Annotated in this window: 121 protein-coding genes and 3 tRNA genes (2 of these 124 cut by a window edge); 59 read left to right on the top strand and 65 right to left on the bottom strand. The window is 67.6% G+C overall.

The genetic code is table 11. From position 1 onward, the window contains the following. The 3 genes from BV210_RS08140 to BV210_RS08130 all read right to left on the bottom strand — a co-directional run. Positions 1 to 996, bottom strand: the 5' portion of a protein-coding gene (locus BV210_RS08140) for a hypothetical protein (protein ID WP_157525920.1). 570 nt of this gene lie to the left of the window's left edge; 996 of the gene's 1,566 nt are visible here — the first part of the coding sequence; the start codon lies at positions 994 to 996; its stop codon lies off the left edge, out of view. A 292-nt stretch (positions 997 to 1,288) separates the two neighbouring features. Further along, on the bottom strand, positions 1,289 to 3,046 hold the full coding sequence (locus BV210_RS08135) for an excinuclease ABC subunit C (protein WP_077206146.1): 1,758 nt from the start codon (positions 3,044 to 3,046) through the stop codon (positions 1,289 to 1,291). 34 nt (positions 3,047 to 3,080) lie between these two features. Continuing rightward, the gene (locus BV210_RS08130; protein ID WP_077206145.1) at positions 3,081 to 3,827 is read right to left on the bottom strand and encodes a hypothetical protein; all 747 of its coding nucleotides are present in this window, start codon (positions 3,825 to 3,827) and stop codon (positions 3,081 to 3,083) included. Positions 3,828 to 3,927: 100 nt separating this feature from the next. On the opposite strand from BV210_RS08130, the gene BV210_RS08125 reads away from it, so the two are divergent. Both BV210_RS08125 and BV210_RS08120 read left to right on the top strand, forming a co-directional pair. After that, on the top strand, positions 3,928 to 4,194 hold the full coding sequence (locus BV210_RS08125) for a hypothetical protein (protein ID WP_077206144.1): 267 nt from the start codon (positions 3,928 to 3,930) through the stop codon (positions 4,192 to 4,194). Beyond that, positions 4,194 to 4,457: a hypothetical protein gene (locus tag BV210_RS08120; protein WP_077206143.1), complete on the top strand. Its 264-nt coding sequence runs from the start codon at positions 4,194 to 4,196 to the stop codon at positions 4,455 to 4,457. Before BV210_RS08125 ends, BV210_RS08120 begins: the two co-directional genes overlap by 1 nt. A gap of 38 nt (positions 4,458 to 4,495) precedes the next feature. Here BV210_RS08120 and BV210_RS08115 read toward each other — a convergent pair whose 3' ends face one another. From BV210_RS08115 to BV210_RS08090, 6 genes are all read right to left on the bottom strand, one after another. Next, a complete protein-coding gene (locus BV210_RS08115; protein WP_253741620.1) occupies positions 4,496 to 5,452 on the bottom strand; it encodes a DUF6544 family protein in 957 nt (318 codons plus the stop codon). Between the two features lie 145 nt (positions 5,453 to 5,597). Further along, positions 5,598 to 5,951: a hypothetical protein gene (locus BV210_RS08110; RefSeq protein WP_216640649.1), complete on the bottom strand. Its 354-nt coding sequence runs from the start codon at positions 5,949 to 5,951 to the stop codon at positions 5,598 to 5,600. Between the two features lie 96 nt (positions 5,952 to 6,047). Beyond that, complete coding sequence (locus tag BV210_RS08105; RefSeq protein WP_077206142.1) at positions 6,048 to 6,638, bottom strand: hypothetical protein; 591 nt, start codon at positions 6,636 to 6,638, stop codon at positions 6,048 to 6,050. Positions 6,639 to 6,675: 37 nt separating this feature from the next. After that, the gene (gene ligA / locus BV210_RS08100; RefSeq protein ID WP_077206141.1) at positions 6,676 to 8,754 is read right to left on the bottom strand and encodes an NAD-dependent DNA ligase LigA; all 2,079 of its coding nucleotides are present in this window, start codon (positions 8,752 to 8,754) and stop codon (positions 6,676 to 6,678) included. A gap of 63 nt (positions 8,755 to 8,817) precedes the next feature. Then, a complete protein-coding gene (locus tag BV210_RS08095; protein WP_077208010.1) occupies positions 8,818 to 9,924 on the bottom strand; it encodes an alanine--glyoxylate aminotransferase family protein in 1,107 nt (368 codons plus the stop codon). Positions 9,925 to 10,012: 88 nt separating this feature from the next. Beyond that, complete coding sequence (locus tag BV210_RS08090; RefSeq protein WP_077206140.1) at positions 10,013 to 10,750, bottom strand: hypothetical protein; 738 nt, start codon at positions 10,748 to 10,750, stop codon at positions 10,013 to 10,015. A gap of 153 nt (positions 10,751 to 10,903) precedes the next feature. Here BV210_RS08090 and BV210_RS08085 point away from each other — a divergent pair, with 153 nt between their 5' ends. The 3 genes from BV210_RS08085 (at position 10,904) to BV210_RS08075 (ending at position 13,896) form a co-directional block, all read left to right on the top strand. Next, positions 10,904 to 11,254: a hypothetical protein gene (locus BV210_RS08085; protein ID WP_157525918.1), complete on the top strand. Its 351-nt coding sequence runs from the start codon at positions 10,904 to 10,906 to the stop codon at positions 11,252 to 11,254. A 136-nt stretch (positions 11,255 to 11,390) separates the two neighbouring features. Further along, complete coding sequence (locus BV210_RS08080) at positions 11,391 to 12,689, top strand: O-acetylhomoserine aminocarboxypropyltransferase/cysteine synthase family protein (RefSeq protein WP_077206138.1); 1,299 nt, start codon at positions 11,391 to 11,393, stop codon at positions 12,687 to 12,689. Position 12,690: 1 nt separating this feature from the next. Next, positions 12,691 to 13,896 carry a homoserine O-acetyltransferase gene (locus tag BV210_RS08075; protein WP_077206137.1) on the top strand — a complete coding sequence of 402 codons (1,206 nt, stop codon included), beginning with the start codon at positions 12,691 to 12,693 and terminating at the stop codon, positions 13,894 to 13,896. Positions 13,897 to 13,910: 14 nt separating this feature from the next. On the opposite strand, the gene BV210_RS08070 is transcribed toward BV210_RS08075, so the two are convergent. Next, positions 13,911 to 14,171: a hypothetical protein gene (locus BV210_RS08070; protein ID WP_157525917.1), complete on the bottom strand. Its 261-nt coding sequence runs from the start codon at positions 14,169 to 14,171 to the stop codon at positions 13,911 to 13,913. Between the two features lie 130 nt (positions 14,172 to 14,301). Here BV210_RS08070 and BV210_RS08065 point away from each other — a divergent pair, with 130 nt between their 5' ends. Beyond that, entirely contained in the window at positions 14,302 to 15,594 is a 1,293-nt protein-coding gene (locus BV210_RS08065) for an O-acetylhomoserine aminocarboxypropyltransferase/cysteine synthase family protein (protein WP_077206135.1), read from the top strand. 13 nt (positions 15,595 to 15,607) lie between these two features. Here BV210_RS08065 and BV210_RS08060 read toward each other — a convergent pair whose 3' ends face one another. Further along, on the bottom strand, positions 15,608 to 16,321 hold the full coding sequence (locus BV210_RS08060; protein WP_077206134.1) for a hypothetical protein: 714 nt from the start codon (positions 16,319 to 16,321) through the stop codon (positions 15,608 to 15,610). 135 nt (positions 16,322 to 16,456) lie between these two features. After that, a complete protein-coding gene (gene serB / locus BV210_RS08055; RefSeq protein WP_077206133.1) occupies positions 16,457 to 17,092 on the bottom strand; it encodes a phosphoserine phosphatase SerB in 636 nt (211 codons plus the stop codon). Positions 17,093 to 17,232: 140 nt separating this feature from the next. Between serB and BV210_RS08050 the strand changes: the two genes are divergently transcribed. Continuing rightward, positions 17,233 to 17,652, top strand: coding sequence for a hypothetical protein (locus tag BV210_RS08050; RefSeq protein WP_077206132.1), 420 nt, complete (start codon positions 17,233 to 17,235; stop codon positions 17,650 to 17,652). A 3-nt stretch (positions 17,653 to 17,655) separates the two neighbouring features. Here BV210_RS08050 and BV210_RS08045 read toward each other — a convergent pair whose 3' ends face one another. Continuing rightward, a complete protein-coding gene (locus BV210_RS08045) occupies positions 17,656 to 18,294 on the bottom strand; it encodes a hypothetical protein (RefSeq protein ID WP_077206131.1) in 639 nt (212 codons plus the stop codon). A 181-nt stretch (positions 18,295 to 18,475) separates the two neighbouring features. Here BV210_RS08045 and serA point away from each other — a divergent pair, with 181 nt between their 5' ends. Beyond that, positions 18,476 to 20,077, top strand: coding sequence for a phosphoglycerate dehydrogenase (serA, locus tag BV210_RS08040; protein WP_077206130.1), 1,602 nt, complete (start codon positions 18,476 to 18,478; stop codon positions 20,075 to 20,077). Here serA and BV210_RS08035 read toward each other — a convergent pair. Next, on the bottom strand, positions 20,074 to 20,439 hold the full coding sequence (locus tag BV210_RS08035) for a hypothetical protein (protein WP_077206129.1): 366 nt from the start codon (positions 20,437 to 20,439) through the stop codon (positions 20,074 to 20,076). The two genes, serA and BV210_RS08035, sit on opposite strands and share 4 nt — an antisense overlap. A gap of 281 nt (positions 20,440 to 20,720) precedes the next feature. Here BV210_RS08035 and BV210_RS08030 point away from each other — a divergent pair, with 281 nt between their 5' ends. From BV210_RS08030 to BV210_RS08020, 3 genes are all read left to right on the top strand, one after another. Continuing rightward, a complete protein-coding gene (locus tag BV210_RS08030) occupies positions 20,721 to 21,008 on the top strand; it encodes an amphi-Trp domain-containing protein (protein ID WP_077206128.1) in 288 nt (95 codons plus the stop codon). A gap of 257 nt (positions 21,009 to 21,265) precedes the next feature. Then, positions 21,266 to 23,233 carry an SLC13 family permease gene (locus tag BV210_RS08025; protein ID WP_216640648.1) on the top strand — a complete coding sequence of 656 codons (1,968 nt, stop codon included), beginning with the start codon at positions 21,266 to 21,268 and terminating at the stop codon, positions 23,231 to 23,233. A 212-nt stretch (positions 23,234 to 23,445) separates the two neighbouring features. Then, complete coding sequence (locus tag BV210_RS08020) at positions 23,446 to 23,670, top strand: hypothetical protein (protein ID WP_077206126.1); 225 nt, start codon at positions 23,446 to 23,448, stop codon at positions 23,668 to 23,670. A 155-nt stretch (positions 23,671 to 23,825) separates the two neighbouring features. On the opposite strand, the gene thrC is transcribed toward BV210_RS08020, so the two are convergent. From thrC to rtcA, 3 genes are read right to left on the bottom strand one after another with little or no spacing between them, the layout of a single operon-like run. Then, complete coding sequence (gene thrC, locus BV210_RS08015; RefSeq protein WP_077206125.1) at positions 23,826 to 25,091, bottom strand: threonine synthase; 1,266 nt, start codon at positions 25,089 to 25,091, stop codon at positions 23,826 to 23,828. Positions 25,092 to 25,140: 49 nt separating this feature from the next. Then, the gene (locus BV210_RS08010) at positions 25,141 to 25,524 is read right to left on the bottom strand and encodes a helix-turn-helix domain-containing protein (protein ID WP_077206124.1); all 384 of its coding nucleotides are present in this window, start codon (positions 25,522 to 25,524) and stop codon (positions 25,141 to 25,143) included. 49 nt (positions 25,525 to 25,573) lie between these two features. Next, complete coding sequence (rtcA, locus tag BV210_RS08005; RefSeq protein WP_077206123.1) at positions 25,574 to 26,614, bottom strand: RNA 3'-terminal phosphate cyclase; 1,041 nt, start codon at positions 26,612 to 26,614, stop codon at positions 25,574 to 25,576. A gap of 184 nt (positions 26,615 to 26,798) precedes the next feature. On the opposite strand from rtcA, the gene BV210_RS08000 reads away from it, so the two are divergent. Beyond that, positions 26,799 to 27,833 (top strand): ATP-binding protein, encoded by a 1,035-nt coding sequence (locus tag BV210_RS08000; RefSeq protein WP_077206122.1) that lies wholly within the window; start codon positions 26,799 to 26,801, stop codon positions 27,831 to 27,833. 39 nt (positions 27,834 to 27,872) lie between these two features. Here the strand turns inward: BV210_RS08000 and sufU are convergent, their stop codons facing one another. Further along, positions 27,873 to 28,298 carry a Fe-S cluster assembly sulfur transfer protein SufU gene (gene sufU / locus BV210_RS07995; protein ID WP_077206121.1) on the bottom strand — a complete coding sequence of 142 codons (426 nt, stop codon included), beginning with the start codon at positions 28,296 to 28,298 and terminating at the stop codon, positions 27,873 to 27,875. Between the two features lie 114 nt (positions 28,299 to 28,412). On the opposite strand from sufU, the gene BV210_RS07990 reads away from it, so the two are divergent. Genes BV210_RS07990 through BV210_RS07980 form a run of 3 tightly spaced genes read left to right on the top strand, consistent with a single transcriptional unit; the run spans position 28,413 to position 29,708 of the window. Then, the gene (locus tag BV210_RS07990) at positions 28,413 to 28,619 is read left to right on the top strand and encodes a hypothetical protein (protein WP_077206120.1); all 207 of its coding nucleotides are present in this window, start codon (positions 28,413 to 28,415) and stop codon (positions 28,617 to 28,619) included. 59 nt (positions 28,620 to 28,678) lie between these two features. Continuing rightward, positions 28,679 to 29,377 (top strand): AzlC family ABC transporter permease, encoded by a 699-nt coding sequence (locus BV210_RS07985; RefSeq protein ID WP_077206119.1) that lies wholly within the window; start codon positions 28,679 to 28,681, stop codon positions 29,375 to 29,377. Next, entirely contained in the window at positions 29,367 to 29,708 is a 342-nt protein-coding gene (locus tag BV210_RS07980; protein ID WP_077206118.1) for an AzlD domain-containing protein, read from the top strand. The genes BV210_RS07985 and BV210_RS07980 overlap by 11 nt, the downstream gene beginning before the upstream one ends. Before the next feature lie 38 nt (positions 29,709 to 29,746). On the opposite strand, the gene BV210_RS07975 is transcribed toward BV210_RS07980, so the two are convergent. From BV210_RS07975 to BV210_RS07955, 5 genes are all read right to left on the bottom strand, one after another. Continuing rightward, positions 29,747 to 30,991 (bottom strand): aminotransferase class V-fold PLP-dependent enzyme, encoded by a 1,245-nt coding sequence (locus tag BV210_RS07975; protein WP_077206117.1) that lies wholly within the window; start codon positions 30,989 to 30,991, stop codon positions 29,747 to 29,749. A 65-nt stretch (positions 30,992 to 31,056) separates the two neighbouring features. Further along, a complete protein-coding gene (locus BV210_RS07970; protein WP_077206116.1) occupies positions 31,057 to 31,467 on the bottom strand; it encodes a thioesterase family protein in 411 nt (136 codons plus the stop codon). Positions 31,468 to 31,551: 84 nt separating this feature from the next. Then, complete coding sequence (locus BV210_RS07965) at positions 31,552 to 32,646, bottom strand: mandelate racemase/muconate lactonizing enzyme family protein (RefSeq protein WP_077206115.1); 1,095 nt, start codon at positions 32,644 to 32,646, stop codon at positions 31,552 to 31,554. A gap of 79 nt (positions 32,647 to 32,725) precedes the next feature. Beyond that, positions 32,726 to 33,016 carry a DUF424 domain-containing protein gene (locus BV210_RS07960; RefSeq protein WP_077206114.1) on the bottom strand — a complete coding sequence of 97 codons (291 nt, stop codon included), beginning with the start codon at positions 33,014 to 33,016 and terminating at the stop codon, positions 32,726 to 32,728. Beyond that, entirely contained in the window at positions 33,013 to 33,768 is a 756-nt protein-coding gene (locus BV210_RS07955; RefSeq protein ID WP_077206113.1) for a tetratricopeptide repeat protein, read from the bottom strand. Before BV210_RS07955 ends, BV210_RS07960 begins: the two co-directional genes overlap by 4 nt. A 126-nt stretch (positions 33,769 to 33,894) precedes the next feature. On the opposite strand from BV210_RS07955, the gene thpR reads away from it, so the two are divergent. From thpR to BV210_RS07925, 6 genes are all read left to right on the top strand, one after another. Further along, positions 33,895 to 34,431, top strand: coding sequence for an RNA 2',3'-cyclic phosphodiesterase (gene thpR / locus BV210_RS07950; RefSeq protein WP_077206112.1), 537 nt, complete (start codon positions 33,895 to 33,897; stop codon positions 34,429 to 34,431). Between the two features lie 128 nt (positions 34,432 to 34,559). Then, positions 34,560 to 35,369, top strand: coding sequence for a ZIP family metal transporter (locus BV210_RS07945; RefSeq protein WP_077206111.1), 810 nt, complete (start codon positions 34,560 to 34,562; stop codon positions 35,367 to 35,369). Positions 35,370 to 35,563: 194 nt separating this feature from the next. Then, on the top strand, positions 35,564 to 35,716 hold the full coding sequence (locus BV210_RS07940; protein WP_077206110.1) for a 50S ribosomal protein L39e: 153 nt from the start codon (positions 35,564 to 35,566) through the stop codon (positions 35,714 to 35,716). Then, complete coding sequence (locus tag BV210_RS07935) at positions 35,716 to 35,991, top strand: 50S ribosomal protein L31e (RefSeq protein ID WP_077206109.1); 276 nt, start codon at positions 35,716 to 35,718, stop codon at positions 35,989 to 35,991. Before BV210_RS07940 ends, BV210_RS07935 begins: the two co-directional genes overlap by 1 nt. A 2-nt stretch (positions 35,992 to 35,993) precedes the next feature. Then, entirely contained in the window at positions 35,994 to 36,656 is a 663-nt protein-coding gene (locus BV210_RS07930) for a translation initiation factor IF-6 (protein ID WP_077206108.1), read from the top strand. Between the two features lie 136 nt (positions 36,657 to 36,792). After that, on the top strand, positions 36,793 to 37,872 hold the full coding sequence (locus BV210_RS07925; protein WP_077206107.1) for a CNNM domain-containing protein: 1,080 nt from the start codon (positions 36,793 to 36,795) through the stop codon (positions 37,870 to 37,872). Positions 37,873 to 37,909: 37 nt separating this feature from the next. On the opposite strand, the gene BV210_RS07920 is transcribed toward BV210_RS07925, so the two are convergent. Beyond that, a tRNA-Arg gene (locus BV210_RS07920) sits at positions 37,910 to 38,013 on the bottom strand. Between the two features lie 111 nt (positions 38,014 to 38,124). Between BV210_RS07920 and BV210_RS07915 the strand changes: the two genes are divergently transcribed. The 4 genes from BV210_RS07915 (at position 38,125) to BV210_RS07900 (ending at position 41,147) form a co-directional block, all read left to right on the top strand. Next, positions 38,125 to 38,685: a nucleoside monophosphate kinase gene (locus BV210_RS07915; RefSeq protein ID WP_077206106.1), complete on the top strand. Its 561-nt coding sequence runs from the start codon at positions 38,125 to 38,127 to the stop codon at positions 38,683 to 38,685. Continuing rightward, positions 38,682 to 39,098, top strand: coding sequence for an RNA-binding domain-containing protein (locus BV210_RS20605; protein ID WP_077206105.1), 417 nt, complete (start codon positions 38,682 to 38,684; stop codon positions 39,096 to 39,098). Before BV210_RS07915 ends, BV210_RS20605 begins: the two co-directional genes overlap by 4 nt. Next, a complete protein-coding gene (locus BV210_RS07905) occupies positions 39,095 to 39,709 on the top strand; it encodes an HAD family hydrolase (RefSeq protein ID WP_172824861.1) in 615 nt (204 codons plus the stop codon). The genes BV210_RS20605 and BV210_RS07905 overlap by 4 nt, the downstream gene beginning before the upstream one ends. Positions 39,710 to 39,803: 94 nt before the next feature. After that, positions 39,804 to 41,147, top strand: a complete 1,344-nt coding sequence (locus BV210_RS07900) for an FG-GAP repeat protein (RefSeq protein WP_077206103.1) — start codon at positions 39,804 to 39,806, stop codon at positions 41,145 to 41,147. Between the two features lie 17 nt (positions 41,148 to 41,164). On the opposite strand, the gene BV210_RS07895 is transcribed toward BV210_RS07900, so the two are convergent. Continuing rightward, the gene (locus tag BV210_RS07895; RefSeq protein WP_077206102.1) at positions 41,165 to 42,130 is read right to left on the bottom strand and encodes a lamin tail domain-containing protein; all 966 of its coding nucleotides are present in this window, start codon (positions 42,128 to 42,130) and stop codon (positions 41,165 to 41,167) included. Positions 42,131 to 42,223: 93 nt separating this feature from the next. Between BV210_RS07895 and BV210_RS07890 the strand changes: the two genes are divergently transcribed. Then, on the top strand, positions 42,224 to 43,165 hold the full coding sequence (locus BV210_RS07890) for a CBS domain-containing protein (RefSeq protein ID WP_077206101.1): 942 nt from the start codon (positions 42,224 to 42,226) through the stop codon (positions 43,163 to 43,165). 346 nt (positions 43,166 to 43,511) lie between these two features. Here BV210_RS07890 and BV210_RS07885 read toward each other — a convergent pair whose 3' ends face one another. From BV210_RS07885 to BV210_RS07875, 3 genes are read right to left on the bottom strand one after another with little or no spacing between them, the layout of a single operon-like run. Continuing rightward, positions 43,512 to 44,540 (bottom strand): nucleoside recognition domain-containing protein, encoded by a 1,029-nt coding sequence (locus tag BV210_RS07885; protein ID WP_077206100.1) that lies wholly within the window; start codon positions 44,538 to 44,540, stop codon positions 43,512 to 43,514. A 39-nt stretch (positions 44,541 to 44,579) separates the two neighbouring features. Then, positions 44,580 to 45,137: a magnesium transporter gene (locus tag BV210_RS07880; protein ID WP_077206099.1), complete on the bottom strand. Its 558-nt coding sequence runs from the start codon at positions 45,135 to 45,137 to the stop codon at positions 44,580 to 44,582. After that, positions 45,137 to 45,715: a magnesium transporter gene (locus BV210_RS07875; RefSeq protein WP_077206098.1), complete on the bottom strand. Its 579-nt coding sequence runs from the start codon at positions 45,713 to 45,715 to the stop codon at positions 45,137 to 45,139. The genes BV210_RS07880 and BV210_RS07875 overlap by 1 nt, the downstream gene beginning before the upstream one ends. 120 nt (positions 45,716 to 45,835) lie before the next feature. On the opposite strand from BV210_RS07875, the gene surE reads away from it, so the two are divergent. From surE to BV210_RS07845, 6 genes are all read left to right on the top strand, one after another. Continuing rightward, the gene (surE, locus tag BV210_RS07870) at positions 45,836 to 46,726 is read left to right on the top strand and encodes a 5'/3'-nucleotidase SurE (protein WP_077206097.1); all 891 of its coding nucleotides are present in this window, start codon (positions 45,836 to 45,838) and stop codon (positions 46,724 to 46,726) included. A gap of 25 nt (positions 46,727 to 46,751) precedes the next feature. Then, positions 46,752 to 46,964 carry a YgaP-like transmembrane domain gene (locus BV210_RS07865; protein WP_077206096.1) on the top strand — a complete coding sequence of 71 codons (213 nt, stop codon included), beginning with the start codon at positions 46,752 to 46,754 and terminating at the stop codon, positions 46,962 to 46,964. Between the two features lie 58 nt (positions 46,965 to 47,022). Continuing rightward, positions 47,023 to 47,196, top strand: coding sequence for a 50S ribosomal protein L18Ae (rpl18a, locus tag BV210_RS07860; protein WP_077206095.1), 174 nt, complete (start codon positions 47,023 to 47,025; stop codon positions 47,194 to 47,196). Continuing rightward, entirely contained in the window at positions 47,193 to 47,660 is a 468-nt protein-coding gene (gene pfdA, locus BV210_RS07855; RefSeq protein WP_077206094.1) for a prefoldin subunit alpha, read from the top strand. The genes rpl18a and pfdA overlap by 4 nt, the downstream gene beginning before the upstream one ends. A 6-nt stretch (positions 47,661 to 47,666) precedes the next feature. Further along, complete coding sequence (ftsY, locus tag BV210_RS07850; protein WP_077206093.1) at positions 47,667 to 48,839, top strand: signal recognition particle-docking protein FtsY; 1,173 nt, start codon at positions 47,667 to 47,669, stop codon at positions 48,837 to 48,839. A 67-nt stretch (positions 48,840 to 48,906) separates the two neighbouring features. Then, positions 48,907 to 50,319: a signal recognition particle protein Srp54 gene (locus BV210_RS07845; protein ID WP_077206092.1), complete on the top strand. Its 1,413-nt coding sequence runs from the start codon at positions 48,907 to 48,909 to the stop codon at positions 50,317 to 50,319. 1 nt (position 50,320) lies between these two features. Here the strand turns inward: BV210_RS07845 and BV210_RS07840 are convergent, their stop codons facing one another. The 8 genes from BV210_RS07840 to BV210_RS07805 all read right to left on the bottom strand — a co-directional run bounded on the left by BV210_RS07840 (position 50,321) and on the right by BV210_RS07805 (position 61,328). Beyond that, positions 50,321 to 51,019: an aspartate/glutamate racemase family protein gene (locus tag BV210_RS07840; protein WP_077206091.1), complete on the bottom strand. Its 699-nt coding sequence runs from the start codon at positions 51,017 to 51,019 to the stop codon at positions 50,321 to 50,323. Further along, on the bottom strand, positions 51,016 to 52,611 hold the full coding sequence (locus tag BV210_RS07835; RefSeq protein WP_077206090.1) for a hydantoinase B/oxoprolinase family protein: 1,596 nt from the start codon (positions 52,609 to 52,611) through the stop codon (positions 51,016 to 51,018). Before BV210_RS07835 ends, BV210_RS07840 begins: the two co-directional genes overlap by 4 nt. Further along, positions 52,608 to 54,611, bottom strand: coding sequence for a hydantoinase/oxoprolinase family protein (locus BV210_RS07830; RefSeq protein WP_077206089.1), 2,004 nt, complete (start codon positions 54,609 to 54,611; stop codon positions 52,608 to 52,610). The genes BV210_RS07835 and BV210_RS07830 overlap by 4 nt, the downstream gene beginning before the upstream one ends. Continuing rightward, positions 54,612 to 55,820 (bottom strand): Nramp family divalent metal transporter, encoded by a 1,209-nt coding sequence (locus BV210_RS07825; protein ID WP_077206088.1) that lies wholly within the window; start codon positions 55,818 to 55,820, stop codon positions 54,612 to 54,614. Positions 55,821 to 55,928: 108 nt separating this feature from the next. Then, a complete protein-coding gene (locus BV210_RS07820; protein ID WP_077206087.1) occupies positions 55,929 to 56,474 on the bottom strand; it encodes a ribbon-helix-helix protein, CopG family in 546 nt (181 codons plus the stop codon). A gap of 103 nt (positions 56,475 to 56,577) precedes the next feature. Continuing rightward, positions 56,578 to 59,013 (bottom strand): DUF2309 domain-containing protein, encoded by a 2,436-nt coding sequence (locus BV210_RS07815; RefSeq protein WP_077206086.1) that lies wholly within the window; start codon positions 59,011 to 59,013, stop codon positions 56,578 to 56,580. Next, positions 59,003 to 60,487: a proton-conducting transporter membrane subunit gene (locus BV210_RS07810; RefSeq protein ID WP_077208009.1), complete on the bottom strand. Its 1,485-nt coding sequence runs from the start codon at positions 60,485 to 60,487 to the stop codon at positions 59,003 to 59,005. The genes BV210_RS07815 and BV210_RS07810 overlap by 11 nt, the downstream gene beginning before the upstream one ends. A gap of 367 nt (positions 60,488 to 60,854) precedes the next feature. Then, entirely contained in the window at positions 60,855 to 61,328 is a 474-nt protein-coding gene (locus BV210_RS07805; protein WP_077206085.1) for an Lrp/AsnC family transcriptional regulator, read from the bottom strand. Between the two features lie 119 nt (positions 61,329 to 61,447). On the opposite strand from BV210_RS07805, the gene BV210_RS07800 reads away from it, so the two are divergent. The 3 genes from BV210_RS07800 to BV210_RS07790 all read left to right on the top strand — a co-directional run bounded on the left by BV210_RS07800 (position 61,448) and on the right by BV210_RS07790 (position 63,678). Then, positions 61,448 to 62,194, top strand: coding sequence for a hypothetical protein (locus BV210_RS07800; protein ID WP_077206084.1), 747 nt, complete (start codon positions 61,448 to 61,450; stop codon positions 62,192 to 62,194). Positions 62,195 to 62,285: 91 nt separating this feature from the next. After that, positions 62,286 to 63,260 carry a DsbA family protein gene (locus BV210_RS07795; RefSeq protein WP_077206083.1) on the top strand — a complete coding sequence of 325 codons (975 nt, stop codon included), beginning with the start codon at positions 62,286 to 62,288 and terminating at the stop codon, positions 63,258 to 63,260. Continuing rightward, entirely contained in the window at positions 63,253 to 63,678 is a 426-nt protein-coding gene (locus BV210_RS07790; RefSeq protein WP_077206082.1) for a disulfide bond formation protein B, read from the top strand. Before BV210_RS07795 ends, BV210_RS07790 begins: the two co-directional genes overlap by 8 nt. A gap of 20 nt (positions 63,679 to 63,698) precedes the next feature. Here BV210_RS07790 and BV210_RS07785 read toward each other — a convergent pair whose 3' ends face one another. Beyond that, positions 63,699 to 63,992 carry an amphi-Trp domain-containing protein gene (locus tag BV210_RS07785; RefSeq protein WP_077206081.1) on the bottom strand — a complete coding sequence of 98 codons (294 nt, stop codon included), beginning with the start codon at positions 63,990 to 63,992 and terminating at the stop codon, positions 63,699 to 63,701. Positions 63,993 to 64,081: 89 nt separating this feature from the next. Between BV210_RS07785 and BV210_RS07780 the strand changes: the two genes are divergently transcribed. Further along, on the top strand, positions 64,082 to 64,369 hold the full coding sequence (locus BV210_RS07780) for a hypothetical protein (protein WP_077206080.1): 288 nt from the start codon (positions 64,082 to 64,084) through the stop codon (positions 64,367 to 64,369). Positions 64,370 to 64,439: 70 nt separating this feature from the next. Further along, positions 64,440 to 64,979, top strand: coding sequence for a peptide-methionine (S)-S-oxide reductase MsrA (gene msrA, locus BV210_RS07775; RefSeq protein ID WP_077206079.1), 540 nt, complete (start codon positions 64,440 to 64,442; stop codon positions 64,977 to 64,979). 15 nt (positions 64,980 to 64,994) lie between these two features. On the opposite strand, the gene BV210_RS07770 is transcribed toward msrA, so the two are convergent. Then, positions 64,995 to 66,398, bottom strand: coding sequence for a hypothetical protein (locus tag BV210_RS07770; protein WP_077206078.1), 1,404 nt, complete (start codon positions 66,396 to 66,398; stop codon positions 64,995 to 64,997). Between the two features lie 95 nt (positions 66,399 to 66,493). Further along, entirely contained in the window at positions 66,494 to 66,958 is a 465-nt protein-coding gene (locus tag BV210_RS07765; protein ID WP_077206077.1) for a deoxyuridine 5'-triphosphate nucleotidohydrolase, read from the bottom strand. A gap of 207 nt (positions 66,959 to 67,165) precedes the next feature. Here BV210_RS07765 and BV210_RS07760 point away from each other — a divergent pair, with 207 nt between their 5' ends. Next, on the top strand, positions 67,166 to 69,139 hold the full coding sequence (locus BV210_RS07760; RefSeq protein ID WP_077206076.1) for an aconitate hydratase: 1,974 nt from the start codon (positions 67,166 to 67,168) through the stop codon (positions 69,137 to 69,139). A gap of 183 nt (positions 69,140 to 69,322) precedes the next feature. Next, positions 69,323 to 71,305, top strand: a complete 1,983-nt coding sequence (locus BV210_RS07755; protein ID WP_077206075.1) for a long-chain fatty acid--CoA ligase — start codon at positions 69,323 to 69,325, stop codon at positions 71,303 to 71,305. Positions 71,306 to 71,364: 59 nt separating this feature from the next. Here BV210_RS07755 and BV210_RS07750 read toward each other — a convergent pair whose 3' ends face one another. Then, on the bottom strand, positions 71,365 to 72,519 hold the full coding sequence (locus tag BV210_RS07750; RefSeq protein WP_077206074.1) for a thiolase family protein: 1,155 nt from the start codon (positions 72,517 to 72,519) through the stop codon (positions 71,365 to 71,367). Positions 72,520 to 72,788: 269 nt separating this feature from the next. Between BV210_RS07750 and BV210_RS07745 the strand changes: the two genes are divergently transcribed. Next, a complete protein-coding gene (locus BV210_RS07745; RefSeq protein WP_077206073.1) occupies positions 72,789 to 74,150 on the top strand; it encodes an ATP-binding protein in 1,362 nt (453 codons plus the stop codon). 66 nt (positions 74,151 to 74,216) lie between these two features. Here the strand turns inward: BV210_RS07745 and BV210_RS07740 are convergent, their stop codons facing one another. Then, positions 74,217 to 76,439 carry a fibronectin type III domain-containing protein gene (locus tag BV210_RS07740; protein ID WP_077206072.1) on the bottom strand — a complete coding sequence of 741 codons (2,223 nt, stop codon included), beginning with the start codon at positions 76,437 to 76,439 and terminating at the stop codon, positions 74,217 to 74,219. A 114-nt stretch (positions 76,440 to 76,553) separates the two neighbouring features. Between BV210_RS07740 and BV210_RS07735 the strand changes: the two genes are divergently transcribed. Then, on the top strand, positions 76,554 to 77,378 hold the full coding sequence (locus BV210_RS07735) for an MBL fold metallo-hydrolase (protein WP_077206071.1): 825 nt from the start codon (positions 76,554 to 76,556) through the stop codon (positions 77,376 to 77,378). Here the strand turns inward: BV210_RS07735 and BV210_RS07730 are convergent, their stop codons facing one another. Next, positions 77,379 to 78,347, bottom strand: coding sequence for a DUF5787 family protein (locus BV210_RS07730; protein WP_077206070.1), 969 nt, complete (start codon positions 78,345 to 78,347; stop codon positions 77,379 to 77,381). A gap of 48 nt (positions 78,348 to 78,395) precedes the next feature. After that, positions 78,396 to 79,079 (bottom strand): haloacid dehalogenase type II, encoded by a 684-nt coding sequence (locus tag BV210_RS07725; RefSeq protein WP_077206069.1) that lies wholly within the window; start codon positions 79,077 to 79,079, stop codon positions 78,396 to 78,398. Between the two features lie 139 nt (positions 79,080 to 79,218). Between BV210_RS07725 and BV210_RS07720 the strand changes: the two genes are divergently transcribed. The 7 genes from BV210_RS07720 to BV210_RS07690 all read left to right on the top strand — a co-directional run bounded on the left by BV210_RS07720 (position 79,219) and on the right by BV210_RS07690 (position 82,698). Next, on the top strand, positions 79,219 to 80,448 hold the full coding sequence (locus BV210_RS07720) for a translation initiation factor IF-2 subunit gamma (RefSeq protein WP_077206068.1): 1,230 nt from the start codon (positions 79,219 to 79,221) through the stop codon (positions 80,446 to 80,448). Next, entirely contained in the window at positions 80,445 to 80,822 is a 378-nt protein-coding gene (locus BV210_RS07715; RefSeq protein WP_077206067.1) for a PIN domain-containing protein, read from the top strand. The genes BV210_RS07720 and BV210_RS07715 overlap by 4 nt, the downstream gene beginning before the upstream one ends. Position 80,823: 1 nt before the next feature. Continuing rightward, positions 80,824 to 81,399, top strand: a complete 576-nt coding sequence (locus BV210_RS07710) for a DNA-directed RNA polymerase (protein ID WP_077206066.1) — start codon at positions 80,824 to 80,826, stop codon at positions 81,397 to 81,399. A 2-nt stretch (positions 81,400 to 81,401) separates the two neighbouring features. After that, positions 81,402 to 81,599, top strand: a complete 198-nt coding sequence (gene spt4 / locus BV210_RS07705) for a transcription elongation factor subunit Spt4 (RefSeq protein ID WP_077206065.1) — start codon at positions 81,402 to 81,404, stop codon at positions 81,597 to 81,599. A 79-nt stretch (positions 81,600 to 81,678) separates the two neighbouring features. Then, entirely contained in the window at positions 81,679 to 82,176 is a 498-nt protein-coding gene (locus tag BV210_RS07700) for a GTP-dependent dephospho-CoA kinase family protein (protein ID WP_077208008.1), read from the top strand. A 72-nt stretch (positions 82,177 to 82,248) separates the two neighbouring features. Beyond that, positions 82,249 to 82,563: a 30S ribosomal protein S24e gene (locus BV210_RS07695; protein ID WP_077206064.1), complete on the top strand. Its 315-nt coding sequence runs from the start codon at positions 82,249 to 82,251 to the stop codon at positions 82,561 to 82,563. Continuing rightward, on the top strand, positions 82,564 to 82,698 hold the full coding sequence (locus tag BV210_RS07690; RefSeq protein WP_077206063.1) for a 30S ribosomal protein S27ae: 135 nt from the start codon (positions 82,564 to 82,566) through the stop codon (positions 82,696 to 82,698). It begins immediately after the preceding gene. A gap of 8 nt (positions 82,699 to 82,706) precedes the next feature. Here the strand turns inward: BV210_RS07690 and BV210_RS07685 are convergent, their stop codons facing one another. Next, a complete protein-coding gene (locus BV210_RS07685) occupies positions 82,707 to 84,110 on the bottom strand; it encodes a hypothetical protein (RefSeq protein WP_077206062.1) in 1,404 nt (467 codons plus the stop codon). 114 nt (positions 84,111 to 84,224) lie between these two features. Between BV210_RS07685 and BV210_RS07680 the strand changes: the two genes are divergently transcribed. Then, positions 84,225 to 85,859, top strand: a complete 1,635-nt coding sequence (locus BV210_RS07680) for a bifunctional N(6)-L-threonylcarbamoyladenine synthase/serine/threonine protein kinase (RefSeq protein WP_077206061.1) — start codon at positions 84,225 to 84,227, stop codon at positions 85,857 to 85,859. On the opposite strand, the gene BV210_RS07675 is transcribed toward BV210_RS07680, so the two are convergent. Next, on the bottom strand, positions 85,860 to 86,306 hold the full coding sequence (locus BV210_RS07675) for a DUF6653 family protein (protein ID WP_077206060.1): 447 nt from the start codon (positions 86,304 to 86,306) through the stop codon (positions 85,860 to 85,862). It lies immediately after the preceding gene. A gap of 92 nt (positions 86,307 to 86,398) precedes the next feature. Here BV210_RS07675 and BV210_RS07670 point away from each other — a divergent pair, with 92 nt between their 5' ends. After that, a complete protein-coding gene (locus BV210_RS07670; protein WP_077206059.1) occupies positions 86,399 to 86,674 on the top strand; it encodes a DUF5808 domain-containing protein in 276 nt (91 codons plus the stop codon). A gap of 41 nt (positions 86,675 to 86,715) precedes the next feature. Continuing rightward, a complete protein-coding gene (locus BV210_RS07665; RefSeq protein ID WP_077206058.1) occupies positions 86,716 to 87,357 on the top strand; it encodes a non-canonical purine NTP pyrophosphatase in 642 nt (213 codons plus the stop codon). Positions 87,358 to 87,380: 23 nt separating this feature from the next. Here the strand turns inward: BV210_RS07665 and BV210_RS07660 are convergent, their stop codons facing one another. From BV210_RS07660 to BV210_RS07635, 6 genes are all read right to left on the bottom strand, one after another. Further along, positions 87,381 to 87,854 (bottom strand): hypothetical protein, encoded by a 474-nt coding sequence (locus tag BV210_RS07660; RefSeq protein WP_077206057.1) that lies wholly within the window; start codon positions 87,852 to 87,854, stop codon positions 87,381 to 87,383. 134 nt (positions 87,855 to 87,988) lie between these two features. Next, complete coding sequence (locus tag BV210_RS07655) at positions 87,989 to 89,077, bottom strand: putative sulfate/molybdate transporter (RefSeq protein WP_077206056.1); 1,089 nt, start codon at positions 89,075 to 89,077, stop codon at positions 87,989 to 87,991. A gap of 299 nt (positions 89,078 to 89,376) precedes the next feature. After that, the gene (locus BV210_RS07650) at positions 89,377 to 90,039 is read right to left on the bottom strand and encodes a TrkA family potassium uptake protein (RefSeq protein WP_077206055.1); all 663 of its coding nucleotides are present in this window, start codon (positions 90,037 to 90,039) and stop codon (positions 89,377 to 89,379) included. A 93-nt stretch (positions 90,040 to 90,132) separates the two neighbouring features. Beyond that, on the bottom strand, positions 90,133 to 91,446 hold the full coding sequence (aceB, locus tag BV210_RS07645) for a malate synthase AceB (protein WP_077206054.1): 1,314 nt from the start codon (positions 91,444 to 91,446) through the stop codon (positions 90,133 to 90,135). A gap of 92 nt (positions 91,447 to 91,538) precedes the next feature. After that, positions 91,539 to 91,895 carry a hypothetical protein gene (locus BV210_RS07640; protein WP_077206053.1) on the bottom strand — a complete coding sequence of 119 codons (357 nt, stop codon included), beginning with the start codon at positions 91,893 to 91,895 and terminating at the stop codon, positions 91,539 to 91,541. 98 nt (positions 91,896 to 91,993) lie between these two features. Next, positions 91,994 to 92,653 (bottom strand): helix-turn-helix domain-containing protein, encoded by a 660-nt coding sequence (locus BV210_RS07635; RefSeq protein WP_077206052.1) that lies wholly within the window; start codon positions 92,651 to 92,653, stop codon positions 91,994 to 91,996. A 293-nt stretch (positions 92,654 to 92,946) separates the two neighbouring features. Between BV210_RS07635 and BV210_RS07630 the strand changes: the two genes are divergently transcribed. Further along, positions 92,947 to 93,129 (top strand): hypothetical protein, encoded by a 183-nt coding sequence (locus BV210_RS07630; RefSeq protein ID WP_077206051.1) that lies wholly within the window; start codon positions 92,947 to 92,949, stop codon positions 93,127 to 93,129. Between the two features lie 208 nt (positions 93,130 to 93,337). Here the strand turns inward: BV210_RS07630 and aceA are convergent, their stop codons facing one another. From aceA to BV210_RS07610, 4 genes are all read right to left on the bottom strand, one after another. Continuing rightward, positions 93,338 to 94,405: an isocitrate lyase gene (gene aceA / locus BV210_RS07625; protein WP_077206050.1), complete on the bottom strand. Its 1,068-nt coding sequence runs from the start codon at positions 94,403 to 94,405 to the stop codon at positions 93,338 to 93,340. A gap of 824 nt (positions 94,406 to 95,229) precedes the next feature. Next, entirely contained in the window at positions 95,230 to 96,492 is a 1,263-nt protein-coding gene (locus tag BV210_RS07620) for an RNA-guided endonuclease TnpB family protein (protein WP_077206049.1), read from the bottom strand. 146 nt (positions 96,493 to 96,638) lie between these two features. Continuing rightward, positions 96,639 to 96,710: transfer RNA gene (locus tag BV210_RS07615), tRNA-Thr, on the bottom strand. A 135-nt stretch (positions 96,711 to 96,845) separates the two neighbouring features. After that, entirely contained in the window at positions 96,846 to 97,568 is a 723-nt protein-coding gene (locus BV210_RS07610; protein ID WP_077206048.1) for a hypothetical protein, read from the bottom strand. Positions 97,569 to 97,629: 61 nt separating this feature from the next. Between BV210_RS07610 and BV210_RS07605 the strand changes: the two genes are divergently transcribed. Together BV210_RS07605 and BV210_RS07600 are read left to right on the top strand one after the other, a co-directional pair. Continuing rightward, positions 97,630 to 98,310: an enoyl-CoA hydratase/isomerase family protein gene (locus BV210_RS07605; protein WP_077206047.1), complete on the top strand. Its 681-nt coding sequence runs from the start codon at positions 97,630 to 97,632 to the stop codon at positions 98,308 to 98,310. 78 nt (positions 98,311 to 98,388) lie between these two features. Continuing rightward, positions 98,389 to 99,024 carry a hypothetical protein gene (locus BV210_RS07600; RefSeq protein WP_077206046.1) on the top strand — a complete coding sequence of 212 codons (636 nt, stop codon included), beginning with the start codon at positions 98,389 to 98,391 and terminating at the stop codon, positions 99,022 to 99,024. Here the strand turns inward: BV210_RS07600 and BV210_RS07595 are convergent. After that, a complete protein-coding gene (locus tag BV210_RS07595; RefSeq protein ID WP_077206045.1) occupies positions 99,021 to 99,875 on the bottom strand; it encodes an NAD+ synthase in 855 nt (284 codons plus the stop codon). The two genes, BV210_RS07600 and BV210_RS07595, sit on opposite strands and share 4 nt — an antisense overlap. A 126-nt stretch (positions 99,876 to 100,001) precedes the next feature. Next, the gene (locus BV210_RS07590; protein ID WP_077206044.1) at positions 100,002 to 100,880 is read right to left on the bottom strand and encodes a DUF4397 domain-containing protein; all 879 of its coding nucleotides are present in this window, start codon (positions 100,878 to 100,880) and stop codon (positions 100,002 to 100,004) included. Between the two features lie 357 nt (positions 100,881 to 101,237). Here BV210_RS07590 and BV210_RS07585 point away from each other — a divergent pair. Continuing rightward, positions 101,238 to 101,308 (top strand) — tRNA-Gly (locus BV210_RS07585). Positions 101,309 to 101,605: 297 nt separating this feature from the next. On the opposite strand, the gene BV210_RS07580 is transcribed toward BV210_RS07585, so the two are convergent. After that, positions 101,606 to 101,905 carry a hypothetical protein gene (locus BV210_RS07580; RefSeq protein ID WP_077206043.1) on the bottom strand — a complete coding sequence of 100 codons (300 nt, stop codon included), beginning with the start codon at positions 101,903 to 101,905 and terminating at the stop codon, positions 101,606 to 101,608. A gap of 188 nt (positions 101,906 to 102,093) precedes the next feature. Between BV210_RS07580 and BV210_RS07575 the strand changes: the two genes are divergently transcribed. Next, entirely contained in the window at positions 102,094 to 103,197 is a 1,104-nt protein-coding gene (locus BV210_RS07575; RefSeq protein ID WP_077206042.1) for a HAMP domain-containing sensor histidine kinase, read from the top strand. Here BV210_RS07575 and BV210_RS07570 read toward each other — a convergent pair whose 3' ends face one another. The 6 genes from BV210_RS07570 to BV210_RS07545 all read right to left on the bottom strand — a co-directional run bounded on the left by BV210_RS07570 (position 103,198) and on the right by BV210_RS07545 (position 106,876). Then, positions 103,198 to 103,614 carry a hypothetical protein gene (locus BV210_RS07570; RefSeq protein ID WP_077206041.1) on the bottom strand — a complete coding sequence of 139 codons (417 nt, stop codon included), beginning with the start codon at positions 103,612 to 103,614 and terminating at the stop codon, positions 103,198 to 103,200. Beyond that, entirely contained in the window at positions 103,611 to 104,297 is a 687-nt protein-coding gene (locus BV210_RS07565) for an ATPase domain-containing protein (protein WP_077206040.1), read from the bottom strand. The genes BV210_RS07570 and BV210_RS07565 overlap by 4 nt, the downstream gene beginning before the upstream one ends. A gap of 93 nt (positions 104,298 to 104,390) precedes the next feature. Next, the gene (locus BV210_RS07560) at positions 104,391 to 105,119 is read right to left on the bottom strand and encodes a hypothetical protein (RefSeq protein WP_077206039.1); all 729 of its coding nucleotides are present in this window, start codon (positions 105,117 to 105,119) and stop codon (positions 104,391 to 104,393) included. A gap of 36 nt (positions 105,120 to 105,155) precedes the next feature. Continuing rightward, complete coding sequence (locus tag BV210_RS07555; protein ID WP_077206038.1) at positions 105,156 to 105,431, bottom strand: hypothetical protein; 276 nt, start codon at positions 105,429 to 105,431, stop codon at positions 105,156 to 105,158. 84 nt (positions 105,432 to 105,515) lie between these two features. Next, on the bottom strand, positions 105,516 to 105,899 hold the full coding sequence (locus BV210_RS07550; protein ID WP_077206037.1) for a hypothetical protein: 384 nt from the start codon (positions 105,897 to 105,899) through the stop codon (positions 105,516 to 105,518). A 68-nt stretch (positions 105,900 to 105,967) separates the two neighbouring features. Beyond that, complete coding sequence (locus BV210_RS07545) at positions 105,968 to 106,876, bottom strand: acyltransferase (RefSeq protein WP_077206036.1); 909 nt, start codon at positions 106,874 to 106,876, stop codon at positions 105,968 to 105,970. Between the two features lie 212 nt (positions 106,877 to 107,088). On the opposite strand from BV210_RS07545, the gene BV210_RS07540 reads away from it, so the two are divergent. Genes BV210_RS07540 through BV210_RS07530 form a run of 3 tightly spaced genes read left to right on the top strand, consistent with a single transcriptional unit; the run spans position 107,089 to position 108,838 of the window. Then, a complete protein-coding gene (locus BV210_RS07540; RefSeq protein ID WP_077206035.1) occupies positions 107,089 to 107,457 on the top strand; it encodes a cytochrome c maturation protein CcmE in 369 nt (122 codons plus the stop codon). After that, complete coding sequence (locus BV210_RS07535; protein WP_077206034.1) at positions 107,454 to 108,161, top strand: ABC transporter ATP-binding protein; 708 nt, start codon at positions 107,454 to 107,456, stop codon at positions 108,159 to 108,161. Before BV210_RS07540 ends, BV210_RS07535 begins: the two co-directional genes overlap by 4 nt. Further along, a complete protein-coding gene (locus BV210_RS07530) occupies positions 108,158 to 108,838 on the top strand; it encodes a heme exporter protein CcmB (RefSeq protein WP_077206033.1) in 681 nt (226 codons plus the stop codon). Before BV210_RS07535 ends, BV210_RS07530 begins: the two co-directional genes overlap by 4 nt. On the opposite strand, the gene BV210_RS07525 is transcribed toward BV210_RS07530, so the two are convergent. Further along, positions 108,835 to 109,005 carry the final stretch of a hypothetical protein gene (locus tag BV210_RS07525; RefSeq protein WP_077206032.1) on the bottom strand. 993 nt of this gene lie beyond the right edge of the window, so only the last 171 of its 1,164 coding nucleotides appear in the window; its start codon lies beyond the right edge, outside the window — the gene reads right to left on this strand; it ends in the stop codon at positions 108,835 to 108,837. The genes BV210_RS07530 and BV210_RS07525 overlap by 4 nt on opposite strands.

The raw sequence follows: 109,005 nt of genomic DNA, 5'->3' as shown, positions 1-109,005 counted from the left end.
GCCCGAGTCTGCCCCCGTCGACCCCGGGCCGTCGACCGACGTGTCGGCGTCGGTCGGCGTCCCGCCGTCCGAGTCCGTCCCAGCGGTCGCCGTCAACCCGAGTCGCTCGCGGACGTCGGGCGGGAAACACTCCACGTAGTCCTCGTGGACCATCGTCCGGAACTGCGCGGCCGACATCCGTTCGAGCGTCATGTTGACCTCCTCCCGAACCGTCTCGGGCGCCGGACAGTCGACGCCCTCCGTCTCGGTCCCGCTCGCGTCCCCGCTCTCGGTCTCGGGGTCCGTAGCCGCCGACGCGTTCGCCGCGTCGTCTTCGATGTTCAACTCGTCTTTCACGTCCGTCGGGAGGCAATCCCTGTAGTCCTCGGGGATCTGCTCGCGGACCGTCGTGACCGAACCGTCCGCGAGCGCCGTCTCGACCGCCACCCGCATCTCCGCGTCCGACGGACACTCGATCCCGCCCGAACTGCTGTCGTTCGAGTCCTCCGTCCCGTTCTCCGATCCCGTGCCAATGTCGAGTTGGTCGATCACGTCCGCGGGGAGGCAGGCGATCTCGTCCTCCGAGAGGGCCGCTCGGACCTCGGCTTTCGAACTGGTGACGAGTTCCGTGTCGACCTCCGCCCGGATCGCCTCCGCCGACGGACAGTCGTCGCCGTCGGTCCCGTTGCCGTCGCTTTCGTTTTCGAGTTCCAGAGTGTTGCGGACGTCCGCCGGGAGACACTGGACGGCGTCGTCCGGAATCACCGACCGGACCTCCTCGACCGAGCGGTCTTCCAGCCCGTCGTACACCTCCTTCCGGAGCGCGTCGCCGGGCGGACAGCCGTCGGCCACCGCACCCGATCCATTGGTCGTGTTCCAGTCGGTATCGTCGGCCTGGGCCCCGACCGCTGCGCTGGCCGGTCCCGCGTTCGACAGCGCGACGCCGCCGAGCACCGCGACGACCACGAGGACGGCGAGCCCACCGATCAGCGGCCAGCGAACAGCGTTACGTCCCATCGTCGGGTCCCCCACCGGCACGCCCGCGAGCGCGTCGCCGACGGTCCCGCCGACTCCCCCCGGATCGACACACCCGCGTCTCCCGGCCGGTCGTCCACGCCCCGGGCCGTTCTCCGAGCGCCGTCCCCCCGGCGGCGCTCGCGCTGTCCGGTCCCCCTCCCATGTGCAATTTTATATCAATCTACGACACCTTAGAATTTTCGCACTGACGGACGAACGAAATTTACCCAGACGACACCCGAACCCCATCGCACGATCTGTCGGATAAATCCGGTTCCTTCCTCGGTCGGCCTCACAGGCGCGACGCGATGGTCTCGGCGGTCTTCTCGCCGACGCCGTCGACCTGCTGGAGCTGGCCGGGGTCTGCCCCGCGGACGTTCTCGACGCTGCCGAACCGCCGGAGGAGTCGCCGGCGCGTCTCCGGACCCACTCCGGGCACGTCGTCGAGCGCCGTCGACACGTCGTCCCGGAGCGACTGGTGGTACTGGACGGCGAAGCGGTGCGCTTCGTCGCGGACGCGCTGACACAGGTGGAGATGCGGCGCGTCGTCGTCCCAGTCGTACGTGCCGGCGGGAGTAACCACCAGTTCCTCGTCCTTCGCGAGCGCGATGGCCGGGACGTTCCAGCCAGTCTCGGCCAGTGCGTCCCGTGCCGCCCCGAGTTGCCCGTCGCCGCCGTCGATCAACAGCAGGTCGGGGTCGGGTCGGTCGTCCCGGCCCTCGACGGCGCGCTCGGCCCGCCAGCGCACCAGCGCGCGCATGTTCGCGTAGTCGTCGTTGCGCTCGTCGAGCTTTCGCCGCCGGTAGTCGCTCTTCTCGGGGCTCCCGTCGACGAACGTCACGTTACTGCCCACGACGGCACTCCCCTGTGCGTGGCTCACGTCGAACCCTTCGATGCGCTCGACAGGTGTGTCAATGCCGAGCGCGCTCGCGAGCGCTGCCCCCTCGTCGCCCCGCGCGCCGACGCCGCGGCGGGCGTTCTTCAGCGCCAGATCGACGAGTTTGGCCTCCCGGCCCGCGCCCGGGACCCGGACGTCGACGCCCTCCGCGGCGAGCCAGGCGTCGAGTTCGGGGTCCTCGGGCCGCTCTGGCAGCAGGATGGCGTCGGGCAACTCGCGCTCGGCGTAGTACTGGGGGACGAAGGCGTCGAACACCGCACCCATGCGGGTCGCTCCGCCCTCGCCCTCGGGGGCGGCCAGCGTGTGGCGCTCGCGCTCGACCAGTTGCCCGTCGGCAGCGTGCAGGCGCGCGACGGTCGCCTCGTCGCCCTCGACGGTCGCGCCGAGCACGTCGACCGCCCGCTCGCGGTCGCCCTCGCCGGCGCTGACGGCCTCGCCGCCCTCACCGTGGAACGCCTCGACGGCGCGCAGTCGGTCCCGGAGGTTGGCAGCGCGCTCGAACTCCGCTCCCTGTGCCGCTCGCTCCATCTCCTGGCGGAGGGGATCGGCCAGCACGCCCGTCTCGCCCTCGAAGAACCGGCGGACGCTCGCCACGTCCGCGGCGTACTCGCCCTGACTGATCTCGCCGGTGCAGGGCGCGGTACAGAGTCCGACCTCGTAGTCGAGACACGGGCGGTCGCGGTTGCTGTACTTGTGATCCGAACACCCACGCAGGCCGTAGGTCTCCCGCAGGGCCTTCACGGCCGTCTCGACGCGACCCTTGTCGGTGAAGGGGCCGTAGACGGTCGCGTCGTCGTCGGGATCGCGGGTGATCTCGATCCGGGGCACGGCGTGGTCGGTCAACTGCACCAGCGGGTAGGACTTGTCGTCTTTCAGCCGGACGTTGTACCGGGGCTGGTGGCGCTTGATGAGGTTCGCTTCCAGCAGCAGGGCCTGTGTCTCGGTGTCGGTGACGGCCACCTCCACGTCGACGGCCCGCTCGACCATCCGACGGATGCGCTCGCTTCTGGGATCGGCGTAGGAGCGCACCCGGTCGCGCAGGTCGACGGCTTTCCCGACGTACAGGACGGTCCCCGAGTCGGCGAGGAACTGGTAGCTCCCCGGCTCGCGGGGCAGGTCGGCCGCCCGGTCCCGAACCTCGTTCGGGTCCATCTCGAGGGCCGTACGTGCCCGCGGCGTATGTGGATTACTCTTCGTCGGCGCGGTCACTCGATGGCCCCGATTCCGTCCGTAGCGAGTCCAGCACTGTCCCCAGCGTCCCACGGTCGCGGGGGCTCCCTTCGGCCGGGTCGGCGTCGACCGATCGGTCCTTCACGCCGGCGTCCCGCTTTTGGGTTCCCGCGTCGACCGGCGTCGGCGGACCACCGTCGTCGGCGAGATGCCGGCGCACCCGCGCGACCGCGTCACGCCGGTCGTCGGCCGGTACGTGCAGGTCCTCGTCGCCGGCGACCGCGATCCGAACCGTCTCCGTCCGGCTCTGGAGGTACAGCCCCAGCGCTCCGAGCGCGCCCGCCAGTGCGAGGAGCCCCCCGATCAGCAGGGCTTCGTCGAGGAGTTCCAGCAACCGCGACACCTGCCGGAGGACCGCGAGCATCCCGCCCATACCGACCCGGCTGGTCCCCTGCCCGCCGATGTCGCCCAGATCCAGCAGGCCACCGAAGTCGACGGTCAGGCCGAGCGCGACGCCCGCGAGGCCGGCCAGCGCGGTCTTGCCGGCGCGGCCGAGCCAGTCGGTCTCGCTCGTGGCCGCCGTGCCGACGCGCTCCACGTTCGGTCGCTCGACCGACCGGAAGTTCGCGCCGTCGCCCTCGGGCGTGAACGCGAACACGCGCTGGCTAGTGACGACGAGGCCGTCGTCTCCGACCGGGACGCTCGCTTCGATCGTCTCGCCGTCCCGGAGTCGCTCGCTCGCCCGGTCCTCCCAGCGGGTCATCGGCTCGCCGGTTCGCGAGCCGTTCACATGAATCTGGCGCGCGACTCGGCCGTGGAGCCGCGATGGGTGGATACAAGCCGGCCGGTCCACAAGCGCCGGTATGACCGAGGCGACCGAACGGGTCTGGCTCGTCGAGCGCGAGTACAGCGACAAGGGACTGCTGACGCTCGTCTACGCCACGCCCGACGGCGAGCGCTACATGCAGAGCAACCGCTCTTCGAACATGCTCCAGGGCGCGGGCGTCACCGCTGCCAAAGAGGCCTCGCCCGACCAGTTGCAACCAGTAGAGGACCCCGACCTCCGGGAGCGCTACGCCACCGAGGCCGCCCGCGTCGCCGAGAACAACGCCCCCGACGACGAGATCTGATGACCGACGACACCGTCCGCACGTGGCTGGTCGCCCGCGAGTACGAACACGAGGACATGGTGACACTCGTCTACGCCACGCCCGACGGCGAACGGGCGGTCTTCCAGCAACGCTCGACCCAGATGCTGTTCGACTCGACGGTGACGGCTGGGCAAGAGGTCGAGGCCGACAGGTTAGAGCCCGTCGACCCCGAGGACCGACAGCGCTACGCCGACGAGGCCGAACGGATGGCCGAGCGCCACGACCCCGACGACGAGGTCTGACGTCGCCGTCGTCGCCGCCACCCGCTCGCCCGCCTCGCTCAGTCGTCGTTCAGCGCCGGTCGGTAGTCGAATCCCGACACGGTCGCGCGCCAGTAGGGCAGGTCGCCGTCGGGGAGGTCCCACGCGACCTCGCCCGCCGTGGGGACGACCATTCCGCCGTGGCGTTCGTAGTCGCTAAAGCGGCCGATCCAGCGCGTCCGCTCGTAGCCGTCGTCGGTCGCGCGCGGGCGGTCGGCGACGACCCGCTCGACGCGGTGCTCGTCGTCGAAGTGGAAGACCGCCGAGACGGTCGTGTCGCCGTCGGTGAGCGTCGCCCGCGCGGCGGTGTCGCTCACGGACTCCCAGGTGACGCCGCTTTCCGGCAACAGCGCCGTCGGGTACCACGGCGCTTCCGCGAGGTACCGGAGGAGCTCGCCCTCGTCCATCTCGGGGCCGGGGCCGTCCTCGGCGACGGTGACCAGCGAGAGCAGTTTCGCACGGAGGTATCCCTCGCCGTCGTGGTAGGTGTCGACGACGCTGACGGGCAGGAACGGCGCCATCTCGACCTCGGCGTCCCAGACGAACCCCGGCGGCGAGACGCTGACGGTGTTGGTCGCCGTCATGGGTTTCCAGGCCGAATCGGCGTCGCCCAGTCTGAGCTGGCCGTCCTGTCTCACTCGGGCGGTCTCGACGTAGGGCTGGCCCTCGGTCAGCACCGTCTCGAAGTAGCGCCGGGCCGGTTCCGGCAGCCCCGCGAGGTTCTCGTGTGTGAACGGCTCGTCAGCGGGCGGGGCGGCGTCCGCGACCACCTCGTCCGCGAGTTGCTCGTGAGCGCTCGCCAGACGTGCCCGGGCCAGGAGGACGACGCCCACCAGGATGCCGACCAGCGCGAGGACGCCCGCGAGGACGCCGCGCCGTGAGATAACCGGCGACCCGTCCGTCTCGTCGGCGGCCGACGCCTTCCCGTCGCTCGCCCCCGTCCGCTCCTCGACAGGTCGCTCCGGTTTCGACTCCATCGGCTCTCGGTAGCCCTCCCGCGCGGATATAGTGCCCAGTCGATTCTCGGCGGGTGCGAACCGGGGTCGTCGGTCGCCGTCGGCCGAAACACACTCCTCACGGGGACCTCCACCGGACGCGAAGGATCAGGCGCTCGTCTCGTCGTCACTCCGCTCCTGCACCTGGGCCTCCCGCTTGCCCCTGCCGGCGCTTGATCGCGTAGTAGGTCAGCGCGGCCACGCCCACGAGGAAGGCGGTGATCCCCTCGATCCCCGTCCCACCCAGGTAGCTCTCGACGACGTTGCCCAGGCCGAGGGCGACCAGCAGGAGGCCGAGCGCCAGGATCCACGCCCGGCCGTCCTCGGCGACCTCCGCGTAGGCGCCTTCCTCGATCAGCCGCATCTCCTTGCGGTGTTCCATGTACGCGATGCCGAGCACGAGCGCCAGGCCGAGTCCGAAGACGACGAACACCATCCCGAGCGCGATCAGCCCCTCGAAATTTCCGAACTGGAGGAACATACGTTCAGTTACGCGCGCCGGGGACATAAAGAAGACAGCGAGGCGAGACATCTCGGTGCAGGCTCCGCGTCCGTCACCGCGGGTTTCGCCGACCCGTCACTCGACGTACTCCCGGTGGACCTGTGCCAGGTCGACGTTGCTCGGGAGGTGGTTCAGTGCAGGGGTCACACTCCAGATGGCCGTCCCCACCAGTTCCGCGGCCGACTGGAGTTGAGTCCGACGGTCGTCGTCTTCTATTCCGTCGAAGGGTCCCACGGACTCGACGCCGACGGGAATGACGAGCGTATCGCGACCACGCCAGCGCGGGTCGCGTACGCTGTCAGGGTATAGGTAGTAGGAGGATTCGGGCGTCGAACGCGTCTGGATGATCGCGTGAAACACGCCGCCGTCCTCGTCGGTCTCGGGGGTTTCGAGGAGCTCCCGGAAGGTCGGACGGATGTCCGGACCGGCAACATCGGGCGCTTCGTCGGCGACGACCGTGACGTACGTCTCGGCGTCGCCGTCCGGCTGGAGGCCGTTTTCGATTGTTCGGTCGCTCGCGGGGTGGATGTACGCCGCACCGCCGTCGAACCGCAAGGACGGCCGACCGAGCGCGCTGGTCGCACCGAGCGTCAGCAGACTCCCCGCGCCGGCTGCGAGGAGGTCGCGTCTGGAGAGCGACCGGACGGCATCGGGTAGGGAGGGCATGCCTCCGCGTAGACTGCCGACGAAAAAGTAAATTGGGTTACAGTATACCCCGCTCCGCCAGCAGATCGAGGAACTCGTCCTCGTCGATCTCGGGCACGTCCTCGGCGTCAGCGTCCTCGCGTTTGTTCGTCCCCGGATTCTCCCCGACGACCAGATAGTCGGTGTTGCCGGAGACGCTGCTCGTCGCCGACCCGCCGTGGGCTTCGACGAGGTTCTGGGCCGCAGAACGGGTAAACTCCTCCAGCGAGCCGGTGAACACGACGGTCAGCCCGTCCAGTTCGTCGCTCCCCTCGACCTCGACCGGCTGGGGGTCCACGCCGTGGTCGCGCAGGCGCTCGATCACCTCGCGGTTGCGCGCCGAGTCGAAGAACTCCCGGATCTCGCGGGCCACGGTCGGCCCAACGTCCTCGACTCCCTGCAGTTCGTCGGCGTCGGCGGCCATCACCGAATCGAGGTCGCCGAACGCGCGGGCCAGCGCCTTGGCGGTACTGGGGCCGACCTCGGGGACGCCGATGGCAGCCAGAAAGTCCGGGAGAGGTGGCTCGCGGGCGTCCTCGATCTCGGCGAGCAGGTTCTCCGCGCTCGTCTCGCCCCACCCGTCAAGATCGGCCAGCGCCTCGCGGTCGAGGTCGTAGACGTCGGGCAGGCCCTCGATCAGCCCGGCGTCCATGAGCTGTTCGATCCGTTCGGGACCCAGTCCCTCGATGTCCAGCCCGGTGCGGCTGGCGTAGTGCTCGATGGCTCGTTCTAGCTGGGCGGGACAGGCCAGCCCGCCGGTGCAGTAGGCCATCGGCCCGTCGCGCTCGACGGCGCTGTCACAGGCCGGACAGTGGTCGGGGAACTCGAAGTGGCTCTCGGTGCGGTCCTCGACCACCTCCTCGACGTCCGGAATCACGTCGCCGGCGCGCTTGACCCGCACCGAGTCGTCGACGCCGACCCCCAGCCGCTGGATCTCCTCGGGGTTGTGGAGGCTCGCTCGCGAGACCGTGACCCCGGCGACCTCGACGGGGTCGAGCAGCGCGACGGGTGTCAGCCGCCCGGTTCGGCCGACCTGCACGACGATGTCGGTGACCCGTGTCACCTCCTTGCGGGCGGGGAACTTGTAGGCGAAGGCCCACCGCGGGTGGCGACTGGTCGCCCCCAGTGCCTCGCGGGCCTCGCGGTCGTCGACCTTGATGACGACGCCGTCGATCTCGTATGGCAGGTCTTCCCGGGCGTCGAGCAGGCGGTCGCGGTAGTCGATGGCCGCCTCGATGTCGTCGACCTGTTCGACCTCCTCGGCGACCCGGAGCCCCCACTCGCGGAACCGCGAGAGCTGTGTCCAGTGGCTGTCGGGCCGTTCGCTCGCGTCGAGCACGCCGAAGAAGAAAATCGAGAGCGGTCGCTCCGCGGTGATCGAGGGATCGAGTTGCCGGAGGGTCCCCGCGGCGGCGTTGCGGGGGTTGGCGAAGGCGTCCTCGCCGCGTTCGACCCGCTCGCGGTTGTACTCCCGGAAGGCGTCCTTGGGCATGTAGACCTCGCCCCGGACCACGAGGGAGTCGGGATAGTCGCCCCGCAACCGCTGGGGGACGCTGGGAATCGTGCGGACGTTCTCGGTCACGTCGTCGCCTTCCACGCCATCGCCGCGGGTCGCGGCCCGCTGGTACCGTCCGTCCTCGTAGACGATCTCGACCGAGAGCCCGTCGAACTTCGGTTCGCAGACGTACTCCAGGTCCCCTGCCCAGTCGGCGTCGGCCAGTCCGTCCCGGACGCGCTGGTCGAAGTCCCGAACCTCGTCGGCCTCGTCGCTCTGATCGATCGACAGCATCGGCGCGACGTGTTCGACCGTGTCGAGTTCGTCGACCGGTTCGCCGCCGACGCGACGGGTCGGACTGTCCTCGCGGTCGAGGTCGAAGGCGTCTTCGAGGTCCTGCAACCGCGAGAACAGCGCGTCGTAGGTGCGGTCGCCGATCACCGGGTCGTTCTCGACGTAGTAGCGGTAGTCGTGGTACCGGATCGCCGCCCGGAGTCGCTCGGCCTGCTCACGGGCAGTATCCTCGCCGAGGTCCTCGACCGGGGAGAAGTCCGTATCCGGGTCTGTGACGTAAGGGTTGTCGGCCGGTGCGTCCGCGTCCATATCGGCCCCTGTGTCGGGTCCGTATAGAGTCCGGTGGTCCTGTCGCCTGGGATCGCTTCGCGTTCAGAGCCCTGCCACGTCCTCGATGGCGTCGGTGAGTTCCCGGATGCTCTCGACGGTGTGTTCGCCCATGTGGCCGATGCGGAAGCTCTCCTCGGAGATGTCGCCGTAGCCGCTGGAGAACTCGAAGTCGTACTCTTCGGAGACGGCTTCGACCGTCGCGGCCACGTCGATGTCGCGGGTGTTCTCGACGCAGGTCACGGTCTGGGACTCGTACCCCGCCTCGGGGAAGAGCCCGAAGTGCTCGCGAGCCCACTCGCGGGTGTACTCGGCCATCTCGCGGTGGCGCTGGTCGCGGGCCTCGTGGCCCTCCTCCAGCATGTGTTTCATCTGCTTGCGGTAGGCGAGCATGATCGGGATGGCGGGCGTGGAGTGGGTCTGGCCCTTCCGGTCGTAGTAGTCGAGCGTGCGCCGGAAGCCGCCGTACCACGAGGAGTCGCCTTTCTCGGCCTCGCGCTCGTAGGCGTCGTCGCTGACGGTACAGACGGCGAGGCCGGGCGGCATGGCGAAGGCCTTCTGCGTGGAGGTGAAGATGCAGTCGATGTTGTTGGCCTCGATGTCGATCTGATCCCCGCCGAGACAGGAGATGGCGTCGACGACGAAGTAGGTGTCCGGGTAGTCCCCAAGCAGGTCCCCGATCTCCTCGACGGGGTTGCGCACGCCCGTGGAAGTCTCGTTCATCACCATGCCGACGGCGTCGTAGTCGGCCCCGGATTCGAGGGCGTCCCGGATGTCCTCGGGCTTGACCGCCTGCCCCCAGTCGTACTCGATGCGATCCACGTCCTTTCCGAGGCGCTCGGCCACGTTGGCCTGGCGTTCGCTGAACGCGCCGCTCGTGGGGACGAGCATGCGGTCCTCGACGAGGTTGAGCGTCGTCGCTTCCCAGAACTCGGTCCCCGACGCGGTGAGGACGATCACGTTCTGGTCGGTGCCGAGGAACTCCTTGGTGTCCTCGACGATGGTCGTGTAGAGGTCGGTCATCCGGTCCATGCGGTGGCCGAACATCGGTTCGGCCATCGCCTCGATCACGTCCTCGCGGACCTCCGTCGGACCGGGGAGATACAGCCGCTTCTCTGGATAGTCGCCCGTGTATTCCTGTTTCTTGGTCACCGGAACCACCTGATAGGCGTACCTCCTCCGCCGGGGGCCATGGTAGTTTTGATACCGGCTTCACTCACCGGCCGCTCGTTCGGCCTCCTCACTCGCCGAGGCGCTCGGACAGCGGATCGAGGTGTCCCCGACCCACGACCGCCACGACCTCGCCCTCGGTCCGCAGGTCGGCGAGACGGCTGGCCATACACTCGTCCCGCACGTCGTCGCGGATGCGGACCGGTTCCGGCGGGTCCGCACACCGCAACAGCGTCAGGCTCCGGTTCAGCTGTGAGCGCTCGTCGTCGGCCTGTCTCTCGGGTGGGTCCGCGAGCGTCGTCTCGTGGGTCACCGGCTCGTCGACCTCCAGACGGAGGCCGGTCGCCGAAGCGACGGTCGCGCCGAGTCGGCAGGTGACGGCGCTGCGGACGACGCCGAGGACGCTCGCGCCGACCCGCGAGAGCGTGGCGGGATCGGGGCGCTCGTCGAGGATTTCCCGAGCGAGCGTCTCCAGAAATTCGGCGTCGACGCCGTCGATACCGACGACGCGGGCGTCCTCGGCGGCGGCGATGGCAGCGCTGACCTCGCCGCCGAACGCCGGGAGATCGCGCTCGTCGGCGGCGTAGCCCTGGAACAGCGGGAGCGCGAGCGGCGCGACCTCGACCGCGAGGACGGCGGGGTCGAGCGCGGCGACGAGTTCGTGGACTCGATACCGGCTCGCGGGGTGGTCGTGGACGACGCCGACGAGCGTGACGGCGCGCGCGTCGCCGTCGCCCGGCAGGTGGCGCACGTGGTCGGTGTGAAGGCGGGGATCGTCACTGGCATCGACAGGTAACTCGGCGGACATCGCGACTGCACTGATTCACCCGCTGGCCCGAAATCAATCTTCTCGTTTCCCACGCGACTCCGAGGGCGGGCGGTCCGACGGCAGACCGTAAATTCCAAATAGGAAATGAAAGAATACAACTAGCAACTCCCGGCACGGAGGTCCCCGACACAGATGGTCAGAAAACGTACACTCCTGATGGCGGTGCTCGCGGTCCTCGCCGGTACCGGGATCGCGGTGGCGTCCGGCGCGGTCGATTCGAGTCAGTGTGAACCCGTAAACAAGACCGAGAACATCTCCCAGGACCGGCTCCAGAACCGGACGAACGCGTCCGACTACGAGGAGTCCAAGAAGAACGTGAGCGACGACGGCTTCGTCCTCACCGGCGAGAAACTGGCCAATCTGGCGATCGACGAGATCCTCGAAGAGGAACCGTGTGGCAACGAGACCGCGCCCAACGGCTCGACGAGTCCGACCACGCCGACGGACAACACGACCGCCACGCCGACCGAATCGGACGCCTGAGCCCGCTACTTTCTCGCTTTCTCTGTTATCGGTCCACGGTGTGGCGGACCGCCCTCTCCTTGCGTGGGATGAACACTCACAGAAATATTGCCGTAACTCTCGGTTATAGATGGCTAGAGATATATGCGTGTCATACATGACCGACGACACGCGACGGTTCGGGACGCGCTGTGTCCACGCCGGGCAGGAGGAGCCGGATCCGGCGACAGGGGCGCGTGCGCCGCCGATCTATCAGACTACGTCTTACGTCTTCGAGGACGCGGACCACGCGGCTGATCTGTTCGCGCTGGAGGGCGAGGGCAACATCTACTCGCGGTTTCACAATCCGACGGTCCGGATGCTGGAGGAACGGCTGGCCTCGCTGGAGAACGGGGTCGACGCCGTCGCCACGGGCGCGGGGATGGCGGCGCTCGACGCGGCCACCAGCGTGCTCGCGGACGCGGGCGACAACGTGGTCTCCGCTTCCTCTATCTACGGCGGGACTCACACCTACCTCTCGCACAACGCCCGCCGACGCGGCGTCGAGGCCCGCTTCGTCGACACGCTGGACTACGCGGCCTACGACGACGCCATCGACGAGAACACCGCCTACGTCCACTGTGAGACCATCGGTAACCCGTCGCTCGTGACCCCGGACTTCGAGGAACTGGCCGCCGTCTGCGAGGAAAACGACGTGCCGCTGTTCGTCGACAACACCTTCGGCACGCCCGCGCTCTGCAACCCGCTCGACCACGGTGCGGACGTCGTCTGGGAGTCGACGACGAAGTGGATCCACGGCTCGGGAACCACCGTCGGCGGCGTCCTCGTCGACGGTGGTTCCTTCCCCTGGGGCGAGTTCCCCGAGAAGTATCCCGAGATCGGTGCGCCAAATCCCGCCTTCGACGGCACGAACTTCAGCGAGCGGTTCGGCGACCGCGCCTTCGCCGCCGCCGCCCGCTATCGCGCTCTCCGCGTGCTCGGCGACGGGCAGAAACCCTTCGACGCCTTCCAGACCCTGCAGGGGTCGGAGACGCTCGCCGTTCGGATGGAGCGCCACTGCGAGAACGCGATGGCCGTCGCGGAATACCTCTCCGACCACCCCGAGGTATCGTGGGTCACCTACCCCGGACTGGAGAGCCACGAGACCCACGGCAACGCCAGCGAGTATCTGGAAGGGGGGTACGGCGGGATGCTCGCCTTCGGACTGGAGGGCGGCTACGACGCCGGTCGGGCCGTCTGCGAGGCGATGGAGCTGGGCCAGTTCCTCGCCAACGTCGGCGACGCGAAGACGCTCGTGGTCCACCCCGCCAGCACGACCCACGCGCAGTTGACCGAGGAGGAACAGCGCGCGAGCGGCGTCACGCCCGACCTCCTGCGACTCTCGGTCGGCATCGAGGACGTCGAAGATATCAAGGCGGACCTGGACCAAGCCATCGGGACAGCGACCGGAGCGTAACATGGAGGTCGAACGCGACACGGTCTCGGTCGGCGAGTTCGAGTTCGAGTGCGGGGAGTCGATCCCCGACCTCGAGATCGCCTACGAGGCCTACGGCGAGTTCACCGGCGAGAACGCGGTGCTGGTCTGTCACGCCCTGACCGGCAGTTCACACGTCGCCGGCCACCGGACCGGCGAGGGAACGAGCGGTCAGGCCCGCGCGTGGTGGGACGACATCGTCGGCCCCGGCAAGGCCGTCGACACCACCGAGTACTACGTCGTCTGTGCCAACGTCCCCGGCTCCTGCTACGGCACCACCGGCCCGGCCAGCGAGAACCCCGAGACCGGCGAGCCCTACGGCACCGACTTCCCCGCCGTCACCGTCGGCGACTGGACCGAGGCCCAGCGCCGCCTGCTGGACGAACTCGGGATCCCCCACCTCCACGCGGTCGTCGGCGGCAGCGTCGGCGGCATGAACGCACTGGACTGGGCGAAACGCCACCCCGACCACGTCGAGCGAGTCGTGTCCATCGCCGCCGCCGCCCGCCTCGACCCGCAGTGTCTCGCACTGGACGCCGTCGCCCGCCGCGCCATCACCACCGACGACGACTGGCAGGGCGGGGAGTACTACGACACCGACGCGAAGCCCACGGACGGGTTGGCTTTGGCGCGGCAAATAGGCCACATCATGTACCTCTCGAAGGCCTCCATGGAACAGAAGTTCGGCCGCCGTGCGGCGGGCCGGGACGCCATGCGCACCTTCCCCGTCGACGCCGCGGGCACGTTCTTCCCCTACCGGGACGTGGAGTCCTACCTCGATTACCAGGCCGAGAAGTTCGTCGAGCGGTTCGACGCCAACTCCTACCTGTACCTGACCCGCTCGATGGACAACTACGACCTCGCCGCGGGCTTCGAGGACGACGCCGACGCCCTGAGCGCCTTCGAGGGCGAGGCGCTGCTACTCTCGTTCACCGGCGACTGGCACTTCACCACCGAACAGTCCGAGCAGGTCGCCGAGGCCTTCCGCGACCTCGGCACGCCCGTCGCCCACCACGTCGTCGAATCGGACCACGGCCACGACGCCTTCCTCGTCGAACCCGAGAAGGTCGGCCCGCCGCTCGCTGACTTCCTCGACGAGGGCGTGACTGGGAAGGCGATCACCGACACCGCCGAGAGCGACGACGAGGAGAGTCAGTTCGCGCCCGTCCACACGAGTCTGTTCTCCTGACTCGCCGCGACTCACTACCGCGCGTAGACAGTCGCGACTACACCTACCAGAAACGCCGCGACGTAGGCCGGCTGTGCCATCGCGACGGCGGGGACGGCTCCCAGTATCGCCGCCGCGTCCCCCGGATCCGTCGGCGTGGCTCCACTTCTCGCACTGGCCGTCGCGAGCACGACCACGGCGGCCCCGAGAGCAGCGACGAACCCGGCGACGGCCAGCGGATTGTCGCTGAGTCGTTCGAGTACGACGCTCCCGGTTCGACCGACACGACCACTCATCGCCGGGAACGTCTCGTCGCGCGAATATGAACCTATCCACATCGGGGTGTCGTTCCGCCGACGAACGTATTCGGGATCTGTCATCGACGAGTGGACAGTTATATCTCCGGGGCGTGTGAACCCCTCCCCTATGTCAGAGGACGACGACCAGATCGAGACGAAGTCCCTCCACGTGGGGCAGGAAGAGCCGGATTCGGCGACGGGCGCGCGTGCGCCGCCGATCTACCAGACCACCTCCTACGTCTTCGAGGACGCCGAGGACGCCGCCGATCAGTTCGCGCTGGCGAAACCGGGGTACATCTACTCGCGACTGATGAACCCCACCGTCGAGACCCTGCAGGAACGCATCGCTGCGCTGGAGGGTGGCGTCGGCGCGGTCGCCACCGCCTCCGGGATGGGCGCGCTCAATCTGACGGACTTCGTGCTGGCTGGCCCCGGTGACAACATCGTCACTGCCTCCTCGCTCTATGGAGGGACCTACACCTACTACTCCCACACGCTCCCCAGGAAGGGCGTCGAGGCCCGCTTCGTCGACACGCTGGACTACGAGGCCTACGAGGAGGCCATCGACGAGAACACGAAGTACATCCACTGTGAGACCATCGGCAACCCCGCGCTGGTGACGCCCGACATCGACCGGCTGGCCGAGATCGCCGAGGATCACGGGATTCCGCTGTTCATGGACAACACGTTCGCGACGCCGTACCTGTGCAACCCGATCGAGCACGGCGCGAACCTCGTCTGGAACTCGACGACGAAGTGGATCCACGGGTCGGGGACGACCGTCGGCGGCGTCGTCGTCGACGGGGGCAACTTCGACTGGCAGGCCCACGCCGAGGACTACCCCGAGATCGCCCAGGACAACCCCGCCTACCATGGCGTCAACTTCGCCGAGGCGATGGGCGAGCAGGCGTTCACCTACACCGCCATCGCTCGCGGCCTGCGCGATCTGGGCAACCAGCAGTCCCCCTTCGACGCCTGGCAGACCCTGCAGGGCGTCGAGACGCTGCCCCAGCGGATGCGCGGTCACTGCGAGAACGCGATGGCCGTCGCGGAGTTCTTGCAGGACCACCCCGAAGTCTCGTGGGTCACCTACCCCGGGTTGGAGGACCACGAGACCCACGACAACGCCAGCGAGTATCTGGACGGCGGGTACGGCGGCATGATCACCTTCGGACTGGAGGGCGGCTACGACGCCGCCCGCGGCACCGTCGAGTCGACGGAACTCGCCAGCCTGCTGGCCAACGTCGGCGACGCGAAGACGCTCATCATCCACCCCGCCAGCACGACCCACCAGCAACTCACCGAGGAGGAGAAGGAAGCCGCGGGCGTCACGGACGACCTCGTCCGGCTCTCGGTCGGGCTGGAGGGCGTCGAGGACATCAAAGCCGACCTCGATCAGGCCATCGCGCAGTCGACCTGAGCCGGCGTCTGGCTCAGAAAACGTTGAACAGCCGGCTGGTCAGTGCGGCTTGCCGGTAGGCCAGTTTCTGGACGGCGGCGGGTTGCCGGACGGTCTCGTCCAGCACGAGGTCGGGCATCGAGCGACGCGGCTGCTCGAAGAGGAACGTCGTCTCCACGTCGGCGGCCACGTCGCCGAGCAACTGCAGCATCGTCAGCGTCTGCGGGCCCAGCGGCCCGTCGGTCTCGACGGAGAGGTCGCCGCCCAGCACCGCCGAGGTCGCCGGCCGCCCGTCGATGATCGCCTGCCAGACGTTCCAGGGCGCTTCCAGCACCGCGTTCACCTCACGCTCGTCGGGCCCGTCGAGGATCTCGACTTCCGGACAGTTGCCGTTCTCCAGCCCGATGTAACAGTAGATGTTCCCGTCGACGACGCAGGTTTCGAGCTGGTCGAGGAGGCGCTGGGCCACCGGCGGGAAGTGCTGACGCACCGTTCGGTCCATCAGTTCGGGTGCCTCGTCGAGCGTGACGTCCACGAGGTCCTCCTCGACGGTCTCTGGCACGCCGTCGAACACCACGTCGGGTAACTCACCGAGTCGCGTCTCCGCAAGCGGCAGATCCTCCACCACGATCAGCACGTCACCGTTCGAACCCACGCCCCAGCCGACACCGACGTCGTCGAACGCGGCGCTCTCGTTGATCTCGCGCCGGTACGCGTCGAGCCACTGCCGCGTGGGAAACAGACTCACACTCAAGACAACTCGTCTATACGTTCCCTACATAAAAGGCCTCCGCCGGCCGGGAGGTAAATTAAACCACGAACGCTGTGGAAGGATGGGGGCGACACAAAGCGACGCGGTCGCGTCCGTCGGTGAGCGCGACAGTTAGAGGGCGTCTTCGTCTTCGAGCAGGCGGTGGAGTTCGGCCATCGAGAGGACGATGGTGTCACACGCGGGTTCGACGGCCGGTTTCGGGTCGAACCCGACCGACAGGCCCGCGACTTCGAGCATCGGCATGTCGTTGGCCCCGTCGCCGACGGCGATGGTGTCGGCCATGTCGACGCCGACCGTGCCGGCGAGGTCTTCGAGGGCGTCGTCTTTGGTCCCCTCGATGAGTGGCCCCTCGACTGCCCCCGTCAGTTCGCCGTCCGCCATCGGAAGCCGGTTGGCGACGATGGAGTCGACGGTCACGTCGGCCTTCTCGAGGGCGCGCTCGACGCCGCGCTCGAACCCGCCAGTGAGGATGGCGGTGTGGACGCCGGCCTCGTTGAGGTTCTCGATGACCATGGCGGCGTCCTCCCGGAGGACGACCTGATCGAAGGCGGCCTCGGCCTTCTCCTGGGAGAGGCCGTCGAGCAACTCACACCGGCTGCGGAGGCTCTCGGCGTAGCCGATCTCGTCGTTCATCGCCCGCTGAGTGATCTCTTCCATCTGGTCGGCTACCCCGCACTGCTCGCCGAGCAGTACGGTCATCTCGGAGTCCGAGAGCGTTCCGTCGAAGTCGAAGGCGACGAGTGTCATACTGGGCCGTTCGCGTCCGGGGGCTTCAAACGCAGTGATTCGCGTCGAGGGCGTCGTGGGTCCGAACCGCGTTCGCTGGCTACGCCGCCGGTCTCGAACCGCCCCGTGGGCTTATGTCCGCGCGCGACCACGTACGCTCCATGACCGATACCCCGTCGGACGACCTCGCGGAGATCGACGAGGACGATCTGGACGACGTCGACGACGACGTCCGCGCCCTCATCGACGACCTGCGGGCCGAGTCCGACGCCGCGCTCCGCTCGGCGATCCGGTACACCGCCGACGACTACGACGTCCTCTTTCTCCGCGATGACGTGGCCGCCGCCCTCTCGGACGCCGAACGCGAGGAGCGTGCCGAGACGCTCGTGATGAAGGGGCTCGGCGACCCGCCACAGGAGGGCGCGCTGTTCGATTTCGGCACGCTCGACGCCACGATGCGGTTCTACGACAACGTCCTCGTGGCCCACTTCCCCTACCGGGAGTGGTCGGGAATCGTGTTCACCTTCGATCGGACCGAGGCACCGCTGGTCGATCTGGTTCACGAACACTTAGACGAGTAGCCACTAGAACTCGGTCCACGCCCGGGGGCCGAAGTCGCCGCCCCGGACCCGCAACTCCGGGCCGTTCTCCTCGTCGCGCACCTCGACCAGCGCGTCGAACACCTGCGTCAACACGTCCAGCGACTCGCTGTTTCTGGTGGTGGTATCGAGCGTGAACGCGCCCGCGAATCCGGAGGAGTCGATACGGCCGGTCAGGACGTGGACGAACTGGTAAACGCGCCGGAGATCCGCGTACATCAGCATGGTCGACAGCGAGTGTAACCCGATACGGGCCGCGCGGTCGGCGTGGTAGAACTCCCGCATGAACCCCGAGGCGGCGATCCCGACGCCGGTGAGATCGCCAGCGCTGGAGACGTGTTTGATCTCGGCAGTATCCCGGACCTGCCGCATGCTCCGGCTGCGGGCGACACAGTCGATGCTCCGGACGGCCCAGTCGTCGCTCTTCCGCTCGCTCAGAAACCCCTCACGAAACCGCTCGGCGTCGCTTTTGGTCGAGATCAGGATGGCGGCCCGGTCCCGACTGGCACCCACCAGATCGAACAACAGCCGACGCTTGCCCGTCATCGCCGGCCCCGCGATCAGCACGCTCTCCCCGGTCGGGAGCCCCCCCGGATCTAGCGGCGTCTCTGTCCCGTCGCTCACACGTCTGCTCGGTGCTCCCTCCATATCAACCCTCTCACCGCGGTGCGGCGGGACTGACAGCGCCGCCCACCGTCCCCGGGATCCGTGCGACCGTATCCCACGCGAGGCGCGCGCTCGCGTTCGGTTTCCGGCCCGGGCCGATGAAGAAAGGGTTATGGCCGCAGGCTGGAATGAACCGATCATGAAGGTACTCGTCACGGACCCGATCGCGGATGCGGGGATCCAGCGCCTGCGCGCGGCGGGCCACGACGTGGAGACGGCCTACGACGTGGAGGGACAGGAGTTACTCGACGCCGTCGCGGACGCGAACGCACTGATCGTTCGGTCCGGCACCGAGGTCACCGACGAGGTGCTCGAGGCCGCGACCGACCTGATCATCGTCGGCCGCGCCGGCATCGGCGTGGACAACATCGACATCGACGCCGCGACCGAACACGGCGTCATCGTCGCCAACGCCCCCGAGGGCAACGTCCGCGCGGCCGCCGAACACACGGTCGCGATGACCTTTGCCACCGCCCGCTCGATCCCGCAGGCTCACGCCCGCCTCCGGGGCGGCGAGTGGGCCAAGGGTGAGTTCCTCGGCACCGAACTCAACGGCAAGACCCTCGGTATCGTCGGCCTCGGCCGCGTCGGTCAGGAGGTCGCAAAGCGCCTCGGGAGTCTGGGCATGAACCTCGTCGCCTTCGACCCCTACATCTCCGAGGAACGGGCCGACCAGCTCGGTGCCGACCTCGCGGACGACCTGGAGGACTGCCTCGACAGCGCGGACCTCATCACGATCCACACGCCGCTGACGCCGGAGACCGAGAACATGATCGGCGAGGACGAACTCGCCAGACTCGACGACGGCTACGTGATCAACTGCGCCCGCGGTGGCATCATCGACGAGCCCGCGCTGGCCGACGCCGTCGAGAACGGCCAGCTGAAGGGGGCCGCCATCGACGTGTTCGCCGAGGAGCCGGTCGACCCGGACAACCCGCTGCTCGACGTGGACGACGTGATCGTCACGCCCCACCTCGGCGCGAGCACGGAGGCCGCACAGGAGAACGTCGCGACCGCCACCGCCGACCAGGTGCTCGCGGCCTTCCGCGGCGAACCCGTCATGAACGCGCTGAACGCCCCCTCGATGGACGAGTCGGCGTTCCCCCGCGTCCGCCCGTACCTCGACCTCGCCGAGACGGCCGGCAAGATCGCCGTCCAGCTGTTCGACGACCGCCTCGAGGACGTCGAAATCTCCTACGAAGGCGACATCGCCGAGGAAGAACTCGACCTGGTGACGGCCAGCGCCCTGAAGGGCTGTTTCGAGCCGCTGGAGTGGCAGGTCAACGCCGTCAACGCGCCCCGGATCGCCGAGGAGCGCGGCATCGACGTGACCGAGACCAAGAGCCGCTCCTCCGAGGACTTCCAGAGTCTCGTGACGGTGACCGTCCGCAACGGCGAGGACGAGGTCAGCGTCTGTGGCACCCAGTTCGCCGGCGAGGACTCCCGGATCGTCCGGATCGACGGCTACCGGGTCGACGCCATCCCGCACGGCCACATGCTCGTCGCGCGCAACGACGACGTGCCCGGGGTCATCGGCTTCATCGGCTCGACGCTCGGCGACCACGACGTCAACATCGCGGCGATGTTCAACGGCCGTGAGACCATCGGCGGCGAGGCGCTGTCGGTGTACAACCTCGACGACCAGCCCAGCGACGAGGTGCTCGAGGCCATCCTCGCCGACGAGCGGATCATCGACGTGAGCTACATCAGCCTCAACGGCCAGGCCGAAGACGACGACTAGAAGAGACGCGACAGTTTCTCGCGGATTCTCGCACCGATACCCGGCTCCGGTTCTTCGCTCTCGAACTCGATCTCGACAGCCCCGTCGTCGACCACCGTCTGTGGATTCTCGGCGGCCAGCAGTTCCTCGTAGCGGTCGATCACCGCGTCCAGTTCGCGCTCCCGCTGGGCGACGCGCCGTTCCAGCAGGGCGACCCGTGCCCTGAGAATCTCGCGTTCGGTCGCCCGCAGACGTGCGGTCTCGGCGCGCGAGAACCGACCCGTCGCGGGGCGCGCGTCGGGCGGTGGCGCGGCCACGGTCACGTCGTCGGCCCGTTCGTCGGCCGATCCCCCCGGGGCGGCGTGTGTCGTGTCGGAAGTCATCTCGCGGGCGTATATCTGTGTCACCGAGTCACGTAAAGACCAGTCAGACGCTCGGCACACGAGCGGCCGACGCGGCGCTCTCGGGTGGTTCGCCGTGACCACCACACGGGGTCCTACCGTCACGGAGCGAACTGTCTGGGACAGGAGTCACACGACAGAGTGGCCTTCCAGATGACTAGCAACCATCAGTAACACAGGGCGCGTATGCCGCGTGACTGCGGTTCCAACGCAGAGACAGACTGGTAGATGCGCTTATCGGTGTAGACGTGGATAGTGACTGTATGCCCGAAGAAGTCCTGTTCAAATCCGAGAGCACGCAGAGTCGAGAGGAGATTGCAGCACTGCTTCAGCGAGTTGTCGACAACCTCGAAAGCGGGGACGCGATCGACCTGAAATCCGGCAGTGAATCCGTGACGCTGACTCCGCCAGCACGACCGACGTTCGAAGTGAAAGCCGAACGGGAAGGGCCTGCGAACTCCCCCGGCGATCTGAGCGTCGAGTTCGAACTCGAATGGCCCGAGGACGGCGGCGAGGAAAGCGGTGAGAGCGGCGAACTAGAAATCGAGTGACCGCTCCGCGGAGCTACCACGGGCGAGACGACAGCACCGACATCGCTTCCCGACACACGGAGACGACGCGGGAGACACACGTCTCGTCCCGCACGCCGTCGGTTTCCCCTCGGTCCCAGCAGGCGCGGGTGTTTTGCCAACACGGGAACACAAACGCTATGTGATCAGTCGAATAACCGCCAGAAAAGGGCGAATCAATGGGTCCTCTCCTTTCTCTGCTGTCGTGGAGCAACGGGGTACCGCTGCAGCAACTCCCCGTGCAGCTTCCGGTCTCGGTCGACGTGGTGGTCGTCCTCGCCATCGTCGCCGCCGTGTTCGTCCTCTTTTTCACTCAGCCGGTCCCGATCGACGCCACCGCCGTCGCGCTCGTCGTCGCGCTCGTCATTCTGGGCGAGTGGACCGGCGTGTCACCGGCGGAGGGGGTCTCGGGCTTCTCGAACCCGGCGACGCTGACGGTGCTGGCGATGTTCGTCCTGAGCGAGGGCGTCCGACGGACCGGCGTCATCCAGATACTGACGCGGAAACTGGTCGCCTTCGCCGGGGACGACGAGTTCCGACAGTTGCTCGCCACGGTCACGCTCTCCGGGCCGACGGCCGGGGTCGTGAGCAACGTCTCCATCGTGGCCGTGTTGATCCCTGCGGTGATGAACCTCGCACGGCAGACGAAGCGGTCGCCCTCGAAACTCCTGATCCCGCTGTCCTTCGCGTCGATGCTCGGCGGGATGCTCACCGTCATCGGGACGATAACGAACCTCCTGGCGAGCGAGGTGTGGGTTCAGGTGGGCGGTCCCGACGCGCAGCCGTTCACGCTGCTCGAGTTCACCCAGCTGGGGGCCGTCGTCCTGCTCGTCGGGATCGCGTACCTCCTCACCGTCGGCCGATATCTCACCCCGGCGCGGATCCAGCCGGCCGACTCTCCGAGCGACACGTTCGGCATGACCGACTACCTCACCGACGTCGTCGTCATGGAGGACTCGCCGCTCGCCGGATCCACGGTCCGGGACCTGAGCGACCGGGACCTCGACCTCGACGTGTTCCAGATCGTCCGCGGCCACCGGACGCTCACCCGGGGGCTCGGCTCGGAACGGATCCGGGCCGGCGACGTCCTCTCCGTCAGGGCCGACCAGGAGACCCTCCAGGAGGTCATCGAGCAGGAGCACCTCCAGCTCCTCCCGGAGGTCATGGAGGCGGCCGCGGAGGACGAACAGCCCCTCCCGCCCGGCTTCTCGCCGCGACGTCACGACTGGTCGTCGCTCGACGCGGAGGGCAGTGGCGACGCCACCGGGGAGGAAGCGTCGGGCGACGTGGACGAGGCGTCCGGCGAGGACACGGGGGCGGACGGCGACGGGACGGACGAGGAGGTCTCCGACGACGAGATCGAACTCACCGAAGTCGTGTTGTTGCCCGGGCCCTGGTCGAGTCGTCGCAGCGGCGTCACGGACTTCGAGCGTGACTACGACGTGACGGTCCTGGCGATCCGCCGGGGGGACGAGGTGATCCGTCAGCGCCTCCGTGAAGTACGACTGCAGGCCGGCGACGTCGTCCTGATCCAGGCGGCCGACCAGGTGGTCGACCGCATCGCGAGGGACACGGACGTGGCCGTCTCCAGTGACGACCGCTGGGAGGATTTCGACCGATCGAAGATCCCCGTGGCGCTCGGGATCCTCGCCGGCGTCCTCGGCCTCGCGGCGTTCGAGGTCCTCACCCTCATGGTCAGTGCGCTGACGGGGGTCGCCGCGATGTTTTTCACCGGCATCCTCACGCCGGAGGAGGCCTACGAGGCCGTCGACTGGGAAGTGATCTTCATGGTGGCGGGCGTCATCCCGCTCGGCATCGCGGTCGAGGCGTCCGGTACGGCGGACGTCATCGCCGACCTCGTCGTCTCCGCGGGCGTCCTCCTCCCGGTGATCGCGGTCCTCGGACTGTTCTACCTCGGGACCGCCGTGATCACCGAGATGATCAGCAACTCCGCGAGCGTCGTCCTTATGTTGCCCATCGGGGTCGAGGTCGCCGGCCAGCTCGGCGCGAACCCCTTCGCGTTCGCCATGGCCGTGACCTTCGCCGCCAGCACACCCCTCCTGACCCCTGTCGGCTACCAGACGAACCTGATGGTCTACGGACCGGGCGGGTACAGGTTCACCGACTTCGCACGCGTCGGTGCGCCGTTACAACTGATCCTGACTGCCGTCACGACGCTCGGTATCGTCTTCTTCTGGGGCCTCTGAGCGGCGGCGGAACCAAGTGGTCGCGATGTCGGACGTCGAGGCGGCGACCGGCAGGCGGGTCCCGACCACCGACGGTCCGCGATCGGATCCTGTCGAGTCCGAACGGGGCCGGTGACCGAACCGTCCGACGGGAATCCTCGCTCGACGTGAGGCGAGGCGAACGATTAATGCTATGTCCCCGATATGACACAGGGGAGGACTGCCACCGAACGATGGACCCACGACCCGTCTTCTACGAGCATCCCTATGCCTCCATGGTCACGGCGGTGTTTCTGTACTCCCTCCTGGTAACGGCGTTGTACGTTCTCGACCTGTTCCCCGGCCTGCGGGAAACCTACTTGGGCGTGACCGAACTGACACTGATTACGGCGCTCCTTCTGGTCGCAACGGTTGCGAGCTGGATCACTGCGATGATCATGAGCAGGGGCGCTCCGTGACCCGGGGTTCGGCCTGACACGACCGTTCCGGCATCACCCCGCGTCCCGCAGCGCACGGCCCCCACTCTCGGATCCCCTCAGAAACCCACGCGAGCCGGTTACCGGATCGCACCCAGCACCTTCCCGAGCAGGCCGTCGCCGCCGACGCCGACGCGTTAGCCGGCGAGGTGATCGAGCACTTTGTCCGTGTCGTTGGGGACGGGTTCGGGGTCCGCGCCGGCCTCGGCGGCGGCGTCGGGGTCCTTGAGCAGGTGGCCGGTCGTCAGACAGACCACGTCCTCGCCCGCGTCGATCTCGCCCTGTTCGCGGAGTTTCCGCAGGCCCGCGACGCTCGCGGCGGAGGCGGGTTCGACGCCCACGCCCTGCTCGGCGAGGTCGCGCTGGGCCTCGGTGATCCGCTCGTCGGAGACGGCGACGGCGGTTCCGTCCGTGTTGCGGATGCCGGGCAGGGCCTTCGGCGCGTTGACGGGGTTGCCGATGCGGATGGCGGTCGCGCGGGTCTCGACCTCGTCCCAGCGCTCGGTGTCTTCCCAGCCGTTCTCGATGGCCTCGACCATCGGTGCCGCGCCCTCGGCCTGCACACCCGTCAGCTTGGGCACGTCGCCCGGCGCGAGGTCGCCGCTGCGGACGAGCTCGCGGAAGGCCTTGTACAGCGCCGCGGTGTTGCCCGCGTTCCCGACGGGGAGGACGATCCGGTCGGGGAAGCGACCCTCGTCCTCGTAGAAGCGTTCGAGGATCTCGAACCCGATCGTCTTCTGGCCTTCGAGGCGGAAGGGATTGAGGGAGTTCAGGAGGTAGGCCTCGCCCCGACTCGCCAGGTCCTGCACGATGTCGAGACAGGAGTCGAAGTTCCCGTCGACTTCGAGGATGCGCGCGCCGTGGAGGCTGGCCTGGGCGACCTTCCCGGCGGCGACCTTGCCGGCGGGGAGGAGCACGAGGGTTTCGAGGTTAGCGCGAGCGCCGTAGGCGGCCAGCGCGGCGCTGGTGTTGCCCGTCGAGGCACAGGCGAGACGGTCGACACCGACCTCCTGGGCGACCCGGACGCCGACGGTCATCCCGCGGTCTTTGAACGACCCCGTCGGGTTCATCCCCTCGTGTTTGATCCGGAGGTTGCGCACGCCGATGTCGTCCTCCAGGTCGGGGACGTAGTGCAGCGGCGTGTCACCCTCGGGGAGGGTGACCCCCGAGTCGAACGGCAGCGCCTCACTGTAGCGCCAGACGCCACGGCCCTCGAAGTCGTCGAGGGTTGGCGCGTCGGCGTAGCGGGCCTCCAGCAGGCCGTCGCAGTCGTCGCAGGTGTAGCGTACGTCGTCGAAGGGGGCGAACGTCTCGCCGCACTCGATGCAGGTCAGCCAGACGCCGTCGTCGGCCGCCTCGGGTACGGTCCGCGGGCCGTCGAGTTCGAGATCGAGGGTTGCCATTTCCTGACAGGACGGCTCGGCGGCGCAAAAGTGGGGTGGTTTCCGTTCGCTAGCCCTCGCCGAACTCGTCGATGCGCTCGTGGACGTAGGCGGCCCACTCGTCGAGGGTCTCGTGCATCGACTCCCGGGCCTCTGCCACTGGGGTCGCGGTGTACTGGTAGACGTGGCCGCCGTCGTCAAGCAGTCGCCGGGTTCGGCCGGCCAGCCCCTTCTCCCGGAGCGTCGACAGCGACCGGTTGACGTTGCTGCGGTCCCGGTCGAGTACGTCCGCCAGTTCCGCGACGGTGCTCTCGGGCCGGTCGAGTAGCTCCAGATACGTCCGGGCCTCGTGGCGCTGGATCCCGAACACGCAGGTCAGGACCTCCTCGAACCCCGGTTCGTCGTCGAGCATCAGATCGCGAAACCGGTCCGGTTGCGGGTCGACCGTTGGCATCACCCCCAGTTGGGTCGCCTGGCGAATAAAACGAGGCGTTACCTCGAACTCATCGGCTGCCGGAACCCGCATCGACCAACCCGTCCGACTGCAACCGAACTCGATCACTCTCCTCCGTCACCGCCACGTCACAGCCAAAGGCCGCGAGCAGGTCGAGGCCCGACTCGACGTGCGCAGTCACCTCGGGCACCGTCACCGTCCCGCCCGCAACCGCGAGGAAGGGCAACAGCTGATCTGCCAGGTGTCGATCGATCGCGGCACCGGTGCCCTCGAAGGCCTCGAGTGCCTCGACCGGTTCGCGACCGACGTCCTCGGCCGGTTTGCCCTGCTCGCCGAGCGCGTCCAGACCAGCGACGCCGGTCCCGTAGTCGGCTCGGACGGTGCAGACCGAGCCCGGCGACTCGCTGTCGACGTAGCTCACGACTCGCTCGCGAACCCGGCGATCAGCGGCGTCGAGCGCTTCGACGGCCGCGTCGGCCTGCCGCTCGGCCACGTCGGCGTCGGCGAGCCCCTCGCTCGCCAGCGAGTAGACCCGGACGCCCTCGGGGTGGCCTCGCTCTCCGAGGTCGAGCGATGACGGATTCGCGGGGGCGAGCGTGAGCGTCGCCGCACCGCCGCCGACGGGGTAGAACCCGCGCCGGCTGGCGTCGACGGCCACCGGTACGCCCAGCCGTCGCAGGAGCGGGAGTTTCACCCGCCGGTAGGTCGTCAGCGGCGGCGACCACGCCACGTCCGTTCCACCGGTCGCACGCAGGCGGATCGGCGCGTCGGCGGCCATCGCGAGCGGCACCACGGTGTCGAAGACGAGCGTCACGCTCCCGGCGGTTCCGACGTCGACCGACGCTACACCGCCCGGCGCGCCCCCGGGTTCGAAGGTGACCGTCGTCGCCCCGTGCTCCGTCCCCGTGACGGTCGCGTCACAGACTTCCGCCACAGCTTCGACGGCCGCGGCGTGCTGTGGTTTCAGCCCTGGCTCCGGTCGGTCGCCGCGGACGTTCGCGACGCGGACGGGTCGGTCGGTCAGGACCGACAGCGCCAGGGCGGTCCGGAGATATCCCCCGCCGGCGTCCCCGCCGTCCAGTTCCAGCATGGAATTCGGTAGCGCACCACGGGAGAAAAACACCCCGCTCCCCGGGCCGACGGACTGACCGAACGTTCACTTTGAGAGAGAGGAGATGCCCCACTCGAAGCGGTCGGGTGGATCGGACCCGGCGGTACACTCTCTGAAATCCACGGTAGTTTCAAATGATAGTATCCGAAAACAACGTGTGAAGATGTCTCAGGGGGCTGACGATGCGGGGGAGTGGCAGAGTCTGCTGGAGGACCTGCCGGTGATGTACGTCCACACCCGAACCGAGGACGGGCAGGCGGTGATCGACGTGTGCAACGAGCGGTTCGTGGAGACGCTTGGCTACGACAGGGAGTCGCTAAAGGGGCGACCGCTCGCGGACGTGTACACGCCTTCGTCGGCGGCGGAACTGGAGGCCGGCGACACACACCCGGAGGTCGGGGACGAGCCCGTCACTGAGCGACGGAAACTGGTCTGTGCCGACGGCACCGTCGTCCACACGCTCGTGCGCGCGGTCCCGCGAACGGACTGCGACGACGACGTGATCGGCACCCGCTTTCTGTTCGTCGACATTACGATGCGCGAGCAGCGTCGCCGCCAGGCGACGGTCCTCAACAGATTACTCCGGCACAACCTCCGCAACGACATGACCGTCGTCCTGAGTCACGCCCGCCTGCTCGCCGACGCGCTGGACGAGACCGAGCAGGACTCCGCACGGAAGGTCCGGAACATCGCCGAGCGCTGGGACCGCCTCGTCGAGAAGGTCCAGCGCATCCGGCAGGTCCTCTCCCCCGAGGACAACTGGCGACCAACCGACCTCACGACCGTGCTCGAACGCGTCGAGGAGGACCTCAACGACCGCCACCCCGACGCCAACGTCCACATGCTGCGTCCCTCCGAGGGAGCCGCCACCATCCGCCCGGAGGTCGAACTCGCCCTGACGGAACTCTGTGAGAACGCCATCCAGCACGCCGAGGCCGAGGACCCCGAGGTCGTCGTCACCGTCGGCGTCCCACCGAACGAACCCTGGGTCAAACTCACCGTCACCGACGACGGCCCGCCGATCCCCGAGAGCGAACTGCTCGCCCTCCGCGACGACGAGACCACCCCGCTCGTCCACGGCACCGGACTCGGCCTCTGGATGGTCCGTCTGGCCGTCGAACGCGTCGGCGGCCACGTCTCCGTCGTCGAGAACGACGAAAACGGCACCGCCGTCACGATCCGCTATCCGTCGCAGTGAACGAGCCGCGAAAACCCTCCAATTCGCAACGAACGCGCCCTACTCGTCGTCTTCGGTCGTGGTCTTGTCCACGTCCAGTTCGCCGAAGTAGATGTCAGCGCCGTCCTGTGCGACCTTCTCGGCCAGCACGGCGCATTTGATTCGCATCGGGGAGATGTCGACGCCGAGCATGTCGACCACGTCGTCGCGGTCCATCTCCTGAAGCTCCTCGATCGTCATCCCCTGGAGCTTCTCCGAGAGCATGGACGCCGAGGCCTGCGAGATGGCACAGCCGTCCCCCTGAAAGGCGACGTACTCGATCTCTTCCTCGTCGTCGTCGAGTCGTACCTGCATCTCGATGGTGTCGCCACACATCGGGTTCTCGCCGACGTGCGTGAACGTGGGATCCTCCATCTCCCCGTAGTTGCGGGGACTCTTGTAGTGATCGAGGATCTGCTGTCGGTACATATCGGAGCCGCCGACCATTGTTGGCTCCCGATAGGCGAGTCCGGCGGATAAGCGTTCCGCGTCACGTGTTTCCGCGCGCGGACGCCGCTACCGGGCGAATCGTTTTGGTCCGGGACCGCGAACGGGTACACCATGGCACTCCGCCTCCCGCTGGCCCTGTTCGGTCTCGTCGAACTGCTCGCCCCGCGCAAAGTCGTCGACTTCTGGATGGACCTCGCCGTCAGCGAGGACAGCGAGGTCGAACTCCGCCCCTGGGTCTACACCGCCGCTCGCGTCGAGGGTATCCTCATCCTCCTGTGGGTGTTCACCCGGGCTCGCGGCGACGAGTCCGACGAGTAGGCGGGTCACCATCGACCGCGAATAGTCACGCGTAAACGGCCGCCGGTCGATCCGTCGCTATGGACCGCGACGACTTTCTCCGTGGCGTCCGTGACGTGTCGCCGCTCCTGCTCGGTATCCTCCCCTTCGGCCTCGTCGCGGGCATCGCCGCGGCGAACGCCGGTCTCGACCTCTCGCAGGCGCTCGGGATGTCCGTGCTGGTGTTCGCGGGGGCGTCACAGCTCGCCGCCCTCGATCTCATCGGCCGCGACGCGCCGCTCACGGTCGTCTTCGTCACCGCCGTCGTCATCAACCTCCGGATGTTGATGTACTCGGCTTCCATCGCACCGCACTTCCGGCGGTTCGCGGGCCGCGTGAAGGCCGGGCTGGCCTACCTCCTGACCGATCAGGCCTACGCCCTCTCCATCGCCAGCTATCGCTCCGAGGAGTCGGTCGACCGCGTGGCTTACTACCTCGGCGCTGCCGCGACGCTGTGGGTCGTCTGGCAGATCGCCACCGTCGCCGGCGTCCTGCTCGGCACCGGCGTCCCCGACGCCTGGGGGCTGGAGTTCGCCGTCCCGCTGGTCTTTCTGGCCCTGCTCGTCCCCGCGATGGAGGACGGCCCGACGACCGTCGCCGGCGTGGTCGGCGGCACCGTCGCCGTCGTCGGTGCCGGCCTCCCGCTCAACCTCGGCCTGCTCGTCGGCGCGAGCGTCGGCATCGCGGCCGGACTGGCCTCCGAGCGCGTCCTCGACGTGGAGGTGAGCCGTGGCCACTAGCTACGGCGACCCCGCCATCTGGGGGGTCATCCTCGCCATCGGCGTCGCGACCTACGCGATCCGGTTCTCGTTCATCGCCCTCTTTGGCTACCTCGACGAGATCCCGCCGCGGGTCCGGCAGCCGCTGCGGTACGTCCCCGCTGCCGTCCTCGCCGCCCTCGTCCTCCCGGCGTTCGTCACGCTCGACGCCGGCGGGCTCGCCACCGACAAACTGGTCGCCGGTACCGTCGCCGTCGTCGTCGCCTGGCGCACCGAGAGCGTCTTCGCGACGATGGCTGCCGGGATGGGGGCGCTCTGGACGCTGCGATTCCTGATTCTGCCGGCGCTGTGACGGCGTGAGACTGTGAGCGAAAACGGCGAACCGGATACCTACGCGAACAGCTCCCGCGCGTCTTCCAGCCCCTCGATCAGCGTGTCGACCTCTTCTTCGGTGTTGTAGATGTAGAACGAGGCTCGCGCCGAGGCAGGGACGCCGAGTTTGTCGTGCAGCGGCTGGGTGCAGTGGTCGCCGGCCCGGACCGCCACGCCGTGGGCGTTGAGGATCTCCGACACGTCGTGGGCGTGGACGCTCTCCAGGTTGAACGAGACCAGCGCCGCCCGGTCGTCGGCCGGCGGGCCGAGGATCTCGATGTCGCCGAACTCCGAGAGCCGGTCGTGGGCGTACTCGGCCAGCGCCTCGCCGTGGCGCTTTACGTTGTCCATCCCGATCTCGTCGAGGTAGTCACAGGCTTCGGCCAGCGCGATGCCCTGCGCGATGACGGGCGTGCCGGCCTCGAACTTCCAGGGGAGGTCGTGCCACGTCGAGTCCTCGAAGGTGACCTTCTCGATCATCATGCCGCCGTAGAGGTACGGCTGCATCTCCTCCAGCAGGTGCTGCTTGCCGTAGAGGACGCCGATCCCTGTGGGACCACACATCTTGTGGCCCGAGAAGGCGAAGAAGTCGGCGTCGATCTCCTCGACGTCGACGGGCATGTGCGGGACCGACTGCGCGCCGTCGACGAAGATCAGGGCGTCCTGTTCGTGGGCCAGATCCGCCAGTTCCGAGACGGGATTGATCGTGCCGAGGGTGTTGGATACGTGGACGGCGCTGACCATCGCGGTGTCGGGGCCGATCAGCTCCCGGGCGTGGTCCATGTCGAGGTAGCCCTCGTCGTCGACCTCGATGAATCGGACCGTGGCACCGGTCTTCTTGGCGATCTGTTGCCACGTCACCAGCGCGGCGTGGTGTTCCATCTCCGTGAGGACGATCTCGTCGCCCGGCCCGAGTTCTTCGAGGCCCCAGGCGTAGGCGACGGTGTTCATCGCCTCGGTGGCGTTTTTGGTGAAGACGACCTCCTCGCGGCCGCCCGAGGCACCGACGAACTCGGCCACGCGGTCGTGGGCCTCCTCGTAGGCGATCGAGGCCTCCTGTGAGAGCTGGTGGAGCCCGCGGTGGACGTTGGCGTTGTACCGGTGGTAGTAGTCGACGATGGCGTCGACCACCGGCTCTGGCGTCTGGCTCGTCGCCGCGTTGTCGAGATAGACCAGTGGCGTCCCGTCGAACTCGCGTTCGAGGATCGGGAAATCCGCCCGGATGCGTTCGACGGAAAGCGGTGCTGACTCGGATGTCTCCATTGTGTGAACAGAGGCGTTCCGGACTCAACACTCCTTCGGTCCGGGCGAGAACTCCACGTCGCCGATCAGTCGAGTGCGGGCTCGAACGCCCGGATCGACTCCCGCCACTCCCCGGGCAAGGGCGTCGGCGTCCCGTCCTCGCCCATGTGGACCTGCGTCGTTTCACCAGTGGCCGAGACGACTCCGTCGCTCCGCCGGACCTCGTAGGAGAGCGTCAGACTCGACGACCCGAGGTCACCAGTTCGGACGGCGATCTCGACCCCGTCGCTGTCGTAGGTGATCGGCGCGCGGTAGTCCAGTTCGAGGTTGGCCAGCACGAAGTCGCGTGCCTCCATCGGCGTCTCGAAGACGGTGTCGAGGTACTCCGTCCGGGCTTCCTCCAGATACGTCGCGTAGACGGCGTTGTTGACGTGATCCCAGGGGTCCAGATCGCGATAGCGGATCGGGATCGCCGTCGTGAACTCGAATTCGCTCATCGGGCGACCGGAAGCCACCGATCCCCCTTCCCCTTACGATCCGGATCGTCCGTGCGATGCGCTGACGCCCCTCGAACGGCGCGCTCAGGAAAGCAGCGACTCGTCGATCTCGACCCCGAGGCCGGGACCGTCCGGCGGCGTGACCGTGCCCTCTTCGTGGTCGACGGTCGATTCGAGCAGGAAGTCCCGCACGTCGGGCGTCCACGGCGGTTCCATCGGGAACTCACACCACGGCGCGTCGTTGGCCGCCATCACGTGGAGGTTGGCGACGAAGCCGACTCCGTTGGTCCAGGTGTGAGGCACGTACTCCAGTCCGTGCTGGCGGGCCATCGCGGCCACCTCGTCGGCGCGTTTGATCCCCGTCGCCAGCGCGGCGTCGGGTTGCAGGATATCGAGCGACCCCTGCTTCACGAACTCCCGGAAGTGGTGGATACCGTCGTTGAACTCCCCGCCCGCGATGGGCACGTCCACGGCCTCCCGCAGTCGAGCATATTGTTCGTAGTCGTGGCGTGGCAGCGGTTCTTCGAGCCAGCGGACGTTCCCCACGTCCTCCAGCCCGCGGGCGAACTCTAGGGCCTCACGGAACGACCACTGCTGTTCGTCTTCCATCACCCGCACCGCCCACCCCTTGTTCGCGTCGACCATCAGCGGCAGCTCGGGGTAGGCCTCCCTGACCGCCCGGACGATATCGATGTGGTCGGGGTCGGTAACCCGGAGTTTGACCGCCCCGACGCCCGCGTCGAGTACGTCTTCGAGGTAGCCGATTCGCTCCTCGGCCGGCATCACCTCGCCCGTCGAGGCGTAGACCGGAATCTCACTCCCTGAGCCCCCGAGCAGTTCGTAGATCGGTTTGCCCGCGTCCTTGCCGATGAGGTCCCACATGGCGATCTCGACGCCCCACGGGCGCGGGCCGACGAGGTTGATGCTGTCGAGTTTTCGCAGGATCCCCTCCACGTCGTGGGGGTCCTCGCCGAGCAGGAAGTACGACAGGGGCTCGGAGAAATCCATCCCGCCGGCGAAACTCGGCATCGCGCCGTAGCCCGTCAGTCCCGTGTCGGTCTCGATCTCGAACAGTTCGACTTCGTGGGTCCCCTGCGGGTAGCCGGGGATCCACGTCGGCTCGAAACTCCCCTCCACCTGGTGTTCCAGGTGATACTGGTCGACGCCGGTGATCTGCATGCGAATGGGGCCTCCCGGCCAATACAAAAGCGTTCAGCCGGAGCGGTGGGGGACGGGAAGTGGGTGGAATGGCGGGCGCTCACATCCGCAGCATCTGGGCGTGGCGCGTCTCGCCCAGATCGAGGACGTTGCCCTCCTCGACGAAGCCGTGTTCGATAGCGACCTCGACGGAGCGGGTGCCGACGATGTTGGCGACCGCACAGCGGGCGAGGCTGTCGACGACGGCCTCCTCGTCGACCTCCTCGCCGTCGTAGAAGTCCGCCTCGACCGTGAGCGAGACTTCGCCGTTCTCGAAGGTCTCCCCGAGCACGTCGGGGTCACAGACCGACACGAGCAGTCCCTCCTCCGTGTCGCGCTCGTTGAGGATCATTCCAGTTGCTGTTGTTGCTGCTCTTCGACCAGATCGGCTTCGGCCTCTTCGCGCATCTCTTCTGCCTCCTGGGCGACCTCCTCGGCTCTATCGAACTCGCCCATCTCTTCGAGTGCGCGGGCCTTCTCCTCCAGGATTCGGGTGTTGCGGTGGCCCAGTCGGATCGCGTTGTCGAAGGCGTTCAGCGCGTCCTCGGCGAGGCCACGCTCCAGCAGGAAGAAGCCGCGGTTGTACCAGGCTTCGGCGAAGCGCTCGTCGATCTCGACGGCGCGCTCGGCGTGTTCCAGCGCCTCCTCGGTGCGGCCGAACTCCCAGAGGGAGTAGGCGAGGTTGGTCTCGGCGGTGGCCGCGTGCTCGCTGTCCCCGTCGATGTCGATGGCCTCCTTGTACGCGCCGATGGCCATGTCGTACTCTTCGAGTTCGGCGTGAGCTGCACCCTTGTTGGTCCAGGCCTCCTGTGCGATACGGTCGTCGTCGGCGTAGCGGGCGACCCGCTCGAAGGCGTCGGCGGCCTGCTCGAAGCGGTTGATCTGCATGTAGGAGAGGGCCACGTCGAGCAACTGCTCGGCGTCGACCTCCTCGCTGGCGATGTTGCGCTCGTCGAGCATGTCCGCGAGCGCCCGGGAGTCGACGGGGTCGACCTTGTCCGGATCCACGTCGAGTTCCGGCGGGTCCAGATCGAACTCGTCGTAGGGGTCCTCGAACCCCTGCCCCTCCGAGAACTCGTAGTCGTCGGGCTCTCTGTCTGTCATACCCCGGGATTGGACGGGCAGTCGGTTAAGGGCTACGTCCACGGGACGGCCGCCACAACGGGACGGGCAGACTGGCCGGGACTCGACCGGCGATGGATTCAAGCCCGAACTCCCGAACCACGAAACATGGGCAAGCGACTGTTCGTCAGCGTCGACCTCGACGGCCTCGGCGAGGCCGTCGCGGACGCCTCGGGGCTGAACTTCACCGACCCGGAGCAGGCACACGTCACGCTCTTCTTCCTCGGCGACACCGACCCCGACCGCCTCGACGAGGTCACGGCCGCGCTCGACGACGCCGTCGCCGAGGCGGACGTCGACCCCTTCACCGCCGAGTTCGGTGGTCTCGGTGTGTTTCCCTCCCTCGACTACATCAGCGTCGTCTGGCTCGGCGTCGAGGCGGGCGGCGACCGACTGACCGCGCTTCACGAGGCGGTCGCGCCGCGGTTGGTCGACCTGGGCTTCGAACCGCCGGATCACGAGTTCACGCCTCACGCCACCCTCGCTCGGATGGACCACGCCGGCGGGAAAGAACTGGTCCAGGAGGCCGTCCGCGAGCGGGACCCGACCGCGGGCCGGCTCCGCGTCGAGGAGATCAGGCTCACCGAGAGCGTCCTCACCGACGCGGGACCCGAGTACCAGACGGTCGAGCGGTTCGACCTCTGAGCGACGCACCACTCGGCCACGAGGGACTGGCCCCGTCCCGCTAGGGCGGCCGCGGTCGCCCCTTTAGGCCAACCAAAACCGATCAGGTTAGTGATAATTCTTAAGCCGCGGACGTTCGAAGTCCGGGTATGGGAACGTTGGCGAATCTGACGCTGGTGTTCGTCGCGGGATTCATGACGGCTCTGGCGACCGGGATCGGCGCGCTTCCGTTCTTTTTCATCTCGGAAGTGAGCGACCGGTTGCAGGTCGGGCTCTGGGGGCTGGCCTCGGGGATCATGATTTCGGCGTCGACGTTCGGCCTCGTGCTGGAAGGGATGGCCGAGGCCGACGGGCGGGGCGATTACTTGCTGATGGTCGCCGGTCTCGCGGCGGGCGTAGTACTGGTGATCGTCGCCAACCGGGTCATCTCCGATCACCACTTCGACCCCCGGGAGTACGAGGAGGCCGACTTCCAGAAACTCGTCTTGATCCTGGGCATCCTGACGGTCCACAGCTTTCCGGAGGGGGTCGCAGTCGGCGTCTCCTTCGCGGAGTTGAATCTGGCGGGTGGCCTCTCCTTCGGTCCCTTCGTCGTGCCGCTTCTGGCGATCTTCATGACCGTCGCGATCTCGATCCACAACGTCCCGGAGGGGCTGGCCATCTCCATTCCGCTGCGGTCGATGGGCGTCTCCAACTGGAAGATGGTCTGGTGGGCCGTGTTCTCCAGCCTGCCCCAGCCCATCGGGGCGGTGCTGGCGTTCTACTTCGTGCGGATCGCCAAGGAGTTCCTGCCGGCCGGGTTCGGGTTCGCCGCCGGTGCGATGATCTATCTCGTGCTCTCGGAGTTCGTCCCCGAGGCGCTGGAGAAGGGGAGCGGGCTTCCGGGACGTGGGCACCGAGAGCTGGTGACCGGGCTGGTCGTCGGCTTCGCGGTGATGGTGCCGCTGGCGTTTCTGTAGGCGATTTTGCGGTGCGGTCGCTGCGCGGTCGCTGTGCGGTCGACAGTCACGTTCGTCGTACCGGACGCGAGCGGAGCGAGCGTCCGGCTTTTTCGCCCACGTTTTTGCGCGGGGGGTCGCGGACGACCCCCCGCGGAAAAAGGTGGGGACGAAAGAACACAAATTTAAGCGCCGACAGGGTAGAAGCGGGCACTATGGGTAAGAAGTCGAAGGCCAAGAAAAAGCGTCTCGCCAAGAAGGACCGCCAGAACAGCCGAATTCCGGCGTGGGTCATGCTGAAGACGGACCGCGAAGTCCAGCGCAACCCCCAGCGTCGTAGCTGGCGTAACAGCGACACCGACGAATAATGAGCGCGAGTGACTTCGAGGAGCGGGTCATCACGGTCCCGCTCCGTGACGTGAACGCGGAACCGAAACACGAACGCGCCGGCAAGGCCATGACGCTGATCCGCGAGCACCTCGCCAAGCACTTCAGCGTCGACGGCGACGCCGTCCGGCTGGACCCCTCGATCAACGAGGCCATCTGGGAGCGCGGCCAGAAAAAGCCCCCGAGCAAGCTTCGCGTGCGGGCCGCCCGCTTCGACGAAGAGGGCGAGGCCGTCGTCGAAGCAGAGACGGCATAGCTTTGCTCCGCGCGGCCTTCGCCGGTTCGGCGTACGTCGGTGTCTTCGCCCGGGCGACCGACGACTGTCTGCTCGTCCGCCCCGACGTCGACGACGACCTCCGTGAGGATCTGGCCGACGAACTCGACGTGCCGGCGATTCCGACGACGGTCGGCGGCTCCGGCACCGTCGGCGCGCTGGCGACCGGCAACGAGAACGGCCTGCTGGTCAGCGGCCGCGCTACCGACCGCGAACGCGAACGGATCGAAGACGCCGTCTCCCTCCCCGTCACCGACCTCCCGGGTCGGATCACCGCCGCCGGCAACGTCGTCCTGGCCAACGACACCGGCGCGTACCTCCACCCGGATCTCTCCCGCGACGCCGTCCAGACTGTCAAGGACGCACTGGACGTACCCGTCGAACGCGGCACGCTGGCCGGCGTCCGTACAGTGGGCACCGCCGCCGTCGCGACCAATCGGGGCGTCCTCTGCCACCCCAAGACGACCGACGAGGAACTGGACTTCCTCGAAGACCTGCTGGACGTGCCCGCCGACATCGGGACCATCAACTACGGTGGGCCGCTGGTCGGGTCGGGCCTGCTCGCCAACGAGAACGGCTACGTCGTCGGTGAGGATACCACGGGGCCGGAACTGGGTCGGATCGAGGACGCGCTCGGGTATATATAGATCCGGCTCTGGTGCCGTGGCCTTCTGCATCGTCTTCGCTCAACCGTCTCACACAGAGATGACTGGCTTTGTGGGAGGGGCGACAGAACAGCTCGAACGGCAGATTTAGGCCCTAGCCAGATGAATCAGTCGTTTGATGGCTGTCTCTCCGGTCACGTGGTTTCGCCTGTTCGGTGGCGTCGTTCTTCTGCTGGGAAACGGCTTTTTCGTCACGACCGAGTTCGCGATGACTCGCGTCAGACAGTTCGAGGAAGCGGAGTTCCGCGGCAACGGACGAGGGCTCGAACGCGCGTGGAACATGACCGAGCGCCTGGAGATCTTCCTCACGGGCTGTCAGGTCGGGATCACTATCTGTAGCGTGGGGCTGGGGGTCGTCGCCGAACCGGCTGTCACGGCGGTGATGGGACCACTGCTGAGTGCAGTCGGCATCACGGGAGGTGGTCACACGACGCTGTCAGTGCTCCTCGCACTGGCGGTGGTCAACCTCCTGCACGTCATCGTTGGCGAGCAGGCACCGACGTATCTGGGAATCGAGCGTGCCAAGTTCGTCGCCGGTTACGGCTCGGGGCTGCTGTACGCCTGGACGAAGCTGATGTACCCGGTGATCATCGCGGCCGACTGGGTGGCCAAAGCGTTGCTGGGCCTGTTCGGCGTCGAAATCTCCCGCTCGTGGACTGAAGCGGAAGCCGAGGACGGTGTCGCGACCACTCGGGCAGAACTGCGACGCACGATGGGCGAGTCGCTCAACCAGCTCGGCGTCCCCGAAGAACGCCGGACCGAAGTGATCAACGCGCTGGACATCGGCCAGATGTCGGTCAGCGAGACCATGGTCGATCGCAGTGACATCGTGGCGCTCTCGACGACCGACGACTTCGAGACCAACATGGACCGGATCGACGGGACGCCACACGTCCGATTCCCACTGCTGGAGGGCTCGCTGGACGCGTTCGTGGGCGTCGTCTACGCACCGACGGTCCTGCACAACTACGAGGCGCTCGACGCCGGGACCACCTCGCTCGAAGACCTGGCGACCCCGCCGCTGACCGTCCCCGCCGACACGACCGTCAGCGACTTCATCGACCGGTGCCAGGCCGAAAATCAGGAACTCGCACTGGTGACCGAGGACGACACTGTCGTCGGTCTCCTCACCGCTACGGACGCCTTCGAGGAGATCACCGGCCAACTCGAAGACCCGATGGATCTCGCTGTCGAGTGATCGGTCGGCTCTGCCTACCTATCCGGACGTAAGTGAACGGGCACGGTGGGATTTGAACCCACGACCGTCGGATGGCTTCCACCGGCAGTTGACTGCGGGTGATAGAAGTCCGACGCTCTTTCCGGACTGAGCTACGTGCCCTCGCTTTCGACTGTGCTGTGAGAGACAAAAAGAACCCCGGTTTCGGGGATCGGTTTCGACCGCCACGGCCAGTCACAGCCCTTAAGCGCGCTCTGCATCTACGAGTGCGCAATGACCGTTATCGGGACAGTCGGCCTCCCGGGCAGTGGAAAAGGCGAGGCCGCGGAAGTGGCACGTGAGATGGGCGTGCCGGTCGTGACGATGGGGGACGTGATCCGCCGGGAGTGCCGGGATCGGGGGCTGGATCCGGCCAGTCACCACGGCGAGATCGCCCAGGCGCTCCGCGAGGAGAACGGGCCGGCGGCCATCGCCGAGCGGTCGCTCCCGCTGATCGAGGAGCGACTGGCCGACGACGACACCGACACCGTTCTCGTCGACGGCCTGCGCTCGGACGTGGAACTGGAGGCCTTCCGCGACCGGTTCGGCGAGGACTTCTATCTGGTGAGCATCGAAGCGCCGTTCGAGGTCCGCCGCGAGCGGATCACCGACCGCGGGCGCGACGACACCGACGGCGGCGAGAGCCTGCGGGAACGCGACGAGCGGGAACTCGGGTTCGGCATGGGCGCGGCCATGGAGCGGGCCGACGTGACCATCGAGAACACCGACACGCTCGAACGGTTCCGGAGGCAGGTCCGGACGGTCTTCGAGGACGGGCCGGAGGCGGTACGATGATCTACAGCGTCGACGTCCAGATCACCGCGCCGGTCAACGACACGGAGGTCACCGACCGGGTGGCCGACGCCATTCACAACCTCTTCCCGGACGCCGAGATCGAGGAGCGGCCGGGCGAACTGCTGGCGGAGACCCACAGCATGGAACAGCTCTCGGAGTGTCTCCACAGACAGGAGATCCTCGACGCCGCGCGGAAGCGGTTGTTCGAGAACCGGCAGGGCGACTCCTTCAGCTTCGACCTGAAGAAACAGCCGGCCTTCGAGGGTGTGGTCACCTTCGCCGTGGGCAATCCGAGCGAACTGGGCGACCTCCACGTCCGGGTACGGGTCGAGGAACCGTCGGTCGAGGAGTACATCGACCACGTCGCGCCGCCGACCGAAGAGGGGCGGCCGGTCGACACCGACGACCGATGACGAGCGCGATCTTCTTCGCCGTGGACGGCACCCTGTGCTCCCACACCGCCGACCGCGAGACCGTCGTCGAGCGCGGACTCGAATCGGTCCTCGGGCCGGCCGACCCCGAACTCGTCGAGATCTACCTCGACACGCTCGACGAGCGGCGGACGGCGCTCGATCCGGAGGCCGAATGGGCGGGGGCGGACGCGGTCGCGGCGGCCACGGACGCGGACGTCGACCCGGAGGAACTCGTCGACGCGCTCCGGGAAGCCGAGATCGAGACGACGACCGTGCCAGAGGCCGCGCGGTCGGCGCTGTCTGCACTCGCCGAGACAGATCACCTCGGCATCCTCACGAACGGATCGCGGGGGCGACAGGCGGCCAAACTGGCGGCCCACGACCTCGCCGACTACTTCGAGACGATCGTGACCGCGCCCGAGGCCGGCGTGGCGAAGCCCGACCCGGAGATCTACGAGTACGCCCGCGAGCAGGTCGACGCCGACGAGTACGTGATGGTCGGCGACGACTACGAGGGCGACGTGGTGGCCCCGCGCGAGGCGGGGTTCGTCCCGGTCCGGTACGAGGACGAGGGGCCGAGTTTCTGGCGGGCGCTGGACGCGATCGTCTGAGGGGGTGACGACGAGTTCGACGTAGCAGGCGCAGACCGTTTCGATTGTCAGATTCATCAAAATATTAATCATCGTCGGTGTTCGATCGAGTGACATGACCGACGAACTGACGAGCAGGCGGGGGTTCCTGCGGGCGAGTGTCGCCGCGGGGACGCTGGCGGTCGCAGGGTGTTCGGAAAGCGGCGACTCGCGGGCGGGGGATGCGAGCCCGAACGGATCGACTGGAACGCCGTCGCAGTCGGGGACCGAAGCCGGGTCGGAATCGGGGGCGAGCATCGAGCGGACGGTCGGACCGCCGACGAGGCTCGTCGCCGACGATCCCTCGACGGGCGAGCGGTTTGGCTCCGGGGTGGCCGTCGGCGATGGGGTCGCACTGGTCGGCAGACGCGGTGATTACAGAGACGGACGGCGGGCCGGGTCGCTGACCGTCTTCGAGCGGGCGGACGGAGAGTGGGTTGAGGGGACGACGATCGGGGCCTCGGATCCAGCCGACGGGGCCGGGTTCGGCGGTGTAGTCGACGTCGACGGGGACGTCGCGGTGGTCGGGGCGAAAGACGACGACGAGCAGGGGCGACACGCCGGCGCGGCCTACGTCTTCCGCCGGCGTGACGGGGACTGGTCCCAAGCGGCGAAACTCACGGCCGATGCGACGACGACCTGGTTCGGTGGGGCGGTCTCGGTCTCCGGATCGACCGCGATAGTCGGGGCCACGAGCTACGGGGGGAACCAGAGCAGTCCCGGCGCGGCCACCGTCTTCGAGCGGGGTGACGACGGCTGGACGCGACAGGCGACACTCACCGTCGACGACGTGGCGGGGTTCGACGGGTTCGGAAGCACAGTCGACGTCGATGGTGACGTAGCAGTCGTCGGTGCACCCGATCACGACGCCGCCGGCGAGGGAAGCGGCGCTGCGTACGTGTTCGAGCGCTCCAGCGGACAGTGGTCCGACGGCAGGGAGATCGGGCCCGACAGCGGGCAGGCGGGCGAGTCGTTCGGGAAGGGCGTCGCCATCGACGGGGAACGGATCCTGGTCGCCGCCCCCTCGCGTGACAGAGGCGGGACCGAGCAGGCCGGCGCGGTGTTCGAGTTCGAGCGGGTCGACGGCGAGTGGAGCCAGCGCGGCACGCTCGCGCCCGCCGAGCCGACCGAACAGGAGAAAGTCGGGAACGTCGGAACGGTCGCGGTCGACGGGTCACTGGCGCTTGCGGGTGCCAACTCCGTTCCGATGGGCGACGCCGATACCGCCTGGGGCTACGTCTTCGAGCGATCCGCGGGCCAGTGGCACGTGGTAGAGCGGATCGACACCGCCGACCTCGACGGGGACGACTGGTATCCGGGAGCCGTCGCGATCCACGGGGAACTCGGCCTGTTCGGCGCTCCACAGGACGACGAACCCGCCGGCAACGACTCCGGATCGGCCTATCTCTACGAGCTCTGAGACACCCCGCAGCTTCCCTACGAATACGGGTGCCGCACCATCACGGTCCCGTTGGCCGCGCGCACGGTCACCGTATCGCCGTCGTTGTTCCAGACGGGACTTCCCTCCCCCCAGTAGCGGTCCGTCTCCGTGTCCGTGCCGCTTCCGGTCCGGAGGGTGACCTGCTTACCCGGGTCGAGGGTGGTTCCGTCGGGGAAGTAGTAGGTGTGGTCGACCGCGTCGCTGACGGTCCACCCCGAGATGTCGAGGGTCCCGTTCCCGCGGTTTTCGAAGACGACGTACTCGTCGCTCAGGTTCTCGCTGTCCGGCTGGCTACCGGCGGCGTCTTCGTGGACCTCGACGATGGCGAGCGGGCCCGAGACCGTTCCACCGTCGGCGACTACCTCCTCGGTCGGTGTCGGCGGGTCGTCGGTCGCACAGGTCCACAGGCCGGTGCCGTTCGCCCGGGCGCGCTGTTCGGCGGCGTCGAAACGCTCGCGCTCGGTGAACTGGCTGTCGTAGACGCGGGCGTGGCCTTCGGTGAGCAGCCAGTAGTTGACGTTCGCGCCGTCCTGGTAGACGTAGCCCAGCAGGCGACCGTAGTAGCCCCGGCGGTCGCTCTCGGCGTCGACGCCGAGCGTGACGGTCTCGCCGAGCAGGCGGTCGGTCATCGCGCGGGTGGCGTCGCGACCGGCCTCGCCGAGACAGGAGCGTCCGGCCGCAGTCTCCGGGACCCCCTCGAACTCCGCGGGGTCGTTCTCGCTGCTGGTCTCGGGCGTGTCGACGCCGAGCAGGCGGACGGTCTCCTGCGTCCCGTTCCGGTAGCGGACTTCGATCGTGTCGCCGTCGATCACACTCGTGACGGTCACGGCGTAACTGTTCGCGAGATCGGCGTCCGCGGGCGGTGCGGGCGTTCCTGGTGCGTGCGACCCGGACGGTCCGAGGCCGAGACAGCCGCTGGCGGCGACGACGAGGACGACCAGTACGACGGCGACGCGGTCCATACCCCGTCTGTGAGGGCCAGCCACTTGAGCGGCGAGGCCGACCGTCGTGTCGACCCCAAGGCATAGGGAGAGTGGCCCCGGAGGTGTCGACAGATGCTCGTGCCCGTTACCGTCCGCGAAGTGATGAACTCGACAGTCGAGACGATCGATCCCGACCTCGACGCCACTGCGGTCGCTCAACTGCTCCACGGTGAGGATATCGGCTCGGCCGTCGTCGTCGAAGCCGGCGACCCCGTCGGTATCGTCACCGAATCGGACGTGGTCGCCCTCGTGGCCGGGGGCCACGACACTGGTACCGTGACTGCCGCCGACTGCATGTCCACGCCGGTCGTCACCGTCGACGCCGACGAGCCGATCGAGGCGGCCGTCGACCTCTTCCGCGAGCACACGATCAAGAAACTCCCCGTGACCGACGACAGCGAGGCGCGAAGCGCCTCTGGCAGCCGGACGCAGTCCGGCGACGGCGAGCTCGTCGGCATCGTCACGACGACCGACCTCTCCTACTACTTGCCTCACTTCAGCCGCCGGGCGACGGCCAGTGTGGAACCGTCCGGGGACCGCCACCACCGCGAACGCGTCGACACCGCCTACGAGCGCGACGAGTGGGAGTTCGAGAGCCTCGGCCCCCACGACGACCGCATCGAGGTCGGCGACGTGGTGCAGTTCACGAAGACGCTCTCACAGGAGGACGTGGAGGCCTTCGCCGAGGCCAGCGGCGACACCAACCGCCTCCACCTCGACGCCGACTACGCCGAGGGGACCCGCTTCGGCCGCCCCATCGCCCACGGGACGCTCGTGGTCGGCGTCGTCAGCGCCGCCTTAGCCCGACTGCCGGGCCTCATCGTCTACCTCTCGCAGGACACTTCCTTCCTCGGCCCCGTCGACATCGGCAGCGAGGTCACCGCCGAGTGCGAGGTCGTCGAGGACCTCGGGAACGACCGCTACCGCCTGACGACTACCGCCCGCACCGACGGCGACGAGGTGATCGACGGCGAAGCCGTCGTCATCGCAGACCCCATCCCCGACAGCGCCTGAGCGACCGGACTTCTTCTCGCCGTTTTCCGACGATACAGTCTCGACAGGCCGAAACCCCTGACTCGTTTCGCCGACCCTGTCATTCCGTACCGTGAGACGGTTCACCAGACCTATCAGATGCAAAGGATTAAGGTCAATGGCATCCCTTATACAATCATAATGTATTGCCCACAGTGCGGGACACGGATGGCTCTGAACGACGAGACGACGAAGTTGAACGAGTACACCTGCAACGCCTGTCACAACACGGAGATCGAGACCAAGAAGCCGGTCGCCGGTCACGCGCTCTGAGGGCACTTCTTCGCTGTTTTCGGGCCTCCCGAGCGGCTGCGCCGCTTCTTCGTTCTCACACCGCCGACGGCGCGAGCAGGACGACCAGTGCCACGGCGATAAAGAGGACCTTCAGTACCGTGTTGACGACGATCACCTTGCTGCCGAACTCCCGGCCCCAGATCCCGTACTGGAAGGGGATCGACCGCTTGAACGTCGAGACGGCGAAGGAGACGATCCCGCCCACGAGCATCGTCGCCACGGCCGCCCGCGCGGTGAAGGTCCCGTTCTCGACCAGCGGGGCGATGAAGATCGCGCCGTTGGTCGTGTCCACCGCGAACACCGCGATGGTCGGGATCGCAGCGCTCGGGAGGCCCAGCGCACCCGTGACCGGAGCGACCGCGCTCGCGACCCCGAGCGCGTCCGGACTGCCGAACAGAACGGTGACGATCTCATCGTAGTAGGCCACGAGCGTCGCGACGATCAGGTAGACCACGAGCAGTCTCGGAACGATGTCGCGAATCTTCTCGACGGTGCTCGCGGCGGCGGCCCGGAGTCTGGCGCGGCGGTCGCGTGGCTCGCCGCCGTCAGCCTCCGCACCCGCCGCCGGTTCGTCCACGTCGGCCTCAACTGTCGTATCGACGTTTCGCTCCGAGAGCAGAAGGGCCCCGGCTAGCACGCCGGTCGCGGTGATCGCGAGCGAGATCAGCGCCCGCGCGCCGACGTACATGAGACCGACCTTCAGACCGAGGATGGGGATCAACACGGGCGCGTAGAAGGTGAAGATGTGCTGGGCGAATCCGAAGAAGGTGTTCATGGTGACGGCGACGAGCGTCGCGCGGTCGTCGAGCAGGCCGGCCTCCCGGTACTCCGCGAGCATGCCGTACCCGGCGGTGGGGGAGGCCGTCGTCGCCAGAATCGCCGTCCCGACCTCCGGCGGGAGGTTCGCGGGCTGGGTCAGGGGGCGGGCAAAACCCGCGATGTACTCGACCGCGCCGAACTCGACGGCGACGCTGGCCAGCCCGACTCCCAGCGCGATGAAGACGGTGATCGACGCGACGCGGACCAGCACGTCGACCAGCAACGCCGTCGGCAACGGTGCCATCGGCGGTCCTTGGGTCCTGCGAGCCAAAGCCCTGACTATTCAGATCACCAGCCGAACCACGGCGAACAGGACTACGACGCCCAGCACGTCACAGACGTTGGTGACGACCGGGATCACCACGTCGTCGGGATCCAGCCCGAACCGATACGCGGCGTAGGTCGTCACCAGCGTCACGACGATCGCCAGCAGCGCCAGCACCGCGCCGCTGGCGAACGCCACCAGCACGACGGTCCCGATCCCGAGTGCGGTCCCGCCCACGAGCAGCTGGGCCAGCCACGCGCCGCCCCCGACCAGCGGGAAGAGCGTGACCGCAAGCGCCAGTGTCGCGACGGCGTTGCCCAGCAGGTACTCGTCGTCCGGCTCGAAGGAGAGCAGGCCGAGGTGGACCACCGTCGAGAGCCGCGCCGCGAGGACGCTCCCGAGGTTGCCCGCCATCCCGATGGTGACGGGCACCAGCACGAGCAGTGAGGGGTACCGGAGCAGGGTGCCCTCGAAGGTATCGAGGACGAACCCGCTGGCGAGTTCGATGCAAGTCAGGACCAGCAGGATGGGAAGCATCGTCCGCATGATCGCGCCGGGGGACCAGCGCGTCTCCATCAGAGCCCACCCAGCCCGAGGACGATTCGCGTGGCGAGCAGGAGTGTGGCGACCCCGACCACGTCGCCCGTGGTCGTGACGACCGGCCCCGCGAGCGTGTCGGGGTTGTAGCCGCGGCGATACCCGACGAAGACGACGCCGACGACCGCCGCCGTCAGCAGGAGGCCGGAGATCAGACCGGCGATGCCGGCGATGCCGACCAGCGTCGGCAAGGGGGCCACGGACCGACCCAGTACGGCGAGGACGACGAACGCGAGGACGGCCGCGAACAGGCTGACGAGGACGCCGTTGGCCAGCGCCGCCGCGATCGCGCCCCGCAACCGCTCGTCGTCGAGCGTCAGACGGGGTTCGATCAGCCCCTGGTGGAGTGCGGAGGCGAGTCGCGCCCCGAGCGACCCGTAGACGTTCCCGCGGGTCGCGAGCAGGGCTGGGACGAGCATCAACAGGCCGGGAACCGCTTCGAGTTCCGCCTCCATCCCGCCGAGGACGACGCCGGCGAACAGGCCTCCGACCGCGCTCACGGCGAGCACCGGGAGCGCCTCGCGGTAGGCCTCGGCGGCGACCTCGCGGACCGTCATTGGCGGGCCAACGAACCCGCAGGGTAAAAACCCCGGTAGCCCGGTCGATCTCTGTGTGGCGTGTGATCGGAGGACACGGGAGCCCGAAAGACTGACGCGTCGGCACGCCAACGCCTCACTGTGACTACCCTCCACGTGCTGTTGACGAACGACGACGGCATCGACGCCCCCGGGCTGGCGGCGCTGTACGAGGAACTGACGGGGGTCGCCGACGTGACCGTCGTCGCACCGACGGACAACCGGAGCGGTACGGGCCGGACCCGCACCCACCGCACCACCCGCGAGGAGCATCCCTGGGGCTACGCCATCGAGGGGACGCCCGCCGACTGCGTGGCCTACGGAGTCGGCGGCCTCGACGCCGACTTCGATTTCGTCGTCGCGGGCTGTAACCACGGTCCCAACGCCGGCAACTACGTCGTCGGCCGCTCGGGTACCGTCGGCGCGTGTATCGAGGCCGCCTTCCTCGATATGCCCGGGATGGCAATCTCGGCCTACCACGCGCAGGACTTCTTCGTCCACCCGCCCGAGGAGTACGACTTCGGCCGGCCGGCGAAGGTGGCCCGGGAATTGCTGGTCCGCAGCCAGAGTACAGGCGTGTTCGAGCAGGCCGACGTGTTGAACGTCAACGCGCCCGTCGACGTGTCCGAATCCCCGATGCGGCTGACCGAACCCCACCACGACTACGCCGTCGACGTGGAACACGAAGCCACCGAGCGCGACGAGGTCGATCTCGGCAAACCACGGGAGGGCGATATCGCCATTCGCGACGTGGTCTGGCCCAACACCGTCGGCTGGGAGAGCCCCTTCCCCGCCGACGAGGACCTCCGGGAGCGCTACCCCGTCGGCTCGGACCGCCGCGCCTTGGTCGAGGGCGAGGTCAGCGTCTCTCCCCTGACCGCGCCCGCGCTGTCGGTCGAGACCGGTGCGCTCCAGCAGGTGGTCGACGGCTACAACGACGGCGAGCGCGCCCGCGAGCGAAGTCGCAAAGAGGGCCTCGACGGTCGAAATTAAGTTCCCCGCGACCCAACTGGGGGACATGGTCGAGAAGAACGTCGGCGGTGTCGATCGGACGGGGCGCGCACTGCTCGCGGTCGTCCTGACGGTCGTCGCCGTCGTCACGTTGCGGAAGGGGAACCGGACCACGGGACTGCTCGCGGGGATCGGCGCGCTCGCGTTCGGGTTCAACGCCACGACCTGTTTCTGTGGCCTGAACGCGGCGCTGGGTATCGATACGACGGGGGAGGAGTAACTACGTGGGAAAGTAGAGGTCGGTACATTCTTCCGCGTCGGTCCCGCACGTCCCGAACATGACCGAGTTTACTGTAAGTGGTCGATGGCAGGCCCGCGACGGGTGGGAGAACTTCGAGAAGACGCTCGAAGCCGAAAACGAGGACGTGGCTGTCGAGCACACCTACGCCGAGTTCGGCTCCAAGCACGGCCTGAAGCGCACACAGGTCGAAATCAGTGAGGTGGCCCAATGAGCCTCGGTGGCGGCGGTGGCGGCGGCCAGCTTCAGCAGCTCGCAGAGGAGATCCAGGCCCTCGAAGAGGAAAAAGAGACCCTCGAAGCCGAGATCGAGGACCTGCAGGCCGAACAGGGTGAGATCGACGAGGCCATCGAGGCCATCCAGACGCTCGACACGGGCGAGACGGTCCAGGTCCCGCTGGGCGGCGACGCGTACGTCCGCGCCGAGATCCAGGACATCGACGAGATCATCGTCTCGCTGGGCGGCGGGTACGCGGCCGAGCGCGACCAGACCGACGCCGTCACGACCCTCGAAAACAAGAAGGACACCCTCGACGACCGGATCGAGGACGTTCGCGACGAGATCAGCGAGATCGAGGACGAGAGTGACGAACTCGAGGAGAAGGCCCAGCAGATGCAACAGCAGCAGATGCAACAGCAGATGGCCCAGATGCAGGAGCAGGGCGGCGACGACGAGTAAGGGGCCATGTTCGACGGACTGAAAGACAAGCTCAACAGCTTCAAGGAGAACGTCGAGGAGGAGGCCGAGAGCGACGAGGCCGCCCCCGACGACGCGGTCGACGCCGCCGACGAGCCCGAACCCACGGCATCCGATCCGGAAGCCAATGCGGACACAGCACAGGCCGACGCCGAGCCGGCACCGGAATCGGAGTCCGACCGGGAGGCCGAGCCGGAACCGGAGCCCGAACCGGAGTCCGAGGACGACGGCGGGAGCGACCGCGGCCTGATGGAGCGGGCGAAACTCGCGGCCACGGGCAAGGAGGTCATCGAGGAGGAGGACCTCGAAGGCCCGCTCGACGAACTGGAGATGGCGCTGCTCTCCTCGGACGTGGAGCTGAGCGTCGCCCAGGAGATCCTGCGCGGGATCCGAGAGAACCTGATCGGTGAGACGCGCTCGAAGGTCAAGACCACAGGGTTAGTCGTCGAGGAGGCGCTGCGCGACGCCCTGATCGACGTGATCAGCGTCGGGCAGTTCGACTTCGAGCAGCGGATCGACGAGGCGGACAAGCCCGTCTCGATCATCTTCACGGGCGTCAACGGCGTCGGGAAGACGACGACGATCGCCAAGCTCTCCCAGTGGTTCGACGAGCGGGGCTACTCGACGGTGCTGGCAAACGGCGACACGTACCGGGCCGGCGCGAACGAACAGCTCCAGCAACACGCAGACGCGTTGGACGAGCGGCTGATCTCCCACGAGCAGGGATCGGACCCGGCGGCGGTCATCTACGACGCCGTCGAGTACGCCGAGGCAAACGACGTGGACGTGGTGCTCGGGGACACGGCCGGCCGACTCCACACCAGCAACGACCTGATGGATCAGCTCCAGAAGATCGATCGCGTGATCGAGCCCGACATGACGATCTTCGTCGACGAGGCGGTGGCGGGACAGGACGCGGTCAACCGCGCCCGGGAGTTCGACGACGCCGCCGCGATCGACGGCGCGGTCCTGACGAAGGCCGACGCCGATCCACAGGGCGGCGCGGCCATCTCCATCGCCCAGGTCACGGGCAAACCCATCCTCTTTCTGGGGACCGGGCAGGACTACGACGACCTCGAACCGTTCGACCCCGAGGTCATCGTCGACCGCCTGCTCGGCCACGACGACGAGGAACCGGGCGCGGACGAGGCGGCGGCGTAGGTCCGGCCTCGCCTCCCCGACAGAAAAAGGCTTTACCGCTTGGCCGGCGTACCTCGGGTAACTAACCATGGTGCTCGACGATCTGGGGAGTTCGCTCCGGGGGACGCTCGACGACCTCCGGGGGAAGTCCCGCATCGACGAAGACGACGTGGAAGACGTCGTCAAGGAGATCCAGCGCTCGCTGCTGCAGGCCGACGTGGACACGAGCCTGGTGATGGAGCTGTCGGACAACATCGAACAGCGGGCCCTCGAAGAGGAACCGCCCAGCAGCACCTCCGCCCGTGACTGGGTGCTCCGCGTGGTCTACGAGGAGATGGTCGAACTGGTGGGCGAGTCGACCGACCTGCCCCTGGAGAACCAGACCATCCTGCTCGCCGGTCTCTACGGGTCCGGGAAGACCACCACCGCGGCCAAGATGGCGTGGTGGTTCTCGAAGAAGGGGCTGCGTCCCGCGGTCATCCAGACCGACACCGACCGCCCCGGCGCGTACGATCAGGCAAAGCAGATGGCCGACAACGCCGAGGTGGACTTCTACGGGGACCCCGACGCCGAGGACCCCGTCGAGATCGCCGAGGCCGGCCTCGAAGCGACCGAGGAAGCCGACGTGCGTATCGTCGACACCGCCGGTCGTGACGGTCTGAACCAGGAACTTATCGACCAGATCGAGCGCATCGACGACGCCGTCGACCCCGACCGGAACCTGCTCGTCATCGACGCCGCGATGGGCCAGTCCGCCAAGGATCAGGCCCGCGAGTTCGAGGAGGCCATCGGCATCGACGGCGTCGCCATCACGAAACTCGACGGGACGGCGAAAGGTGGCGGCGCACTCGCGGCCGTCAACGAGACCGGCTCGTCGATCGCCTTCCTCGGGACCGGCGAGACGGTACAAGATATCGAGCGGTTCGAGCCGTCGGGGTTCATCTCCCGGCTGCTCGGGATGGGCGACCTCAAACAGCTCACCGAGCGCGTCGAGCGCGCGATGGAGGAGACCCAGGACGAGGAGGACTGGGACCCCGAGGACCTGATGGAGGGGGAGTTCACCCTCCGGGACATGCGCCACCAGATGAAGGCCATGGACAACATGGGGCCGCTCGACCAGGTGATGGACATGATCCCCGGCATGGGCGGCGGGCTGATGGACCAGTTGCCCGACAACGCCATGGACGTGACCAAGGATCGGATGCGGAGCTTCGAGGTCATCATGGACTCGATGACCGACGACGAACTCGAACACCCCCGCTCGATCGGCCAGAGCCAGGTCAAGCGCATCGCAAAGGGGTCGGGCACGAGCGAGGACCGCGTGCGCGAGTTGCTCGAACAGCACAAGATGATGGCCAAGACCCTCAACCAGTTCCAGGGCATGGGTGACGCCGACATGGAGCGGATGATGAAGCAGATGCAACAGGGCGGTGGCGGACCCGGCGGCCCCGGCGGCGGCATGGGCGGTATGGGCGGCGGTGGCGGCCCGTTCGGCGACTAGATCAGACCGCGTCGAGTCGCGTGTCGAGGGTCGTGTCCAGATCCAGCCGATCCGCGAGATCCCACATCGTCGCGCTATTGCTCGATATCACCGGCACACCGAGGGCATCCTCCAGTTCGGACAGGGCCGGGACGGTGCGGTAGTTCGTACAGGAGATAAAGACCGCATCGACCGAGAGGTCGTCGGGAACGGCCGCTTCGACCTGGTCTCTCGCGTCCGCGGCGGTCAACTCGCCGATCTCGGTGTTGGCGACGAGCCCCCGGCCGTCGAGGGTGGCGACCTCGAACCCCGCCTCGGTCAGGTACTCCCGTTCTCGGTCGTTTAGCTCCGACGCGTAGGGCGTGACGACGGCGATCGTCTCGGCGTCGAGCGCGGCGAGGGCGCGTTTCACCGACAGGGCCGTCGCGACGGCCGGTGCGCCGGCCGCTTCGGACAGTCGATCCTCCAATTCTTCGTCGAAGCCCGGGCCGTGCAGGAGACTTCCCGTGGTGCAGGCGTAGGCGACCCCGTCGACGGCGGCGTGGGCGAGCAATTCCGCGGCGCGTTCGGCACCGTCGGCCATCTCGTCGAGACCGTCGACGGTCACGTCCTCGAGCGGCATCCGGGCGACGTGGACGGTGCTCGCTTCGGGCGCCATCGCCCGGAACTCCGGTTCGGCCGTCGTGTTCGAGGAGGGGACGACGATGCCGAGACGCGTCATTCCTCCACCTTTCCGTCCCGGCGGTCGTCCTCCCGTGCATCCTCCGACCGGTCGGCCGGGTCGCCGTGGCCGCCGCCGCCGGGCGTGCGGATCGTCACGGTCGCGCCGGCGCTCACGTCTACCGATGCCTTCGAGGGCACCGATTCGCCGTCGACGAGATTCTCGCCCATGGCGCCGTCCGCGCCGCCGTCGACGCCGGCCGGCGCGGTGCGGCGGCGCTCGGTGAGCAGGGAGACGGTCGCGTCGGTCTCGACCGTGACCGAGCGTTCGAGTCCGAGTCCGCCCCGGTGTTCGCCGTCGCCCCCGCTTCCAGCGCGGAGGGCGTACCGCTCGACGCGGAGCGGGTACTCGGTCTCCATCGACTCGACCGGCGTGTTCAGCGTGTTGGTCATGCCGACCTGCACGCCGTCCATGCCGTCCTTGTCGGGGCGGGCGCCGAAGCCGCCGCCGATGGTCTCGTAGTAGGTGAACTCGCCCTCGCGGTCGCCGATGATGAGGTTGTTCATCGTCCCCTGGCCGCCCGCCGGGACCCGCTCCGGGATGGCCTCGGCCAGCGCCGCGAGCGTCACGTCGGTCACGCGCTGACTGGTCTCGACGTTCCCGCCGACGACCGCGGCCGGGGGCCGAGGGTTGAGAACCGTGCCCTCGGGTGCCGAGACGGTCACCGGTTCGTAACAGCCGTGATTCGACGGGATCTCCGGGTCGGTGACCGCCCGGACGACGAAGTAGACCGCGCTCTTGGCGACCGAGAGCGGCGCGTTGAGGTTGCCGGCCACCTGCGGGGCGGTGCCCGCGAAGTCGACGTCGATCTCGGAGCCGTCGACGGTGACCGTCACCTCGATGGGGATGTCCTCGTCGGTCACGCCGTCGCCTTCGAGGATATCGTGGGCGCGGAACTGGCCGTCAGGGAGCGCTTCGATCTCGGATTCGACGCGGGCCCGCGAGTAGTCGACGACGGCGTCGAACGCGTCCAGCAACAGCGAGCCGTGGTCGTCGAGCAGTTCGCCGATCCGCTCCTCGGCCCGCTCGTTGGCGGCGCGCTGGGCCCGCAGGTCCGCCCGGCGCTCGTCGGGCGTCCTGACGTTCGCCAGCAACACGTCCATCACTGCCTCGTTCAACTCGCCGCCGTCGACGAGGCGGACGGCCGGCAGGCGGAGGCCCTCCTCGTAGATCTCCCGGGCGCCCGGGGGCATGCTGCCGGGCGCGCTGCCGCCCACGTCGGCGTGGTGGGCGCGCGAGACGGCGAAGCCGATCACCTCGTCCTCGGGCGCGATCGTCGAGACGAGGGTGATGTCGGGAAGGTGGGTGCCGCCCGCGAAGGGGTCGTTGACGATGAACACGTCGCCCGGTTTCGGGTCGTCGTCGATGATCGCGTCGACGGCGTCGGGCATCGCGCCGAGGTGGACCGGGATGTGTTCGGCCTGTGCGACCATCTTCCCGTCGGCGTCGAACAGGGCGGTCGAGCAGTCCTGTCGCTCCTTGATGTTCGGCGAGTACGAGCCGGTGATGAGGACGTGCCCCATCTCCTCGGCGATGCTCTCCAGTTGATTCCGCAGGATCTCTAGGGTTACGGGGTCGATGTCGTCGGTCATGAGTCGGTCACCTCGGAGACGAGCGCGCCGTCGTCACGGACCCGCACGTCCCAGTGCGGGGGGACGACGACCGTGCTCTCGTCCTGTTCGATTATCGCGGGCCCGCCCAGGGTTCGCCCGGGCTGGAGGTGCGGTCGGTCGTACACCGGCGTCTCGTAGACGCCGTCCTCGAAGGTCGCGTCCCGGGTCCCCTTCAGGGGGTCGCCGGTCGCGGTGTAGTCGATCGCCGGTACGTCGCGGTCGACCGTCGCCGTCACGCGGCAGTTGACCAGGTGGACCGGCTCGTCCATCCGGTAGCCGTAGGCGACCTCGTGGGACTCCTCGAACCGGTCCCGTGCGGCCACGGGATCGAACGAGTCGCCGACCTCGACGGCGAGCTCGAAGCTCTGCCCGGCGTATCGCAGATCGGCCGTGTGCGTCACCGTCGCCTGCTCGGGGTCGCTGATCTCGGCGAGCACCTCCTCGGCCAAGTCGTCGTAGATGCCCTCGACGGCATCGGGGTCGACGGCGTCCAGCGGGCGCTGGTAGGTCCGGACCGCGTCCTGTTTCTCGTCGGCGGCCAGCAGGCCGTACGCGGAGAGGACGCCCGAGGCCCGCGGCACGACCACTCGCTCCATGTCGAGGTTGCTGGCGATCGAGACGGCGTGCATCGGGCCGGCACCGCCGAAGGCCACGAGGCCGAACTTCCGGGGGTCGAAGCCGCGCTCGACCGTGACCGACCGGATCGCACGCGTCATGTTGGCGTTGGCGACGCGGTAGACGCCCCGGGCGGCCTCGACCGGATCGTCCATCCCCGCCCGCTCGGCGAGGTCGGCCATCGCGTCGTGGGCCGCGTCCTCGTCGAGGGACAGCTCCCCGCCGAGGCTGGTGCTCGATCCGATGTACCCGAGGACGAGGTTGGCGTCCGTGACGGTCGGCTCGGACCCGCCGCGACCGTAACAGGCCGGTCCCGGCTCCGCGCCGGCCGACTGGGGGCCGATGCGGAGGGCCCCGCCGGAGTCGACCCACGCGATCGAGCCGCCGCCGGCACCGACGGTCTCGATGTCGACCAGCGGCGTCCTGATCGGGCGGTCGTTGATCTCGCCGTCGGTCGTCCGCTCGACCTCGCCGTCGCGGACGAGGCTCACGTCGCTCGAGGTGCCGCCCATGTCGAACGTGACGAGGCGGGCCGGATCGTCGTCGTCGGTCGAGGCCATCGCGTTCGCGCCGACGACGCCCGCGGCCGGGCCCGACAGCGTCGTCAGGACTGCGTTCTGCCGGACCGTCTCGGCGTCGGTGATGCCGCCGTTTGCCTGCATGATCCGTGGCTCGGGCAGGCCGGCGTCGGTGGCTCGCTCCGAGAGGTGCCCGACGTACCGGTCGATCGCGGGTCGCAGGTACGCGTCGACGACGGTCGTCGAGGTCCGCTCGTACTCCCGGAACTCCGCCAGCACCTCGTGGGAGGCCGAGACGGGCACGTCCAGTTCCTCGCGGAGGACGCGAGCGACCGCCCGCTCGTTCTCGGGATGGGCGTAGGCGTGCAGCAGCGAGACGGCGACGGCCTCGGCGTCGTCCGCACGGATCGCGTCAGCGACTTCGCGAACTTCCTCCTCGTCGACGGACTGCTCGACGCCGTCGGTCGTCGTCCGCTCGTCGATCTCGTACCGCCGACGCCGGGGGACCAGCGGGGCGGGTTTCTCCGCGTCGAGATCGTAGAGGGCGGGCCGGTCCTGTCGTCCGATCTCCAGCACGTCCCTGAATCCGGCGGTCGTCACGAGGGCGGTTCTGGCCCCCGACTCTTCGAGGAGTGCGTTCAGCGAGACCGTCATCGCGTGTGAGAACCCCTCGACCGCTCCCGGGTCGATCCCCGCCTCGGCACAGGCCTTCTCGATGCCGGCCATGACGCCGTCGCTCTGATCCGCCGTGCTCGGCACCTTGGCCGTGACGAGGTCCCCGTCGACCAGCAGCGTCACGTCGGTGAAGGTCCCGCCGACGTCGACGCCGACGACTCTGTCGCTCATCTACAGCACCCCGGCGACACTCAGGAGCGTTCGAAGACCGAGCCACACGACGATGAGCGTCACGATGGCCCCGAGCGCGTTCGCGACCGGGCCGTTCGTGTACTCGCCGAGGAGGTCGCGCTGGTTCATCGCGTAGATGAGGAAGATCGCGACGATGGGGAGCAGGATGCCGTTGACGACCTGCGCGAAGACGATGATCTGGACCGGACTGCCGCCCAGCAGGACCGACCCCACGCCGACCGTCAGGATCGTCCCCCAGACCGCGCGGAACTTCGGACTCTTGAGGTCCGAATCCCAGCCGAGGGCGCCCGTCGTCGCCCACGCGCCGGCCAGCGGCGCGGTCGTCGCGCTCGTGAAACCGGCGGCGAACAGCCCGATGCTGAAGAAGATCTTCGCGTAGGTGCCCGCCAGCGGTTCGAGTTGCTGGGCCATCTGCCCGACGTCACTGATCTCGGTGCCGAGCGGGAACGCGGCCGCCGCGGTGACCATGATCGTGATCGTGATGAACCCGCCCACTGCGATGGAGAGGATGGTGTCGGTCCGTGATGCAGGGAGGTCACCCGGCCCGGACCACCGCTCCTGGACGTTGCTCGCGTGCAGGAAGAGGTTGTAGCCGACGACCGTCGTCCCGATCAGGCCGGTGATGAGGTAGAGTGACCCCTCGGGGATACTCGGGACGAACCCGCCGGCGACGGCCCCCAGATCGGGACCGATCAGGATCGCCGACGCGACGAAGGAAAACGCCATGACGGCGACGAGACCCACCAGCGCCCGCTCGATCAGCTTGTACTTCCCGGTGAACAGCAAGATCCCCGCGACCAGCCCCATCGCGACGCCCCATATCTCCGAACTCACGCCGGTGATCGTCGCCAGTCCCGCGGCACCGCCGAGGATGTTCCCGGACTCGTAGGCCGCGGTGCCGACGCCGATCGCACCGACGACGAGGAAGATCGCGACGTACTCGACGGCCGGGTTGTCGAACCGATTCCGGAGCGCTTCACCGAGCCCCTCGCCCGAGACCAGCCCCAGCCGGGCCGACATCTCCTGGAGGACGATCGTCGCGATGATCGAGAACGCGATCGTCCACAGCAGTGCGTACCCGAGCCGGGCACCAGTCACACTCGCCGCCGTTACCGTCCCTGGCCCGATGAACGCCGCCGCCACCATCGCCCCGGGTCCGATCGCCTTGAGTCGCTGAACAATGTCCATGGTTACGTATTGAGACCTGTTGCCACGATATCTATCACCAATCAAAAGGATTGTTGAGATGTGTGTGCATCCGGGTCATCAGTTGTATGAACACATAAGAAGGCGGCGTCAGGGCTCACACTCTTTCAGTAACACTTTGGAGACGCTCTCTTCGATCTCGACCTCGAAGGGCAGGTCGGCGATGCTCCCCTGGATGAACCGCGTCATGAACCAGCGAACCGACTCGGAGGGGAAGACGACCTGATAGCTGTCCCCCTGGGTCTCCCGGACCGTCAGGAACCCACAGAAGGAGAGCCACTCCAGGATCTCCCCGAGCGAGTCGAACCGCTGTGCGTACTCCTGTGTGTGGTAGTCGGCGACCCTGTCGACGGTCTCCAGAAACTCCGGGTCCGGTCCGTCCTCGCCCTCGACGTTGTCCAGAAAGGCGTGGAGCAGGTCGACGTCGAGCAACACGTGTTCGCCGGTCGTCAGCATCCGGTAGTACGTCTGGAGGTCGTCGCTGTCGCTCGTCCGCGCCGACTCGAAGTTCGCCGCGTAGAAGGAGATCGCCTCGCGGATGACCTCGCTGCGGTTCTCGTCGGTCCGTTCGGTGAGATCTTCCAGCGCCGACTGTGCCTCCTCCGTGAGTGATACCGTGACACGATCGCCAGTCATGCTGGTACTCAGTGCCGAGAGCGGCATAAGCGTTGCAGACCGGCGACGGCCGTGATGTCGGCCAACGGACTGGTTCCGACGATGAGCGAACCCGAGCCAGGAATCAGTCGTCGGCGGTCGCTTCGGTGGACGCCTCGGCGGTCGGGTTCTGGGTCGCCGTCGCCACCGCTTCCTCGTGACCGGTCCAGGTCAACTCGCCGTCGTAGTGGAACGCGCGGTGGTCCTGTTCGGGGTCGACGACGGTCAGCGAGAGCCAGCCGTTGTCGAGCAGTTCGGTCACCTCATCGTGGTCGGCGAGGACCTCGGTGACGCGCTCGACCGGCGCGTGGATCACGGTCGAGAGCCGCAGGGGCTGGTGGTACGGTTCGTCGTCGGCGGCCTTCAGCGACTGGAGCGGGAGGCCGGTCAGCAGGTCACCGCCGTTGCCCTGGTAGACGCCGACGTTGCCGACGGGGTTGTGCGTGACCTTCGAGCCGCTACCGTAGACGCCGGTGTCGACGGTGGCGAAGTAGTACTGCGTGTTGATCCACTGCGTGACGACCAGCGGGCCGGTCACGATGGCTTCGAGCGCGTCGCCGTCGTCGTCGGTCCGCCAGTCGTAGGAGTGGAGGAACGACCGACCGTCCAGATCCAGATCCTCGGTGAGGTCGCGCGGGCCGACGACGAAGCCGGCGTTGCCGGCCAGCCCCCACTCGGGGCGGGTCTCGGCCCAGTCGGCGGCGCGGCGCTCGACCTCGCGGACGCCGGCGTCCTCGCCTGCGCCCATGTCCCCGGCGCGTTCGGCGGCCGCGCCGGCGCGGGCGGTCTCCAGATCGGCGCGCAACTGCGCAATGTCCTCGGTGTGACTTTCGGGGACCGCGTCGTCGAACAGTTCGGCCTCGTCGGTGGTGGTGTTGTGTTCGCCGGCGACGAAGACGGTGTCCTCGGGGATCTCGATCCCGCGCTCGCGGAGTTCGGCTCTGACGTCCTCGTCGTTGCAGATTGTCGCGAGGACGCGGGCGTTGGGGCCGCCGGGGTTGCCGGCGCAGGCCCCGCAGTCGAGGCTGGAGTCGAACGGATTGTTCGCGGTCTGGCTGGCGTGGCCGGCGAAGACGACGACGCGGGCGAACTCCTCCCAGCCCATCGTCTCGAAGGCCGCCGCGGCGTACTCGACCTTTTCGTCCAGCGTCAGCCCCTCGCGGAGTTCGGTCACGGCGTCGGGGTTGTAGTCGACCGAGGGCTCACAGACTTCGTGGTCGGCGGGGACGCGCTCGTCGGCGGCGTCGTGGGCGTCGTAGACGCGTCCGGGCAGCAGCGTCCGGGCGGCCAGTGCCAGCCCGTAGCCGGCTCCCGCGCTCTCGACGTAGCTGAACGCCGTCGCGGCGTTGGATCTGAGCGACTTCACCAGTTTGCCGCCCGCGTCGCGAACGTTCGACCAGCGATCGTAGGCCTGCTGGTCGCCCTCGGCGTCGCCGGTCGGACGGTCCGTGATGCGGTGCTCGGCGTCGACGATTGGCGGGCACGCGTCGACCGACACGTCGGTGTCGTATCCCTCGTACCGCATCGGGATGCCGAAGAAGCCGGCGTAGCCGTGGGTCTCGTAGTCGCCCGTGGCCTCGACGTGGCGGCGGATGATCTCCGAGCGCGTGTCGATGCAGAACACGAACTGGGCGGCGGGCCGGCCGTCGGCCTCTGGCTCGTCGACCGACGGGCTGGCGTCGGAGACGGCTTCGACCAGTTCCGAGCGGTAACTGGCCTCCCACGCCGAGAGCCAGACCTCTTCGAGCGGGACGGAATCGCTGGGCTTGTCGTCGGTCGCCGGCTCGGATGGCCTTATCGGCGCGTCGAACAGGTCGGCGAGCGTGAGCCGCACTGCGAGGTACTCGATCAGCGTGATCGGGTACGTCGACTGCCACTCGCCACCCTCGGCGGCGCGTTGCTTGATGTACCCGGCCCAGCCCGGGAGCGCGGTCAGGTGATGCTCGAAGATGGTCGGCCACTCGTCCCTCGGATGCTCGTCGAGGACGCGTTCGATGGCCTCGCCGGGCTCGGTTGGCCACGTATCGTCAGCGGACCCGTCCGGAATATCTCCGTCGTGGCGGGCCACGGCACGGACCGCGGCGTAGAAGCCCTGCTCGCGGTCGGGCATCGACCAGGTGGCCGTCCCCTGATCCATGAAGGCCGCGAGCCACTTCGTCAGGACGGCGTCGACGCGATCCGCGGGCGTCTCGGCCGTGTCGACATCCGGGTCCGGATCGGCGTCTTCTTCCATCCGATCGAGCAGCGCTTCGGGATCGGCGTCGTAGCCGTGGGCGTCGAGTTTCTCTGTGAGAACGTCGGGGTCGATCCGGCCGGCCTCCCACGCCCGACGGAACACGTGGGTGCTCGGGTAGCCATCGCCGCCGAGCAGGTCCTCGGCCCGCTCGACGGCCTCGTGGAACGGGCGGTCCTCGAATCCGGCGAGGGGGTTGGCCGTCACGAACGAGTGGAGCGGCCAGACGGACCCGACGCTGTCTGCGGCCTGTTCGACGCTCGCTTCGATCGCGGATTCAGTATTCATTGTACTCCTCCGTGGCGGTCAGCAGGGTGTCGGTCGCGGGCTGTGCGGCGTTGATCAGCGCCACGTACAGGCGACGGCTCCGGCGGTAGACGCCCGTCTCGATGCCGACGTAGGCGGCCAGGAATGCCGCCGATACGACGACGTGGACGACCGTCAGGTCGGCCGGTGCGGTCACGAGCGGGACGCCGGCCAGCACGGCGGTGACAGCGGTGTAGACGCCCGCGTAGACCGCGATGGCGGGCAGGAAGAACAGCGGGACGACGCCGTACCGGAGGGTCGCCGGGAGATCCGTCTGCTGGACCGCGGTCCAGGTGGCGTGCAGCGTCGTCAGCGAGATCAGCCCGGTCAGCAGGAGACCGCTGTCGAGGTGGGTCCCCTTCCCGGTGAGCAGCGCGAACAGGACACCGCCGGCGATCGCCGAGCAGACGGCCACGGCACCGCCGACGAGGGTCGTCGACCCGGTCGTCGATTTCGTCGGGCTGGTGGCTTCGACCTGACTCCCCGCGGAGAGGAACAGGTAGGCCTTGTAGAACCCGTGGAGGATCAGGTGGGTGATGGCGGCCCCGAAGAAGCCGAGGCCGGCCTGTGCGATCATGAAGCCCATCTGCCCGGTCGTCGAACAGCCGAGTTTGCGCTTCACGTCCGACTGGACGGTCTTCAGCAGCTTTCCGAGCAGTGCGCTGGTCGCGCCGACGACCGTGATCAGGAGCATGAACGCCGGGTCGACGGTGACCACGGGGGCGAAGCGAAGCAGGAGGATGCCGCCCGCGTTGACGAAGCCGGCGTGCATCAGCGCCGAGGCCGGCGTCGGCGCGGTCATCGAGGAGAGCAACCAGGTGTGGAAGGGGACCAGCGCCGACTGGACCATCGCCGCCAGCAGGAGCAGGCCGGCCGCCACGAGCAGGATCGAGTGCGGGACCGTGTCGACGGCCGCCAGAATCCCCGAGATACTCGTCGCACTCGTCGTCCAGGCGAGGGTCGCGAGAGCACCGCCCAGCAACGCGCTGCTGGCGAGGAAGTACCGGCGTGCGAGCCCGGCGGCGGCCTGTGCCTGCGGCCAGCCCTTCACCGTGCCGATCAGGTCGGCCATCACCAGCCCCATCGCCAGCCACGCGGCCCCGAACAGGGCGACGTGATCGGCGGCGGCGAGCACCATCACGGAGAGCGTGAACGCGAACAGCCGCGTGAAAAAGCGCGTGAGGTGTTCGCTGCCGGCCATGTAGCGCCGTGAGTAGCTGTGGACGATGCCGCTGAAGAAGGTCACGACGACCCACAGCAGGACGGTCAACCCGTCGACGGCGACCAGTCCGGGGACTTCCCAGTTCCCACCAGTCAGCTGTCGCGCGGCGAGCGCACCGACGCTCGCGACCAGCAGTGCCCACACCAGTCGCGTGAACACCGCCGGCGCGAGCGGCGTCGAAGTCGACGTGTTCGGGAGCTGTCCCACGGTTTCCGTCTCGGTCTGTCCGGTCATCGTTTGGTTCGTGTTCGACCAGCCCCCGCCACCGGACACACCGCGACCGTGCCCGATACCAGGTTCCGGTCGTATCTACCCAGTTCTACGAACAGATTGTGCCTTAAGTCTACCTATATTACCAAAACGTTCCAGAGAAGGGGATTATAGAACATTATGTTTCTGAATCTGACGGAGTGGTGCCGGGAAGCCGCTCCGATCCGTTCGACCCGCCCTGACCCCGAACACGACAGGTTCCGTCGGTGGCGTCGTGGGGCGATCGACAGGCGACCGGCTCGGAGGTGAGATACCGGACCGTTCGAGAAATCCTGCCACAGCGACCGGATCGTTATCGACGTCGGCGCGCGAGGTACCGCGACGGATCGGCTTACGACTCCTCGTCCGGGTCGAAGCCACCGAACGGTGTTGTCTCGTGGCTCCGGACGAGGACTTCGTCGGCGACGGTCAGCCCCATGTCCAGCAGTTCCTGTGCGATCGGCGTGATGTCGTCGTCGTCCTCACAGACGGCGGTCACGAGCAGGTTCTGCTCGCCGGTGACCAGTTCCTGGACCGAGACGACGCCGTCGATATCGAGGATCTCGGGGATGTGGTCGCCGCGTTCGGGGATCGAGGCGGTACAGAAGAGGAGCACCCGGAGTGGGTAGCCGGACTTGCCGTAGTCGACGTCGGCGCTGTAGCCCTTGATGACGCCCTCGGACTCCAGGCGCTGGATCCGCTTGCGAACCGTGCTGTCCGAGGTCCCGGTTCGCTCCGCGATTTCGCCCGAGGACCTGTTCCGTGCGTCCTCCTGGAGCGCGTGGAGGATCGCCCTGTCCACGTCATCGATATCCTCGCTGGCCATGCCACGGATTTGGCCCGTCCCCGACAAAGTAACTTCGCCACACCGCGCGAACTCGCCCGAACGCACAAGTCGCGGCGACCGGTAGGGAGGGTAGATCCGGAGCCGTCCGGTCACGACCCATGAACTCCGACCTGGACTTCGAGGAGGTGTTCGAACTCGAACGGGAGTTGCGGACCGTCGAGCGAGAGCTCAACGACCAGCGGACGGAGCTTCGGACCGAGTTGACGGCCGCGTTCCGGCGGGCCAACGCCGACACGCTCCACGACGCCGCCGAGCGGGAGTACCCCCTCAGCAGGCCGGAGAAACGCGCGGTCAGGCGGGAGACGACGGGGCCGGTCAGACTCTTCCCGGAGTGGGAGGACGCCTACCGCGAACTGGCGGCCGACCAGCGGACGGCGCGGGAGCGACTGGCCGCCTTCCACCGCGACGCCATCACCGACCTGGCCGAGAGCGAGCCCTACACCGTGACCGTCGAGAGCGGCGGAACGAGCCTGGACCAGCCCTATCTCGATGTACGGGCGCGGGACGGGGACGCCGTTGTCGCGCTGGCGGTAGACAACCCCGAGACCGAGGGCTACGCCTACCGGTCGACCGGCGAGTACACCGAACAGGACGTGGAGAACGCGCTCCGGCTAGCGGAGAGCCTGCCGGACATCGACGTCGAGCGGTTCGGCTTTTTGACCCACGACACCGCCCTGGTCGACGGCGTCGGCGTCGACACGACCGATCCCGAGCGGATCCGCGCCCACGTACGCGCCGAGATACTGGACGGGCTCGAAAGCCTCGATTACGAGTACGTCGAGACCCGAGAGAGCCCGATTCTGACCTTCCTCGAAGCGATCGACGAGCGGGGACTGAACGGCTGAGCGCCGGGGTCGAGTCGACGGACACCGGGACGGTTGCGGACGGGACCGATAGTCTTGTTACAGAGTAGCGCGGAACTATTACTCAGAATAGATGTCCGGGAACGACTGTCCGGTCTGTGACGGGGGGTTCGATTCCGCCGGGGCAGTGCGGGACCACGCCTGGGAGGCACACGGTGTCTGCCACTACTGTGGGGATCGGGTCGACGGGGACGAGAAAGCGGCGCTGTATCGCCACTGGCTGGTCGCCCATCCAGACGACCTGTCGCGCCGGGATCGCAGCCAGGCCGAGAACGAGGTCGACTCGATCACGTTCGGCGACCGACTCTCCAACGGCGGGGTCGGGGCGGCCGTCCGCGGACTCCCACGGCGGGCGTTTCTGGTCGGCGGCGGCGTCCTCGCGATCGGCGGGGTCGCGGCCGGCGGGGTCGCGCTGCGCAACGCGCTGGGTGGGACCGAGGAGATCCAGACGGAGGAGGCCGGCCCGGTCGGCACCGCACCGATCCCCGTCTCGCCCGGTGAGTACGACTACGCCGTGATGGGGAGCGCCGACGCGGCCGCGACCGTCACCTACTTCGGGAGCTGGAAGTGTCCGGCCTGTGCGCAGTTCGACGAGGGGTTCTTCCCGACGCTGGTCTCCGACTACGTCGCGCCCGGCGACCTCCGGATCGAGTTCCGGCACATCGCCACCTTCGACGGCGAGCCGTTCCTCGGCCCGGACGCGCCGAATGCGGGCCACGCCGGGCTGGCCGTCTGGAACACCGACCCGGGCGCGTACTGGCGCTTCCACGAGGTCGTCTTCCGGAACCAGCCGCCGGAGGCGAAACGCTGGGCCACCCCGCGGAAACTCGAAGCGTTCGCAGAGGCCGCCGGGGTCTCCGATCCGGGCGCGGTGCGGACGGCCGTCGAGAACGACGAGTACGCGGACGAATTGCAGGCGACGGACCGGCGGGCGACGCAGGTGGGCGTCAGCGGGACGCCGACGCTCCGGATCGGCAACAGTCTCGTCTCACCGTCGAACCAGCAGCAGACGCGAAACCGCATCGAGGACGCGATCTCGAATGCCTGACCGTCCCGGCCCGGCGACGTGGCTCATCGCCGGGACGCTGGTCGCCGCGGTCGCGACCGCCGGGAGCCTCTTTTTCAGCCTCGGGCTCGGGCTCGTCCCCTGTGACCTGTGCTGGTACCAGCGGATCCTGATGTACCCGCTGGTGGTCGTGCTGGGCGTCGCCACGGTCGAGTTACGGCCGGCGGTCTGGAAGACCGCGCTCCCCCTCTCCCTGGGCGGCCTCGCGCTGGCGAGCTATCACTCCGTGTTGCAGGTCACGTCGAGTAGCTGTGCGTTCGGCGGTGCCTGTGCCGCGATCCAGTGGCGACTGCCCGTCCTCGGGCTGACGATCCCGAACCTCTCGGTACTCGGATTCGCACTGGTGGCGATCACCGTCGTCGCCGCGTCGGGACTGGTCGGTGGCGGTGCCGGCGACTGAGCGACTACCGCCGGAATCGCTCACGCCACGTCGGGCGCGCGCTCGTCGGTGCGACCCGGCAGTTCCAGTTCGATCTCCAGTTCGGGATCGTCGACCCCCTCGAAGTCGACCTCCAGTCCGACGGGTTCGCCGAACGCGAAGGGGAGTTCCCACTCGTCGGTGCTGATCGTCAGTTCGTCGCCGTCCCGCAACTGTTCGCCGAGAGCGATCAGGAACCGCCCGGCCTCGTCGGCGTCGAGTCGGTACTCCCGCTCGAAGTCGCGACCCGTGCGGATGCGCGTGCGGTCGTCCTCGGATTCAGTTCCGTTGGCCATCGTCGATCGAATCTGTTTAGGCTGGCCTAAAAACATAAACCCTCCGTTCCGGGCGAGGGTTTTTCACTCCTGTCGACGAAGTAACTGGTATGTTCGGACGCATCCGTGCGCTCCTGGGTCTGAGCCGGGACGAAGAAACGGCCGGCGACGGACGGGTGTCGGACGGCGAGGCGACCGAAACGGAACCGTCCGACGAGGGTGACGGGTCGGTCTGGGATTTCATTCCCGGCCGCCAGTACAGCGGCCGGCACGCCGAGTCCGGCGGGATTGCCCGCGGCGAGCAGGAGCGGGCGCTGCAGGATATCGAGCGGAAAGCGGAGATCATCGAGAACGAGGGCGATCACGCGGACCCGGCGGTCGACCGGGAGCGGCGGTAGCGACACCCCGGGTCGACGGCGAACTCGACCCAGCGAGGAACTTACGGCGCTGGGACCCCTACCGCGGGTGATGACCGATACCGAACGAGCGACGCTGGCGGGCGGGTGTTTCTGGTGTATCGAGGCGGCGTTCAAGCAACTCGACGGCGTCGAGTCGGCCGTCTCCGGCTACGCGGGCGGGCACGTCGACGACCCCACCTACGAGGCGGTCTGTCGGGGCGAGACCGGCCACGCCGAGGCGGTGCAGGTGACCTACGACCCCGAGGAACTGGCCTACGAGGACCTACTCGAAGTCTTCTTCAGCGTCCACAACCCGACGACGAAGGACCGCGAGGGACCGGACGTGGGGAGCCAGTACCGTTCGGCCGTCTACTACCACGACGAGGGCCAGCGCGAGACCGTCGAGCGGTTCGTCGAGGAACTCGACGCCGAGGGGGTCTACGACGACCCCATCGTGACCGAGATCGAACCGCTGGAGCGGTTCTGGGAAGCCGAGGAGTATCACCAGGACTACTTCGAGAAGAACCCGAACAAGCCCTACTGCGCGGCCAACGTCCGGCCGAAGGTCCAGAAGGTCCGCGAGAAGTTCGCGGGGCAGACCGCCGACTAGTTCCGGCCGTCCTGGCTACTCACGCCGGGCGAGCGCCGCGGTGACGAGTGCGAGCGCCGCGAGCGCGGCGGCGGGAGCGAATCCGTCGCCGCTGGCGTCGGTGATCCGAACGCGCGTCTGTGGCCCCGTCCCGCTCGCGGCCGGTGACGAGGACGCGGTCGTCGGCGTCTCGGCCGACGTGGGCGGTGCGGTCGTCACCGTGTCGGTCGCCGGAGCCGGCGTCGACGCGTCGAGGTCGACGACCGTCGAGACGGGGTCGCCGTCTCGGCGGAAGGGGCGGTCGGGCCCGCTACGTTCGAGGATGCGGTCCCCGTCGGCATCGACGTAGGCGGTCACGGTCACCGAATCGGTCGTGAGTTCCCGCCGATACTGGACGGTGAGCGACTCGTACTCACCGGCCTCGACGTACCGGTTGGCGACGAGCGGGCCGTCCTCGCCGTCCCTGACCACGAGGAAGCCGTCCGCGGAGAACGAGACGTTCCGGAGTCGGAGGCGGTTTCGCGGGGCGTCGGACTGACTCGTCGCGAACGAGGCGGCAAGCTCGCCGATCCGGCCGGTCGTCTGACCGAGTCGGCCGCCGTCGAACCGGGCCGTGACCGTGAGCGACTCACCTCCCGAAACGTCGGCCAGATCGAGCGAGAGGTTGGCGAACGACTGCCGCCGGCCGGTGGTGATGACGCCGCGCTCGGTCGCGACGGATCCGCTCTCGGTCTCGACCGAGATGGACACCGCCGTCCCCGGAGCCAGCGGCGTCTGCCCGACGATCCGCTGATCCGGGAGCGGGTACACCACCACGCCGTCGGACTGGGGCGTCGAGAACACGATCGACGGCGAGAAGACGCCCAGCGAGGTCTTCTCGGTGGTTCCTTCGAAGGAAAAGCTCAGTCGGAACACTCTCGTGGGGGAGATCGTCGACCGGACGCCGTCGTCGGCGCGGCCGTTGCGGTTTCGGTCGGGCGTCGTCTGCAGTTCGCCGGTGTCGTAGATCAACTCGACGGTGTTCTCGCCGGTGCGCCGGACGACGAGGTCCTCGCCCGTCAGGTCGAGGGCGCGTGGCGGGCCACCGCCGGAGGAGATCTCGACGCCGGTCAGAGACGCGTCGGGACCGGACAGCAGTTCCCGGACGCGAGTGGTCGTAGTGTTCCCGGGCTGGGCGTCGACCGCCGCGCCCAGTCCGGGGGCAGACAGGCGTACGACGAGCGCGTCGGCGACGGTCACGCGCTGTCGAGGCGTGAGCGGTTCGGTCCTCGACCCCGTCCGGAGCGCGTCGAGCGCGTCACCCGGGGCGATGAACGTGGTCACGTTTGCGTCGCCTGCCTGTGCGGCGTCGGCGGTGGGCGACGCGTTCGCGACGCCAACGCTCGCGGCGAGCGCGAGCAGGACCAGCAGCGTCGACACGAGCGTCCGACGAAGCGACATCTACCGGGTCAGTTCCACGAGCGGGCATATCAGCTTGGTGGACGGCTCACTGGCCGGATCGGGCCGAGTTTGTGCAACGGTATCGGCCGTACCAGTCAGAGGTTCTCACGCTGGTAGGAGCCGTCGTAGGTCCCCTCGTGATCGGCCGCTGCGAGCGTCAACTGGGCGATGCGAGCGCCCTGCTGGAGTTCGATCTCGTGGTGGACTTCCAGCAGGCCCTCGCCGCGGCCCTCGTAGCCGGCGTCCCAGACCGCCGTGTCGAGCATACAGGAGTTGCGAAGCAGCGAGGAGCGGGGGTAGAGGAAGCCGACGTGTTCCTCGGGGATCCGGATCCGCTCGGCGTAGCGGACGATGTAGCCGCCCGGTTCGAGGTGGTAGACCTCGTCGTCGTCGGGCTCCAGTTCCCGGCGGTCGCCGACGGTCTTGCCGCCGCGTTCGATCCGGCCCGGACTCTCCTGCTCGAAGACGGCTCCGAGCGTGAGGTCGACGCCGTTTGGCTGGATCTGGGAGTCGCGCAAGTCGTCGAGGTGATCGGCGAGGAACGCGCCGCTTCTGAACATGGGCGAGTGGGCGGCGAGCGCGCGCAAAACGCTGACGGTCCGCGACGACGGCCCGCTACACCGCTCACGAAAGTGATCGGGGACAGCCCCGCAAACACGTGATCGTGTGTGGCACTGGATGGCATCCAAGGGGTACTAGGGATGCGGTAAACCTGAAATCGGGAACTCGCATGATTTATGTCTACGGACAGTCGACGGACAGACGTTATGGGACAGACGCTTACGGAAAAAATTCTCGACGATCACCTCGTCGAAGGCGAACTGGAGACAGGCGAGGAGATCGGTATCGAGATCGATCAGGTCCTGACACAGGACACGACTGGCACGCTGGTGTGGCTGCAGTTCGAGGCGCTCGGCCTCGACGAAGTCCAGACGGAACTGGCCGCGCAGTACTGTGACCACCAGACCTACCAGTTCGACTTCAAGAACACGGACGACCACCGCTTCCTGCGTTCGGCCGCAGGCACGTTCGGCGCGTACTTCTCGCGTCCGGGCAACGGTATCTGTCACAACGTCCACAAGGAGAACTTCGCCGCGCCCGGCAAGACGCTCCTGGGCAGTGACTCGCACACGCCGACCCCCGGCGGCCTCGGTCAGCTGGCCATCGGTTCCGGTGGGCTCGACGTGGCCGTCGCGATGGGCGGCGGCGCGTACTACATCGACATGCCCGAGGTCGTCAACGTCCGACTCGAAGGCGAACTGCCCGAGTGGGCGACCGCCAAGGACGTCATCCTCGAGATGCTGCGCCGCCTCAGCGTGAAGGGCGGGGTCAACAAGATCTTCGAGTACACCGGACCCGGTGTCGAGAGCCTCAGCGTCCCCGAGCGGACGACCATCACCAACATGGGGACGGAACTGGGCGCGACCTCCTCGATCTTCCCGACCGACGAGAAGACCGAGGATTACCTCGCGCGCCAGGGCCGCGAAGACGAGTACGTCGAGCTCCAGCCCGACGAGGACGCCGAGTACGACGACCAGCTCACCATCGACCTCTCGGATCTCGAACCGCTCATCGCCGAGCCGTCGATGCCGGACAACGTCGTCCCGGTCAGCGAGGTCGAGGGCGTCGACGTCGACCAGGTCATGATCGGTTCCTGTACGAACGGTGGCTACGAGGACATCCTCCCGGCCGCGAAGATGCTGGAAGGCCGTTCGATCCAGCCGGACACCGAGATGATCGTCGCCCCCGGTTCCAAGAAGGCAAGCGAGATGCTCGCCCGTGAGGGCTGGACCGCCGAGATGATGGCGGCCGGCGTCAACTACTCCGAGGCGACGTGTGGTGCCTGTATCGGCATCGGCCACGTCCCCGGTAGTGACTCCGTCTCGCTGCGGACCTTCAACCGCAACTTCGAGGGCCGCTCGGGCATCGAGGACGACAACGTCTACCTCTGCTCGCCGGAAGTCGCCACCGCGGCGGCCATCAAGGGCGAGATCGTCGATCCGCGCAACCTCGCCGACGAACTCGGCGACATGGAAGCGCCCGGCTTCGAGCTCCCCGACCAGTACGAGGGTGCCGAGAACGACATCATCACGCCCGACGACCCCGTCGACGACGACCTCGTCAAGGGGCCGAACATCGGCGACGTCCCGCTGAAGGACGAACTCGACGCCGAGCTCGAAGGGGAAGCCCTCCTGAAGATGGAGGACAACATCACGACCGACCACATCATCCCTGCCACGCAGGACATCCTGATGTACCGGTCGAACATCCCCAAGCTGAGCGAGTTCACGCTCTCGCGTGTCGACGACACGTTCGCCCAGCGCGCACTCGACAGCGACGGCGGCTTCCTCGTCGCCGGCGAGAACTACGGCCAGGGCTCCTCGCGTGAACACGCGGCCCTCTGTCCGATGTACCTCGGCATCGAGGGCGTCCTCGCCCAGAGCTTCGCCCGCATCCACAAGGCGAACCTCTTCAACTTCGGTCTCCTGCCGCTGGAGATCGACGAGGCCGACTACGCGAACATCGAGCAGGGCGACGACATCGAGATCGTCGACGACGTCGCCGAGGCCGTCCGCTCGGGCCAGGAAGAGTTCACCGTCCGCGTCAACGACGACTGGGAACTCACCGCCACGCTGGACGCCTCCGAACGTGAACGCGAGATCCTCGCCGACGGCGGGAAGCTCTCGCACACGAAGAAGCAGGCCGACAGCGGTAGTGGTGCGACGCCGGCGGACGACTAAAGCGAGGTCGACCTTCGGGAGACCTCGATAGGCCGAGCGGCGTACCGGCGCCCCTCGACGAATCACACACGTTTTTTCGCGGTCGCAGACCTCGATAGCCACGGCGTTCCACTCGGGAATCGAGCGTGCCCAAGACCTGTCGCAACTGAACATTTATATTTCAGCCAGTCAGAAATTAACGTTATGACGGGCGCTGGGGATCAGGGATGGCTGGAGGCCGAGCGGGAGTACACCGACGAAGTGATCGGGGAGGACACGCTCCCCGAACTGTTCGAGGCGAGCGTCGAACGCCACGGCGACGGCGAGGCACAGCTGTACAAGGGGGGAATCTATCCGCGGTCGCTGACGCCGGAAGTCGTCGACGCGCCCGAACCGGGGGAGTACGCGTCGATCACCTACGAGAAGATGGGGGAGATCGTCCGCCGGCTGGCCGCCGGGTTCCGCGAGATGGGCGTCTCGTCGGGGGATCGCGTCGGGATCATGTCCGACTCGCGCATGGAGTGGGCGCTGTCGGACTTCGGGCTCCTGTCCGCCGGGGGTGTGGTCACGACGATCTACACGGAGTCCTCGCCCAAACAGATCAAGTACCTGCTCAACGATCCCGAGGCGACCGGTGTCGTCGTCGAGAACGAGTATCTGCTCGACCGCCTCGTCAGGGTGCAGGACGATCTCAGCCTGGAGTTCGTCGTCGTCATCGACGAACTCGACAAGTACGACCACGTCGACCAGATCCACACGCTGAAAGACGTCTACGACCGGGGGACCGTCGAGTACGACGAGGCGGCCTACGAGGCGTGGCTCGACGAACTGGACCCCTACGATCTGGCGAGTCTCGTCTACACCTCCGGGACGACGGGCAAGCCGAAGGGGGTGAAGCTGACCCACCACAACGTCCGGTCGAACGTCAACCAGCTCTGGAAGCGCGTCGGGCCGCGACCCGACAAGGACGACGACCTCCCGGTGCTGGATTCGGACAAGCGGGCCATCTCGATTCTCCCGCTGGCCCACGTCTTCGAGCGGACGGTCGGGCACTTCCTGATGTTCGCCGCTGGCGCGACCGTGGGCTACGCCCAGAGCACGGACACGGTCGACGAGGACATCACGAAGATCGAGCCCCACGGCGGCGCGAGCGTCCCGCGGGTGTACGAGCGCATCTTCGCCCAGGCCCGCGAGCAGGCCAGCGGCTCGGATTTCAAGGAGCGCGTCTTCGAGTGGGCCATCGACGTGGCCCGCCAGTACAGCCGCGCCGACGACCCCGGATTCGGTCTCCGGGCCAAGCGGGGGATCGCCGAGCGGCTGGTCTACAGCAAAGTCAAGGAGGAACTCGGCGGGAACGTGATCCTGATGGTCAGCGGTGGCGGGAGCCTGAGTGATCGGCTGGCCGAGCTGTTCGACGGCATGGGTATCCCCATCTTCGAGGGGTACGGCCTGACCGAGGCCGCGCCGGTCGTGACGGCGAACCCGCCCGAGGACCACCGGACGGGGACGCTCGGCCCGCCGCTGCCCGGCGTCGACATCCGGATCGACCCGTCGAAAGTGTCCGACGAGCAGTTCGCTGACGCCGAGGGGTTCGTCGGCGAACTCCTCGTGAAGGGGCCGAACGTCACGGAGGGCTACTGGGAGATGCCCGAGGAGACCGATGACGCGTTCACCAACGACGGCTGGTTCAAGACCGGCGACATCGTCGAGCGGACCGACGACGACTACCTGATCTACCACGACCGGCTGAAGAACCTGCTGGTGCTTGACACGGGGAAAAACGTCGCCCCGGAACCCATCGAAGACGAGTTCTCGACCTCTTCGCGGGTCGAGCAGATCATGGTCATGGGCGACGACGAGAAGTTCGTCTCCGCCCTGATCGTCCCGAACTTCGACGCCATCCGGCGGTGGGCGTCGAATCGCAACATCGACCTCCCGACCGGGCGAAACGCCATCTGCGAGGACGACAGGGTCCGCGAGTGGGTCGTCGAGGACGTGAACCTCGTCAACCGCAACCTCGAGAAACACGAGACCATCAAGGAGATCGAACTCGTTCCCGAGGAGTGGACGCCGGAAAACGACATGCTCACCCCCTCGCTGAAGAAGAAACGCCGGAATATCCTCGACGAACACGCCGGGAAAGTCGAGCGGATCTACGGGGACAGAGAGAAAGCGACTGCGGACTAGTTCGTCCTCTCTCCGTAGTCGGTCGGGTAAAAAACGAGAACGCTGGAATCTGAGACCGTCTAGGGCAGCTCGAACTCGATCGCCGCGCCCTGTCCGAAGCCGACACACTCGGTCGCGAGGCCGAGTTCGGCGTCGCGCTTGTTCATCTCGTGGATGAGCGTGACGGGCAGGCGGGCACCGGAGGCACCGAGCGGGTGGCCGATGGCGATTGCGCCGCCGTTGACGTTGTAGATGTCGTCGTCGAAGCCGAGTTCCTGCTGGCAGTAGTAACACTGGGAGGCGAAGGCCTCGTTGAGTTCGACCAGATCGTAGTCCTCGGGGTCGCGGCCGGTGCGCTCACAGAGGCCCCGGACGGCGGGGATCGGGCCGATGCCCATCACGGTGGGGTCGACGCCGGCGACGTTGTTGCCGCCGATCTCGGCGAGGATCTCCAGGCCCTGCTCCTCGGCGAACTCCTTGCTGGTGATCATCGTGGCGGACGCGCCGTCCGAGATCTGGCTGGAGTTGCCGGGGGTGACGGTCCCGTCGGCCTTGAAGACGGTCGGGAGGCCTTCGAGTTTCTCGGCGGTCGTGCCCGGGCGGATTCCCTCGTCTTTCTCGACGGTGATCTCGTTGCCCTCGTCGTCGGTCCCCTCGATCGGGACGATCTCGTCGTCGAAGCGGCCGCTCTCGGTGGCCTCGACGGCGCGCTGCTGGGAGCGAGCGGCGTACTCGTCCTGTTCCTGCCGGGAGATGTCGTACTCCTCGGCGACCTTCTCCGCGGTCATCCCCATCTGGAGGTTCATGACGTTGTAGTCGTCGTTGAGTGCGGGATGGACGTTAGCGGTGTTCTCGCCCATCTCGACGCGGGACATGCTCTCGACACCGCCGGCGATGAGCACGTCGCGCTGGCCGGCGCGGATGGCGTCGGCCGCGGAGATGATCGCCTGGGCCGAGGAGGCACACCAGCGGTTGACGGTCGTCGCGGGGACGCTCTCGCCCAGATCCGACAGGAGCGCGATGACGCGAGCCATGTTGTTGCCCTGCTCGCCGCGCTGCTGGGCACAGCCCCAGATGAGGTCGTCGACGTCCTCGCCCGTGAGGCCCGTCTCGTCGAGCATCTTGTTGATCAGCGGGATCGAGAGGTCCTCGCTACGGACCTCCGAGAAGACACCGTCCTCCTTCCCCTGCGGTGTACGGTACGCTTTGACGACGACTGGTGTATTGTCAGCCATGTGTAGCCCATCAGGGTCGTTCGTGTTAAATCCCGTCGAACTGCACGCACCGGCACTACCAGTTGTCGACGGGAAAACGGGTCTCCCGTTCCGTTGTTAACGACCTCACATAGGTGGCTTACAGTTGAAATGTGAGGGGGGACGCCGATGAACAGATGACACAGTAGCGGGGACAGTTTCGGGCGGTGGCGGCTGTGGAACGGGGCGAGAGCGGGTTCGCGGGCGGATTCCGGGGGGCTTATGACCGTCGCGGTCCAATCTGGGTGGGAATGAGTGATCCGGAGCTGGACGTCGTCGAGTTCCTGTTGACAGCGACAGCGTACAACGACGACCGCGATTTGGAGCCGGACGATCTTCCGCCGGCTTACAGAAGCGTGTTCTGGACCGACGGCCGCATCGAGCGCCCGCTCTCTGTGACTGCGACGACGGCAACCGACGCGACCGGCGTCGAGCGGCCGTGGGACGCCGTCTCTGGCCTGATGTTCACGGATAAGGACGACTTCTCGGGCGACATCGAGTTCACCGACCACGGGATGGCCGAGGAGTGGTTCCTCGACCGCGCGGACGACGACCGGATCCGCGAGAACCCGACGCTCGCCGCGACCTACAGCGACGAGTTCGACGTGGACTACGAGCAGGCCCGCGAACTGAACCGGCCAGCCCGCGCCGACCGCGCCTGGATCGACAGCCTGCTCGACGAGTACTTCGACGACGAGGAAGAAGAGGAGATGCTCGACCTCGTCGACATCCGCGCGCCAGAGGAGGTCGAGATGACGATGGACGATCTGGTGCTCACCGAGGACCAGGAAGGCGAGATCCACAAGCTCGTCAAGGCCATCGAACACCGCGACTACCTCGCCCAGATCGGCCTGCGCGAGATCGGCAAACTCCTGTTCGTCGGCCCGCCGGGCACCGGGAAGACCTCCGTGGCCCGGGCGCTGGCCCGCGAACTCGACCTCCCCTTCGTCGAGGTGAAGCTGTCGATGATCACCAGCCAGTACCTCGGGGAGACGGCCAAGAACGTCGAGAAGTCCTTCGAGGTGGCCCGTCGGCTCTCGCCGTGTATCTTCTTCATGGACGAGTTCGACTTCGTGGCCAAGACCCGCTCCTCGGACGAACACGCCGCGATCAAACGCGCCGTCAACACCCTCCTGAAGAGCATCGACGACATCAGCCTCATCGACGACGACGTCCTGCTCATCGGCGCGACCAACCACCCCGACCAGCTCGACGCCGCGGCCTGGCGACGTTTCGACGAGATCGTCAACTTCCCCAAGCCCGACCGCACCATGCGCTCGGACATCCTCCGGGTCGTCACCCGCGAGATGGAGATCGCCGACTTCGACCCCGAGACGCTGGCTGAGATGACCGAGGGCCTCACCGGCAGCGACCTCCGACTCGTCCTCCGCGAGGCGGTGTTGAGCGCCCTCACCGAGGAACGGACCACCCTGACCCAGCAGGACCTCGAAGACGCCGTCGCGGACTTCGAGGAGCGGGACAACCTGAAGAATCTCGACATGATCGACGGCGACGCCGACGCCCTGGTGGCCGGCGGCGACATCTCCAACGGCGAGGAGGAAGAGGCCGCCGCCGACGGGCACGGCCACGATCACGACCACGCCGACGACTAGCCGATTTTCCGGGATTCGGGGCCGAAAAACGACTCTCAGTCGCAGTCCCTCACCGACGACCCGCGGTCAGCGCTTCCTGTTCTTCTTGGATCCGGCCGTCGCGAGCGTGTCGGTCTCCGTTGCGGTGTTGCCGGCGGCGTCGGTGACACGCACCGTCACGGAGTAGTCCGCGCCGCTCCCGTGTTTGATCCGCTCGCCGAGCGATCCGGCCGCCGAGGACCCCGACACCGACCGCGTGTCGGCGACGACCCGTCCGCTCCCGTCCCGTACCGTGATCCGAACCGTCGCCAGATCGCTGTCGGGGTCGGTGACGCGCCAGTCGACGGCCAGGTCGACGTGCGGGTTGGGCCCGCTCGTGTCCCGGATCGAGAGGCGTTCGACCGCCGGGGGCCGGCTCGCGGTGTCGGTCGTGAACGACCCGCGGTCGCCGAGAGCGCGGTCACCGTCGGCGTCGAGGACCACGCGGAACTCGTAGGCTGTGTCCGCATCGAGCCCGGTCAGGGTGGCCGTGACCGCCCCGGTCTCGGTGACCGACTGGCCGTCGGTTTCGGTCCAGTCGGTCGCGTCCGCCCGGCGGTACTGGAATCGGACGATTCCCTCGGACGCGCCGCCGAGGTCGGTCACGGTCGCCGAGACCGTGGCCGCAGACGCGTTCACGTCCGTCGCGGTCCCGGTCTCGACGGCGGGGAAGGCCTCGGTATGGAACGTCCTGACCTCACCGGTCGCTCGGTCTTCGTCGCTGGCGGTCGCGACGGCCCGGAACTCGTAGGTCGTGTCCGCGCGAAGCCCGACGACTGACGCCGCGAACGAGCCGTCGGAGGCGAGGCGGGCCCCGGCGGTCGACCAGTCGGTCGCCCCCTCCGGCCGATACTCGACGGCGGGTTTCACCCCGTCGGCACCGCCGAAGTCGGTGACCGCGCCGGACAGCGTCGCGGTCGTCTCGTTGACGCCAGTCGCCTCGCCCGTGGTCACGGCGAGTGGCGCCTCCTCGGTCGTGAACGAGCGGCGCTGTCCCTCGGCCTGGTCGCCGTCCGAGGTCGCGACGAACGCCGAGTACTCGTAGGTCTGGTTCGCGGTGAGGCCGGTGACTCGCTCGCTGAACTGTCCGGGTTCGGTGACGTGGCGCTGGGGCGTCAGTTCGACGCCGTCCGGGCCGTCGACGGTGAACCGGACGGTCGCGTTCTCGGCACCGCCCAGATCGGTGATGTTGCCCCGGAGCGTCGCGGCGCTCTCTGTCACGTTGCTCGCCGAAAGCGTCGTCACGGCGGGACGGCTATCGGTCGTGAACGAGACCGTGGCCGCAGTGTCCACGTCACCGTCGCTCGCCCGCCCGACCGCGCGGAACTCGTAGGTCGTGTCCGGTTCGAGGCCGTCGACCGACCCGCTGAAACTCGCGTCAGAGGCGAGCGTCGCGTCTACGTCGGTCCAGCCGATTAGGCCGGTCCCCGGTTCCCGGTACTCGAAGGAGACGTTCGCGTTCGCGGCGTCGCCGAACTCGGCGACGACGCCCCCGAGGGTGGCCGAGGTGGCCGTCACGTTCGTTGCCGGGCGCGTGTCGAGGTCGAACGCGGGGTCGGTGGTGACCGTGCGATATGAACCGCTCGCCCACTCGCCGTTTCCGTCCGAGGCCTGGGCCGTGTACTCGTAGGTGGTGTTCGGTTCGAGCCAGACGGTCTCCGAGAAGTTACCCGGCGACGAGACCGTCTGATCCTCGGTGAAGCCGTAGTCGAGGCCGTCGAGCGCCGACCAGTAGAAACTGACGTTGGCGGTGTCGGTCCCGCCGAGGTCGAGCAGTTCACCGCGCAGGGTGACCTCGTGCTCGCCGACGTTCGCCGCGGGCCGGGTCTCGACGACCGGCGGGTTCCCCTGGGTCGTGAAGTTCCGGGTCGTGCCCGTATCTCGCCCGTCGACCGTGGTCGCGACGGCCCGGTACCGGTAGGTCGTGTCGTTCGCGAGGCCGGGCAGCTCGAACTGTACCGCGCCAGTCCGGTTGACCGTCCGGTTCGCCGTCCGCGACCACTGGGTCGTTCCGGCCGGGCGGTACTCGATTCGAACCGACGCCTCGTCGGCACCGCCGAGGCCCGTCAGGTTCGCCTCGACGAGGTAGTGGGTGTCCCCGAGCGCGTCCGCCCAGGCCGTCTGGACTGTGGGCCCGTCCGACGCGTTCGTACTCTCCACTGTACTCCCAGCGGCGACGCCGGTCGCGAGCGCGCCGACCGTCGCCAGGATCACGACGACGGCGACGATCCGACTCGCGGACCGCCACCGCTCGTTCCGTTCGGTAACCATCAGCCACACCGACACGAGGTCGTATTAAATATCTGTCTCTTTCTGCGTGGAACGATCGGCGCTGGCCGTCGGATCCGCGAGGTTTAGGCCGCCGGAGTTCCTTGCGACGGGCGAATGGAGGTCACCCTGCTCGGCACCGGCGACACGACGGGCACGCCGACGCCCGGCTGTTCCTGTGACACCTGTGAGCGGGCCCGCGAGCGCGGCGTCGAGCGGACCCGGTACTCGATCCACGTCCGCAACGAGCGCACCGGCGAGGCGCTGCTCGTCGACGCCAGCCCGGACTTTCGCCACCAGTTCCTCGAACGCGACGTGGACCTGCCCGACGCCGCGGTGATCAGCCACATCCACTTCGACCACCTCGACGGACTGGGCAACGCCTACCGTCTGTTCTCCGATCTGCCGGTCTACGCCGCCGACGAGACCGACCCCGAGACCGGCGAGAGCGTCGCCGGCACAGTTCGGAGCGACTACGATTACCTCGACGCCGTAACGGTCTCGGCGGAGTCGCCGTTCGAGCCCTTCGAGACCTGCGGGTTCGAGGTGACGCTGGTTCCGGTCGATCACCCCCCACTGGTCTGCTACGGCCTCGCCATCGAAGACCCCGAGACGGGCGCGAAACTCTCGTTATCGGGCGACACCAGTTTCGGGATCCCCGAGGAGTCCCGCCGAGTCCTCGACGACCCCGACCTGCTGCTGGCCGACGGCATCGTCCCCGCGGATCTCTGTGAACACCACCCGCTCGGCGGGAAACACGAGGACGACGCGGGCGTCCCCCGGACGTTCGGAACCAAACACATGACCATCGAGGGCGCGCGGGCGCTGGGCGAGGAACTGGACGCCGACGAGACCCGGATCGTCCACCTCTCGCATTTCATTCCCGCCGAGGAGGCCTTCGGCGAGGACCTGGCGGTCGACGGCGAGCGATACGAGCTGTAATCAGCCCCACCGATCCAGCCCGGACTGTCTGCGCTGTTTCCCCGCCGGATCTGGGTCCCACGGCTGGCCGGCTGCGCGTTCGCCCTCCTGATCCACGTCGGGCGCGTCGGCGTGATCGTACCCGCCGCAGTCGGGGCCACACTCCCGCGCGGGGTCGACGATCCGGCCCTTCCACGCGCAGTAAGGCAGGCCGCCGCGGTCGAACCGCTCGGCGGCCTCGATCTCGGCGCAGTCTGGGAAGTCGTAGGTCCGCCACCCCTTCCCGTAGGCGCGTTCGGCCACGCGGCGGCGCTGACGGCGCTTCTCGGCGGCGGTGGTGACCGCCACGTCTGCCCGCGCAGTGCGGCGTTCCAGCACGTCGATCCCCGGCTCCTCGGCTGGGAGCGGCTCGGCCTCCCGGATCACCTCGCGCTCGCCGGTCTCCGGATGGAACCGCCAGACGCCGACCGCCTCCGGGATGCGGTTGAGGTGCGCGCCGGTGACGTGGGACTCGGTCGCGAGGACGACCCGATCCAGCAGGCCGAGACTCACGTCCTTGCGGAGTTGCGTTTCGAGGTCACCCGGCCGTCCGAGGTCGGGCTTGTTCTCGATGCCTACGAGGGAACCGAACCAGTGCTCGGGGTAGCGGGCGGTCTGGCGGACGTAGGTGCGGCCGTTGCGGCGCTCGCGCTCGAAGAAGCCCAACTCGACCGCGCGCTCGACCACAGACTCGGCGCGGTCGGGGTGGATATCGAAGGCGTCCTTCCAGTAGCGCGCCCGGCCCGGACCGACCGCGCTCTCGATCGCCGGGGCCGGCACCCGCTCGGGCGTGATGGCCGCCCGCGCCGCGAAGTCGGCCCCGGGTTCGACGACCACCACGTCCATGACGCGGTTGCCGTGGCAGGAGGTCCCGAGCTGGCGGGCGAGGATTGCCTCGCGCTCGCGCTCCAGGTGGGCACACAGCGCGATTTCGAACGCGAACTCGGACACAGAGGGAAGAGGGGCGCGGCGAGCAAAAGGGTCGCGCTCGGCGTCGACTCAGGCGTCCAGTTCGTCCGCGAGGTCGTGGAAGTCCGTTACTGTGAGATCGGGCTCGCCGTCGAAGGTCACCCACGGGTCGTCCTTGCGGTCGACCCAGACGCCCTGCATGCCGGCGTGGCGCGCGCCCTGCACGTCGAACCAGCCCGCGGTGGCGTGGGCGATCTCGTCGACGGGCGTCCCGGTCCGGGCGGCGGCGTGGCGGTAGATCGCCGCATCGGGTTTGAACGTCTCGACCTCGTCGGCGCTGATCGTGTCCGCGAGCAGATCGCCGATGCCGGCGTGAGCGACCATGGAGTCGAGCATCTCGGGGTTGCCGTTCGAGACGATATAGCAGTCGTAGCCGGCCTCGGAGAGGCGTTCCATCCCGTCGCGCACGTCGTCGAACACGTCGAGTTCGTGGTAGACGGCGAGGATCTCGTCGCGCTCGGCGGGGGTGTAGTCGACGCCGAAGACGTCCAGCGCGTGGGTGAGCGCGTCGCGGTTCATCTCGTAGAAGGGCTGGTAGGCGTCGACGTGGTTGGCGACCATCGTGTACATCAGCGAGTGCGCGCGCCAGAGGTTCGAGACGGGTTCCGGGTCGGGAACGACCTCGGCCAGCGCGACTTCGGCGGCCTCGACGTCGACGACGGTGCTGTAGGAGTCGAACGTGACGGTGCTGACACTGTCGGGATCGAAGGCCATAGGCCCTAGAAAGGTAGCGAACGGGAAAACCGCTGGGCTGGTCTGGAGCCGGAAGATCGGGCCGATATCGCCGTCGGCGGGCGAGAACAGCAACTTTATCAGGTGCAGGCGGCGAAGGGACGGTAAGATTACTCTCGAAATGACAGACGAACACCGACAACCGGAGGTGAACATCGGGCTCGTCGGCCACGTCGATCACGGGAAGACGACGCTGGTCCAGGCGCTGAGTGGGGAGTGGACCGACCAGCACTCAGAGGAGATGAAACGCGGCATCTCCATCCGCCTCGGGTACGCCGACGCGACGTTCCGGCAGTGCCCCGACGCAGACGAACCCGAGAAGTACACCGTCGACGAGGAGTGTCCGGACGGCTCGCCGAGCGAGCCCCTGCGGACCGTATCCTTCGTCGACGCCCCCGGTCACGAGACGCTGATGGCGACGATGCTCTCGGGGGCGTCGATCATGGACGGCGCGGTGCTCGTCGTGAGCGCTTCCGAGCCCGTCCCGCAGGCCCAGACCGAAGAACACCTGATGGCGCTGGACATCATCGGCATCGACAACATCGTCATCGCCCAGAACAAGGTCGACCTCGTCGACCGCCAGCAGGCCGCCGAGAACTACGAACAGATCCAGGAGTTCGTCTCGGGAACGGTGGCCGAGGGCGCACCGATCGTCCCCGTCTCCGCCCAGCAGGGCGTCAACATGGACGTGTTGATCCAGGCCATCGAGGAGGAGATCCCCACGCCTGACCGTGACCCCGAACAGGACGCTCAGATGCTCGTCGCGCGCAGTTTCGACATCAATCGTCCGGGCACGACCTGGGACTCGCTGATGGGCGGCGTCCTCGGTGGCAGTCTCGTCGAGGGCCAACTCCACGCCGACGAGGACATCGAACTCCGGCCCGGCCGCGAGGTCGAGGAGGGCGGCCAGACCGAGTGGCGGCCCGTCGAGACCACGATCAGATCGCTCCAGGCCGGCGGCGAGGACGTCGAGGAAGCCACGCCCGGTGGCCTGCTCGGCGTCGGGACCGGGCTGGACCCGTCGCTGACGAAAGGCGACGCGCTGGCGGGGCAGGTCGCTGGCCCGCCGGGGACGCTCCCGCCGACCTTCGAGCAGTTCGAGATGGACGTGGATCTCCTGGAACGGATCGTCGGCGAGACGGACGAGGTCGAGGAGATCTCCACGGGCGAACCGCTGATGCTCACCGTCGGGACGGCGACCACGGTCGGTTCGGTCACGAGCGCTCGCGGCGGCGAGTGTGAGGTCGCGCTGAAACGGCCGGTGTGTGCCGAACCGGGCTCGAAGATCGCCATCAACCGCCGGGTCGGCGCGCGGTGGCGGCTGATCGGCGTCGGGACGCTCCGGGAATGACGGTGTGTCTGGACACGAGCGCGCTGATGATGCCGGTCGAATGCGACGTGCGGCTGTTCGAGGAACTCGACCGTGTCGTGGACGACCACGACCTCGCCGTGCCGGCGGCCGTGGTCACCGAACTGGACTCGCTGGCCGAAGGCAACGGCGAGGAAGGGACGGCCGCAAGCGTCGGCCGGGATCTGGCCGACCGCGCTCGCGTCCTCGACCACGAGGAATCGTACGCAGACGACGCCATCGTCGAACTCGCCGCCGAGGGCGAGTGCGACTGTGTCGTCACGAACGACCGGCCCCTGCGGGACCGCGTGCTGGACCGTGGCGTTCCAGTAATTGGTTTAAGGGGCCAGAACAAACTCGCCATCACTCAACCATAACATGTACAAACGGGTTCGACTTCGCGACACGGTAGAGGTGCCCCCGGAACACCTCGCAGACGTGACTCCGGGACGGATCAAGCGACTGCTGCAGGACAAACTCGAAGGCCGGATGGACGAGGACGTGGGCAGCGTCGTCTCCGTCGTCGAGGTCCACGACATCGGCGAGGGAGCGGTCATCCCGAACGAGCCGGGCGTCTACTACGAGGCGGAGTTCGACGCCTTGACCTTCGACCCGCAGATGCAGGAGGTCGTCGACGGGGAGATCGTCGAGGTCGTCAACTTCGGCGCGTTCGTCGGTATCGGGCCGGTCGACGGCCTGCTCCACGTCTCCCAGATCTCCGACGAGTATCTGGCATACGACGAGGAGAACCAGCAACTGGCCTCCCGGGACTCCAACGACACGCTGACGGTCGGGGACGCGGTGCGGGCCCGGATCGTCACCAAGAGCATCGACGAGCGCAACCCGCGTGACTCGAAGATCGGCCTCACCGCGAAGCAGGTCGGCCTCGGGAAACACGGCTGGCTCGAAGCCGAGCGTCAGGAACGCAAAAGCGAGGCGGCCACGGGTGAGTAGTCATGGCTGACAGACTCGTCTGCCGTGAGTGTCACCGCGTCCAGCAGTCCGGCGAGGAGGAGGCCTGTGTCTCCTGTGGCTCCAGCTCGCTGACCGAGGACTGGGCCGGCTACGTGATCATCGCCCACCCCGAGGAGAGCGAGGTGGCCGAGGAGATGCAGGTCGACGAGCCCGGCAAGTACGCGCTGAAGGTACGTTGACGTGACCGACGACACAGACACCGACACCGAGGTCGTCGTCAGCCTGCAGGAGGCACTGCGGGGCGAACTCAAAGAGCCGATGGGCGAGGTCTACACCGAGGCCGACGCCCTGCTGTCGGCGGCCGACCCCCCGATCGTCGCGGTCGGAGACATCGTCACCTACCACCTCATCGAGGCCGACCGCCGGCCGGACGTGGCGCTGATCGACGGCCAGACCAAGCGCTCGGAAATCGAGGACCACGTCCGGGAAGCGATCGACGCGGGCGTCTTCGACCGTGAAGTCGAGGTCGTCAACGCCGCGGCGGGGCTGAGCGCGGCCCTGCTGTCGGCGACCGTGTCGGCCGTCGACGCTGCGGCCGACGGCGAGTCGACCGTAATCGTCGTCGACGGCGAGGAGGACCTGGCGACGTTGCCGGCCATCGCCGCCGTGCCGACGGGCGCGAGCGTCGTCTACGGCCAGCCCGACGAGGGGATGGTCCTCGTCGAGTGTGACGACGCGATCAAATCGACGGTTTCGGACCTGTTCGACCGGATGGACGGGGATACCGAGCGGCTCCGGGACCTGCTCGCGGGCTGACCGGGGCGGGGCGACGGCGGTACGGGCTTCGAAATCCTTTTACTCGTTTCGCGGGGAGTACCACCAAGAACCATGGATATCGACATCATCGAGGAGACGGAGAATCCGATGTTACACCGGACCGACGTCCGGTTCGAGATGGTCCACGAGGACGCGACCCCCTCGCGGCTCTCGGTTCGTGACAGCCTCGCCGCCAAACTCAACAAGGACGCCGAGGAGGTCGTCGTCCACGAACTCGACACGAAATACGGCATGCGCACGACCGTGGGCTACGCCAAGGTGTACGACAGCCCCGAGTTCGCCGCCGACGTCGAGCAGGACCACATGCTCGAACGCAACAAGATCACGGCCGACGAGGAGGCCGAAGAGGAGGCCGAGGAGGCATAGATGCCCCGCCACGAACTCTACAACGACGACGGCACGACCGACAAGGAAACGTGCCCGCGCTGTGGCGACGCCTTCCTCGCGGACCACGGCGACCGTCTCCACTGCGGCCGCTGTAGCTACACCGAGTGGCAGTAGGGCTCCGTTCAGTTTTCGTCCTGCCGATTCCGCCGGAACAGAGCGGCGGCACTACCGACACCCGCGAGTGCGCTCGCGACGCCCAGTCCCGGTCCCGAACCGGTCGTGGTGGTTCCGGGTTCCTCGGCCTGCTCCGCCGTCGTCGTCCGGTCCTCCTGGGCCGTCTCGCCACTGGCACCCATCGTCCGGGCCGTCCGCTCCGTGCCGTCGGCAGTCGACGTGGACGTCTCGGTCGGAGTGGCCGTCACCGGCGTCGATTGGGGCCCCGATTCGGCCGACGGGTCGTACAGGCCAAGCAGCGCGGCTCCACCGCTACTGCCAGCGACGATGACTCCATCGTCGGTTCCCAGCAGATCGTTGAACCGGCTCCAGCCGTCGGTGTCGTAGATCTGATCCCAACGCTTCTCGCCGGCCGCGTCGACGGACACGAGCCACGCATCACCGGTCGAACCGGTACCGGACCACCCACCGAGCAACGCCCCGTCCTCGGTCGCTGCGAGCGAGAACAGGATGTCTCGCTGGTTCCGGTCGTAGCGGCGTTCCCAGCCCAGCTCCCCGGGTGACCCGATCTTGGCCATCCAGCCGTCGGTGGCCTCGGTCTCACCGTCGGTCGAGTAGCCGACGAGGTACGCGCCGTCGTCGGCGGGAACCACCTGGTTCGGGACGGCGTTCGTCTCGTAGGTCTGGTCCCAGCGCATCCGGTTGGTCCCGGCCAGTGACGCGACCCAGGGGGTGGGGGCGCCCTCGGCGGTGTACTGCACGCCACAGAGCAGGAACGTTCCGTCGCCAGCCGGCCGAATCGTGAACGCGAGGCTGTCGTTGCTGGTCCGGTCGCTGTCGACCGACCCATCCCCGTCGACGGCGGCCGTCCAGATACCGGGCGATCGCCTCCCGAGGAGGAGATAACCGTCCCCGGTCCGGGCGGCCGAGAGGATTTTCGCCGCGTCGTCGTAGCGGCGTTCCCACTGGATGTCGCCACTGCTCGATACCGTCGCCACCCAGCCGCCGGTGGTCTCGCCCTCGGCTCGCCCGCCCGCCACGAGGTAGGTTCCGTCACCGTTGGTGACGACCGTCTCGACGCTCCCGCGGACGCCGCCCTCGTATCGGCGGTCCCACTGGAGTTGCCCGTCGGCGTCGGCCCGTCCGAGCCACGCGCTCGTCTCGTCGCTATCGGACACCTGCCGGCCGCCGACGAGATATCCCCCACCCTGGGCCGGAACGACCGACGATATCACGGTGTACCGTGAACCGCCGTAGCCGTTGGCCCAGGCCAGCGGTTTATCCAGCCCCTCGTCGTCTGTGCCGTCCTGTGCGGCCGCAGGCACCGAGCCGGCCGTCGCGAGCACCGTTCCACCGACGGCGGTGCCGCCGAGTGTCGCGAGTACCTGTCGCCGTCCGATCGCTCGTCGCATTGTCTCGTGACGGAGTGCTCCCGTTCTGGTATTTGAACCTTCGGGCGGCGATGGATCGCTGGAGGCAGCGGATGGCAACCCATTTGCCCGCCCGTAACCACCCAGTCGATAAGAGTGACGCCGGACACGCGCGTGCTGGGCATCGAGGGGACCGCCTGGGCCGCCAGCGCGGCCGTCTACGACAGTGCGACCGATGCCGTGGAGATCGAGACCGACGCCTACCAGCCCGACAGCGGCGGTATCCACCCGCGCGAGGCCGCCGAGCACATGGGCGACAATATTCCCGAGGTCGTCGAGCGTGCACTCGACCACGCCCGCGACCTGGCGGCCGAGGCTCCCGACAGCGACGCCGACGACCCACCCGTCGACTGCGTGGCTTTCTCCCGCGGGCCGGGACTGGGTCCCTGCCTGCGAATCGTCGCGACGGCGGCCCGCGCGGTCGCCCAGCGACTGGACGTGCCCCTCGTGGGCGTCAACCACATGGTCGCGCACCTGGAGATCGGTCGCCATCGCTCCGGGTTCGACTCGCCGGTCTGTCTGAACGCCAGCGGCGCGAACGCGCATGTCCTGGCCTACCGGAACGGCCGCTACCGCGTGCTGGGCGAGACGATGGACACCGGCGTCGGCAACGCCATCGACAAGTTCACCCGCCACCTCGACTGGTCCCACCCCGGCGGCCCGAAGGTCGAAGAAGCCGCGAAAGAGGGCCAGTATCACGAACTCCCCTACGTCGTCAAGGGGATGGACTTCTCCTTCTCGGGCGTGATGAGCGCCGCCAAGCAGGCTGTGGACGATGGGGTCCCCGTCGAGAACGTCTGTCACGGCCTGCAGGAGAGCGTCTTCGCCATGCTGACGGAAGTCAGCGAGCGCGCCCTCTCGCTGACCGGCAGCGACGAACTCGTCCTCGGTGGCGGGGTCGGACAGAACGCTCGCCTGCGGGAGATGCTGGGCGAGATGTGCGAGCAACGCGGCGCGGACTTCTTCGCCCCCGAGCCGCGCTTCCTGCGGGACAACGCCGGCATGATCGCGGTGCTGGGCGCGAAGATGTACGCCGCGGGCGACACCATCGAGGTCGCCGAGTCGGGCATCGACGCGGACTTCCGGCCGGATCAGGTCGCGGTGTCATGGCGGGAAGACGAGTCGCCACACTACCGGACCGACGACGCTGACGAACTGCAGGGCGCGGAGGCGACCGTCGAGATCGACGGCGATCGGGTGGTCAAACACCGGAAGCCCCGAAGCTATCGCCATCCGGAACTGGACGAGCGGTTGCGGGTCGAGCGCACCCGGGAGGAGGCCCGACTGACTGCCGATGCGCGCCGCCACGGCGTCCCGACGCCGGTCGTGCTGGACGTGGACCCGTGGGAGACCCGGATCGTCTTCGAGCGCGTCGGCGACGCGGACCTGCGCGAGTACCTGACCGAACCGAACGTCCGGGACGTGGGCCGACACCTGGCGACGATCCACGATGCCGGGTTCGTCCACGGCGATCCGACGACGCGGAACGTCCGTGTTTCCTTCGAAGGCGACGGTGATCGGACCTACCTCATCGACTTCGGACTGGGCTATTACACCGACGACCGCGAGGACTACGCGATGGATCTGCACGTGCTGGCGCAGTCGCTGGCGGGGACGACCGACGACGCCGAGGACCTGCTCGCGGCCGCCGAGGCGGCCTATCGAGCGGTGGGCGACGAGCGCGTCCTCGACCACCTGCGGGAGATCGAGGGGCGCGGACGGTATCAGTAGTTACTCGGGGGTCACGTCGGCGGCGTGGCGGTCGTAGTAGTCGGCCACGAAGGCGACGAACAGGAATTTCAGCGCCATCGCGCCGCCGGTCGCGAGGGCGGTCCTGAGGGGCTGGCGGTGGACGGCAGCGCGGACGGCGTAGATCGTACAGGCTGCGTTGGCAACGTTCAGCAACTGGATCGGGTGCCGGCGGTTCCCGTGTTCGAGCCACAGGCGCTCGCCGTAGACGACGCGGGACATCCACGCGTCGTCGTCCTCGGGGGGCGGGAACAGGACGGGGTTGACGGCGACGAACAGGACTGTGCCGACCAGCAGGCGCTCGTCCCGGCGGTAGATCGCCAGCATGAGCAGGGGGAGACTGAGCACGCGCGACCAGCCACTCGCCGGGTTGGCGTGGCGTTCCCAGACGGCCTCGCGTAGTGTGGCGAGCCGTGACGGTTGTGACATATGCCAACGACTACCTCGAAGGGAGATAAAGCCACGTCCCGGACCGATCCGTCAGGACAAACGTCTTAACGCGTCCAGACGAAACACGGTGTATGGCTGACAAGCCGGAGTCCGGTGAGATCTTCGGGGTACCGTACAACTTCGAACGGCCGAGCATCAAGCGCCTGCTCTCGTCGTACTGGCGACCCGACGAGGGGATGCTCGTCGAGAAGCCCTTCGGCATCGGCTACACGCTGAACCTCGCCAACTGGCGATCGTGGGTCGTGCTGGCCGTCGCCGGTGTCCTCTTCTACCAGAGCCAGTCGTCGAGCGACGAGGAAAGCGACGCCGGCGACGAGGACGAACCGGTCGAAGTCATCGTCGACTGAGGACCGACGCGCCTTTTTTCCGGCGGCCCGGATCGGCGGGCATGCTCCGGTTCGTGACGACCAATCAGGGGAAGGTGCGGGAAGCCCGCGAGTATCTCGGGGAGACGGTCGAACAACTCGATTTCGACTACACGGAGATTCAGGCCGACGATCTGGCGACCGTGGCGGCACACGGCGCACGCGAGGCCTACCGCCACGCGGGCGAACCCGTGCTGGTCGACGACGCCGGCCTGTTCGTCGACGCCTTCGACGGGTTTCCGGGTCCCTACTCCTCCTACGTCGAGGACACGGTCGGCGTCGAGCGCGTCTGGCGGCTGACCCGCGAGGAGGACGACCGGTCGGCGTCGTTCCGGACGGTGCTGGCCTACTGCGACGGCGAGCCCTTCGACGCGTCGCCGGAGCCGGTTTCGCGGGAACGGCGCGGCCAGGACCAGGCCGACGACGAGCGCGCGACGGCGACGACCGACGACCAGATCGCCGAGGGTGACCTGCCGGTGAAAATCTTCGAGGGGTACGTCCCGGGCGAGATCGTCGCGCCGCGGGGCGACGGCGGATTCGGCTACGATCCGATCTTCGAGCACGACGGGACGACCTTCGCGGAGATGACGCCGGAGGAGAAGAACGCGGTCTCCCACCGCGGGCGGGCGCTGGCGAAATTTTCCGAGTGGTATCAGGGGCGATAGCGACGCGAACCGGCCCGGGTCCCCTACGCCCGTGGGTCCCGGTCCGGGCCCGGGTACTCGCCACCGACGACGACCTCGTACATCGACTCGGGGTCGAACAGCGCGACGAACGCCCGCGGTTCGCGGACGCTCACGTCGACGTGGGCGTTCAACGCTGCTCCAGCCCGTGCCGACTGGAGGCCCTCGTCGAACGTCAGCAGGTGTGGAGCGTCGCCGTTGTAGGCGGAGGCGAGCGCCGGATGATCGCCGGCGGGGTGGGAGACGGGTTCGCGCAGGGCCTCGATCTTCTCGCGCCAGTCCGTGGCGAGAGCGTCGTCTGCGCAGTCGGCGATCACGGCCCCGGCGTCGTCGAGAAGCGGGTCGCTGGCGACCAGATCGATCCAGTCGTGCGCACGGGCGAGGTCGATGGCCTCGCGGGCGGGGCCGCCCACCAGCAGGTCCGCGGCCAGCACGTCCGCATCGGCGACGAACCGGGCGGGGTTGGGGTCGTCACTCATCCGCGCTCTCCTCCCGCCGCGTCGCCAGTCGCTCGCGGACGGTCTCGACGGTCACGTCGTACTCGTCGGCGCGCTCGAACAGGGCCGCCCAGGTCATACCTGAAGTGGGTGGGCACGCGCCGAAAACCCACCGCTTACGCGAGCCAGCGTTCTCGGGCGAGCCAGTAGCCGAGTCCGAAAAGGAAGGCGACGCCGACGTTGGTCGCGACGGCGAGCAGGCCGATCGCACCCACCAGCGGCAGGTGGTCGGTGTCCAGCGCGACCCGGGCGAGCGACACGGCGACGACGGCGAGCAGGGTTCCGAGAAGTGCCATCGGGAAGGACAGGAAGAGGCCAGCCACCAGCGCGCCGGCGAGATAGAGAACACCGAGGACGACGTTGGCGGTCCCGGAGCGTGCGCCGAAGGCGTACTTCCCGGCGAGGCCGCCGCTGCCGTGACACATCGGCAGGCCGCCGAGGGGTACGGCGGCCAGCGACATCCCGCCCATGCTCCGGGCGAGGCGGTCGGGCGAGACATCGCGGTCGAAGAGGTCGGCACAGAGCAGCGAGGTCGCGACCGCGGCGTTGCCGACGGTCATCGCCAGTTGCGCGAGCGTCCCCTCGACCGCCCCGACGGTGAGTGCGGGGCCGCCGGTCGGGAAGATGGCGAGGGAGGGAAGTACTGGTGTTGGTACGCCGGCGACGACCGCGGTCCAGACGGTGCCGGCGGCGAGGACGACCAGCGCGGCGGCCCGGCGGTAGCCGGCGAGAGCGACCAGCCCCGCGAGGGCGGCACCGACGACCGCCACACCCGGATCGCCCAGCGCGAGGTCGAGGCCGGCCTGGGCGAGCAGGAGGGCGACGGCGAACTGCACGCCGCGGATCACCGGACGGCCCACGACTGTCTGGAGTCGGGAGAGCGTCCCCGTCGCGCCGACGACGAGCAGGACACCTCCCGCAAGCAGGCCCGCGGCGACGAGTTCGCCGTAGGTCAGCGCGCCGGCGATGGCCAGCCCCGCCAACGCCTTCATGGGCTCGACCGAGAGCGGGAGCCCATAGCGCACCCCCCAGACGATCTGAAAGACGCCGAACCCGACGAGTACGTGGGGCAGCGAGGCGGGGGTCAGTGCCCCCAGCGCGACCACGAGGGGCAACACCGTAACCGAATCCCCTAGCGCGCCCGTCAGCTCTCCGACGGCGACGGGCAACCGTTCACTGACGCGTTCGACGGTCGAAACGGCCACGACACGCCTTCGGAACTGCCGGTATATCAGCGTTGCCAGCAACTGTCCGGGGTTTCGCGGGTGGCCTCGCGTACCCGATACCGGCTAGATCGCTCGGCGTATCGGACGCTGTTCCGGCGAGGTGACGCCGTCGCCTGCCTGCGGTCCTGCGGTCGTGTGACGGATGTCTGACGCGAATTTAAGTAATACCCGGGCCTGCTGAAAATTAGGGCGCGCACAGGCGGCCTCAGTCTCCCATCCTATCGCGCGCCCGGACACCGTTGACCCCACCCCACTTCCTTTCCCAACGTTTCGATAGCTCAGGCGCTCTCGCCGCGCAGTTGTTCGCGAGCGGCCGCCAGCGAGTCGGGATGTGAGATCAGGGCGACGCTGTCGCCCGCCTGGATCGCGGTCTGGGGGAGCGGGATCGTCATGGGTTCGTTCGCGCGACCGTGGGCGTAGACGCGGGCGTCTGCGGGGAGGTCGATCTCCACGACGCGTTTGCCGATCATCGGCGAGCCCTCCGGGATCTGCACGCTGGCCGCCGAGAGTTGCTCGGTGATGTCCGCGAGGACGTTGAAGTCCCCGCCCAGCAGAGCGGTCTTGGCCCCGGCGGCCCCGAGCCGTTCGGGGTAGATGATCTCGTCGACGTCCTCGGCGTACTTCTCGTAGATCTCCTCGCGGTAGTCCTCGTCGATGCGCAAGACCGTGCGACAGCCGTTGTGTTTCCCGACCATACAGGCCGCGAAGTTCGTGTTGAGGTCACCCGTGAGCGCGGCGATGGCGTCGGCGTCGGCGACTTCGGCCGCGTCCAGCACGTCCTCCTCGGCGCCGTCGCCCTCGACGACCGCGAACCCCTCGGACTCGGCGCGGGCGATCTTGTCGTGGTCGCGCTCGACGATGATGACCTCGTGGCCCTCGGACTGGAGGGTCCGTGCAGTGCGCATCCCGACCCGGCCGTAGCCGACGATGACGAACTTCATGGGTGTGTGATGTGCCACCACGGGTAAAAACACTAGCCCTACCTGCGGGTAGACCGGTGATCTACGCGCCAAAAAACGAGTGTGGCTGTTGCGTCAGTTGCCGACGTCCATCGCGCGCTCGACGACGTCCTCGCTGTACAGGTCCGCGAGGTCGTCGTGCTGGTCCGGACGGTTCTCGTAGACGTCCTGGAACAGCTTGACCGGCGTCATCAGCGCCTGGTAGGTCGCTTCGTCCCACATGCGGTCGCTGGAGACGTCGACCTGGATCCCGTCGATCTCGACGGTGGCCGCGCGGGTCATCGCGATCGCGCCCTTGCCGGCCTCCTTGGCCGCCTCGAACTCCTCCATGGAGTCGACGATGTCGTCCATGCTCGGGACGTAGTCCACGAGGTCGAGCAGTTCGTCGGCGAGTTCCTCCTCGGACTCGACGAAGATCTCGTCGCTGCCGACTTCGAGTTCGTAGCCGCCGTCCTCTTCCTCGAGTTCGATCCGGTCGCCGCTGTAGACCTCGACGCCGTCCTGGCTGTCGAGTTCCACTTCGCGACCGTCGGCGTCGATGACCCAGTAGCCCTCTTCCGGCGGGAGCGGGCTCTTGTTGGCTTCGACGACCTGTCCGGGCGTCAGCGACCAGATGCCGAGCATGCCCATCGCGTTGTTGGCGGTGATGCGCTCGTGGTAGCCGTCGACGTCGCGGATGTCGTCGTAGGGACCGTCCACGGAGATGCAGCCGGCGGCGCTGGCCGCGCGGGAGGTGTTGTGGCGGAGTTCCTTCCACTCGGGGAGGCCGCCGGTCGGCGTGATGGCGCGCATGTCCTTGGTGTAGTCGACCTCACCGTCGACCAGCAGGAACAGGCGTTCGAGGTTGTTGTCGGCCTTGCCCATCTCCTCGCGGAGCTTGCCCATCGCGAGTTCGGCGGAGCCGGACTCGATGATGACGGACATGGCGAGGCTGCCCTCTTCGAGACCGTACTCGTTCTCGACGATCGTGATGAACTCGTCGGCCTTCTTCCAGTCGTCGATGTCGCCGACTTCCGGGATGACGAACCCGTCGATGTTCTCGACGGCACCGTTCTCGGGGTCGGCGATCTCGAGCATGTGCTGGAAGCCCTTGTAGCGCGTGCTGGGGCTGTCGCGGTGCCAGACGACGCGGGGGTGGATCTCGCCGGGGAACTCCTCGCCCTCCTCGGCGACGACCTCGGCGATGTTCTCGGCACCCTCATCGCGCATGTTGGGCGCGGTGGCGTCCTCGTTGTCCGGGACCCACACGTCCGGGGCCTGCATGCCGCGCAGGCCGATGGCGCTTCGGAGCTTCTTCGCCGAGTCGTCGACCCCCTTCTCCGCCGTCGGTGTCGTGAAGAACGTCCGCACGAACTTTCGGTCGTGGAGACGCGTGTCGATTGCAGTCATTGTAGTCACTCGCAGAGATTACTCCGCGGCTCTTAAAGCTGGCCGAATCGAGTCGAGAGCCGGCCGTTCGGGTGGCTACTGTCCGGCGGGGGTCAGTCGGCTGCCGCGTCCTGGACGGCGCGCAGACACCGTTCGAGTCCGTCGTGGCCTCGGTAGGTCACCAGTGACTCCTCGGGGTCGTACTCGATAATATCCTCGCGACTGAGCTTCGGCAGGTGGACGTGGTGGAGGTCGATCAGGACCGCCTCCGGGTTCACGTCGTCCCCCCGTTCGCGGGCCACCTCGTCGCTCAGGACGCTGACAGGGATCCTCTCGTCGCCGTTCTCGGCGAGCGTCGAGAGTACCAGGCGGCGATCCCTGTGTGCGAGCAGTTCGAGCCACCTGTCGAACGACGGGTCGGCTGTACTATCCAGTCCACGACCGTCGCTCTCGTATTCCCTGGGAGTCATTCGTGTGCAATCGACTATCGACCCAGAACCGGTTGTAACCGGCGCATGGTCGACCATGCACCCGGTGGAGGCCGCCACCGTACCGGCGCGGACGGATCTCAGTCGCCATCGTCCCCGGACACCAGCAGCGAGTGGTCGACGAGGTTGACGATGGCCCGGCGAAGCCGTTCGGTCACGGCCTGATCGGAGATGTCCAGTTTCTCGGCCAGTTCCACGGTGGTGCAGGTCCGGGGGATGTCGTAGTAGCCGGACTCGACGGCGAGCACCAGCGCCTCCCGCTGGGTCGGCGTCAGGCCGAACCACGGCCCGGCGTCGGGTCGGGTAGGGTTGTACACCCGGATCACCTCGAAGCTGATTCGGGCGTCGTCCAGTGACTCCCGGAACGTCGACAGGCTATCGTGGCCGGGAAACCGGAGCTCGAACTGCCAGGCGTCACTGTGGCCCGTCGCGGCCAGGACGTGCCCGTCGTTCTCGACGATCGCGCCGAAGAAGTGGTCGAACTCGACGTTCCAGTCGATGGCGTACAGCGTGCGATCCTCGAACACGTCGATCTCTGTGACCGCGTCGACGGCCGGGTGGTCCTGGACGCGGGACTCGAAGGAGTTCTGGTCACCGTCGTAGACCCAGAACAGCGGCACCGCTCGCTCTCCGGCGGGTACCATCGTTTCCACCTCGATCCGCACACCGGGGACGATATCGAGGATGCGACCCAGCTCGAAATCACTCGCGACGACTTCCATCTCCACGATGACACTCATGAACCGTTCAGTGTCTGCTGGTTCTTGTTCCGGGGTCAAATGTGGCTGCCTTGGTATACGAGGCTACACGGCCCAGCCATAAGCAATCCCTGATTTTTTTAATATTCTCTACACGAAATCGGGGATAGCGCCCGGGTTGGTGGGGTGACCATGGTATACCAAGTTTATCCCGGGGTTATTAAGTCGGGGCCCCATATGATCGGGTACGGCGATTGTACACTGCTACGGACCTCGCGCCGGGCGACACGGGGCACCGGTTCTGCCGAAGTCACTGCATACCCCGTGAGGACATCATGGAGGACCCACAACTGAACGTCACCGACGAGACGACGTTCGAGACGTTGCTCACCGAGTTACTGCGGACGGCACACGAGAACGGCATCGCGGTCGAGGGCGGCTGGGACGTCGACGGCGACGACGGCCACCCCGACTGGGACGTGGTCGTGACCGTCGTCGAACGGGCCGCCGACGACTGACGGACCCGGCGGGTCGGGGTCGGCGCGTCACTTCCCCACTCGCGACTGCGAGCCGCTGATTTTTCGAACCAGGGTCGACCGGGGAGCCGCGGCTATCGCGCCGTGTCGACCGAGACGCGGCGCTGGGCGTCGCTGTAGCCAGGCGGTCCTGCCATGGCGGCGCTGTCGCTACGCGGCAGGCGTCGAAAGAAAAGCGGTGCGTAGCCGATCAGTCCTGGTCGGAGCTGATGACCGCGTCTTCCTCGTCGTCGCTGAAGCCGGCGGACTCTTCCTGGCGCTTCTTGGCCTCGGGGTCGAACTTGGCTTCGATGTTCTGGAAGCGCGGGACGAAGGAGAGCTCGTGGTGGCTCTCGGTCTCGTGGCCCAGGTAGCGGTCCTCGAGGTCCCACTGGGCTTCTTCGTCGTTCTCGGCGATGTTGACCATGTCCTCGTAGACCGCGTGTGCGCCCGAGTGCAGGGCGTACAGGGTGATGAACTGGTACTTGTAGCCGAGGTCGCCCAGTTCCTGGAACGTGAGCGGGTCCTCTTCCTCGGACCAGGCGAAGGAGCTGGAGTAGTTGAAGGCCAGCTTCAGGTCGGGGTGGGTCTCGTGGATGGTCTCGGCGTAGTTGACGGCGTCCTCGCGGGACGGGTCGGGCATCTCGGGCCAGACCAGGTCGACGCCGGCGTCGGCGTACATCCGACCGCGCTCGAGGTGTTCCTCCCAGTCACCGTTGGAGGAACCGTAGGCGTCGGTCCGGGCGATGATGATCGTGTCCTCGTCCTGCTTCGCGTCGACGGCGGCCTCGAAGCGGGCCTTGGCGTCTTCGCGGGAGACGATCTTCTTGCCGGCGATGTGACCGCAGCGCTTGGGCGTCGTCTGGTCCTCGATGTGGACCGCAGCGACGCCGACCTTCTCGTATTCTCGGACCGCGCGGCGGACGTTGTGGATGCCACCGTAGCCGGTGTCACAGTCCGCGATGACGGGCAGGTCCGTCGCCTCGACGATGCGCTTTGCGTTCTCGACCATCTCGCGCATGTCGACCATCTCGAGGTCCGGGAAGCCGAACTGGCCCAGGACCGTCGAGTAGCCCGACATGTACGCGGCGTCCAGACCGGCCATCTCGGCCAGTCGGGCGTCGAGCGCGTGGTAGATACCGGGTGCGAAGACGAAGTCTTCGTTGTTCAGCTGCTCGCGCAGTTCGCGTGCCTTCTTGTTGTCGACGTCGCGAAGGAACGGTTCTGTCGTGTTGACGTTGCTCGCAACGGGGTCGTCCCCATCTGAATCGTGTGCCATGGTTATTGCGTGTAGGTCCTCCAGTAGAATCGGTTTATCTCTGTCGAAACGGCTCGCGGACGGCGGGACCCAGGAACCGCCCGAGAACCGCGCGAGGGAGTTCCAGTACCGTCGACGACCCGGCGCAGGGCCAGTCGGTCGACCCCACTCCGAGGACCAGCGACGGCGCGAACCACCCGCTGGACCCACGTGCCGACAGCGGCTGACGACTGGTATCTACGAGGGATCGTGTCCGGTAGCATTGAACTCCGCCCGCGTTTCGCGGTGTCTGTTCGTACGCATCCGTCACGAGCATACATCAGCAGAAAAATGTTATGGTCTATAATGTTAAAACTCTTTAATCGCATTCCGGATCCTAGAGCGAACTAACGAATATAATGGACTGTGGTTCTCTAGCACGGGAACTCGGCGGGATCGTCGATCCGGGCGGATCAGCGCACACAGCTATCGCTCGGGGGTGTAGCGTCGAAGTAGAAAGGGGTGGGGGATCGGTGGGGGTGGGGGGTGGGGGTGGCACCGTGTTGGTGCCTACTACCGGATAGGCGCGGATGGGTAAAATATCTTGCGCCCGATTATCAGGGATGAAAAGTTGGGTGGGTGAGAGGAGTCTGGAACTCACGCCCCGGTCCGGTACGGGGCCGCGTCGTGACACAGACGCGCCTCGAACTGTGCGGGATAGTCGTCCGCACGAGGGTGGTGCCGCGGCGGCTCAAGTCGGTAGCACCGTGGTCTATCTGGGGGACGGAAGACTCCTCGGGTGGTTGATATCGCGGAAGAGTCTAGGCCGGAATATCAACTGCCACAGTTCCGCCCGCCGGTTCCCATCAGACCGGATCTGATGGTGGCGCGGTAGCATACTGGGGCTTGTCCGTGAACTCGGCCTCGAACCCGTCGGGGTAGGCGGTAAATCCGCCGTTCGGTGTCACCGTTCCGGACTTCAGGGCGAGTTGACCATCGCCCGTCCGCCGGGACGACTGTTGGCCCCGACGGACGTACCGCATTCCAACGGTTTTCGCCGCGTTGTAATCCGCGTTCGCTTCCGTTCCACACGACTGGCACTCGAAGTGCTCACGAGTCGGACGGTTCTCGTCGGACGTGAACCCACATTCGGCACACCGTTTCGACGTATAGGCCGACCCAACCTGTGTGACCTCGATACCGTGACGTTCAGCCTTGTACTCGACGAACTGGTAGAGCTGTCGGAACGCCCACCTGTGCCCCCACGCACCCTCCGTTCGTTTTCGGATGTGTGTGAGGTCCTCGAAGACGATGCGATCACAGTCGTATCGGACGGCTTCGGTGACGATTCCTTTCGAGACGCGATGCATCTCGTCACGAACGCGTCGGAGTTGGCGACCGCTCGCCTGTTCGATCGTTCGGTGAGCACTTCGGGTCCCGGTTCGCTGCAGTCCAGCACGTGCCTCCTCGAATTCACTGAGCGTATGGTTCAACTCCCCACCTGGAAAGAACCGCGCGGTGCTAGTGACAGCGATGTTTTCGACACCGAGGTCGACCCCGAGAACCGTTCCGTTCTCGGCGGTGGTCCGTTGTGCGTCCGTTTTCGGGCGTCGAAAACCGAGGTGCAGGAAGTAGTCGTCCCCGTCGGCAGTGAGCGTGCTTTCGGTCACTTCCCAGCGTTCCGAATCGAGGAATTGCCACTGGAACCCGTCGTCGTCTTCCGGAAGGACGAGCGGACAGCGAATCCGACTCTCGGTCGTACTGAGTGACACTGTCTCGTCGTCGAACAGTGTCAGCGTCCGAGAATCGTATTTCACTGTCGGCGCAGTGAATCGCGGCTTGCTCGTTTGCTCCCCTCTCGACCTACGCTCGATACAGCCAGTTATCGCCTGTGCGGCCTGGTGTGTGGCGAGAATCGCGTGTTGACTCCCGAGGTCGGTTCGTTCTCGCAGCGTATCGTAGGCGAGTGACTGAACGTCTGATTTCTCGTGGCACCGGTTCCACGCGAGATTCGTCGCAATTTGACAGCCGCGCTTCCACTCGGCTATCGTCTCTTCGAGCCGCACACGCTGCTCGTCGGAGACCTCGAGACGAGTGATCGCCGTCCGATACACGTAGTCGTCCGCCACGTATCCAGTGGCGCTCGGCGATTATTTATAACTTGACGGTGAGGCTACAGTATCTGGGACGCCACGCCTGTCCCCGATTCGAATCTCGAGTATCGAAGGTCTCCGACGGTTACAGGCGAACTGGAACTCAGTGGAACTGTGAGAAGAGCCTGAGGCGGGAATTGAACCCGCGGTCTCGTCCTTACCAAGGACGCGCTTTACCGCTAAGCTACCCAGGCACCTCGGACGGCAGCGTCCGTCCGCTGTGCCCGGTTCTACTGGGCTACCGTATAAATATGTGATGAAAGCCGGTCGGCGTGGCGTACCGTGACGTACCGCTCCAAGGTTCAGGGATTTCCGAACGCCAATCGGATTCAGTGGTCCGCGGAGGTTCGCGCACCGCCGGCCGGCGAGGGGTCGGTTCCGACGAGTCCGGCGAGGCGGTCCCGGACATCGTCGGTGAGGACGGCCACGGCCTGTGGCAGGTCGCCCTCGACCGTCGCGAGATCGGTGACGAACTCCCGGAGGCCGACGGGGGCGCTGCCGCCGGCGGCGGTGGTTCCGGCGACGACGGCCAGCTCGAACACGTCGGCTTCGAGGTTGCCGTCGAGTGCGGGGTCGTCGGTCTCCCGGCGCACGGTTTGATCCTGGCCGAACGAGCGGACGACGCCGACGGCGGCCTCGGCGGCCTCCGTGCGTGCGAGGAGGTAGAAGCCGCGTGCGACGAGGATGTCGGCGACGAGGACGTCCAGATCGGCCGCTGCGGCCGCGCGGGCCTTCCCGTCGTCGGATCGGGTCGCGGCCGCGTCCGTCGTCGTCCAGTCGTCGAGGTGGCCGTGGCCGGCCCACGGCTCGGCGTGGGCCAGCGAGCGGGTGAGCCGGAGCCCCTCGTAGATCAACTGGACGCCGGCGGCGCGGTCGGCGATGCCGTCGGTGCCGGTCGCTTCCTCGACGGCCGCCGCACTGCACAGCGTCAGCGCCCCCGGTGCCATCGACCCCTCTTCGATGCGCTGTTCGATGCGCTCGAAGAGACGGTCCGGATCGACGTCGTCGACGGCCTCCAGCGCCGCTCGCCGAACCGCAGCGGCTTCCTCCATTACGCCGACCTAGCGGGGGGAAAGGCAAAGACCTTTGGAAACGACCGACCACGGACCCCGCATGATAACGACCGAACGGGCCGAGGACGTGCTGATCGTCACGCTCGACCGGCCCGAGCGACGCAACGCCCTCACCCCGTCGGGGCTGGACGCGCTGGAAGCGGCCGTCACCGACACCGACGCCCCCGTCGTCTACCTGCGGGGAGCCGGCGACGCCTTCTGTGCCGGGGCCGACCTCGACGTGGTCGCCGACCTCGAGGATCCACGGGCGTTCGCCGCTCGCGGGCAGGTGGTCGCGCGCGCCATCGCGGACAGCGAGAGCGTGGTCGTCGCTGGGATCGACGGGGCCGCCCGGGGCGGTGGCGTCGAACTCGCACTCGCCTGTGACCTCCGGGTCGGGACTCCCGAGGCGACCTTCGCCGAGACCGGCGTGAAACTCGGCCTGTTCGGGGCCTGGGGTGGCACGGCGCGGCTCCCCCGCGTCGTCGGGGAGGGCGAGGCGATGGACATCGCGCTCTCGGGGCGGATCGTCGACGCCGAGGCGGCCCTGCGGATGGGGCTGATCTCCCGGATCACCGACGATCCGCGGGCGGTTGCGGACGAACTCGCGGCGAACGACCACGGTGCGCTCGGCGTTCTGAAACGGCGGTTGCGCGACGACGACGGGCGGACCGAGCAGGAGCGTCGGGAAGCGGACGCCTTCGCCGATCTGCACGCCGCCGCTGAGTTCGACCGGACCTGATCGGGCCGAGGTGAGTGTCGGACCGAAAAGGTTGAACCGTCGAATCTCCAAGCGTGTCAGTACGACACGGGGAGTGCCATGCCGGAATGTAACTACTGCGACGCGTCGTTCGAGGAGGAGGGGGCGTATCTCGAACACCTGCACGCGGACCACGAGGAGTCCGAGTTGAGCCGCATCGACCGCCGCCGGGTCGCCGACCACGTCGGCGACGAGGAGGAGGAGGAGTTCCCGACGGGACCGGCCATCATCGGCGGCACCCTCCTGTTGACGGTGGGGGTGCTCGTCTACGTGATCTTCTTCCTCAACACGGGTGGTGGTGGTTCGGCGGCCGCCAGTGGGGACGTCGGTGACGTGGAACAGACGCCCTACGGTCTCCAGACCGTCCACGAACACGGACCGATCGACGTGGTCATCGAGGGCACCTCGATCGACTTCAGCCAGCAGCAGTACCAGAGACAGGCCAGAGAGTTCCACTTCGAGAACGGCAACGGCCAGCGCTGGCACAAACACGCCCAGGGCGTAACGCTCGAGTACGGAATGTCGACGCTCGGTATCGGCGTCAACGACTCGTCGGTCACCTACGACGGCACGACCTACACCGACGACGACGCGAACACGAACGTCACCGTCGCCGTGAACGGGAACGACATCGACCCGTCGTCGTACGTCCTGCAGGACGGTGACGCCATCCGGATCGTCGTCGAGACGAACTAGGCCAGCGGCTCCGGCCCCGGCGGCAGCCGTCGTTTGTGTGCGCTCCGTTCGTAGAGCCCGCGAACCCGATCGATGACCGACGGGTCGACGTCGATCTCCCGTGCGGTCGCGGACTTCGAGAGCGGGCCGTCGACGTGCAGCGCGAGCACCGAGTCGAGCGTCTCGTAGGTCACGCCGAGCTCCTGCTCGTCGGTCTGCCCGGACCACATCTCGGCGCTGGCGGTCTTCTCCGCGAGGTCGTCCTCGACGCCGAGATGTTTGGCCAGCTGGCGCACCTGTCCCTTGTAGAGGTTGGCGATTGGGTGGCAGTCGACCGCACCGTCGCCGTACTTGGTGAAGTAGCCGACCAGCGCCTCGCTGCGGTTGCCCGTCCCCAGCACCAGCGCGTCCTCGCGGTTCGCGTAGAAGTAGCTCAGGACCGCACGCGCCCGGACCCGGAGGTTCCCGACGGCGGTCCGGAGAGACTCCGATTCCGCGTCGACCGTGGGATCGATCCCCGGCACCACGTCGAGGATGGTGTCGACGATGGGTTCGACCGCCACCACGTCGTACTCGATGCCGAGCGTCTCCGCCACCCGCTCGGCGTCGCTCATGTTCTCCTCGCGGTTGACCTCGCTCGGCATCACGAGCCCGTAGACGTGCTCAGGACCCAGCGCCTCGACGGCGAGATACGCGGTCAGCGTGCTGTCGATCCCCCCCGAGAGCCCGATGATGGCGTCCTCGACCCCCGCCGCGTCGAGCTGGTCGGTGATGAACGCCGTGATGTGATCCCGGTGTGCGTCGAGTTCCGCCGTCGACAGCGAGAGGTCGAGCGGCTCCCCGGCGCGGGCGATTTCGTCCGTGGCTGTCATGTGGTCCCGTTCGACCCCGACCGACTAATACGTCCCGCCGTGGCCCGATTCCCGGACACGCGTCCGGTTCGATCGGCGAAAAAAGAACGGCCCCGCCGGACTACCGGCGGGTGAGTCCCACGCGGATCACTCGTCGGCGGTCGGCGTCTCGTCGTCTTCGTCCGCGGCGTCGGTCGGCGTCTCGGCGACGGTTTCGACGGTGATCTCGGGCGTCATGCCCGACTCGTTCTCCACGGTCGGTTCGGCGAGCTGATCGGATTCGAGGATCACGTCGAAGGGCTCCTCGCCGGCAGCGTCGTCGGGTTCGAGGTAGCCTACGGCGAAGGCGGTGTAAGCGGTCCCGTTGTCGAGGGTGACGTCCACGGTGGCGACGGGTTCGGAGTCGTCCTCCGCATCGGCTGGTCGCACTTCGAGCGTGTAGTCACCGCCGGGCACGGTCTGGTAGTCGGAGCTGTTCGCGAAGCTGACGTTCTCGAACAGCGTCTCGTTGGAGTCGGCGACGGACACGTCGACGGCCGGTGCGTCGGGCGCGAGGTGGGCGAGTCGGACCATGGCCTCGTCGTCGGCGGGTTGCTCACCCTCGTCCAGGAGGACGACGGGCGTGAACGGTTCCTCGGCGTCCTCGCCTGCCTCACCCGCGGCGGCGACGGTGTAGGTGCCTTCCTGGATCGGCAGTGTCTCGTCGTAGAGCACTTCCTCGGAGTCGTTCGCGGCCGTGACGGTCACCTGTCGCGCGCCGGCGTCGACCGACAGGTAATCACTCGCCGTCCCGAACGTGACGTTTTCGAGAACGGTCTCACCGTCGACCGCTACGTCGACGGCCGGCGCGTCCGGGACCGCGTGGACGATCCGGACGTCCGCCGTTCCGTCGTCGGTTTCGGTCTCTGGCGTCTCCGTCGGTTCCTCCTGTGCGAGGCCGGCTGTCGCCCCGGCGACGAGGAGCGTCCCGAGGAGTGCGGCCACCAGAACGACACCGGCGGCGCGGCGTAGATAGTTGGCTGGCATGCACCATTTCAAAGGACGACGGCGGCTTGGTTATATACGGAATAGCAACGGCCTGCAACGGTTTCACGACGATCGGCGTGCCGACGGTCTGGTTTGCCCCGGCTTACCGACGTGCAACGATCACCGGGAGTTGTCGGGCGAAGCGCTACGTTCAAGTGCCGGGACGAGGTACCTCGAACCGAGTGCCGGTGTGCCACCGAGTGAAACGAGGTGGCGCTCGGGACGCGAACGAAGTGAGCGAAGTGCGCCGGTGTCCTGCGGAGCGAAGCGACGCAGGGCTCGGCGCGAGTGAGGAACGAACGAGTGCCGGTGTCTCGCTGAACGCAGTGAAGCGAGGCTCGGCGCGAACGGATGTGAGCGCCGGTGGTCTAGTGGTAGGACATGAGCTTCCCAAGCTCATAGCCCGGGTTCAATTCCCGGCCGGCGCAGTACCGACGCGAACTCCAGTGAGCGTCGCGTACGAGCAGGCCAGGGATTGAACCCTGGGAGTCGCAGCCCGGAATGGCCGAGCAGAGCGAGGCCACAGGCCCGGAACGTCTCCATCCGGTTCAATTTCCGACCGACGTAGTCGGTCGGCGTTCACCTCGCGGTGCTCGGTGAACTCCCGGCCGGCGCATTGCGAGGCGCGAACGGAGTGAGCGCCTCGGTGGGCGAACGGGGAACGCAGTGACCCGTGAGCGAAACGAGCAATCGGCGCAGTTCTACGGAGAACGATTCGCCAGTCCTCAGTCCCGCTCGAACCGCGAGAACAGGCCGACGGCGACGACGAGACCCGTTGCGATTCCGGCACCGGCGACGGGGCCGGTGGCGGACGGGAGCGTCAGTCCGGCGTTCGCGTCGACGGGGTCGGCCGCGCCGGGGTCGTCGGCGGCTGGAGCCGGCGTCAGGGGCGACGGGGTCGCCGTGCCGTCGGCGGCCGCCGCGCCCGAGACGGCGAGTCCCAGAACTGTGAGGCCCAGAACTAGCCACGTCGCTCGGTCGAATGCACTGTACTGGTCTGTCGCGCTGTCGCGTGTCTGTCCCATCCGTCGATCCCCGGAAGCGGTCACGCGTCGTCCCCACGACGCCCCACTCGGTGCTTCCGTGGCTACTGTCTCGGCAGCGTTCGGGTAAAAGGTTCGTCCTCACATCCGAGGGGGCCTGACGCGTCCGATAGCCGTCTGGCACTTCGACACACATAAGACGGCGAGTCGGGCAGGGGGAAGCAGGGGATATGGACTGGGCGGATGTCGACGAGTGGGTTCTCGACACCTTCTTCGAGTGGATCGTTCCCGTCGTGAGTCTGGTGTTGCTCGGGTTGTTCGTCGGGCTGGTCCGGATGCGCGTCGGGGAACCGTTCTTCCGGGCGCTGGATCTGGTCTTGCCGGCGCTGTTCGTGACGCTGATCGTCTGGCAGGGGCTGAAACTCCACGAGCAGGAGCTGACGACCGATGGACGCCGGACGGTCGCGGTCTGGTACGCGCTAGGGATCTACACGATGGTGGGGCTGGCCGGGTGGTCGGTCCTGCTGGGACTGCTCGGGCAGGACGTGCCGATGAGCGTCGAGTCGATGACCGAGATCGTCGCCGGCGGGTTCTTCGGTCTGCTGGTCGGGGTCGCACAGGTCAGGGCCAAACAGAACGCGGAGGCAGCGACTCAGGCCAAACTCGAACAGGAGTTCCTCGAGCGCCAGCAGGAGACAAACGAAGTGCTCAACCGGATCCTCCGCCACCACCTGCTGAACGGGCTGACGGTCATCCGGGGGCAGGCGCAGGTTCTCGAAGCGCGCGTCGACGAGGAGGCGGTCGATCACGCCGAGACGGTGATCGACCGGGCCGACGAGATGACGGCGACGATCGAGGAGATCAGGGACATCACGCGGACGCTCACCGAGGAGCCGACCCTGTTGTCGGTCGATTTCGGGACTGTCCTGACCGAGGAACTGGCCGACGCGCGGGAGCGGTTCCCCGACGGGACGTTCGTGGTCGAGGGGTCGATCCCGTCGGACTGTACCGTCCAGGCCAACGACCTGCTCGGGCGGGCCATCGCGAACGTCCTGGCCAACGCCGTGGAACACAACGACAGCGCGGAACCGAGAGTGGAACTGTCGGTCGAGGTGGACGAGGACGCAGTGGTCCTCTCGGTCGCGGACAACGGTCCCGGGATTCCCGAGGAGGTGCGGGCGGACGTGTTCGAGCCCAGCGAGCGCGGAATCGACAGCGACGGGGAGGGCCTCGGACTCTTCCTGACGGCCTCGGTCGTCGAACAGTACGGTGGGCGTGTCTGGATCGGCGACGGGACGGCGGGGACCGTGGTGAACCTCGAACTCCCGCGCTAGTTACTCCAGAAAGTCAGGGAACTCCGTCTGTTCGGGGTCTCGATCCGGTCGCTCGGTCATCTCCGGGGGGTCCGAGACGGCGGAGGGGAGGTCGGTGGCCCGGTCGGCCGGTTCGTCCTCGGCGGGTCGGGCGTCGTCGAGTTCCGCGCTGATGACGGTCTCCCAGATCTCCTCGGCGTCGGTCGCGCTGTCGACGGCGCGTTTGCGCTTCCGTCCCTTCTGTTTGCCCTCCTCGTAGGCGAGTTCGACGATGCTGGCGTCGTAGTTCGACCCCATCGCCTGGTGGATGGCCTCGTACTCGTCTTCGTTGCGTTCACCGAGCGAGGCGGCGACGCCGAGCGCGAAGGCACGCTCCATGGCCTCGTCGCGGTCGAGGTGGTCCCAGTCGGTGTCGAAGCGGTCCTCGTAGAGACTCATCGTTGTATCTTCTCGTCCGGATAGACGCGCAGGCCCGCGTCCGAGAACCCGATCTTGTGGATGTCACAGTCGATGGCGGTCCCGCGCATCTTGATCGTCTGGACGCCGCGTGTCATCCCGCCGGCCTCCATGTAGTTGTGGAAGAAGACGACCCCGTGGGCGAGGTAGTGTTCGTCGGAGTAGGAGGTGGGATCGGTCATCTCCGAGATGAGGAGGATCGTCGCGTCGGTCTGTTTCAGCGAGGAGAGAAAGCCGGTGATCTCCTCGGACATATCTGCGAAGAAGTGCTGGAGGAGCATCGTCGAGTCGATGACCGCGCGGTCGATGTCGTTGGACTCGATGAACGCTTTCAGCCGGTTGGTCAGGCCGCCGTCGGTCCCGAACTGGGTGATAGTCCGCTTGCCGGCCTCGGTCACGAGGTTGAGAAACTGCACCCGATCGGAGCGCATCACCTTCTCGAAGCCGAAGTCGAAGTTCGACATGTCGTTGACGAGTTCGTCTTTGGACTCGTGCATCGTCACGTACAGACAGTTCTCGCCGTTGCGGGCGCCCTCCGTGATGAACTGCGAGGAGAAGGTCGTCTTCCCGCTACCCGGTGGTCCGCTGACCACGTACAGCCGATTCGCCGGGAGGCCGCCCTCGACGATCTCGTCGAAACCGGGGACACCGCTCGAAACGCGCATACCCGGAACAGACCCATCTCGGAATATAGGTGTTCCTGCTGTGTTCTCACGATTGAGAACGGTGCGGGACACGCGCCCCGGGAGCGTGCCGTCTCACCGGTCCGACAGCCGGGCGGCGTCGGCGGGATCGAGGGCCAACAGCCGTTCGGTCGCGTCGGGATCGAACCGGAGCGGTCGCCGCCACCACGGCCCCTTCCCGGAGTCGGTCGAAAGGTCGGTCACGACGTGGTTCGCCTCGCTGCCGCTCTCTGGGGTACTCAGTGGGACGGCGGTATCGTACAGCCCCGACGCGTCGGGGTCGCCGTGGACGAGCACGCGGGCGTCGAACGGGTCGCGCTTGACGTGGGCGTTGTCGGCGAAGATTCGGCGGGCCTCGGCGTCGGCGGACAGGTCGCGGTAGGCCTCGCCAGTCAGTGGGTCGCGCGCCAGTCGGAACGCTCCGATCAGGAACGCACCCCACTCGGGCGGGGCCCAGTCGGGGCGGTCCGCGTCGGTGGCGAGTGTGGCGTAGAACAAGAGGTAGTCGCCGGCCGATAGCTCCGAGATGGGCCGGGCCTTCACGCCGTTGTTGTCACCGTAGGTGTACCGATCGCAGTGTGGATACTCGGCGAACTCCGGGTCGAGGTGCACAGGGTGGGACCGGTAGTCGGCGGGTACGTCGGTGGTCAGATCGAGGTCGGCGTAGGTCGGGGCGGTCGCGTCGGCGCGGACGGGTTCGGATTCGGGGATCGGGACGTACTCGAAGGAGCCGTCGGAGAACAGTGGGCCGCGGACGCCGGGCTGGTTGGTGTTGGCGGCGACGTTGATCGCGACGCTTCGCATACCGATCGGTCGACGCTGGCGGGGAAAACCCCGTCGCTACCGGAGCGGCGAGACGCAGTGTTTGCAGTATCGATACGTCGCTTCGTGTTCGTTGAACGTACCACAGTGCTGGCACACTGTCCCGTCGTCTTGACGCGTCCGGCGACTCGTCTGGTCTCGCTCCAGTCCGTCGGCCGCGGCCGAGTACTGCTCGCCCGTGCCCGGCGAGGTGCCCTCGACCGACGGATCGCTGTCCCGGAAGTACCGGTAGACCAGCAACTGGAGCAGACTGAACCCGACGATGTACGCCACGATCCAGGTCCAGACCTCCATACCATGTGATTGGGTATCACGGTACTTGGCTCTTCCGTCGGTTGCACTGGATGAGGGGGAGCCGGTCGGGCGGGAAGCCGTGAATCAGGACCCGAGGTAGTAGCCCCGGACGTGGAACAGATAGGCCAGCAGGAGGACGGTGAGCAGGATCGTGGCCAGTTCGGGCACGCTCCAGGGGGGGATCAGCCAGAGCAACGTCCCCGCGGTGTAGAGCACGACCACCAGATACCAGGCCCACGTCTCGAGCGTCCACAGTCCGTAGACGACCACGCCCATCAACAGGACCAGTCCGATCCCGAACGCCACGAGTATCAGCCCGATCAGCCCAGTCGTGTACTGCCCGACCGAGAGCACGAGTCCGACGACCATGAACAGGCCGACGATGACGCTTAGACCGCACAGAACCTTGATACCGAGCGGTGCCGACCCCGTCGTCGATCCCCGTGACGGATACGATCGCTGTGCCATACCGGCCGTTCAGATGCCCGTCGAATAAAAATTAATATTCTTACAGGTAAATACAATTACAGGGCCGCTCAGGCGTCGGGTGGCGAGAGGTCGCGCTGGAACTCGTCGAACACGTCCACGTCGGGCACGTCGTACTCGACGACGCGCTCCTCGCTGCGGTCGACGTTTGCGTCCTCCAGGGGATCGGCGACGCTCTCCCAGCCCTCCTTGACGGCGATGGATTTCGCGGGCTGGCCGGCGGCGATGTGGTGGGCCGGCACGTCCTTGCCGGCGACCGACTTCGCTGCGAGAATCGAGTTCTCCCCCATGCGCACGCCCGCCTGCACCATCGAGTCGTAGGTGACGCGCACGTCGTCCTCGATGATCGTGTGGTAGTTGGTGACCTCGGTCTGGTCGACGACATCGTGGTCGTGGGTGTAGACGTGGGCGTTGTCGGAGATGGACACGCGGTCGCCGATCGTGAGTATCCCGCGGTCGTCGAGGTGCACGTCGTCGTGGATCACGACGTTGTCGCCCAGTTCGATGTTGTGGCCGTAGGTGAAGGAGATGCCCTTGAACAGCCGGAGGTCCTCGCCCGCCTCGGCGAAGAGGTGGTCGGCCAGCATCTGCCGGAAGCGGAGGGCGAAGGCGATGTTGTCGGCCATCGGGGTGGCGTCGAACTGCCGCCAGAGCCACTGGAGGTGCTTCGAGCGCTCGTACTCGCCCTCGTCCATCCCTTCGATCTCTGCGTAGTACTCGCTCTCGAGGGTCGCGTTACAGGGGTCGTACCCCTGGAGACGGACACGCTCGGCTGGCGAGACCGACTCGCCGGACTGCCAGCGGTCGTAGGCCTGCCGGTCGCCGTGGAGGTCGACGAGCACGTCCTCGACCACGTCGCAGGTGTTCTCGTCGCTGCTGAGACGCTCGTCGACCTCGTCGATAAACGCCCGGAGCCCCTCCTCCGCCAGCGGCGGCAAAGAGACGTGACGCTTCGTCATACCACCTCATCGGAACCCGCGTTCATAGGGGTTTTCGTTACTCTCTGCCCCATTACCACGAGGTAACCGCGACCAGTCAGGCAGTCAACCGACCCGGGCGACCACGTGTCCTCGGGGGCGATGGCCACTCCCGAGGCCGGGTACTCGACCCCGCCGGGCTCGTTTTAGTCCACGGAAGATTGAATGCATATTACCGACTGAATTTGTGTACTGTGCAGCGAAAGACCAAACTCGGTATCGCGATCGTCGGAATCCTGCTGCTATCGGGGTTACTCGTCACCACGTCGACCGCGTCGGCGCAGTTCGTCACGCCGACGGAACTCGACGAGGGGTCACACGAGGGCCAGCGCGTCAACCTCGAAGGCGTCGTGACCGACCTGCACACGGCCGACGGCCGTCTCGAGTTCGCCGTGACAGACGGGAACGCCTCGGTCCCGGTCGTCTACGAGAAGACACAGCCCGAGACGATGAACGAGGGCCGCGTCGTCGTCGCGAAGGGCGTCTACGAGGACGGCAGGCTCGAGGCACGCCAGCTCTCCGTGCGGGCCCACGAAGGATCCGAGCGTCCCGAGGACACGTGACGCGTCTCGTCGTCGACGGACTCACGAAACGGTTCGGTCGGTTCACCGCCCTTCGAGGGATCGACCTCGAGATCACCGACGGGGAGTTCCTCGGCCTGTTCGGGCCCAACGGTGCCGGCAAGTCGACGCTCATCCGCGTGCTGGCCACGCTCTCGACCCCGACCGAGGGGAGTGTCCGACTCGACGGTGCGCACCTCGGATCGGCGCCCGACGCTGTCCGCGGCCGACTGGGCGTGCTCACGCACGACACGATGCTCTACGACGAGTTGACGGCCCGGGAGAACGTCCGGCTCCACGCCCGCCTGCACGGCGTCGACGCCGCGCGATGTGAGGCGTTGCTCGACCGGGTCGGGCTCGCACACCGGGCGAGCGAGCGCCCAGTCGCGTTCTCACACGGGATGTGCAAGCGACTGTCGTTGGCGCGCGCACTCGTTCACGACCCCGACGTGCTGTTGCTCGACGAGCCGTACGCGGGGCTGGACCGGCGCGCGGCCGGCACGCTCGGGGCCGTCCTCGACGGGTTCGACGACCGACTGGTCGTCATGGCCACCCACGACTTCGAGCGCGGGTTCGAACACTGCGACCGGGCCGTCGTCCTCGGCCGCGGGCAGGTCCGGTTCGACGACGCGGTGGCCGAGTACCCCGACACCGACGCCTTCGAGCGGGCCTACCGCGACGCAGTCGGGCTGGAGGTGTCGTCGTGACCGTACGGACGTATCTGCGGGTGGTCTGGACCGTCGTCCGGAAGGACCTGCTCGTCGAGGCCCGCTCCAAGCGGGTGCTCGCCACTGCGCTCGTGTTCGCACTTCTGGTCGTCGTCGCGTTCGCCTTCGCGTTCGCGACGGCGGTGTCGAATCTGGCGGTGCTGGGGCGCGGCGCGCTCTGGATCGCGTTCGTGTTCGCGGGCACCGTCTCGGTCACGCAGGCGGTCACCGCCGAATACCGCGACGGCGCCATCGACGGGCTGTTGCTCGCCCCCGTCGACCGCACCGCCATCTACTTCGGAAAGGTCGCGAGCAACGCCGTCTTCGTCGCGATCATCTCGCTCTCGACGCTCGCGGGGACCGTCGTCTTCCTGAACTACCGGCCGCCGGTGGCGATGCTGGCGGCGCTCGCGGGCGTCGTCGGCGTGGCCGCGATCGGCTTCTCGGCCGTCGGCGTCGTCCTCTCGCTTCTGGCGGCCCGCTCGAACCTGCGTGAATCGCTGGTTCCGATCCTGCTGGTCCCGCTGGTCGTTCCCCTCCTGCTGACAGGGGTCGAACTCACGCGCCTCCTCGGCGTCGGGGGTGCCCTCGGCTCGTGGCTGCGACTGCTCGTCGCGTACACCGGCATCCTCCTCCTGGCCGGGATGGTCGTCTTCGAGTCCATCGTCGCCGACTAGACGACGCGGTACACCGCGATGCCGCCACCGACGACGGCCAGCAGCGCGACCGCGAACACCGTGGCCGGGAACCGCGGCATCGGTCCGCCCTCTTCGCCCCCGCCGGAGGTACCGCCCGGGAGCGTGACCGCGATCCGGTCGCCGGCCGAGAGTCCGGCGGTCGTCGT

Source organism: Halorientalis sp. IM1011, from assembly GCF_001989615.1.
GTDB lineage: Archaea > Halobacteriota > Halobacteria > Halobacteriales > Haloarculaceae > Halorientalis.
Note: the sequence above shows the minus strand (reverse complement) of the source record. Positions and strands in the feature narration are given on the sequence as shown.

Bases quoted from the DNA above. Each gene is read 5' to 3' on its own strand.
- BV210_RS07710 (WP_077206066.1), top strand. From the start codon at position 80,824: ATGTACAAACGGGTTCGACTTCGCGACACGGTAGAGGTGCCCCCGGAA.
- thpR (WP_077206112.1), top strand. From the start codon at position 33,895: ATGGGCAAGCGACTGTTCGTCAGCGTCGACCTCGACGGCCTCGGCGAG.
- BV210_RS07715 (WP_077206067.1), top strand. From the start codon at position 80,445: ATGACGGTGTGTCTGGACACGAGCGCGCTGATGATGCCGGTCGAATGC.
- BV210_RS08115 (WP_253741620.1), bottom strand. From the start codon at position 5,452: ATGGAGTCGAAACCGGAGCGACCTGTCGAGGAGCGGACGGGGGCGAGC.
- BV210_RS07880 (WP_077206099.1), bottom strand. From the start codon at position 45,137: ATGGAGACGCGCTGGTCCCCCGGCGCGATCATGCGGACGATGCTTCCC.
- BV210_RS07640 (WP_077206053.1), bottom strand. From the start codon at position 91,895: ATGACTCCCAGGGAATACGAGAGCGACGGTCGTGGACTGGATAGTACA.
- BV210_RS07725 (WP_077206069.1), bottom strand. From the start codon at position 79,079: ATGGCCTTCGATCCCGACAGTGTCAGCACCGTCACGTTCGACTCCTAC.
- BV210_RS07885 (WP_077206100.1), bottom strand. From the start codon at position 44,540: ATGGCACCGTTGCCGACGGCGTTGCTGGTCGACGTGCTGGTCCGCGTC.
- BV210_RS07895 (WP_077206102.1), bottom strand. From the start codon at position 42,130: ATGGACCGCGTCGCCGTCGTACTGGTCGTCCTCGTCGTCGCCGCCAGC.
- BV210_RS07815 (WP_077206086.1), bottom strand. From the start codon at position 59,013: ATGAATACTGAATCCGCGATCGAAGCGAGCGTCGAACAGGCCGCAGAC.
- spt4 (WP_077206065.1), top strand. From the start codon at position 81,402: ATGGCTGACAGACTCGTCTGCCGTGAGTGTCACCGCGTCCAGCAGTCC.
- msrA (WP_077206079.1), top strand. From the start codon at position 64,440: ATGACCGATACCGAACGAGCGACGCTGGCGGGCGGGTGTTTCTGGTGT.
- BV210_RS07570 (WP_077206041.1), bottom strand. From the start codon at position 103,614: ATGAGTCTCTACGAGGACCGCTTCGACACCGACTGGGACCACCTCGAC.
- BV210_RS07925 (WP_077206107.1), top strand. From the start codon at position 36,793: ATGGCTGTCTCTCCGGTCACGTGGTTTCGCCTGTTCGGTGGCGTCGTT.
- BV210_RS07915 (WP_077206106.1), top strand. From the start codon at position 38,125: ATGACCGTTATCGGGACAGTCGGCCTCCCGGGCAGTGGAAAAGGCGAG.
- BV210_RS07795 (WP_077206083.1), top strand. From the start codon at position 62,286: ATGTCCGGGAACGACTGTCCGGTCTGTGACGGGGGGTTCGATTCCGCC.
- BV210_RS07785 (WP_077206081.1), bottom strand. From the start codon at position 63,992: ATGGCCAACGGAACTGAATCCGAGGACGACCGCACGCGCATCCGCACG.
- BV210_RS07605 (WP_077206047.1), top strand. From the start codon at position 97,630: ATGATAACGACCGAACGGGCCGAGGACGTGCTGATCGTCACGCTCGAC.
- BV210_RS08125 (WP_077206144.1), top strand. From the start codon at position 3,928: ATGACCGAGGCGACCGAACGGGTCTGGCTCGTCGAGCGCGAGTACAGC.
- BV210_RS07745 (WP_077206073.1), top strand. From the start codon at position 72,789: ATGAGTGATCCGGAGCTGGACGTCGTCGAGTTCCTGTTGACAGCGACA.
- BV210_RS07835 (WP_077206090.1), bottom strand. From the start codon at position 52,611: ATGACCGACGACATCGACCCCGTAACCCTAGAGATCCTGCGGAATCAA.
- rtcA (WP_077206123.1), bottom strand. From the start codon at position 26,614: ATGCTGGAACTGGACGGCGGGGACGCCGGCGGGGGATATCTCCGGACC.
- BV210_RS08120 (WP_077206143.1), top strand. From the start codon at position 4,194: ATGACCGACGACACCGTCCGCACGTGGCTGGTCGCCCGCGAGTACGAA.
- BV210_RS07940 (WP_077206110.1), top strand. From the start codon at position 35,564: ATGGGTAAGAAGTCGAAGGCCAAGAAAAAGCGTCTCGCCAAGAAGGAC.
- BV210_RS08020 (WP_077206126.1), top strand. From the start codon at position 23,446: ATGGACCCACGACCCGTCTTCTACGAGCATCCCTATGCCTCCATGGTC.
- BV210_RS07990 (WP_077206120.1), top strand. From the start codon at position 28,413: ATGGCACTCCGCCTCCCGCTGGCCCTGTTCGGTCTCGTCGAACTGCTC.
- serA (WP_077206130.1), top strand. From the start codon at position 18,476: ATGAAGGTACTCGTCACGGACCCGATCGCGGATGCGGGGATCCAGCGC.
- BV210_RS07565 (WP_077206040.1), bottom strand. From the start codon at position 104,297: ATGCGCGTTTCGAGCGGTGTCCCCGGTTTCGACGAGATCGTCGAGGGC.
- BV210_RS08085 (WP_157525918.1), top strand. From the start codon at position 10,904: ATGGTCAGAAAACGTACACTCCTGATGGCGGTGCTCGCGGTCCTCGCC.
- BV210_RS07740 (WP_077206072.1), bottom strand. From the start codon at position 76,439: ATGGTTACCGAACGGAACGAGCGGTGGCGGTCCGCGAGTCGGATCGTC.
- BV210_RS07755 (WP_077206075.1), top strand. From the start codon at position 69,323: ATGACGGGCGCTGGGGATCAGGGATGGCTGGAGGCCGAGCGGGAGTAC.
- BV210_RS07630 (WP_077206051.1), top strand. From the start codon at position 92,947: ATGGAGGACCCACAACTGAACGTCACCGACGAGACGACGTTCGAGACG.
- BV210_RS07905 (WP_172824861.1), top strand. From the start codon at position 39,095: ATGACGAGCGCGATCTTCTTCGCCGTGGACGGCACCCTGTGCTCCCAC.
- BV210_RS07765 (WP_077206077.1), bottom strand. From the start codon at position 66,958: ATGTTCAGAAGCGGCGCGTTCCTCGCCGATCACCTCGACGACTTGCGC.
- BV210_RS07900 (WP_077206103.1), top strand. From the start codon at position 39,804: ATGACCGACGAACTGACGAGCAGGCGGGGGTTCCTGCGGGCGAGTGTC.
- BV210_RS07965 (WP_077206115.1), bottom strand. From the start codon at position 32,646: ATGCAGATCACCGGCGTCGACCAGTATCACCTGGAACACCAGGTGGAG.
- BV210_RS07545 (WP_077206036.1), bottom strand. From the start codon at position 106,876: ATGACGAAGCGTCACGTCTCTTTGCCGCCGCTGGCGGAGGAGGGGCTC.
- BV210_RS07935 (WP_077206109.1), top strand. From the start codon at position 35,716: ATGAGCGCGAGTGACTTCGAGGAGCGGGTCATCACGGTCCCGCTCCGT.
- BV210_RS07760 (WP_077206076.1), top strand. From the start codon at position 67,166: ATGGGACAGACGCTTACGGAAAAAATTCTCGACGATCACCTCGTCGAA.
- BV210_RS07550 (WP_077206037.1), bottom strand. From the start codon at position 105,899: ATGGCACAGCGATCGTATCCGTCACGGGGATCGACGACGGGGTCGGCA.
- BV210_RS07650 (WP_077206055.1), bottom strand. From the start codon at position 90,039: ATGAAGTTCGTCATCGTCGGCTACGGCCGGGTCGGGATGCGCACTGCA.
- BV210_RS08065 (WP_077206135.1), top strand. From the start codon at position 14,302: ATGTCAGAGGACGACGACCAGATCGAGACGAAGTCCCTCCACGTGGGG.
- BV210_RS08000 (WP_077206122.1), top strand. From the start codon at position 26,799: ATGTCTCAGGGGGCTGACGATGCGGGGGAGTGGCAGAGTCTGCTGGAG.
- BV210_RS07820 (WP_077206087.1), bottom strand. From the start codon at position 56,474: ATGACTGGCGATCGTGTCACGGTATCACTCACGGAGGAGGCACAGTCG.
- BV210_RS07890 (WP_077206101.1), top strand. From the start codon at position 42,224: ATGCTCGTGCCCGTTACCGTCCGCGAAGTGATGAACTCGACAGTCGAG.
- BV210_RS07875 (WP_077206098.1), bottom strand. From the start codon at position 45,715: ATGACGGTCCGCGAGGTCGCCGCCGAGGCCTACCGCGAGGCGCTCCCG.
- BV210_RS07675 (WP_077206060.1), bottom strand. From the start codon at position 86,306: ATGTCACAACCGTCACGGCTCGCCACACTACGCGAGGCCGTCTGGGAA.
- BV210_RS07970 (WP_077206116.1), bottom strand. From the start codon at position 31,467: ATGAGCGAATTCGAGTTCACGACGGCGATCCCGATCCGCTATCGCGAT.
- sufU (WP_077206121.1), bottom strand. From the start codon at position 28,298: ATGGTCGGCGGCTCCGATATGTACCGACAGCAGATCCTCGATCACTAC.
- BV210_RS08105 (WP_077206142.1), bottom strand. From the start codon at position 6,638: ATGCCCTCCCTACCCGATGCCGTCCGGTCGCTCTCCAGACGCGACCTC.
- BV210_RS08010 (WP_077206124.1), bottom strand. From the start codon at position 25,524: ATGCCAACGGTCGACCCGCAACCGGACCGGTTTCGCGATCTGATGCTC.
- BV210_RS08135 (WP_077206146.1), bottom strand. From the start codon at position 3,046: ATGGACCCGAACGAGGTTCGGGACCGGGCGGCCGACCTGCCCCGCGAG.
- aceB (WP_077206054.1), bottom strand. From the start codon at position 91,446: ATGACTGCAATCGACACGCGTCTCCACGACCGAAAGTTCGTGCGGACG.
- BV210_RS07840 (WP_077206091.1), bottom strand. From the start codon at position 51,019: ATGACGCGTCTCGGCATCGTCGTCCCCTCCTCGAACACGACGGCCGAA.
- BV210_RS07660 (WP_077206057.1), bottom strand. From the start codon at position 87,854: ATGAGTGACGACCCCAACCCCGCCCGGTTCGTCGCCGATGCGGACGTG.
- BV210_RS07690 (WP_077206063.1), top strand. From the start codon at position 82,564: ATGCCCCGCCACGAACTCTACAACGACGACGGCACGACCGACAAGGAA.
- BV210_RS08080 (WP_077206138.1), top strand. From the start codon at position 11,391: ATGACCGACGACACGCGACGGTTCGGGACGCGCTGTGTCCACGCCGGG.
- BV210_RS08035 (WP_077206129.1), bottom strand. From the start codon at position 20,439: ATGACTTCCGACACGACACACGCCGCCCCGGGGGGATCGGCCGACGAA.
- BV210_RS07635 (WP_077206052.1), bottom strand. From the start codon at position 92,653: ATGAGTGTCATCGTGGAGATGGAAGTCGTCGCGAGTGATTTCGAGCTG.
- BV210_RS08070 (WP_157525917.1), bottom strand. From the start codon at position 14,171: ATGAGTGGTCGTGTCGGTCGAACCGGGAGCGTCGTACTCGAACGACTC.
- BV210_RS07955 (WP_077206113.1), bottom strand. From the start codon at position 33,768: ATGACAGACAGAGAGCCCGACGACTACGAGTTCTCGGAGGGGCAGGGG.
- BV210_RS07805 (WP_077206085.1), bottom strand. From the start codon at position 61,328: ATGGCCAGCGAGGATATCGATGACGTGGACAGGGCGATCCTCCACGCG.
- ligA (WP_077206141.1), bottom strand. From the start codon at position 8,754: ATGGACGCGGACGCACCGGCCGACAACCCTTACGTCACAGACCCGGAT.
- BV210_RS07665 (WP_077206058.1), top strand. From the start codon at position 86,716: ATGCTCCGGTTCGTGACGACCAATCAGGGGAAGGTGCGGGAAGCCCGC.
- BV210_RS08030 (WP_077206128.1), top strand. From the start codon at position 20,721: ATGCCCGAAGAAGTCCTGTTCAAATCCGAGAGCACGCAGAGTCGAGAG.
- BV210_RS07825 (WP_077206088.1), bottom strand. From the start codon at position 55,820: ATGGACATTGTTCAGCGACTCAAGGCGATCGGACCCGGGGCGATGGTG.
- rpl18a (WP_077206095.1), top strand. From the start codon at position 47,023: ATGACCGAGTTTACTGTAAGTGGTCGATGGCAGGCCCGCGACGGGTGG.
- BV210_RS07685 (WP_077206062.1), bottom strand. From the start codon at position 84,110: ATGCGACGAGCGATCGGACGGCGACAGGTACTCGCGACACTCGGCGGC.
- serB (WP_077206133.1), bottom strand. From the start codon at position 17,092: ATGACACTCGTCGCCTTCGACTTCGACGGAACGCTCTCGGACTCCGAG.
- BV210_RS07700 (WP_077208008.1), top strand. From the start codon at position 81,679: ATGGGCGAGGTCTACACCGAGGCCGACGCCCTGCTGTCGGCGGCCGAC.
- BV210_RS07975 (WP_077206117.1), bottom strand. From the start codon at position 30,991: ATGGAGACATCCGAGTCAGCACCGCTTTCCGTCGAACGCATCCGGGCG.
- BV210_RS07735 (WP_077206071.1), top strand. From the start codon at position 76,554: ATGGAGGTCACCCTGCTCGGCACCGGCGACACGACGGGCACGCCGACG.
- BV210_RS07800 (WP_077206084.1), top strand. From the start codon at position 61,448: ATGAACTCCGACCTGGACTTCGAGGAGGTGTTCGAACTCGAACGGGAG.
- BV210_RS07600 (WP_077206046.1), top strand. From the start codon at position 98,389: ATGCCGGAATGTAACTACTGCGACGCGTCGTTCGAGGAGGAGGGGGCG.
- BV210_RS07580 (WP_077206043.1), bottom strand. From the start codon at position 101,905: ATGGGACAGACACGCGACAGCGCGACAGACCAGTACAGTGCATTCGAC.
- BV210_RS07810 (WP_077208009.1), bottom strand. From the start codon at position 60,487: ATGACCGGACAGACCGAGACGGAAACCGTGGGACAGCTCCCGAACACG.
- ftsY (WP_077206093.1), top strand. From the start codon at position 47,667: ATGTTCGACGGACTGAAAGACAAGCTCAACAGCTTCAAGGAGAACGTC.
- pfdA (WP_077206094.1), top strand. From the start codon at position 47,193: ATGAGCCTCGGTGGCGGCGGTGGCGGCGGCCAGCTTCAGCAGCTCGCA.
- BV210_RS08090 (WP_077206140.1), bottom strand. From the start codon at position 10,750: ATGTCCGCCGAGTTACCTGTCGATGCCAGTGACGATCCCCGCCTTCAC.
- BV210_RS07670 (WP_077206059.1), top strand. From the start codon at position 86,399: ATGGCTGACAAGCCGGAGTCCGGTGAGATCTTCGGGGTACCGTACAAC.
- BV210_RS07610 (WP_077206048.1), bottom strand. From the start codon at position 97,568: ATGGAGGAAGCCGCTGCGGTTCGGCGAGCGGCGCTGGAGGCCGTCGAC.
- aceA (WP_077206050.1), bottom strand. From the start codon at position 94,405: ATGGCACACGATTCAGATGGGGACGACCCCGTTGCGAGCAACGTCAAC.
- BV210_RS07845 (WP_077206092.1), top strand. From the start codon at position 48,907: ATGGTGCTCGACGATCTGGGGAGTTCGCTCCGGGGGACGCTCGACGAC.
- BV210_RS07720 (WP_077206068.1), top strand. From the start codon at position 79,219: ATGACAGACGAACACCGACAACCGGAGGTGAACATCGGGCTCGTCGGC.
- BV210_RS07865 (WP_077206096.1), top strand. From the start codon at position 46,752: ATGGTCGAGAAGAACGTCGGCGGTGTCGATCGGACGGGGCGCGCACTG.
- BV210_RS07590 (WP_077206044.1), bottom strand. From the start codon at position 100,880: ATGCCAGCCAACTATCTACGCCGCGCCGCCGGTGTCGTTCTGGTGGCC.
- BV210_RS08130 (WP_077206145.1), bottom strand. From the start codon at position 3,827: ATGACCCGCTGGGAGGACCGGGCGAGCGAGCGACTCCGGGACGGCGAG.
- BV210_RS07780 (WP_077206080.1), top strand. From the start codon at position 64,082: ATGTTCGGACGCATCCGTGCGCTCCTGGGTCTGAGCCGGGACGAAGAA.
- BV210_RS07750 (WP_077206074.1), bottom strand. From the start codon at position 72,519: ATGGCTGACAATACACCAGTCGTCGTCAAAGCGTACCGTACACCGCAG.
- BV210_RS20605 (WP_077206105.1), top strand. From the start codon at position 38,682: ATGATCTACAGCGTCGACGTCCAGATCACCGCGCCGGTCAACGACACG.
- BV210_RS08075 (WP_077206137.1), top strand. From the start codon at position 12,691: ATGGAGGTCGAACGCGACACGGTCTCGGTCGGCGAGTTCGAGTTCGAG.
- BV210_RS07960 (WP_077206114.1), bottom strand. From the start codon at position 33,016: ATGATCCTCAACGAGCGCGACACGGAGGAGGGACTGCTCGTGTCGGTC.
- BV210_RS07790 (WP_077206082.1), top strand. From the start codon at position 63,253: ATGCCTGACCGTCCCGGCCCGGCGACGTGGCTCATCGCCGGGACGCTG.
- BV210_RS07695 (WP_077206064.1), top strand. From the start codon at position 82,249: ATGGATATCGACATCATCGAGGAGACGGAGAATCCGATGTTACACCGG.
- BV210_RS08110 (WP_216640649.1), bottom strand. From the start codon at position 5,951: ATGTTCCTCCAGTTCGGAAATTTCGAGGGGCTGATCGCGCTCGGGATG.
- BV210_RS07830 (WP_077206089.1), bottom strand. From the start codon at position 54,611: ATGAGCGACAGAGTCGTCGGCGTCGACGTCGGCGGGACCTTCACCGAC.
- BV210_RS07770 (WP_077206078.1), bottom strand. From the start codon at position 66,398: ATGTCGCTTCGTCGGACGCTCGTGTCGACGCTGCTGGTCCTGCTCGCG.
- BV210_RS07555 (WP_077206038.1), bottom strand. From the start codon at position 105,431: ATGGAGGTCTGGACCTGGATCGTGGCGTACATCGTCGGGTTCAGTCTG.
- BV210_RS07575 (WP_077206042.1), top strand. From the start codon at position 102,094: ATGGACTGGGCGGATGTCGACGAGTGGGTTCTCGACACCTTCTTCGAG.
- thrC (WP_077206125.1), bottom strand. From the start codon at position 25,091: ATGGCAACCCTCGATCTCGAACTCGACGGCCCGCGGACCGTACCCGAG.
- BV210_RS08050 (WP_077206132.1), top strand. From the start codon at position 17,233: ATGACCGATACCCCGTCGGACGACCTCGCGGAGATCGACGAGGACGAT.
- BV210_RS07945 (WP_077206111.1), top strand. From the start codon at position 34,560: ATGGGAACGTTGGCGAATCTGACGCTGGTGTTCGTCGCGGGATTCATG.
- BV210_RS07595 (WP_077206045.1), bottom strand. From the start codon at position 99,875: ATGACAGCCACGGACGAAATCGCCCGCGCCGGGGAGCCGCTCGACCTC.
- BV210_RS07560 (WP_077206039.1), bottom strand. From the start codon at position 105,119: ATGCGAAGCGTCGCGATCAACGTCGCCGCCAACACCAACCAGCCCGGC.
- BV210_RS07985 (WP_077206119.1), top strand. From the start codon at position 28,679: ATGGACCGCGACGACTTTCTCCGTGGCGTCCGTGACGTGTCGCCGCTC.